General features: G+C 57.9%; 88 protein-coding genes and 2 pseudogenes. 39 read left to right on the forward strand and 51 right to left on the reverse strand.

The features are described from left to right. Positions 1–402: 402 nt before the first annotated feature. The 10 genes from CQ12_RS18130 to CQ12_RS18175 form a co-directional block, all read right to left on the reverse strand. A complete protein-coding gene (locus CQ12_RS18130; protein WP_057836669.1) occupies positions 403–942 on the reverse strand; it encodes a S26 family signal peptidase in 540 nt (179 codons plus the stop codon). Next, on the reverse strand, positions 932–1,132 hold the full coding sequence (locus CQ12_RS18135; RefSeq protein WP_245309982.1) for a helix-turn-helix domain-containing protein: 201 nt from the start codon (positions 1,130–1,132) through the stop codon (positions 932–934). The genes CQ12_RS18130 and CQ12_RS18135 overlap by 11 nt, the downstream gene beginning before the upstream one ends. Positions 1,133–1,303: 171 nt before the next feature. Next, positions 1,304–2,122 (reverse strand): DUF2285 domain-containing protein, encoded by an 819-nt coding sequence (locus CQ12_RS18140; protein WP_157088295.1) that lies wholly within the window; start codon positions 2,120–2,122, stop codon positions 1,304–1,306. 987 nt (positions 2,123–3,109) lie between these two features. Next, positions 3,110–3,430: a DUF736 domain-containing protein gene (locus CQ12_RS18145; protein WP_057836672.1), complete on the reverse strand. Its 321-nt coding sequence runs from the start codon at positions 3,428–3,430 to the stop codon at positions 3,110–3,112. 533 nt (positions 3,431–3,963) lie between these two features. Further along, positions 3,964–4,419 carry a hypothetical protein gene (locus tag CQ12_RS18150; protein ID WP_057836673.1) on the reverse strand — a complete coding sequence of 152 codons (456 nt, stop codon included), beginning with the start codon at positions 4,417–4,419 and terminating at the stop codon, positions 3,964–3,966. Between the two features lie 188 nt (positions 4,420–4,607). Beyond that, the gene (locus CQ12_RS18155; protein ID WP_057836674.1) at positions 4,608–5,543 is read right to left on the reverse strand and encodes a DUF2493 domain-containing protein; all 936 of its coding nucleotides are present in this window, start codon (positions 5,541–5,543) and stop codon (positions 4,608–4,610) included. Positions 5,544–5,880: 337 nt separating this feature from the next. Continuing rightward, entirely contained in the window at positions 5,881–6,927 is a 1,047-nt protein-coding gene (locus CQ12_RS18160; protein ID WP_057836675.1) for a DUF7146 domain-containing protein, read from the reverse strand. Between the two features lie 2 nt (positions 6,928–6,929). Beyond that, the gene (locus CQ12_RS45100; protein ID WP_057836676.1) at positions 6,930–7,115 is read right to left on the reverse strand and encodes a hypothetical protein; all 186 of its coding nucleotides are present in this window, start codon (positions 7,113–7,115) and stop codon (positions 6,930–6,932) included. Positions 7,116–7,274: 159 nt separating this feature from the next. Further along, positions 7,275–8,471: a hypothetical protein gene (locus CQ12_RS18170; protein WP_057836677.1), complete on the reverse strand. Its 1,197-nt coding sequence runs from the start codon at positions 8,469–8,471 to the stop codon at positions 7,275–7,277. A 442-nt stretch (positions 8,472–8,913) separates the two neighbouring features. Continuing rightward, positions 8,914–9,111: a hypothetical protein gene (locus CQ12_RS18175; protein ID WP_057836678.1), complete on the reverse strand. Its 198-nt coding sequence runs from the start codon at positions 9,109–9,111 to the stop codon at positions 8,914–8,916. A 756-nt stretch (positions 9,112–9,867) separates the two neighbouring features. On the opposite strand from CQ12_RS18175, the gene CQ12_RS46410 reads away from it, so the two are divergent. From CQ12_RS46410 to CQ12_RS18190, 5 genes are all read left to right on the forward strand, one after another. Further along, positions 9,868–10,275 (forward strand): hypothetical protein, encoded by a 408-nt coding sequence (locus CQ12_RS46410; RefSeq protein ID WP_245309983.1) that lies wholly within the window; start codon positions 9,868–9,870, stop codon positions 10,273–10,275. Between the two features lie 65 nt (positions 10,276–10,340). Beyond that, positions 10,341–10,664, forward strand: a complete 324-nt coding sequence (locus CQ12_RS46415; RefSeq protein WP_245309984.1) for a hypothetical protein — start codon at positions 10,341–10,343, stop codon at positions 10,662–10,664. 209 nt (positions 10,665–10,873) lie between these two features. Further along, entirely contained in the window at positions 10,874–11,323 is a 450-nt protein-coding gene (locus CQ12_RS18180; RefSeq protein WP_157088297.1) for a gamma-glutamylcyclotransferase family protein, read from the forward strand. Positions 11,324–11,741: 418 nt separating this feature from the next. Further along, positions 11,742–12,038, forward strand: coding sequence for a hypothetical protein (locus tag CQ12_RS18185; RefSeq protein WP_157088298.1), 297 nt, complete (start codon positions 11,742–11,744; stop codon positions 12,036–12,038). A gap of 48 nt (positions 12,039–12,086) precedes the next feature. Then, the gene (locus CQ12_RS18190; RefSeq protein WP_057836681.1) at positions 12,087–13,277 is read left to right on the forward strand and encodes an MFS transporter; all 1,191 of its coding nucleotides are present in this window, start codon (positions 12,087–12,089) and stop codon (positions 13,275–13,277) included. Positions 13,278–13,560: 283 nt separating this feature from the next. Here CQ12_RS18190 and CQ12_RS18195 read toward each other — a convergent pair whose 3' ends face one another. The 7 genes from CQ12_RS18195 to CQ12_RS18225 all read right to left on the reverse strand — a co-directional run bounded on the left by CQ12_RS18195 (position 13,561) and on the right by CQ12_RS18225 (position 19,703). After that, the gene (locus CQ12_RS18195; RefSeq protein ID WP_157088299.1) at positions 13,561–13,743 is read right to left on the reverse strand and encodes a hypothetical protein; all 183 of its coding nucleotides are present in this window, start codon (positions 13,741–13,743) and stop codon (positions 13,561–13,563) included. A gap of 4 nt (positions 13,744–13,747) precedes the next feature. Continuing rightward, positions 13,748–14,065: a PilZ domain-containing protein gene (locus tag CQ12_RS18200; protein ID WP_057836683.1), complete on the reverse strand. Its 318-nt coding sequence runs from the start codon at positions 14,063–14,065 to the stop codon at positions 13,748–13,750. A gap of 748 nt (positions 14,066–14,813) precedes the next feature. Then, the gene (locus tag CQ12_RS18205; RefSeq protein ID WP_057836684.1) at positions 14,814–15,695 is read right to left on the reverse strand and encodes an FkbM family methyltransferase; all 882 of its coding nucleotides are present in this window, start codon (positions 15,693–15,695) and stop codon (positions 14,814–14,816) included. A gap of 315 nt (positions 15,696–16,010) precedes the next feature. Next, positions 16,011–17,300 (reverse strand): serine hydrolase domain-containing protein, encoded by a 1,290-nt coding sequence (locus CQ12_RS18210; RefSeq protein ID WP_157088300.1) that lies wholly within the window; start codon positions 17,298–17,300, stop codon positions 16,011–16,013. Positions 17,301–17,561: 261 nt separating this feature from the next. Continuing rightward, positions 17,562–18,071: a cysteine hydrolase family protein gene (locus tag CQ12_RS18215; RefSeq protein WP_157088301.1), complete on the reverse strand. Its 510-nt coding sequence runs from the start codon at positions 18,069–18,071 to the stop codon at positions 17,562–17,564. 76 nt (positions 18,072–18,147) lie between these two features. Next, positions 18,148–18,786, reverse strand: a complete 639-nt coding sequence (locus CQ12_RS18220; protein ID WP_057836687.1) for an acyl-homoserine-lactone synthase — start codon at positions 18,784–18,786, stop codon at positions 18,148–18,150. A gap of 185 nt (positions 18,787–18,971) precedes the next feature. Continuing rightward, on the reverse strand, positions 18,972–19,703 hold the full coding sequence (locus CQ12_RS18225; protein ID WP_057836688.1) for an autoinducer binding domain-containing protein: 732 nt from the start codon (positions 19,701–19,703) through the stop codon (positions 18,972–18,974). A 420-nt stretch (positions 19,704–20,123) separates the two neighbouring features. Here CQ12_RS18225 and CQ12_RS18230 point away from each other — a divergent pair, with 420 nt between their 5' ends. Continuing rightward, on the forward strand, positions 20,124–21,038 hold the full coding sequence (locus CQ12_RS18230; RefSeq protein ID WP_057836689.1) for a LysR substrate-binding domain-containing protein: 915 nt from the start codon (positions 20,124–20,126) through the stop codon (positions 21,036–21,038). 149 nt (positions 21,039–21,187) lie between these two features. On the opposite strand, the gene CQ12_RS18235 is transcribed toward CQ12_RS18230, so the two are convergent. Together CQ12_RS18235 and CQ12_RS18240 are read right to left on the reverse strand one after the other, a co-directional pair. Beyond that, entirely contained in the window at positions 21,188–23,047 is a 1,860-nt protein-coding gene (locus CQ12_RS18235) for an MFS transporter (RefSeq protein WP_245309985.1), read from the reverse strand. Next, on the reverse strand, positions 23,044–23,934 hold the full coding sequence (locus CQ12_RS18240) for an alpha/beta fold hydrolase (RefSeq protein WP_245309986.1): 891 nt from the start codon (positions 23,932–23,934) through the stop codon (positions 23,044–23,046). The genes CQ12_RS18235 and CQ12_RS18240 overlap by 4 nt, the downstream gene beginning before the upstream one ends. 1,555 nt (positions 23,935–25,489) lie before the next feature. Between CQ12_RS18240 and CQ12_RS42425 the strand changes: the two genes are divergently transcribed. Continuing rightward, positions 25,490–25,741 (forward strand): hypothetical protein, encoded by a 252-nt coding sequence (locus tag CQ12_RS42425; RefSeq protein ID WP_083519348.1) that lies wholly within the window; start codon positions 25,490–25,492, stop codon positions 25,739–25,741. Positions 25,742–26,051: 310 nt separating this feature from the next. Here the strand turns inward: CQ12_RS42425 and CQ12_RS18245 are convergent, their stop codons facing one another. The 8 genes from CQ12_RS18245 to CQ12_RS45120 form a co-directional block, all read right to left on the reverse strand. Then, positions 26,052–26,459: a hypothetical protein gene (locus tag CQ12_RS18245; protein WP_057836691.1), complete on the reverse strand. Its 408-nt coding sequence runs from the start codon at positions 26,457–26,459 to the stop codon at positions 26,052–26,054. 683 nt (positions 26,460–27,142) lie between these two features. Next, positions 27,143–28,042 carry an AMP-binding protein gene (locus CQ12_RS45105; RefSeq protein WP_057836692.1) on the reverse strand — a complete coding sequence of 300 codons (900 nt, stop codon included), beginning with the start codon at positions 28,040–28,042 and terminating at the stop codon, positions 27,143–27,145. Between the two features lie 687 nt (positions 28,043–28,729). After that, a complete protein-coding gene (locus tag CQ12_RS18255; protein WP_057836693.1) occupies positions 28,730–29,143 on the reverse strand; it encodes an MFS transporter in 414 nt (137 codons plus the stop codon). Positions 29,144–29,148: 5 nt separating this feature from the next. After that, complete coding sequence (locus CQ12_RS45110) at positions 29,149–29,316, reverse strand: hypothetical protein (RefSeq protein ID WP_198164188.1); 168 nt, start codon at positions 29,314–29,316, stop codon at positions 29,149–29,151. 167 nt (positions 29,317–29,483) lie between these two features. Beyond that, positions 29,484–30,686 carry a CaiB/BaiF CoA transferase family protein gene (locus tag CQ12_RS18265; protein ID WP_057836695.1) on the reverse strand — a complete coding sequence of 401 codons (1,203 nt, stop codon included), beginning with the start codon at positions 30,684–30,686 and terminating at the stop codon, positions 29,484–29,486. Further along, positions 30,676–31,644, reverse strand: a complete 969-nt coding sequence (locus CQ12_RS18270) for a hydroxymethylglutaryl-CoA lyase (protein ID WP_057836696.1) — start codon at positions 31,642–31,644, stop codon at positions 30,676–30,678. The genes CQ12_RS18265 and CQ12_RS18270 overlap by 11 nt, the downstream gene beginning before the upstream one ends. A gap of 15 nt (positions 31,645–31,659) precedes the next feature. Further along, on the reverse strand, positions 31,660–32,016 hold the full coding sequence (locus tag CQ12_RS46420) for a hypothetical protein (RefSeq protein WP_057836697.1): 357 nt from the start codon (positions 32,014–32,016) through the stop codon (positions 31,660–31,662). A 341-nt stretch (positions 32,017–32,357) separates the two neighbouring features. Then, positions 32,358–32,504, reverse strand: a complete 147-nt coding sequence (locus CQ12_RS45120; RefSeq protein WP_198164190.1) for a hypothetical protein — start codon at positions 32,502–32,504, stop codon at positions 32,358–32,360. A 1,141-nt stretch (positions 32,505–33,645) separates the two neighbouring features. Here CQ12_RS45120 and CQ12_RS43895 point away from each other — a divergent pair. From CQ12_RS43895 to cysN, 5 genes are all read left to right on the forward strand, one after another. Then, the gene (locus CQ12_RS43895; RefSeq protein ID WP_157088302.1) at positions 33,646–33,816 is read left to right on the forward strand and encodes a hypothetical protein; all 171 of its coding nucleotides are present in this window, start codon (positions 33,646–33,648) and stop codon (positions 33,814–33,816) included. Positions 33,817–33,981: 165 nt separating this feature from the next. Continuing rightward, complete coding sequence (glmS, locus tag CQ12_RS18285) at positions 33,982–35,808, forward strand: glutamine--fructose-6-phosphate transaminase (isomerizing) (protein WP_057836699.1); 1,827 nt, start codon at positions 33,982–33,984, stop codon at positions 35,806–35,808. 75 nt (positions 35,809–35,883) lie between these two features. Further along, positions 35,884–36,309, forward strand: a complete 426-nt coding sequence (locus CQ12_RS43900; protein WP_157088303.1) for a hypothetical protein — start codon at positions 35,884–35,886, stop codon at positions 36,307–36,309. Next, positions 36,287–37,222: a sulfate adenylyltransferase subunit CysD gene (gene cysD / locus CQ12_RS18290; protein ID WP_057836746.1), complete on the forward strand. Its 936-nt coding sequence runs from the start codon at positions 36,287–36,289 to the stop codon at positions 37,220–37,222. Before CQ12_RS43900 ends, cysD begins: the two co-directional genes overlap by 23 nt. After that, positions 37,223–39,127: a sulfate adenylyltransferase subunit CysN gene (gene cysN, locus CQ12_RS18295; RefSeq protein ID WP_057836700.1), complete on the forward strand. Its 1,905-nt coding sequence runs from the start codon at positions 37,223–37,225 to the stop codon at positions 39,125–39,127. 2,216 nt (positions 39,128–41,343) lie between these two features. Here cysN and noeE read toward each other — a convergent pair. Both noeE and CQ12_RS18310 read right to left on the reverse strand, forming a co-directional pair. Continuing rightward, a complete protein-coding gene (gene noeE, locus CQ12_RS18305; protein WP_283807386.1) occupies positions 41,344–42,549 on the reverse strand; it encodes a nodulation protein NoeE in 1,206 nt (401 codons plus the stop codon). Positions 42,550–43,019: 470 nt separating this feature from the next. Continuing rightward, entirely contained in the window at positions 43,020–43,661 is a 642-nt protein-coding gene (locus tag CQ12_RS18310; protein WP_057836702.1) for an FkbM family methyltransferase, read from the reverse strand. 665 nt (positions 43,662–44,326) lie between these two features. Between CQ12_RS18310 and gmd the strand changes: the two genes are divergently transcribed. Beyond that, a complete protein-coding gene (gene gmd / locus CQ12_RS18315) occupies positions 44,327–45,412 on the forward strand; it encodes a GDP-mannose 4,6-dehydratase (RefSeq protein WP_057836703.1) in 1,086 nt (361 codons plus the stop codon). Beyond that, the gene (locus tag CQ12_RS18320) at positions 45,393–46,346 is read left to right on the forward strand and encodes a GDP-L-fucose synthase family protein (protein ID WP_057836704.1); all 954 of its coding nucleotides are present in this window, start codon (positions 45,393–45,395) and stop codon (positions 46,344–46,346) included. Before gmd ends, CQ12_RS18320 begins: the two co-directional genes overlap by 20 nt. 163 nt (positions 46,347–46,509) lie before the next feature. Here CQ12_RS18320 and queD read toward each other — a convergent pair whose 3' ends face one another. From queD to CQ12_RS46425, 3 genes and pseudogenes are all read right to left on the reverse strand, one after another. Continuing rightward, a complete protein-coding gene (gene queD / locus CQ12_RS18325) occupies positions 46,510–46,866 on the reverse strand; it encodes a 6-carboxytetrahydropterin synthase QueD (RefSeq protein ID WP_057836705.1) in 357 nt (118 codons plus the stop codon). A gap of 362 nt (positions 46,867–47,228) precedes the next feature. Continuing rightward, entirely contained in the window at positions 47,229–48,542 is a 1,314-nt protein-coding gene (locus CQ12_RS18330) for an LLM class flavin-dependent oxidoreductase (protein WP_063799769.1), read from the reverse strand. Between the two features lie 344 nt (positions 48,543–48,886). Beyond that, positions 48,887–49,286 (reverse strand): annotated as a pseudogene (locus CQ12_RS46425) (SOS response-associated peptidase). A gap of 184 nt (positions 49,287–49,470) precedes the next feature. Between CQ12_RS46425 and CQ12_RS18345 the strand changes: the two are divergent. From CQ12_RS18345 to cas7e, 4 genes are all read left to right on the forward strand, one after another. Further along, positions 49,471–49,857, forward strand: a complete 387-nt coding sequence (locus CQ12_RS18345) for a hypothetical protein (RefSeq protein ID WP_057836708.1) — start codon at positions 49,471–49,473, stop codon at positions 49,855–49,857. Positions 49,858–50,986: 1,129 nt separating this feature from the next. Further along, positions 50,987–51,736, forward strand: coding sequence for a P-loop NTPase family protein (locus tag CQ12_RS18350; protein ID WP_057836709.1), 750 nt, complete (start codon positions 50,987–50,989; stop codon positions 51,734–51,736). Between the two features lie 61 nt (positions 51,737–51,797). Then, positions 51,798–52,487 carry a hypothetical protein gene (locus tag CQ12_RS18355; RefSeq protein WP_057836710.1) on the forward strand — a complete coding sequence of 230 codons (690 nt, stop codon included), beginning with the start codon at positions 51,798–51,800 and terminating at the stop codon, positions 52,485–52,487. A gap of 1,178 nt (positions 52,488–53,665) precedes the next feature. After that, entirely contained in the window at positions 53,666–54,787 is a 1,122-nt protein-coding gene (cas7e, locus tag CQ12_RS18365; protein WP_057836712.1) for a type I-E CRISPR-associated protein Cas7/Cse4/CasC, read from the forward strand. Positions 54,788–55,459: 672 nt separating this feature from the next. Here the strand turns inward: cas7e and CQ12_RS47720 are convergent. Further along, positions 55,460–55,879 carry a DUF7694 domain-containing protein gene (locus CQ12_RS47720; protein WP_157088304.1) on the reverse strand — a complete coding sequence of 140 codons (420 nt, stop codon included), beginning with the start codon at positions 55,877–55,879 and terminating at the stop codon, positions 55,460–55,462. After that, positions 55,876–56,247: a hypothetical protein gene (locus CQ12_RS18370; protein ID WP_157088305.1), complete on the reverse strand. Its 372-nt coding sequence runs from the start codon at positions 56,245–56,247 to the stop codon at positions 55,876–55,878. Before CQ12_RS18370 ends, CQ12_RS47720 begins: the two co-directional genes overlap by 4 nt. Before the next feature lie 1,780 nt (positions 56,248–58,027). On the opposite strand from CQ12_RS18370, the gene CQ12_RS43910 reads away from it, so the two are divergent. Both CQ12_RS43910 and CQ12_RS47265 read left to right on the forward strand, forming a co-directional pair. After that, positions 58,028–58,342 (forward strand): hypothetical protein, encoded by a 315-nt coding sequence (locus CQ12_RS43910; protein WP_157088306.1) that lies wholly within the window; start codon positions 58,028–58,030, stop codon positions 58,340–58,342. Between the two features lie 3,723 nt (positions 58,343–62,065). Then, positions 62,066–62,188 carry a hypothetical protein gene (locus tag CQ12_RS47265; RefSeq protein ID WP_283807387.1) on the forward strand — a complete coding sequence of 41 codons (123 nt, stop codon included), beginning with the start codon at positions 62,066–62,068 and terminating at the stop codon, positions 62,186–62,188. A 338-nt stretch (positions 62,189–62,526) separates the two neighbouring features. Here the strand turns inward: CQ12_RS47265 and CQ12_RS18380 are convergent, their stop codons facing one another. Next, positions 62,527–63,006: a hypothetical protein gene (locus CQ12_RS18380; protein WP_157088307.1), complete on the reverse strand. Its 480-nt coding sequence runs from the start codon at positions 63,004–63,006 to the stop codon at positions 62,527–62,529. Between the two features lie 228 nt (positions 63,007–63,234). Here CQ12_RS18380 and CQ12_RS18385 point away from each other — a divergent pair, with 228 nt between their 5' ends. The 11 genes from CQ12_RS18385 (at position 63,235) to tcuC (ending at position 79,150) form a co-directional block, all read left to right on the forward strand. Further along, a complete protein-coding gene (locus CQ12_RS18385; protein ID WP_057836716.1) occupies positions 63,235–64,635 on the forward strand; it encodes a clostripain-related cysteine peptidase in 1,401 nt (466 codons plus the stop codon). Positions 64,636–66,073: 1,438 nt separating this feature from the next. Next, a complete protein-coding gene (locus CQ12_RS18390) occupies positions 66,074–67,549 on the forward strand; it encodes an acetyl-CoA carboxylase biotin carboxylase subunit (RefSeq protein ID WP_057836717.1) in 1,476 nt (491 codons plus the stop codon). Between the two features lies 1 nt (position 67,550). Continuing rightward, positions 67,551–68,054 (forward strand): acyl-CoA carboxylase biotin carboxyl carrier protein subunit, encoded by a 504-nt coding sequence (locus tag CQ12_RS18395; protein ID WP_057836718.1) that lies wholly within the window; start codon positions 67,551–67,553, stop codon positions 68,052–68,054. Position 68,055: 1 nt separating this feature from the next. Beyond that, positions 68,056–69,663, forward strand: a complete 1,608-nt coding sequence (locus CQ12_RS18400) for an acyl-CoA carboxylase subunit beta (RefSeq protein WP_057836719.1) — start codon at positions 68,056–68,058, stop codon at positions 69,661–69,663. Between the two features lie 709 nt (positions 69,664–70,372). Next, a complete protein-coding gene (locus CQ12_RS18405; RefSeq protein WP_157088308.1) occupies positions 70,373–70,891 on the forward strand; it encodes a hypothetical protein in 519 nt (172 codons plus the stop codon). Positions 70,892–70,914: 23 nt separating this feature from the next. Further along, entirely contained in the window at positions 70,915–71,928 is a 1,014-nt protein-coding gene (gene trpD / locus CQ12_RS18410; RefSeq protein WP_057836721.1) for an anthranilate phosphoribosyltransferase, read from the forward strand. 14 nt (positions 71,929–71,942) lie between these two features. Beyond that, on the forward strand, positions 71,943–72,761 hold the full coding sequence (gene trpC / locus CQ12_RS18415; RefSeq protein WP_057836722.1) for an indole-3-glycerol phosphate synthase TrpC: 819 nt from the start codon (positions 71,943–71,945) through the stop codon (positions 72,759–72,761). Positions 72,762–73,682: 921 nt separating this feature from the next. Then, positions 73,683–74,030: a flavin reductase family protein gene (locus tag CQ12_RS42450; RefSeq protein ID WP_245309988.1), complete on the forward strand. Its 348-nt coding sequence runs from the start codon at positions 73,683–73,685 to the stop codon at positions 74,028–74,030. 110 nt (positions 74,031–74,140) lie between these two features. Further along, on the forward strand, positions 74,141–74,452 hold the full coding sequence (locus CQ12_RS45125) for a hypothetical protein (protein ID WP_245309989.1): 312 nt from the start codon (positions 74,141–74,143) through the stop codon (positions 74,450–74,452). A gap of 1,490 nt (positions 74,453–75,942) precedes the next feature. Next, entirely contained in the window at positions 75,943–77,478 is a 1,536-nt protein-coding gene (locus tag CQ12_RS18435; protein WP_057836725.1) for a class I adenylate-forming enzyme family protein, read from the forward strand. Positions 77,479–77,794: 316 nt separating this feature from the next. Then, positions 77,795–79,150 carry an MFS transporter gene (gene tcuC, locus CQ12_RS18440; protein WP_057836726.1) on the forward strand — a complete coding sequence of 452 codons (1,356 nt, stop codon included), beginning with the start codon at positions 77,795–77,797 and terminating at the stop codon, positions 79,148–79,150. Between the two features lie 476 nt (positions 79,151–79,626). Here the strand turns inward: tcuC and CQ12_RS18445 are convergent, their stop codons facing one another. The 16 genes and pseudogenes from CQ12_RS18445 to CQ12_RS18520 form a co-directional block, all read right to left on the reverse strand. Next, positions 79,627–80,904 (reverse strand): FAD-dependent oxidoreductase, encoded by a 1,278-nt coding sequence (locus CQ12_RS18445; protein ID WP_057836727.1) that lies wholly within the window; start codon positions 80,902–80,904, stop codon positions 79,627–79,629. A 38-nt stretch (positions 80,905–80,942) separates the two neighbouring features. After that, positions 80,943–81,913: pseudogene (locus CQ12_RS18450) on the reverse strand (FAD-binding protein). Between the two features lie 18 nt (positions 81,914–81,931). Next, positions 81,932–82,774, reverse strand: a complete 843-nt coding sequence (locus CQ12_RS18455; RefSeq protein WP_057836728.1) for an electron transfer flavoprotein subunit beta/FixA family protein — start codon at positions 82,772–82,774, stop codon at positions 81,932–81,934. A 495-nt stretch (positions 82,775–83,269) separates the two neighbouring features. Beyond that, positions 83,270–85,027, reverse strand: coding sequence for a nif-specific transcriptional activator NifA (gene nifA / locus CQ12_RS18460; protein ID WP_198164191.1), 1,758 nt, complete (start codon positions 85,025–85,027; stop codon positions 83,270–83,272). A 279-nt stretch (positions 85,028–85,306) separates the two neighbouring features. Continuing rightward, positions 85,307–86,143: an SDR family NAD(P)-dependent oxidoreductase gene (locus CQ12_RS18465; RefSeq protein WP_430642242.1), complete on the reverse strand. Its 837-nt coding sequence runs from the start codon at positions 86,141–86,143 to the stop codon at positions 85,307–85,309. A gap of 873 nt (positions 86,144–87,016) precedes the next feature. Then, the gene (locus CQ12_RS18470; RefSeq protein ID WP_057836729.1) at positions 87,017–88,006 is read right to left on the reverse strand and encodes a nodulation protein NodZ; all 990 of its coding nucleotides are present in this window, start codon (positions 88,004–88,006) and stop codon (positions 87,017–87,019) included. Positions 88,007–88,429: 423 nt separating this feature from the next. Next, positions 88,430–90,484 (reverse strand): carbamoyltransferase family protein, encoded by a 2,055-nt coding sequence (locus CQ12_RS18475; protein WP_057836730.1) that lies wholly within the window; start codon positions 90,482–90,484, stop codon positions 88,430–88,432. A 100-nt stretch (positions 90,485–90,584) separates the two neighbouring features. Then, positions 90,585–90,914: a hypothetical protein gene (locus CQ12_RS18480; RefSeq protein WP_157088311.1), complete on the reverse strand. Its 330-nt coding sequence runs from the start codon at positions 90,912–90,914 to the stop codon at positions 90,585–90,587. A gap of 32 nt (positions 90,915–90,946) precedes the next feature. Continuing rightward, positions 90,947–91,735 carry an ABC transporter permease gene (locus CQ12_RS18485; RefSeq protein WP_057836732.1) on the reverse strand — a complete coding sequence of 263 codons (789 nt, stop codon included), beginning with the start codon at positions 91,733–91,735 and terminating at the stop codon, positions 90,947–90,949. Between the two features lie 3 nt (positions 91,736–91,738). Continuing rightward, positions 91,739–92,653 carry a nodulation factor ABC transporter ATP-binding protein NodI gene (gene nodI / locus CQ12_RS18490; RefSeq protein WP_057836733.1) on the reverse strand — a complete coding sequence of 305 codons (915 nt, stop codon included), beginning with the start codon at positions 92,651–92,653 and terminating at the stop codon, positions 91,739–91,741. A 9-nt stretch (positions 92,654–92,662) separates the two neighbouring features. Then, positions 92,663–94,372 carry a nodulation protein NodU gene (gene nodU / locus CQ12_RS18495; RefSeq protein WP_057836734.1) on the reverse strand — a complete coding sequence of 570 codons (1,710 nt, stop codon included), beginning with the start codon at positions 94,370–94,372 and terminating at the stop codon, positions 92,663–92,665. A 12-nt stretch (positions 94,373–94,384) separates the two neighbouring features. Then, positions 94,385–95,014, reverse strand: a complete 630-nt coding sequence (gene nodS, locus CQ12_RS18500; protein WP_057836735.1) for a nodulation methyltransferase NodS — start codon at positions 95,012–95,014, stop codon at positions 94,385–94,387. A gap of 27 nt (positions 95,015–95,041) precedes the next feature. Further along, a complete protein-coding gene (nodC, locus tag CQ12_RS18505; protein ID WP_057836736.1) occupies positions 95,042–96,397 on the reverse strand; it encodes a chitooligosaccharide synthase NodC in 1,356 nt (451 codons plus the stop codon). Between the two features lie 14 nt (positions 96,398–96,411). Then, the gene (gene nodB / locus CQ12_RS18510; protein WP_057836737.1) at positions 96,412–97,071 is read right to left on the reverse strand and encodes a chitooligosaccharide deacetylase NodB; all 660 of its coding nucleotides are present in this window, start codon (positions 97,069–97,071) and stop codon (positions 96,412–96,414) included. After that, entirely contained in the window at positions 97,068–97,700 is a 633-nt protein-coding gene (locus CQ12_RS18515; protein WP_057836738.1) for a NodA family N-acyltransferase, read from the reverse strand. The genes nodB and CQ12_RS18515 overlap by 4 nt, the downstream gene beginning before the upstream one ends. Next, positions 97,697–97,918 (reverse strand): response regulator, encoded by a 222-nt coding sequence (locus CQ12_RS18520; protein WP_057836739.1) that lies wholly within the window; start codon positions 97,916–97,918, stop codon positions 97,697–97,699. The genes CQ12_RS18515 and CQ12_RS18520 overlap by 4 nt, the downstream gene beginning before the upstream one ends. 679 nt (positions 97,919–98,597) lie before the next feature. Between CQ12_RS18520 and CQ12_RS18525 the strand changes: the two genes are divergently transcribed. The 8 genes from CQ12_RS18525 (at position 98,598) to CQ12_RS18550 (ending at position 108,715) form a co-directional block, all read left to right on the forward strand. Next, positions 98,598–99,542, forward strand: coding sequence for a LysR family transcriptional regulator (locus CQ12_RS18525; protein ID WP_057836740.1), 945 nt, complete (start codon positions 98,598–98,600; stop codon positions 99,540–99,542). An 837-nt stretch (positions 99,543–100,379) separates the two neighbouring features. After that, a complete protein-coding gene (locus tag CQ12_RS18530; RefSeq protein WP_057836749.1) occupies positions 100,380–101,321 on the forward strand; it encodes a LysR family transcriptional regulator in 942 nt (313 codons plus the stop codon). A gap of 806 nt (positions 101,322–102,127) precedes the next feature. Then, positions 102,128–102,337, forward strand: coding sequence for a hypothetical protein (locus tag CQ12_RS45690; RefSeq protein WP_083519360.1), 210 nt, complete (start codon positions 102,128–102,130; stop codon positions 102,335–102,337). 148 nt (positions 102,338–102,485) lie between these two features. Next, positions 102,486–102,617, forward strand: coding sequence for a MerR family DNA-binding transcriptional regulator (locus CQ12_RS43920; protein WP_157088312.1), 132 nt, complete (start codon positions 102,486–102,488; stop codon positions 102,615–102,617). A gap of 381 nt (positions 102,618–102,998) precedes the next feature. Further along, positions 102,999–103,700: a MerR family transcriptional regulator gene (locus CQ12_RS42460; protein WP_083519357.1), complete on the forward strand. Its 702-nt coding sequence runs from the start codon at positions 102,999–103,001 to the stop codon at positions 103,698–103,700. Between the two features lie 930 nt (positions 103,701–104,630). Beyond that, on the forward strand, positions 104,631–105,743 hold the full coding sequence (locus tag CQ12_RS18535) for a branched-chain amino acid ABC transporter substrate-binding protein (RefSeq protein WP_057836741.1): 1,113 nt from the start codon (positions 104,631–104,633) through the stop codon (positions 105,741–105,743). A gap of 517 nt (positions 105,744–106,260) precedes the next feature. Next, positions 106,261–107,379: a histidinol-phosphate transaminase gene (gene hisC, locus CQ12_RS18545; protein WP_057836743.1), complete on the forward strand. Its 1,119-nt coding sequence runs from the start codon at positions 106,261–106,263 to the stop codon at positions 107,377–107,379. Between the two features lie 316 nt (positions 107,380–107,695). Beyond that, a complete protein-coding gene (locus tag CQ12_RS18550) occupies positions 107,696–108,715 on the forward strand; it encodes an LLM class flavin-dependent oxidoreductase (RefSeq protein WP_057836744.1) in 1,020 nt (339 codons plus the stop codon). The last annotated feature ends 1,439 nt before the right edge of the window (positions 108,716–110,154 follow it).

Genomic DNA, 110,154 nt, shown 5'->3' on the forward strand with positions numbered 1-110,154 from the left:
GTGGCTCGGTGAGGAGCGAAGCGACGAGTAGAGCGCGGGCCGAAGGCATCGCCCGTTTGCCATCAGCACGCTATTATCGCACTCCTCCGCGAACCCTTGCCTCGTGAGCGAGGGTCCTTCAGCAGCAAACCCGAAAGTCTTAGTGTCATGACCGTTTTGCAGCGTTTCGAATGCAAACCGAGTGTCCGTCACGGGGCGCCCGCGAACCTCGAAACTGACGACTGATGTCACGAGCTGCTCGATGTGCAGCCGCCGGACGCTTACGTTCGTTTCAACGTTGATCTAAATGGAAGAGCTTGGTTGCCGCCCGAGCTCGCGATCTGCCCGAACGGCGGCCCGACGGTAAGGGTGAAGTGGTGCGCGCCCGTTTTCCGACGCGCACGATCGTCGTCGTGAGCCACTTCAAATATCCGACTTCCAAGTCCAGAGCGGGTGCGCCACGCCCAAGACATCGCAACGCAGGACCGGCCCGAAGTATCGCGAGTCGAACGAATGAGGATGCGGCTGCAGCAGGAAAAATTCCCCCTCGACGAGCCTCATGCAGCCTTCCCAGGACGGAAGCGGCAGCCCCTCCCGGTCCTTCTCCAGTACCTCAGCGACGACCTTGCCATTGATGGACATGGTGCCGATCGGCTCTTTCGCGCGGCAGACTTCGTCTCCACCGCTCGCTTCGACCCGCTTCAGAAGAGGTATGGGGAGAGGCGAGATTTTGTGCGCGATGATCAAGAGTTCGATCGCGGGTGGCGGCTTAAAGACGGCGAGTTCGCCGCGCACTGGTAAGCGTTGCTCCAGATAATAGAGGCCCGGCGGAGCGCTGCCGGACGCATTGTAAATTAAGAGCGGCACCGAGGGTGCAGAGGACATTAGAAGAGTGATGATGCCGGCGCACATGGCCGAAAGAATGCTGGCCTGCCGCCACAGTCTTGCGCGATCAATCTGCATCGGAGGTCGACCTCCGCTTGCTTGCCTGCGACCATTCAACGAGATCTTCGATGTGGTAGCGGACATAGCGTCCGTGCTTGCGGTAAGCGGGCCCTCTGCCGTTCACCCGCATCTTCTCTAGGGTGTTTTTGGTAAGCCGGAGCCAGGCGGCAGCTTCCACCGTGTTGAGGAACCGCTTTTCCGGTTCCATGTCGTCACTCTTTGTCATCGTCCAACGTCCCCTTATCGAATCTCGCACAACCAAGAGGTGCAAGGGGAAGCGTCGTCAGATCGGGACCATTTTTGGAGTGGCGAAGATGGCGGACCTTGTTTCGCCATCCCACGCGAGCAAAACTCGTCAAAGCGAAAATGGCGGAATCGTCTAACTCAGGAGATCGCGATAACCGCCCTTCATCAACTCGGTGCCTTTCGCGACGAGGCGCCGCGTGCGGTCTTTCAAGAACTGACTAGGCCCCAGCCATTCCTCAGCAACTTTCTTATCTCCAAAGAGAGTAATCGCGATCTGCCGATACGTCTTGCCGTTCAGGCTTCCATCGAGCGCGATCAGGGCCTGGCGGAGCCGTTCGTCCCCTGAAAGCGTTGATCTTTGAAGGGTTGTAACATCGGTATCAGTGAACCGATGAAGACGCTTCAGGACCTCGGCCTGCCCTGAGAGATCGTCGAGGTCATGGAGTTCAAAGATCGCAGCAAATGGCGCGGTCAGGACGGAAAGGCCTTTGATTTCGACATTGACGCGAACGCCCAGGTTTTTGATCGAAACGTGCTGAACGCCTTCGGTATCAATCACCGCCAGTCGCTCGCCATTGAAGTCGGCGAGCGCGCGCGTCATGGTACTACTGTCCTCATTCGGCATCCTTGCACTCAGCCGGACCACGCGTTTCAGGGCCTTGGCATGCCAGACTACGGTTGCGTCAAGGGCGCAGCGTCTCGGATCGGCGAAGGCAAAAAGCCCCCACTTCTCCGCACGCGGAAATCGCTGCCTGAGGCGCAACAGCCGCGTGCCGTCCTTCAATGTAATGCATGGCAGGTGCCGCGGAACGGAGCTTCGCCAGTCGGCGATATAGTCTTCATTTCGGCGTAAGAACTCCCACGCCCAGTCGGCCCCATCGTAGTCGGCGGCTCCACAGGTAAGCGCCTCGTCATCGATGCGACCACGCGAAGAACCGACGGAATGATTCAATAGCCGCCCCCGCAGATAGCTTTTTCAGCGAGGATCGTTCGGGCCAAATGGGGCAATAGAACGGCTCTCAGAGATTGCGTTGCGGCACTGTTCTTTTGTGCCGTGCATTGCCTCCTGGGAGAGACAAGCGGTTCGAAAGCTCTAAGCGAGTGAGCTACATGTCTCAATGCCAATATTGCAAATTTGATGTTATATTTTCAGTAGTGCATGCCGATTCCCGGCCTGCACTATTTTAAATGAGGATGATGGAGGGCACATGGCTAAGAAAGCGAAGAAGGCAAAAAAGGCGACTGCCAAAAAAGCTAAAAAGAAGAAAAAGTAGCTCCTTTCCGTGACAACGAGCTATCATCTATCCAGGCGCATCGGTGTTAGCCACTGGTGCAGTTGGTTTAACCGCTCTGAGTAGATGAGCAACGAAACACCTAAGCCGAATCGCATACGCCTTGCGCTATGCGGTTCGGCTTTTGGCTTATTGGCTGTTGGGCCAACGATGGCGGTCTTCAACGCAGTGATACCGTAAGCACTTAGTGAAAGCCATTCATCATCGTCGGCAAGAGCTTCGATAGCAGCAAGGCAGTCGATGTCAGCGCCGAAAGGCAGACGATCGCTTGAGCGACGCAGATGCGTTTGAGCGTTGCGCCTTCATCGTGAAACGCGTTGAACGAATACGCCATCATTCGGCTCCATGATACGATCCAGACTTACTGTGGGCAGAGTTATAGAGCGAGTCGCGCCGATCGTTATCGGCCTAATTTGCTGCTGTGAGCTTGACTCTTCAGCGACTCAGACGAGCCGTCCGTAAGGCGGGAATGGAGCTTCTGCGTCGAATCGTTTGCGCTAAACCTGAGTAAAGAAAACGTTAAACGGAATCCCGAGTGGCCGACCTGCAACGGCGCAAATGCGACTGGAAGGAAAAGCCTGCCGGGCTGACCGATCCCAAGGAAGGCCCCGCCCGGTGAAGACCGGGCGGGGCCTGGCAGGTTGCTCTCACTCTGCGCTCTTCCGCGGCCGCGACCAAAGGAGCGTATAGCCTTCGCCGCCTTCCTCGTCGAACAGGTTCGCGTAGATCGGGGCGTTGAACGAGGGGTCGTCCAACTTGAGCGAGAGATAGTCACGGCCCTCCTCGGAGCGCTTCGACCAGGCCGCTCCGATCTCCGCCCGGCCGACGTAGACGCGGTGGCTGGGAGCGTTTTCGCTTGCGCGGTTGGGCTCGGCGACGATGCGGACGCCTCTGGCCTGCAGGCTCAGGGTGATGATCTCGCCCTGGAAATCGTTGCCGACCTTTTTGAAAGAACCGATGGTAGCCATGTCACTTCTCCTTGTTTCGAGCCCGCGACCACCGCGGCCTCGATGGCGATGAACAGGCCGAAGGCGATCGGCGACGCACCCGCTTACGGGCCGAAGTGCAACGGAGGACGCCTTTGGGGCGACTTTCTTGCCTCGCGAGGAATGGGCGTTAGCCCAGGGGAAGAAAGTCGCACCAATGGCGTTGCGGCTCAGACGAGAGAGGCGCAGCCGGTCTTCGGCCAGATCAAGCCACAAGAGGCCAGGTGCGTCCGCGGGCTGGACAGCCCAGGAGAAGACGTAAGGAAACATTAGGCTTCAGCATGTAAAAGGTCGACTTTTTCCAGCGCAAGGAAATAAACCGCGTGCGGGAAACACGGGATCCTGCTGGGATACTGTCCCTATCGCAAACGAGCACCCGTCCACTGCACTCGGTGCCGAATGATCGCCATACTGGTCGTGTGGCGCTTCGAAGATGCCGCCTTTACCACACCGCAAACTGGAGAGCTCCGCCCCGCGCTTCAACGACTCTGTTCGAGAACGCTTATGGAGAAGCATCACTCCTGGCGCATCTCGCTCCGGACCGCACTGCCCCAGTCAAACGAGCGTAGCCCGGCATATAGGGCCAGGCGGCTCCATACGGTCGCACCGACACAAATCGCCCCGATCCAGGCGAAGACCTCACGCCAGAGCAGCGACGGAACGCCGATCTGAGAGACCGCAAGAATTAGGTCGTAACTCGCCAGTGCCGCCGGAGCGACGAAAGCCGCGCCTATCAGCTTGCGGAGGATCAGCGGCCGGGCGGCAAATGCGAGTTGACCGATCGTAATCGCCGCGGCTCCGGCGGCAATGCCCGTAAGAAGGGTGCCAATAATTCCGGCGCCGCTTTGAAGCGCCGCCCTAGCGATGCTAAAACCAACGAGGAATGGAAGGGCGTACACCGTGAGCTCAAAGATGAGCCAACAGAACACACCGATTCCGAGGATGTTGAGAATGAGTCCAATGGCAAGCATGGTGGTGCGCTCCGTTCAAAGATGTGACGGGTCGCGCCTTCCACCACCACGGCGCTGGCGAAAGTTAACTGACACCAGATCAAGATGCGAGACAAATCCCTCGGTCGTATCGTCCACCGATTAAGAGAATATGCAGCGAGCAAGACGAACGCCGCGATCCTGTTGCGTCGGAAACGAGATGACGGCGCTTACGCGCCGCCGTCGCCGAATTTCCGAACCGGAATTCCGAGCCGCCTCGCCTTGTCGGCGAGATTGTCCTGGATGCCGGTGCCTGGAAAGGCCAGGACACCGATCGGCATTAACGCCAGCATCGCATCGTTGCGCTTGAACGGTGCTGCTTTGGCGTGCTTGACCCAGTCGGGCTTGAAGGCGATTTGCGGCACCTTGCGGTTCGTTGCCCATTTGGCGGCAATCAGTTCGGCCCCCTTGGGCGAGCCACCGTGCAGCAAGACCATGTCTGGGTGCTTGGCGTGAACCTTGTCGAGACGGTCCCAGATCAGGCGATAGTCGTTGAAGTCGAGGCCACCCGTGAGTGCGATCTTAGGTCCGGCCGGCAACAGCGGCTCTGTCTCGGCGCGACGTTTTGCAGCGAGGAAGTCTCTGGAATCGATCATCGCTGCGGTGAGTGACTGATGGTTGACCAGCGATCCAGATCGGGGCCGCCAGGGTGAGCGGATATGGATTTCGAACTGCTCGATGGCCAGGTCTCGAAAGAGCTCCAAGCAGTTTCGACGCTCGACCAGCGAAATTCCTTCCGCAGTGAGCCGCTCGAGTTCGACCGATCGCACCTCAGAGCCGTCCTGCTCACATTGGCTCTTCCGCTGCGCCTGCTCGTTGTCATCGAGCTCGCGCTCGACACGGTACGTCGCGCGATGGAACAGATTGACGGCCGACCATAGCAGGTCTTCCAGATCCGGCTCCATGCGGGTGTCATTTAGCGTGACGACCAGAGCGTCGAAAATATCAGCTACTGCGGCTGCGATCGTCTTGCCCTCGGGAAGCGGCCTTGAATCTGGCTCGTCGCTGTATGGACGATAACCGTAGAGCTGCAATTCGGTCAGAACGTGGTCGGTTGGAGATGAGCCGTGCGGCGGTTCGAATTTGGCGTCGTCATGATCGGTCATGGTAGGAGGTCCCTTGCCGGATTGGCCGCGCCCATCGCGGCCTTCGTGGCGATCACCTGACGGCAGGCGGGCCGGACCAGAACCCGAAGCGAAGTGGAGGGCCGAAGCGAAGCGGAGGATGGGAGAGGTGTGGCTATTTTGCTTCGCGATGCAAAGGCGGCATTGCCAAGACGTCGCTTTTGAACATCGATCACCGCCGGCGGAAAATAGCCGCACCGCAGCCATTGCCGGTCCGCCCCGCTTGCCGTCCGATCGCCCTCTGGAAGGCCCGGCGCGGCGCTGATCGGCCAAGACCCCCGCTTGACCGATCTCCGACTTCGCTTTCGAGCGGGCTAGCCTACACCTTGGTCGCCGAAGGCAAGAAGCGGACGACGTCCTCCGGCATGAGCTGAATGCGCAGGGTTGCCCGGAGGTCGTCGATGCCGAAGGTGCGCAGATCTTCGTTGAAGTCGCCGAGCCGAGGCGATAATGCGATCGCCTCGATGCCTGCTGCTTCGGCACGTTGCATCAGAACTGTCCCCGCTGCGTCGCCAGCCGCATCGGCGTCACGTGCGATATAGAGCCTGCGCAGATCCGGAGGAAGCAACATGGCAGCGAGGTGGCGGGCCGAAAGTGCTGATGCCATGGGCAAAGTCGGCAGAGCGCAGCGCAGGGACAGCATGGTCTCTATGCCCTCACCCGCAGCGAGTACGTCATTTGCCACACCGAATCGGACTGCGTTTCCGAGCAGAAAACCCACCGCGCGACGCGGCGTCTCGATTGGCGCTTTGCCGCGACCGGAAGGATCAAGCCAGGTTCGATGGACGCCGGTGATGACGCCATTGAGAGTGGTGACGGCGGCGATCAGCGCGGGCCAGATCTCTGTCGGCAAAACATCATCCGGCTTATAGTAGCAGCGCGGATGGAAGCGAAGGCTCGCGGTACCGTGCGAGGCCGAAATGCCGCGCGTCCGAAGATACGTTTCGGCGATCGTGCCATGGATGGGCTTTGACATCGCCAGCAGGCGCCTCACCGTTTCCGGTGAGCCGACTGGAGCGGGCGTAATCGGGGATTTTGACTCCAGCTCACGCTCAGGCCGCGGCAGGTTGAGAAACTGTCGAGCCTCTGCGAGGACATCGCCAAATTCAAGGAGCCCACAGCTTTCCCTGATGACGTCGAGCAGATCCCCGTGCTCGCCGGTCGCCGCATCGGTCCACTTGCCAGCGGAGCCCTTCCCTGCACTAGCTCCGCGCAGCCGAACATACATCGACCGGCCAGGTGTGTTGCGTACGTCTCCGACGATCCAATAGCGGCCAACGCGGCGGCCGTTGGAAAGATAATGGCGACAGACAAGTTCGACCTGCTCGGCAAGTCGGCGGGCGAGATCAGATGCCTGGATTGACATGGTTAGGCCCCGATAAACCGGTCGCACGGTAATTGGCCCGGGAGGAGCGCGCGGCGCGCGGTGTTTTGCGCAAGCTCCTCGATCGAGACGCTCGCCTTGACGCGGCGGACATTCGATTGGCTGAGCACCAGCCTGAAGGGAATATCACGGGACTGACTGAGCGTGATCTTCTGAACAGATTTAGCCATTGAAGTTGCTCCACGACGGACGATCCAGAGCCTTTCTCTGGAACTCCTGGTCCGTCACGAAGCGGAGCGCCGCCCTCTTCCTCTCGAGGGCGACGCCGAAACAGAAACACAAAGATTGAAGTGGGCCCGCGCGGAAACCGCCGAGCGATCCAACCGGCGTCAGACGACCCGGTCGAGCAGCTTCTTCGCCTGCCCTTCGAGATTGAGCCGGAGATCCTGATGCGGCTTGTCGCGTGCAACGGCCGTGATGCCCTGCACGAAGTCGAACACACTTTCGGGCTTGCGGCCGTCCTCGGCGAGGACCGTCTCAATGATCTTCGCCGTCTCTGATTTACCAAACCCACGCTTGCGCAGGAATTCGGTTCGATCATCGTCCGTGCGCGCAACGATGCGTTCGCGCGCAGCCTTGATGCCGTTAACGAAAGGCATGGGCGAGGAATTGGCGAAGCGGGTGAGCGCAGGTGCGGCTTCGTGGGCGAAGCGTGAGGCGGCGTATTTCGAGTGGCGGATGGTGATTTCCTCAAAATCCTCCACGCCCCAGAGATTGCGATTCTGGCAGACGGCCCGGAGATAAAAGCTCGCGATGCCAAGCGTTTTGGCGCCGACCTCGGAATTCCAGCAATAGAAGCCGCGGAAGTAGAGGTCGGGCGAACCGTCCGGCAGCTTGCCCGCCTCGATCGGGGTGAGATCGTCCACCAGAAACAGGAAAACGTCACGATCCGAGGCATAGAGCGTGGTGGTGTTTTTCGTGACATCGACCCGCGGGTTATAGATGCCCGTCGACCAGTCGAGCACACCAGGGACCTTCCAGCGTGTATCGCCGGTGCCGTTGCCAGCTATCTGCTGGACCGCGGCGACCAGTTCATGGTCGTAGATGCGACCGTAGTCGGGGCCAGTGACTGCGCGCAATTCGACGCGTCCGTCCTCGACCTCGAGGGTCTTGATCAATTCGGCGCGATGCGCCGTTAGCCCATACTGGAGATTGATGGCAGCGAGAGGTGCTGGGAGCTGGCGCAAATAGGTGGACGGCGCACCAACCATGGTCGTGAGCTGACCGAAGCTCCAGTGAGTCGGCGCAAGGGGCACATCCTCGCCCGGTAGCAACAGGGTCAGCCGCTCCGCCTCATCGCGATTCGCTTCCACCCTGATCGCGGAGCTCTCGGCCGTCCGGGTGCGGCTTCGCACGGCCCGGCCGCGCACGGTGGCATGTAGCTCTGACAGCGACAGGTACCTCTCGTCCGCCGGCCGGGAGAACCATTCGGAGGACACGCGGCCAATCCGCTCCCCTCGTCTCACATCCACCTTGTAGCCGCCATGCTCACCGCAAGTGGCGTCCAATACATTCAGCTGGGTCATGGGTTATCTCCATGACGGGCGCCGCGAGCTTCTCTCGCGACTTTTAACCCGTCATGGAAATTCCGGCCGACCTCTTACTCTGCGGTGGCCGGCTGATCGCTCGGACGCCGCAAGGGACTTCGCCAATACCTGATCTGAATGCTCTCCTAGCGAGGCAAAGCGGAGCGACTTTGTGGGCATGAGCCTGCAGAAGAAGCTGCCGCAGGAACGTCAGCATAGCGGCGCCCCTCTGCGGGACGCGGGACCAACTGCCGTCCTGAAACCTGTTAAGGCACTTGCAGGAGGATCGGCGCAGCGCAGGCGCGGAGCGCGGCGGGATCCGGAGCCGAGCGGCTCCCGCGAGAGATAGATTTATTATGCATATGGCGCAACGCACCAAGCCACATGGTCGAGACATTGTGCGCCACCTGCCGCACGCGCATCAAACCTCTTCCATGGGCATCTAAGCTGGTGGAAGCGATATCTCTTCTCGAGTCATCGTCTGCGCATCGTAGATTCTAACCCGAAGCATTGGAAAGCGCTTCTTCAGCTCCTCTGCCCCTGACTTTGCTCCGTCTCTGGTCGCAAATTCGGCTTTCAATCGACCATCCACTTCGAGCGCGTAACCTGACGTGGCCAGTTTGCGGGCGGCAGCAACCATCTCGCTTCTCTTCTCGCATTTGGGCCGTTGGACGATGATGGCTTAGCGTGAGCCGCTCAAATCGCGCCAGCGGCAGAATGAGTTTGTGTGAATCGTCGCGAGGCGGCATCCAAGAGAAATTGGCCTTCGATACTTCGGGAATTCCTTACGCGGGGACAAGAACGGACGGATGCCGGCCCTGCCAGCGTGATCGCGAGCACTTCCAATCGGAATTGCACACGCCGGATGCCGACCACGGCCGCCCGCTACAGGAAAACGCTTGGAGGCGGCGATGAAGCGGTCAGGTTTCGTTTGAATGCGAGCGTTCTTACCATTCTGCTCCTCTTCAAGGGGCTTGAATCGTACGTAGCGTAATGTTGTAGGATTTCAAAGTAGGTCGCGAGGGTCTCTGGCAACCCGAACGGAGACACCTCCGGGTATCTGGCGATGGCACGGCCTTACATTCAACAGTGGCTGTGACAAATCTCATGGCCCTATTGAGCTGCCCATTGGTGGACAGTCCCCACGGCCGATGGTTCTTGTCAGAGGTGAGACAATGACCAGCAATGCCATTGATGTATGTGTAGCGGGGATTGGTGCCATTGGCTCGATAGTCGCTCGCGAGATCGCCCGAAGTGGATTCCGGCTGCTCGTTCTGAAGGCCGGACGCTTCCCCCCGGCCTCAGTGACGACTGTCCAAAGTAATATAGCGAGGGTCGACCTTCGTCGAAAATCCCGTTTGTTCCGGATATTTGAGCCAATCAGGAAAGTGGATGAGTGACACCCGATGAGTTTGCCGTACTTCCGCTCTGCCATTCCCCGCGGCAGGATCTTGGAAATAACTACGACGACAGCTGTATCGTCGGATGTTCTTATTGTCCGCAGGACAAGTTCGCCGAGCGGCAAAGAGCAGTATCTCATGTGAAGCATCTTTGCCTTGAAGATTTCAAGCGATGTGTGGGGCGCGTACCAGCAGCTGTCGATATTAGTTTTGCCGGCTACTCGGAGCTTTGGCTCGATCCGAAGTGCACCGAAATGGTCGAGCACGCTTACGCGTGTGGCCATGGCATCCGGATTTTCACGACACTTGTAGGAATGAGCGGGCGGGATCCACGACGCTTGCGAGCGCTGGAAGCGTCGATCCGAAGATCGTTAAATCATGCCAGCCAGTCGTCGGTCCACTGATATGTGCTGACGAACGACAGTATGGGAATGTTCTTCTCCCAAACGGTGACGTTACTCTCTGCTGCATGTATTTTGAGCGGCGCCACGTTTTGGGTAATCTTCTGCGCGATGAATACGAAGATCTCTTCGAAGGGCCCATTTTTTGCGACATCGTCGATCGTATGAACGGAATGGATGGTTTTCTGCTTTGCAGGATGTGTGAAGCTGCATCGCAGGTTGCGCGCGAGAGGCGACCGATCGCCTCGAGAACCGCGTCCGGCTGCTTCTCAGGCTGCAGATGGCCGCTGGGAATGGCACGTCCGCGATCGTCCCAGCTGGCGCATCTTGCCCACTGTGGTTCAAACTCATCAGACAGTGGCCAAAAGTTCGTGGTTGCGAAATCATTTTGACTGTACAAGCGCTCACGCCTTTAACGAGGCCAAGAGAAGCGTGTATACATTCGGCACTTCACGGACTTTCATCACTTGGAGCATAAGCATTCTAATGGCGCATGCGATGGACGCGTTTCGATCAAGGCTGTGATCGAGGGCGAGCTAACAGTGTCGATTGGTTTTTCTTTGAGAACGGGAACGGCTACAGTTTCTCCATGGCGGAGCGAGTGACGGTTTTTTTCTATGGTCTGTTCATGGATCCGGAAGGCCTGGAGGCAAAAGGTCTTCGGCCGGCCAATGTCAGGCAGGCCTATATTGAGCGGTTTGCACTGAGGCTGGGAGATCGGGCGACGTTGCTGGCCGATCCGGACGGGCGGGTCTACGGCACAACCGCGACTCTTACCCACGGCGAGTTAGATCGGCTGTTTTCAGGGCCGAGCGTCGCAGCCTATCGACCTGAACCCGTTCTCGTCCAATTTGCCAACGGCACGGCCGAGCTTGCGCTTTGCTTCAATCTTCCAACTATCTCGCAGGCAAAGACGACCAATCCCAGCTACGCAGCTGACCTGCGAGCGGTCGCCCGGAAGATGGGCTTGCCGGAGTCATACGTGGCCAGCATCGGAAAGCAAGGAGTAAGGGCTATGGCACCGTCTCGCGATGCGGGCAGTGCCAGCTAGCAAACGGCCATCGCCAAGCTGGACGCATTGCATGGAGGCACAAATCCGCATCGGTCGAATGAACCCGCAATCGCCACCGCGCCGGAGTAGCTTCTAGCTTACGATCTTGTAGCGCTTTGCGAGCTCGCGGTGGGGTGTCGGCTGCTCCTGGCCGTGGGTCAGTGCGTCCTGGCACTCCTGGCCATCATTACCAAACCGCGGAGCAGGCGAGCTGCCAGTGAGCAAGCTCGGCCTCATTCGGGAACGCCATGACGCAGTTGCGGGGTCGCGCAGCGTGCAGGTGCTTGCCTCTGGCGAGTTCGACCGGCTCGTCTATTCGAGGGTATCTCGCACTTGCCGCCTTGCAATGATCCGCCGTGCCGAAGCTGTCGTGCTAATGCGTGCAACTTCCATTTTTAGATGAGAATGAAATGAGCGTTTGAGCGCCAATGGGCGCCGCTTCATGTGCTTTGGGACGCTGGGTCTCCCTGAACCAACGATGGGGTGTATCGACAAGAATGCTTGGAATCAGCTGATTTTCGAAACGACAAAGCCGGTTGTCGAGAAGAATCGCCTTGAAGGCGTGTATGATGCGGGGATCGCTTACAGCAGATCGGCTATCCAACATTCCGACAAGCTCGAGATCATGCAGCAAATCGGCGAGGTGGTGACGACGTGGCTGCTATACGGCCCCGTCCCGCTACACCGGTACGATCATCGCCAGCCCCTATCCTGAGTAGCATGACGTGCTGAATACATCACGATAACTTGAACGAGCACCGTCATGACATCATCCCTTCCCGACGCGCGAACGAAACTCGTCATTGCAGCTCTGACCATTGCTGCCTTCGCAATCGGCCTGGACACGTTTGTCATCATCGGGGCGCTTGATGTGATCTCTCGTGATCTCACGATCTCAGCTGGCACCGCCGGCTGGATTATCTCGATCTACGCACTTTGCTACGCCGTCTTCGCGCCGCTGAACGCCTGGATGTTCAGGGCCTTGAGCCGCCGCAATGTCCAGATCCTGTCCGTTTCGATCTTCATCATCGGCAACCTGATCTGCGCGATCGCTCCGAACTTCCTAACTCTTGCCGCAGGTCGCGTCATTTCGGCCTATGGTGCGGCGATGTTCACTCCGGCGGCTACCGCATTGGCCGCCGAGCTCCTGCCGCCCGCTCGCAAAGGGTTCGCGTTGTCCCTCATCTTCGGCGGCATGACCGTTTCCCAGGTTGCTGGCGCTCCGGCGACCAGCTGGATCGCAGAGGCTATCGGCTGGCGCTTCGCCTTTGGTTTCGTCGTCATTGCTGGGATTCTGGCATTGATAATCTTTGCCCCGATGATGTGTGGTATACCTGCCAAGGCGCCGGAGCGCGGAAAAGGCCCGACCTCGAAAGACTTGTCCAAGGCTATCTACGGTATCCTTTCCGTGACACTATTGATCGTCGTTTCGGAGTTCATCGTTTACTCCTACGTGAGCGTCTTCATCACTGGTTCTCTGCTTGCTGGGGTGCCGCTGCTCTCGGCCGCGCTCTTTGCCTACGGTTTCGGAGCCGTGACGGGAAACGCAGCTTGCGGCGTTCTGACTGACCGTTTCGGCCCCTATAAAGTCCTCATCGCGGCCGTGGGCGCACAACTGATCCTGCTCGTAGCTTTGGTTGCGTTCGGACAGCATGGTGCCCTAACCGTAATCGTCGCCTTCCTTTGGGGCAACGTGAGCTACATGTACCTGGTCCCGATCCAGCATCGGCTCCTCGGCCTGGCCGGAGATAGCTCGAAGCTGGTGCTCGCAATGAATAGCTCGACCACCTTCGCAGGCATCGCCATTGGCTCTTTTCTCGGCGGCATCCTTGTCGAGACTAGCGGCGTCTTGTCCCTCGCTGCGGCGTCCATCCTGGTTGGCCTCATCGGCATCGGGCTGGCTGTTGCCTTCATGCGTGATGCAGCACCTGCAGAAGCTGCGACTTCAGCATGACAGAGACGATACCGGATAAAGATCGAGTTGTTACCGTCCCAGAATTGAGAAGGGCTGTGCACGTTTCCGATAAGGTTGTGAAGGAGATCGGAAGCCTCAAATGGCATTTCCGGTGCCGTCGTCAGCGGGCTAGGCATCTGGATCGGAGCCGCAAAGTGTTCGGGGGGCGCCTGCCTGCAAGGGGGCGCGCCTTGCGGCATTAACACCCCTCCTCCAATGTCTGCGAGATCCAAAGCTAAGAAGCTGACCTAGCGCCCAGAATGATCCTTATGCATGCGGCGTCTTATTCAGCCAGATGAGGGCCTCTCGCGCCTTCAGACGGAAAAACCTCTCCTCCTCGAGAGCTGGCGTCGGTGAGATAGAGCAGGAAGCCATGCCGGTCGCGAAACGGCGCCTGCGTGGCTTCGAACGCCAGCAGCAATTCCGTATCGAAGTCGGGTATGCTATGGGCGCAGATTAGCTCCATCAAGTCAATCCGAGGCAGCGCCAGGCGGTGTGTAGGGGCGTGCGCGAAGAGTGCGACTCGTTATGAACGCGACGCCGACTTCCGACCCCTCCAACCGGATCAATTGGCACCGGCGGAAGACCAGGCCCGTAGTCGAAAGCAGCAGGAAAAATTGACGTGCCTTGAGGAGGTCGGGCGATCCGTCAATCCGAAGGCGGGCTCCTGTCTCTGAAATATCAATAAGAACGCAATCACGCCGCCACGTTCCATCGGCGGCCACCAGAGTCGCCCGATAGTCGTGCCCGAACTGAACGCGTTTGGCCTTTCGCCTGTTCCTGCTCATGAAGCCCAATACGCGTCCAATCGCGCCCCGAGACACCTGTTCTGAAAATCAGCGAACCCGGAGGCCGAACCGCTCCCCCTATGCGTACCGCGAGACCATCCCCTCACGCATTGCAATCCCGAGATAGCAGCGGTTATCAGCGTTACCGCCTGCGGAACACCGTGCGCATTTCGTCGAAAAGACCATTGAAAACGCTTGGCGCGCCGGACTGCCTATCAGAAGCCCAGTGGACCTGCTCTAACGCGCTTCCGCGTGTGACGGAACCATGGTTGAAGGCAGAATTTCGCGTAAAGAATGCGTATTTTTTCGAATAGTGAAGAGAATCTGCGTTCGCGGGCTAAGCGGCGCCTGAAGGAACTCGAGCGCTGAGACAAAAATATGATGTCGCTTACTACTCGTATTGCTTTTGCAGAGATTGTATGAGCTCTGCTGGGTCTTCGGCGCCAACCTGCGGACCGCCTATCTTCGATCATGCGCTGGCGCAACGGACTGATGGTCTGCTCGGTCATCGAAGCTCCTGTGTTGAGAGAGGTTGTCGAAACCCCTCAATCTCAAGACAGGACTCCCCGCCGCGCCATCAGCTTGACCGTGCCGCCAGTCGCAACGGCCTACCGCGCGAGCGGTTTAGTCCTTCCCAAAGAGGACTCGGACGCGCATCGACCTGCACGTCGACGCGCTATCGTAAACCATTCTTGCCGGGTGGAGAGGCCCGTTGAAAGACGCATATGAGCAATGAGTGAGGCAAGTGTCAGAGGCAGAAAATGTTCTCCTCAAAGCCAAGCGCATCACGATCGATCGGTCGCAAATGCGCGGCATCGAGGCAGCGGTAGCCGAACCCCTCCAGGCGTTCAATGATCCGTCTACCGTCCAGCGGCTTGGAACGGTCCAGGTCGGTGAGGACCTCGCAAAGGATCGGCACTTTCTGGCCGCTCTTTGCCAGCACGCTTTGCATGCCGTCGAATACCTCAGTTTCGAAGCCCTCGACGTCGATTTTGATCAGGCCGACGCGATCGAGGTCGATTTTCTGCTCGCGTGCATAATTGTCGAAGGCAATAACCTCAACGGTGAGACCTTCCGTGAGCTCGCTGGCATGGTCGAGAAAACCGGCGGCAAGTGAAGTCGACCCGATATTGATATCGTAATTGTCGAAATTCTCAGCGCATGGCGGGACGACGGCCATCGTGAAGGTGCCCGACCGCGCGCCGCAGGCAACCTGATTGGCGATAATCCGGTAACTGGAATTGAGCTCGGCGAGCCGACGAACAAAGGTGAAATATTGCGGCACCGGCTCGAAGGCGTGCACCTCGCCGCTCTGGCCCACGAGCGACAAGGAATAGGCCGACCAGTAGCCGCAATTGGCGCCGATATCGACGAAAGTCCTGCCAGGAGCCAGGCAGCGATTGAAGATGCGTTCGAGAAACATTTCGTGAGTACGAAAAAAGTCCTTCTTCATCATCCGATGCATGGACATGTCGATCTCGTACTGCACGCCGTCGAAATGCGTTCTAGCAAGGCCCGTCGGCGGTGTTCTGAACTGCTCGATCGCACGGCGGTGTACGATATTGGCAAGCTTCAGCGGATCGCTCGACGCGTATTTCAGAAGAAAGCGGGCAGTCTTCCGAGCAATCATGGTGGTCTCCCGGACATGATTTGCAAACGCGACGACAATCGTGCGCCCGACAGATTGACCAATCTGTGGCGTCAATCGTTCGAGCGTTTTGTTCTTTCGCCATAATTGCCGCACCGGCGACGTATCTGGTAACTCGTTGCCGTGCCGTTCATTTGCGACCCCCTCATCTCAAGACAGGACGTCCCGTTGCGCTATCTTCTTGGCTGTGTTGCCAGCCGCAGCGTCCTACCGCGCTAGCGGTCTAGTCCAATGACCAAAATCGGACGGCAAGTCGCCTCGCGGGAGCAGCCGATCCCTAGGCTGGGTATCGAACCTTCAATCGGCCCAATAGAACGCCTCCCGGATGAGGTTCGAGATCGGCCCGGAGCCGATAATCGCTGTCTGAGTCAAGACCAGGCCGACGACGCGGTTTGCCGGATCGATCCAAAACTGCGTGCCATAGATGCCGCCCCAACCATAGCTGCCGGCCGGAAGACGGCTCTTGGCCGCAGCCGGATCGGTCACTATCCCAAAACCCAGTGTGAAGCCCCAGCCCGGCCCACGAATCGTCCGCATATTGCCGGTCGCGTTCTGCGTCATTTGCCGGACCGTCTCCGGGCGGAGCACCCGCACTCCGTCGAGTTCGCCTTCGTTCAGTAGCATCTGCAGGAACCGCGCGTAGTCCCCGATGGTGCCGCTCATGCCGGCGCCGCCGGAGTTATAGGCGGTCTGAGCGAAGGCGCGGTTCGGGTCGAGATTGGCAGTGCCCTTGGTGAGCGGGAACGGCACAGCCTCAGGCCCCATCACAGGAACGTAGCCCGTACCGAGTGCGCCAGTGGCCTGTGCGGGCCGGGTCACCTGCACGAAGCTTGAACGGATGTTTTCAGGTACGTTGAACACAAAGCTCTGAATGCCCAGGGGCTTTGCAATCCGCTCGGTTACAAAAACTTCCAGGCTGGCTCCCGTCACTTTTTCGATGACGGCGCCAAGCACGTCAGTGGCGAGCGAGTATTCCCAGCCCGTACCAGGCTGATAGCCAAGCGGAACGGAAGCAAGGCGCTGCATCGCTTCAGCAGTGGTTACCTGGGGCTGGTCTAGCCCGTCGGTCACGCGCGCTTCGCGGTATGCATCGACGAGCCTGGGATTGTTGATGAAGTTGTAGGAGAACCCGGCGGTATGGGTCAGCAGCTCGCGGATCGTCGGAGCCCTGCTCGCGGGAACCTCGGCGCCTTCAGGCCCGCGCACCCGCAGGCTGGCGAACTCGGGGAGGAAACGGCTGACTGGATCATCCAAGCCAATCTTGCCCTGCTCGATAAGGATCATCGCAGCCACTGAGGTGACGGCCTTCGTCATTGAGGCGAGGCGGAACCTGTCGTTTTCGCCGATGGGCGCGGTACTCCCGACTTCGCGAACGCCGACGCTGCGGCTATAGACCGGGCGGCCGTCTTGCAGGACCAGCACTACGATACCCGGAGTGCTGCGGCCTTCGACCAACCCCTTAAGGGTTTCATCAAGCTTCGCGTTGCGCGTTTCGGGCGAAAAAGCCAGCGTCACCGCGGTGGGGCTGAGCGCGAAAGTTATTACTGCAGCCCAAAGCAGTCGGATGACAATACGACGTGAGATCACGGTGTCCCTCCGTAAACCTGTTTTGACGCGCCATTCTGCAGCTACTTGGGATCGGTAGCAACATCTCGGATGCCGTAGTCTTGGCGGTGCAGTTCCCCGAAGATCATCTGATGCGGGCGATCGACATTGCTCTCGTTCTGTCCTGACTTCGCAGCGAGCTTGCACCTTATTTTTCGTCCATGGACCGCCCGTCGATCGATCTAAAACTAATGATCCGGATGCTTGTCATGGGTACGTCTTCGCCCGAGGTTGAGGCTCGCCTTACGCCAAAAGCTGCTGAACCTTTTGCTTCAAGAGCGCATCGTCCAGACACACCGCCCACTCCAGCAGCATCTGTCGGACCGTAGTCGGCAAGACGCCGTGAAGCGCAAGTCGATCCAAAACGAGTGATCGGTCCGCGTCAACACGCGGCGCGATGAGGTCCGATAGCAAACGTACGTCATATCCCCGCTCGGTCGCCTGCAGTGCAGCAATAAAGATCTCCTCTTCGAGCCAACTTCCTCCGTAGAAAATGATACCGGTTTTGGCTGAAGCCAGACTGTCTGTGAACCGGCGATCCCGCCAAATGGAAAGGGCGTCGACGTCCAGCTGCATCATCGAGTGGACGAGTTCTTGACAAGCATCAATCTCAACTGGCTGGCATTCGCCGATGACTGTCGAAGCGACGGCGAACATTTCCAAGCCTCTCTGCAGTAATGAAAAACTGCTGTGACGCGCGGCAAGACCAGCCGAAGTGTGCGTCTCGCCGCGCGACAGATTGATCAATACCACCAGACTATGTCGTGGGTTTGCGAACATTTGCGCGTCAAATAGCCTTTGCTAGACTTTGCTCGCGAAGCGCGTGTGGTCAGGCGGCCGCGTTGAGAAGATCGGGTGAGAGAAGCACAGGACCGCTGATGTCGGCTCGTTCGTACATCCTGTGAAGCGCTTGTTCGGACGTGTCGAGAAAGCCGGCGACGGCCATGGTCGATCCGACCTGCTGTGGAGCAGCGATCCGTCTCAATGGCCAGCCCGCTCGCCGGAGAATGCGCTCCATACGCGTATCGGTTACTGTTACGATGCTTTCTGCGCTCGCGCCGCGTGCCGCCTCGATCATCGCGGAGAAGAGGATAAGCGTGGCGCGGTTGAGACTATTGGGGGCCTGCTCGGCGATAAGTCTGGTGTCGACGCAAAAGCGCGAGCTTTCGAGAATTCTTTCGTCGTGCGGCGCAAGGGTCCCGCCGAGCAGGACGGGAAAGGTGTCGGCCAACATGGTCGGTCCGATCGTTGGAAGCAGGCGAACCGAACCAACCGGCTCACCGCCGTCTGACATCAGAATGAGATAAGTCGGGCCGAGCGTGTCATACACATCGAGCTCGAATTCACCTGAGACGGACACGGACCAGTCGAGCCTGTCCTTGAAGACACGGCGCCGCAACCGATACATCGCCGCGAGCAACTCCCGATGACGGCCAAATTGAGGCGCGTGAAGTCCGAGGGCATGCATGCCAACCTCCTGAAACTATCAGGAAGTCAAGACCAGAAAGGAACTTTCTAATCGCCTGTTATATTTTACAGGTGAGTCTGGTTCAGCTCGATCACGCTAGACCTTTTTGGACGGGATACAAAAATAATGACCGGCGTGACAAGCGCCAGGTCTCTGCATCTCGCGAAATGGGAGGGTCTGGATGATTAGGACAACAAACCGCGTCGCAAGGCCTCGGCGACGCACTGGGCAATAGATGCTGCACCAAGCTTGCGGCGAGCGTTCTCAAGATGAAAGACTACAGTGCGCGGCGCAATCTGGACCAGCACCGCGATATCCGCGACGGTTTTTCCCTGTGCGGTCCATGCAAGGCATTGGCGCTCGCGCTGAGTGAGTTCGCTTCCGGCAAGTTGATCGGCGGAGGGTACGTCAAGTCTGGCGGCGACATGACTATGAAAATACAACCCGACGATATGTACGAGATCCTTCCAGTCGGCCACGAGCCGCTCCGGGCGAACGTCGCCGTCGTCCGTCGCCAGCGTAAATGCTGCCATCCGTCCAAATCCGACCCTGATCGGCACAGTGACGCCTGATCTAATGCCGAAGGTCGCCGCTTCATCGAAGAACCGGCGCTGCTCGCGGTTTCCGACCGGGGCCGAGCCCTCGCCTCCCCAACTGAACATTGCGCGCTCGACACGCGCGCGGCGCACCACAGGATCGAGCTGCTGATATCCAAGCTGGAAGTAACGGCTGGTCCAGGATTTGGGATAGGACGAAATCAACATCGGCGTGTCGCCGGTCAGTCGCAGATAGGCAAATCGCTGGAAGCCGAGTTCCTGTGTGAGACGTGTTGCGACACGCTCGAATTCAGCCGCGCTGCTTGCGGTTTGGATACTATCAATGAATTCCTGCAAGATGCATTCGACCACCGGGCTCATTCCGGCTCTACCATCTTGAACATAATAGCCGTACTGACCTCACGGCGCGTTTGGCAAGGGAGCTGCCGTGCGACCTCCCGACGGAAACAGACATGTCCACGATGCCGCACGGCCGAGCTCGAGGCGGCGCACAGGAAGGAGCTGCCCCTCGATGAGGTGGCACCGATCGATGGGGGGGCGAAGACCCATAGCGATAGCCCTCGAAAACCCCTGCAAACAGGTGAGTCCACCAAGCAGGCTGAATTGGCAATCCAATCCTCTCTATGTAAAAACCTGCACTGCAGCCTGACAGGCACGAGAGAATCCCTTACAATCCACGTTGATCCGTAAGGCCTTTCAATCGCCCGAATTAAGGGCGTTTTCGTCGTCTTTGAAAGTATGATTTTTTAACATGAATGTTAGGTAATCTAACATTAAACCATGCGCAAGATTCCACCTTTTACCACGATTCGTGCCTTTGAGGCGGTGTCCCGTCATGAAAGCGTCACGCAAGCTGCCACTGAACTGAATGTCAGCCACAGCGCCATCAGCCAACAGTTGCGCCTACTGGAAGGATATTTCTCCCGCAAATTGGTGCGGAGGGTTGGCAACCGCATCGAATTGACGCCTGCTGCGCGTTCTTATGCTCAAGATGTACGTAAGAGCCTCGAATTGTTGGCCGTTGCTTCGGAGGACTTTGCCAGCTCCGGCTCCGCACACCGCATACGTGTCAACGCTACGCCATCGTTTGCCATGCGATGGCTCATCCCCCGTATCGCGGCCTTTCAGAGACAGAATCCGCGCATCGATATTCGACTTGAAACGTCTAACACTGATGACTTCGAGTCGAGCGTCGACCAAAGTGACCTTGTCATCCGACGCTATCCTATGAAGAAGGCCGGACTAGCTTGCCGTCATCTTCTCGACGATGAAGCTGTGGCGGTCTGCTCTCCAGTGCTGCTGTCGGAATTGAAGATACGCCATGTAAAGGATTTGCTGCGATGCCCACTGCTGCACATGAAAAGCCGTATATCGGCTTGGCCGGACTGGTTCCGCAAGGCTGGTATAGATGTCGGTCAGACCCCACGAGGCCAAGTCTTTGACCACTTCTTCCTTTGCATAGAGGCAGCAATCAACGGCTATGGGATTGCTCTTGTGCCAGAGGCGCTCGTTTCGTTGGACATTGCAGAGCGGCGTCTTGGAACTCTTTTTCCTCAATCACGCATTATTGGCTCGGGATTCTACGGCCTATTCAACCCCTCAACGCGCGAAGCAAGAAGTGTTGAGCAGTTTATCGCATGGCTGACGCAAGAACGAAGTCGACTAACTCCACGTGAAGATGTTGACTGGACTTGAACGACCTTTGCCCATCGGCCGGCTAAATCGCCGAGCGCAATTGGCAACTTCACGGCAAAGCCGGTACGTCAGGTTGGAGAACGCCCACATTGGACTGTAGCCGTACGGGGATTCGGCAGTACCGCTTTCGTCCACATCTTACAGAGCTGCTAAGGCCAGCCCTTGCTCGATAGAGGCACGCGGATAATAAACCAGAACCATGCTCCGAACTGAACTGCAAGGTTCACTGCAAAGGCAGTCTGGTAAGCAACTTCCGGGTAGTGACCATGCTCAGGCGTCCAGTGCTGAACCACGAAGCCGATGAGAGACTGGACCACAAACGCGCAACCGATGTGAAAGACGTTGAGCGCCGCATTCGCGCGTCCAGCAAGCTCTTTGGGGAAAAAATCGGCCAAAGTCGCGCAGCTAAGGACGGTTGCGGCCCCGCCGGCAGCGACAATCATCCACGGAGCGGATGATGGCAGAGGGGCTCGCAGGATTACTGCAAGTTGGGCAACGAAGAACAGAATTGCGACCAAACCCAAGAGCGCCTGTGGACCTATCCCGTATCGCCGGAGTTTTTGAGCAGCAACCCCTAGCACCAGGGCGCCCACACTCGATGCGATTGCCATGGCAAAGAGATTGCCAATCAAGCCCGACCGGTCCAGGCCCTCCACATCCGAGAACCACTGCGCAGCCCACAATCCCTGTAGCGCCCAGGCCGTACCAATGCAGGTCGCAGATAGCGGCGCCAAACGCCAGAAGCGCGGATCTGTGTAGATCGTTCGCAGTCCAATGTTGGTCTCCTTCGCTGCCCATGAGCGCGTGGCCTTTGGCACGATAAGGAAAATTGCAAGCGCACTTCCAACCGAGGCGATGGCTAGAAGTTCAAACAAACCCCGCCAGCCGACCGAAACGAGCAGGTATTCGGCCGGCAATGTTGCCGTCACTCCGCCAAGGGCAGCCAGCATGACCATCAGGCCATTGAGCAATGGGACCTGCTCGGCCGGAAACCAGAGAACGACAGCTTTCAATCCGGCCATCAATGCTGCGGAAGCCCCAAGACCGATTAACGCCCTGCCGAGAAGAAGCAGCAAAACGTTGTCCGAGACCGCAAATAGCGCCGCGCCGGCGGCTGCCGCCAAAAGCACGGCACTCTGGATTTGCCGTGGACCGTATCGGTCCAACAGTATCCCGATAGGAATCTGGGCCGCCGCGAAGGTCAGGAAATAGATGGACGTCAGGAAACCAAGCTCATCGGCACCCAGACCAAACTCATAGGTCAGCGGTCCTGCTATCGTCGCATTGATGTTGCGAAAGAGAAAAGAAAGGTAGTAAGCAGCGACGAACGGCAAGAACACGCGCAAAATCAAAAGCCAATCTGCGCGGCAGCGCCGTGACTGCTGTCGCGCCGTCGTACGCCAGGGCAGCAAAGAGCGCGATACTGCGCCAAGGCTTGTTTGCTTCGCTCTTGTATTGGGTTCGTGCTCGCACCGTGCCTGTCCGGCAGAACGCGGAGTTCGTGATTTGTTGCCTGCGACAGTCGTAGCACCGCCCTTCAGCTCCGGGTGTGTTGAGCGCGTCAGCGCTTCTTGCCTCACTGGTTCTGTTGCAACATGCTCCGGATCAGTCGAATTCACCCGCTCGATTGTTTCCTTGATAAGGGACGTTCCTAGATCGACTCGCCTCGCCACCTGGGCAGCAAATTCGTCGAAGCGCGCGAGCCCGAGGGTACAGGCGTTAGGTTGGTCGGCAGCTGCAAGCGGGGGCGTGACGGCGAGGAGAAATCGAGCCTGAAGCGCAACAGTCTCGCTTACAATTCGCACATCTTGATGAAGCTGTTCGAGGTGCCGGTGGATGGCGCTCAGCCGGCAATCAACCGAGGGCTCATTCATGTCACGATCGGGGTCGAGGAAATGAGCGAGCGCAGCCTCAATGATCGCCGATTTGGTGGCTCCCGGACGTTGCGCGGCAACTGCGAGCCGCGCGGCGACGGGCTCGGAAAGATAGACACCGATGCAGGGCTTCATGGAAGCGCCCCGTCGAAAATCAATCGAGTGACTATTGACTTCTCATGGCTCGAGACGGACTGTTTCCGATGATCGAGATGACCCCAGCTCCCTCGCTCGACGGCCCTGAAGAAATCTTCAACCTGCGCGTTGAACGCCGCAGGCTCTTCGAGATTGATGGCATGGCCCGTATTGGGGCACACCCAAACGCCGGCTGCGGGAACCGTGGACTTAAGCATCAAGCTGGTTTCAAGGCATGCCTTATCTTCGTCGCCCACCGCGAGCAGTACCGGTACCAGGATCTGTGAAAATTGATCCCGGAAGTCGTACAAGGACGGTCGCATGGCTTGGCACTGGAGCAGAGTATTGGACATTCCGCGTGCAGAATGCTGCTTTAGCCGCTCCACAAACTCCTGCCAGCCCTTCGGGTCCTTTTGCTTCAGTCTAATGCGAGTGGAGTGGCCCGCCATTTTGTCGGCCAAGGCATCGATACCTCGTGCCGCCAATGTGCGCGCCAGAGCCGTCGTGCTTCTTGACCAACTTTCTCGATCCGACGCTGGAGATCCTAATCCTGCTCCGGCTGCAACGATCGCGCTGACCCCTTCGCGGTACCACAAACCAAATAGCAGAGCTGCATAGGCCCCCATGCTCGATCCAACCACATGGGCTCGACTGATCGATAGACCGCGCATAACGGCATCAATGTCGTGGACGGCGCACTCCCAACCGTATGCGGCTAGATCATCATGAACGTCGCTCGGTGGATATCCCCGCGCGTTGTAAGCGATACATCTATAGCTGCGCGAAAAATGACGGATTTGTGCTTCCCAGCTGTGCAGGTCCGATTCAAATTCATGAACGAAAATGATTGGATAGCCCCGGCCGTGTTCCTCGAAGTAGAGCTTCATTCCACCTGTCTCGATAAAGGGCATCGTCACCGCCGATCTTTTTGGAGCGTCGGCAAGACATGCCGCGCATCGGGTGGCGTTGTGGCTGAGCAGCGATAAAAAGGGAGGTGTCGATTATTTGCGATCTGTTTTCGACACGCACTGCCTTTCGTATGTCGCCGCGGGATGATGCTTTCCAATTGGGAGTTGTTTGGCTGCGGCGGAGGAATCGACCGTCGAAAGGCGAGATAGTGACACCTCAAGCCCGGCGCTGCTCTGACATCGAAGGTCGCATTGGGATTGACGTTGCACCAGTGCCGCGGCGCCTTTCACCTTGGGTAAACCGATGCAAGCTATCGGGCCTGAATGGCCTAAAAGCTTGCGTTCCTGGCATACATCTGACGCTAGCCGCAGGAGCCAAGCTTTAGCCGTTGTAAAGTCGCAGCCATCCGCAGCTTAAAGCGACGAGCGAGCAGGTTCAGTCAGACCTATAGGGGGGCTGGAAGAACGTGCCCCATGGGCTACATGCTTTCAAGAGATGGGTCCTGAATTAGGGTACCCGTGCCGCCGCATCAAATGAAGGTGGCATTGCTGTCCTTTTGGTCCACATTGCCCAATACCGGCCGCCGATGCCAAGGCTGAAATTCTTAGTAATGATGTAAGATATAATTCCTTCCGCCAGGACACCCTCGCCACGAGGAACACAGGGGTATCGACGACGTCGCCGTAAATTGACGGACCGTAGGGATCACTAAACGAAGTCAGCCCGGAGCCCCCGCCGATGTGGCCACCGATATATCCTCCGGTCCAGCGCTACAGTGCCGGTGGGGCTTTTACTGCCGGCTCGAGATCCGCCGAGTTGACAGCCCCGCTTGTAACGACCGCAGCTGTTGCGACCCCCAAAAGAGAAGTCCAGATCGCATATCACCTCACGAACACACAACGCGCGCCATGTTGCAACGGGCCGAATGGCCGTGCCGAATGGCCGACGTTCTTGGTGCCGCTTCCACGCCATTTGTGGTGTGCAGGATCTACGCCAGCTGATGCGACGCGCCTTGGCTGCGGGTTTTTCGGGAGCGCTGTCGTCTTTGGAACAAGACCGGTGGTTGTTGAAACAAACCGCGCGTCTGATGTCGAACACAAGGCGCATGCTGCACGCCGGTACGCCCGGCCGATTAGAATAGGTGAACTCTTGTGAAGAGGTTCGTCTCTTCCTTCGGGCTCGCACAATCGTGCAATTAAACTATTGCGTTGAGCTAGCCGTGTACCACCACGCCCTTTCGCCGTAAGAACAACTGAAATCAATGTGCCTGATCGATCGCTGACCATCCTTTCGGCGACACGCGTAAAGGGCTTATTACCGAAGAAGTCGCGCAATGGCTTCCACATCGACCTTCGCTCATCCGCGAAAATCCTTATTTTTGGTACGTTACGTACGAAAGTGATGTACTACAGCCACATGTGACGTGTCGCGCAGAAACATACTCTTAAAACGATCTCAGGATTACCTATCTATGAAGAAACCGTAGTGCACGCGGAGGCCAACCTTGAACCCGTTCCGAATGCGAGTCTACGGATGATCAGCGAAGATTTGGCAGCCATGCGCACCCATCGCAACCGCATCCACTACTATCGCCGTTTGCTTGAAGCCCAGCTGACTGAGCCTGAGCGCGAATATTTCGAGACACGACTTTCTGAAGAGCGTTGTGGGTTCGAGGATCTAAAGGCCGCTATCTTTCCCCTAGTTTTCACAATGTCAGACCCCTTGCGAGGATGTGACCACGCTGCAGACGATGCTGCAGGCCATCGAGGCGCCGGTCATGGTTGACGATCGCATGGCGCCTGATCGTCCTAAAAAAGAATCGCAAGCGTCGACACGCTCTAATTGATGATCGGCACGCTAATATCGCTCGGCAGATGCAGCTGATAGCGGTGTCCTCGAAGCTCGCCGTACCGGGAATCTTCCGACGAACATAGCGAAGTTCTTGACCCTTGCACGTAGTCACGAGGTTTCCAACCTTCGGTCGTGATGATCTTCGATCATGCTTCGGTAGATGCCGAATGACACGCGAAAGATTATGAGTTGGGGCAAGGAAGATCGGGCGACCCGCCTAAGTGACCTCTATGATACGAATTGATCACCGGGAGCGCTTCGGCAGTTTCGAGAGTTTCTTAGGATCGAACTTTGACATCGGCCCGCTCGGCTCCGCCGCAGGCGGGTGTTGTTCGCTGAAAATAAGCGTTCCCTCAAAGAGCACTCCTGGAAACTGCTTCGCTGTCCCAACACAGGTGGCAATTCTCCCGGCGCACTTTCCCACGAGATTCAGCTCTAGTTCTTGATCGTTGCCGAAGACCGTTGGCTGCCCGTCAGTGTGCCGTCTTGTCGTGACGGTCGCGGTAAATCGATCTCCATCGATTTCGCAATGGCCGCTGTAGGCCATGACACTATCACGTCCCCAGATTTTGCCGTCTGCCACGTGGGCGATGCCGGTATCTTGGCCGAGCGGGGTCCTGAACCATGCCGCATAAGTGCCGTCTTTAAGCAATGGGGAACCCTCTCCTCGGTGTTCACAAGGCCAGATGATCGGCACGGTTAGCGCTAAGACTTCGTTAATCCCGCGTCCGTACGAGCCCGGTGCAGGCTCATCAGTACGGATCAACGAAGATAAGAACCGACGTCTATCAGAAGAACGACGCTTGCGATGACGAGCGCAGAGAAACACGTTCCCGGATCATGCGGCGCGAAAGCCCGGCTGCCAGTTAAGACAGCCGGGGAAAGAAAATATACATTTTGATGAAATGCCGTCGTCATACGGCGATATAAGCAGGAACACTATCCGGGCGAATACGGCCCCGAAAGGCAAGCGTTTGCATTTTGTTATTTGGCAACGCTTTGGCGCGCACGCTTTCTCGCAGTAGCGTTGGCTCCCGTACGCGCATCGTGTGCCGAAAATGGAATGCCGCGGATCTTCACCTGATCGTCGTTGCGGCCCAAACGCCGTCCGAAAAATAGCGCGCAAGATCCCCGGCCCGGTACATCCGCGCGCCGGGCTCGCCGCTGAACGGATCGGCCACAACCGCTCGGCCGTCAGCTCGGGTCGGTTCAGAGAGCCACGCGCGACCGCCGCGCCTCCAATGTAAGGCTCCCCAACGGAACGGGCTCACCATGAACGTCAAGCAGGTAAGTCCGCGTGTTTGAGAACGAACGGCCAATAGGAGGCAACTGGGGTCAGCGTGATGGGTCGGCCGCGAGACGGTCCTCCGTGACTACGCGGGTTTCTGCGGGCCCATCCTGATTTATCAAGCTCACCCTCGGGTGCACTTCTAAAAAGGACCTGAGCATTGGGGTGGTCCGCAATAGCTCACCCGCTGTATGGATCTCTCTCAAAGAGGGCAACAGCACTCCTTGCTCGCCCCATACCTCCGCAAAATGTTTCAACGCTCCGAATGGGAGGAAAAGCCGTTCTATCGCTTCAGTCCACAGAAATTCTAGCAGTCCGGTGAAATCCGCACGGGTCGTTTCCCGCACGAGCACGAGCACGCCACCGTCATTCCAGCAACTGAATAATTCCTGGAATGAGACGTCGAAGTTCAGCGTCATGAGCTGAAGTGTGCGTCGCTTTGGCGCTCCCAACTCTGGCCGGGACCAGACCACATTCAAAAACGTGCTGTGAGACATTTCGACGCTGTTCGGCGTGCCGGTTGATCCTGAGGTGTAGATCACATAGGCGAGATGGCGCGAGGTCAGGCCGAGAGTGCGCGGATCCGGATCCGACGACGGCAGGTTTGTCCAACTCGGCCTCGTCGTGTCGAGATCGACCACCGTCACATCGACCAGCGTATCGGAGCCAAGCGCGGATCGTCCCGCAGCATCGGCCAGCAACAGCCGCGGCGCCGCATCCACAAGAACCTGTCGCAGCCGCACGGACGGATAGGCCGGATCCAGCGGCAGATACGCGCCACCCGCCTTCATGATCGCCAGCAGCCCGACCAATACCGCCGGACTGCGCTCCAAGCAGATCGCGACAGGCTGATCCGGCCTCACCCCCAGCGCGATCAGATGATACGCCAGCCGGTTCGCCCGTGCATTGAGCTCGCCATAGCTCAGGCGCGCGTCCTCGTAGACCACTGCTACCGCGTCCGGCGCCTTGCGCGCCTGGACCTCAAACAGCTCATGGATGCACCGTTCCGAAGGATAGGCGCCGTCATCCGGTTCAGCTCCTCAGCAGATACGCGCGCTCATCGGACGATCGCGGCCCAATTCGTCGCAGGCGGCTGCGCATCGGCGACCACGGCATACAGCAACGCTTGCAAATGCTGTGTAACACGGTCGATCCTTGAGTGCGACGCGACTTGCATTCAAAGTGCAATCGAAAGCCCCCTCCAGGGCGCAAACCTCAAACATTAGCAAATCACCGAACAGGACTGCCTCAGAATTCAGGTTCGAAGCTAGGTCGTTAACTGCAGAACAGACATTCGCCTTGACTGCAATGCCAATCGGCCAGGGTCCGCACGATTGCAGCACCTCCATACGCCGCAACGTTGGGCACGGAGTGCCAAACCGCGATCGTCCTAACGGATCCATGACCATGTCCTAGCAATCTGCGTGCCGCCGACGACGTTGTGCGAGCTGCTTTAAGAGAGGCAAGCACGTGCTTCGCGCGACTGAATATTTGCGCCTCATTGGCGCGTTCCGAACATAAACGTCTTCAACCAGACACGGCCGAACGTGACAAGCTAGAGCGGTCAAATGACGACGATCGCGTTCTGTCCTGAACTCAAGCGTTTGCTCGAGGGTGATTTCCTTATCGCGACCTCATGACCGAGGCTCCCAGCATTGCAGCACTACCGGGTATTGCGATTTCGTCGCGCGAGACTTTACTGGCCATCCCTCCAGCCCCAGCGGGGCTGCCGGCACGAAGTACGAGGCGATGAGCGCGACGGTCGGAACCGCGGAGAACTGTATCGCTTGAAGGAAGGCAAATGACCGTCCGCGTGAATTCGCCGGGACGAGTTCGGTCGTGTAAGAACCGATCGTCACGATTTCCGCCTCCGCACCGATGCCCGCGAGAAACCGAAAGAAGATGATCTGGTCTGCGCTGTGCTGACACGCCAGCAATGCCGCCGCTGCCGTATACCAGAGCAGCGCGGCCGTGAAGACGAGCCGGCGCCCAAAACGATCGGCCAATTGCCCGAATACGAGCGTACCGACAAACAGGTCGGCAAACATGGCGGCTATGAAAGCCCCAATCCTGCGAAGCCGAAGCAATTCACGGTCGATGTGGTGAATATTCCACTTTCTACGAGACCCGGTCCAATATAGGCGGTGAAGAAGACATCGTAGATCTCGAACCAGGCCCCGAGGGCGACCATCAAGACGAGTTTCCAAATCGGCCAACTCATCGGAAGACGGTCCAGGCGGACATTGATCATCGCGGCCGCAACGCCACATCAGGCGAGTTCGTTACGTTGTCGGTCGACGGTACCACACCAATTTCCGTTGCCGCTCCATGCATGCCTTGCTTCCCCCTTCACTTCGATTTCATTTTTGTCTTCCAACGTTCGCCGCACTACAGGGTCGCGACGATGATCTGCTCCCGTGTCAGCCTCTCGATTTGGTCACGGTCGAACCCGGCCTCAGCCAGAATCTCGTCCGTATGCTCGCCAAGCCGTGGCGGTTGACGGGTCAGCCCCGGCCGCTCCCGTTCCGCCCCAAATTCGAGAGGGATAGCTGGAAGCCTTGTCATCTCGGTTGCGCCTTCCGGGGTTCGGATCGCAATGTCGATCAGCCCGCCATGGCTAGCCAGATGCGGATCGTTGAACAGATCCGTCGGTTTGCCGACGGGCGCCCATGAGACCGCGGCGCGTTCGCAGCGCTCGGCGATCACCGCCTTCGAAAGCGGCGCGAGCGCCTCCTGCACGGCGGGGATCAGCCAGCTTCGATGGCTCGTTCGCATGACGTTGGTCGCAAGGTCCGGATTGTCGCCGAGAGCGGCGAGTCCGAACTCCACCGTGAACCGGCTCCATTGCTTGTCGCTGGTCACCCCAATAAAAATCTGGTCGTCGCTCGTGTTGAACACATCGTAGATCGCCCAGGCATGGCGGCGCTCCGGCATGGGCTTTGGCGAATGTCCGCTAGCGACCGCGCCCGCCATATGGGTGACCATGAAGAATGCCGCACTCTCGAACAACCCACTGCTGATCCGCTGGCCTCGCCCGGTCGTGTCGCGCTCGCGAAGCGCCGCGAGCGCGGCCGTGACGCCGAAGATGGCGCCCGTGATATCGTTGACGGACGCGCCCGCACGCAACGGCCGTCCCGCCGGGCCCGTCATGTAGGCGAGCCCCGCCTGAAACTGCACGACCTCGTCCAGCGCAGGCCGATGTTCGTAGGGGCCGGCGAGAAAGCCCTTAAGCGCCAGATAGATCAGGCGTGGATTGATCGCTTCCAGGTCAGCATAGCCGCATCCCAACCGCTCCATCGTGCCGGGCGCGTAGTTCTCGATGAGAATATCGGCATTCTTCACCAATCGATGGGCAATCGCTCTCCCATCGGGATCCTTCAGCTTGATCGCAACGCTGCGCTTATTGCGGTTGAATCCGGCAAAGAAACCTGCACCAAAGCCCGGTAGGCGGCGGGTGTGATCGCCGTCGGGCGCGGGCTCGACCTTGACCACGTCGGCCCCGAGATCGGCCAGGATCAAACCGGCGCAAGGGCCCATGATGGTGTGGCTAAACTCTAGAACCTTCAGCCCTCTAAGCGGTTTAGTCGACACCTGACACTTTCCTTCGAACTGAGTTGAGGCTTCCGGCATGGAGTAGCTCGCTCGGCAGTTGGTGGCCGACGATCTCTTCCGCCATTCGTCCGACTTCGATCAGCGCATTCAGGTCGACGCCGGTGCGGATCCCCATCTCCTCGCAAAGTAGCACCAACTCCTCCGTGCAGATGTTGCCCGCGGCGCCCTTGTGCCCGGCGAACGGACAGCCGCCGAGGCCGCCAACCGTCGAGTCGAACCGCGTCACTCCCATGCGCAGGCCTGCCAGCGCGTTGGCAACCGCCAGTCCGCGGGTGTCATGCAGGTGCAGCGTAATCCGCTGATACGGCCACTTGCTGCGCACCTCGCCAAGGAGCCGCTCGACTCGCTGCGGCGCCGCCCAACCCATCGTGTCCGACAAGGAAATGCTTTCGATCGAGACACCGCATTCCTCCGCGATGTCGAAACCGTCCTGAAGCGTGGTTATAACTTGCGCTGGTGTGACGTCGCCCTGGAAGTTGCAGCCGAACGCGGCCATGACTCCGATCCGCCGAACGGGAACGCTTTTCGCCAGATGAAGGCGGGTTTGCTTGCGCATCGCTTCCAGGTTTTGCGCGTGGCTGCGATGCAGGTTCTTTCGGGTGAACGCATCGGACGCGGACAGCGCAATCGAGCCGGAGAGCGTCAGTTTGTCTGAATGCGCGAGCGCCCGATCTAACCCCTTGTCGTTGAACCAGAGCCCGACATAGTCGACACCGGGCGCAGGCCGAAAGCCTGCTGCAACATCATCTGCATCCGCCCATCCGGGCACCAGGCGCGGATTGACGAACGAACAAACCTGGATATGTCGAAGCCCGGTTTGCGCTAAGGCCTCGATTAGGCGAATCTTGTCCGCGGAGACAATCGGTCCCAGCTCGATCTGAAAGCCCTCGCGTGGCCCCTCCTCTTGGATCTCCACTTCGTTCGGCAGGTCTCCCATTCGTCCTCCACTTGCCTAGGCCCACGGCAAGCGCGAGCCGCACCCCTCCTGGCTGTGCTTCCTGGTAAGAATGGAGATGCGGTTGTCATTCGTCCAATATTCATTTTGACGCGTGTAGGTAGTTGATTTCCAAATAACAGGATGGACATCCGGCAGCTTCGCTATTTCATCGCAGTAGCTGAGGAATTGAATTTCAGCAGGGCTGCACGCCGTCTCAATCTGAGCCAGCCGCCGCTCAGTGTGTAGATCAAGGCCCTGGAGCATTAGGTCGGCGCGCCGCTCTTTCTGCGTCAGCGCCGCGGCGTCGAGTTGGCCCAGACCGGGCAGATCCTGCTTGAACAGGCGCGCGAGGCTCTTGCGCAACTGAATCACGCGTGGGAACCGCGCAGCGGGCAGCGCGCGGAGAAGCCGGTCTGCTGCACATCAGCTACACCGGGTCGGCTCCGATCCATATATTGTTTCGAAAATCCTTCGCCGCTCTTCGCAAGCGCATCCAGAGATACGCCTGGAGCTGCTTCACGCCCCCACCAGCGAACAGGCCGAGATGCTGATGGACGGCGGCTCGATCTCGGTTTTTTGACCGTCTCCGGTGTTTCCTCTCCCGAAGACGGTGCCCCTTCGTCGTCTCTGGCCCGACCCGCTGGAGCTGCTCGCACCGCAGGGGCATCCTCTGCTGCGCAAGCGCGGGGCCATTGCGGTGGCTACACAACCGTTCATCTTCTTCGCAAAAGCCAGCCGGCGCGAAACCCGAGACGATCGGCGAGTTCGATCTGCTCCAGCGCATCGCTGAACAATTTTTGCTCGCTACCGTCTTCCCAAGGCCGCGGCAACTGGTGTTCATAGAACAGTCCGAGCTTCATCCTTTTACTATGGGGTCCCTACGTCCGCACATGGCCTCGTTCTTGCACTCGCAATGTACGGGCGACCTATGGCCTCGCCAACCTCTACGACAATGGCGGTGGCGGGTTGTTGTTTACGTTCAACCACGATGGTGGCGGCACAAGCTTAACAACGGTATCCCTCTTCTCCGGCGTTTTCGGATTGCAGACATTTTGTTCAACGAAACTGACCTGACCAGCGTGGTCTTCACGCCGCTCACGACCGAAGACACATATATCCAATTTGAAAAACGCATACTAGCTCGCAAGGCTTTTGATCATGAGCGATCGCCGGCCAGCAAACCGAAACTCGCCGGGAGACGCCGGTCCAAGTACGAAATGCCCGCGAAAAGCTCTTCTCAGTGCGGGATCCGACGAGCCTGGCGACGCGCCGCCACGATCAAACGGGAACCCGTGCAAATCCCTACGGAGGCTGATATATCATCGAGCAGCTCGCCCGCATGGAGGAGTCATCCATCCTGTGGATGTGTTCTATCAAAACAATCGATTGTACCAATTATAGAAAATGGCGGATATCGAAGCGTCGGTCGGGATAAAATTGAGCCCATATCAGGATGATTACCAATCTTTGCGCTGGCTCCGTACACAATTCTCGCGTGCGCGCGGAGTATCGGCTGAGGCGCATGTCCACTGCGGCCACGTTCTTAAATAGCCTGCTTAAGCTGCATCGCGCCGGTCCGACGCGACAATTGTCGCGCAGATCGCGTGGACGCCGACGCCCGGGTGAACGTTCGTATAGCGTTCCCAACCTTTTCTGTATCGGCCGCTTACCTCCAAGCAATTGAACCAATCCTCTTCTTAGCTTGCGTAGAATGCCGATTGCGAGTGCCAAATACCTTTACAGCGCGGCCAAATGGATGGTGCGTCCATCGCAATCAAATCGTGCCGAAGATGCAGGGACAATTCTTACGTCGATAGCGACCTCCTTGGAAAGACTAGCTGGCTGACGATCATGAAGTTCTATCGCAGGACACCACGCGCTCGTTCGACCGACATCGAGTGTCGTCGATCCCTTGGGTCGGGCTACTTGCGAGATAGGTCCACGCAGCAGCCCTACTGCGACTATGATTGCTATCTTCATTACCGTGCGAGGAGTCTGTTTGTGCCATGGCTCGCTGTCACAGAGGTCGACCATGGGCTCGCGCCTGACTGTTCGGCTCATCTCGAAACCGTCGCTTCGTTTGCTGCCGCTTCCTGCTGGTATTCGATCGTGCTCGCCCAAGTCGCGCTGCGGCTGGGCGAACTGATGACGGCTGAAACCTTTAAGACCTAGCTCACGCGTGTGCATGCGGCGAGACCAATTGCCCCGTCAGCGACGCAAAGAGTCACCCGACCCGACGTTTCACCGCAATAGGCTATTGAGTATCTTCAGATCAGTGAAGAGAGTCCCTGCGGTCTTAAAGATGAGTATCCTTTAACCTAGAGTGAATTGATTGGTATGTGCGGGATTATCGGTATCTTAGGGCGTGGTCCAGTCGCGGAGCAGCTGGTCGATTCACTCAAACGACTGGAATATCGCGGCTATGACTCAGCAGGCGTCGCGACGCTTGAAGGCAACCATCTCGAGCGCCGGCGCGCCGAGGGCAAGCTGAAAAATCTCGAGAAGCGCCTGCGCGGCAATCCGCTGTCAGGTCATACCGGTATTGGTCATACGCGCTGGGCCACCCATGGCAAGCCGACCGAGAGCAATGCCCATCCGCATGCGACGGACAGTGTCGCGGTCGTCCATAACGGGATTATCGAGAATTTCCGCGAGCTGCGGGCCGAGTTGGAGCAGAGCGGCGCTAGCTTTGCCTCCGAGACCGATACCGAGGTGGTGGCGCATCTCGTCGACTCCTATCTGAAAAATGGCTGCTCGCCGCAGGAGGCGGTGAAAGCGTCGCTGCCGCGGCTGCGCGGCGCGTTCGCGCTGGCATTCCTGTTCAAAGGTCATGACGATCTCATGATCGGCGCGCGCAAGGGTTCGCCGCTTGCGATCGGGCATGGCGACGGCGAAATGTATCTGGGATCGGATGCTATCGCGCTCGCGCCCTTCACCGACACCATCACCTATCTTGAAGACGGCGACTGGACCGCGCTTACCCGCACGATCGGAGTCATCTATGATTCGGAGGGCGCCGTCGCCCATCGGGAAACGTTGAAGTCCGGCGCGTCGTCGCTCCTGGTCGACAAAGCGAATTACCGCCACTTCATGGCCAAGGAAATTCACGAACAGCCGGAAGTAGTCGGGCAGACACTGGCGCGGTATGTCGATGTGGCCGCCGAGCGCATCGCGCTGCCGTTTAAGCTGCCATTCGACTTCAATGAGATTCAGCGCATCTCGATCACGGCCTGCGGTACCGCAAGCTATGCCGGCTATGTCGGCAAATACTGGCTGGAGCAGCTAGCGCGCGTCCCAGTTGAGCTCGATGTCGCCTCCGAATTCCGCTACAGGGAGGCACCTTTGCGCAAGGGGGATCTGGCGATCTTCATCTCGCAGTCCGGCGAGACCGCCGACACGCTGGCCGCGCTGCGTTACGCCAAGGCGCAGGGCGTGCATACCGTCTCGGTGGTCAACGTGCCGACCTCGACGATCGCGCGCGAGAGCGAGACGGTTCTGCAGACGCTTGCCGGTCCCGAGATCGGCGTCGCCTCGACCAAGGCGTTCACCTGCCAGTTGATGGTGCTGGCCTCACTGGCGGTTGCCGCCGGCAAGTCGCGTGGCGAATTGTCGGACCAGGATGAAACCAGGCTCGCGCATAGCCTCGTCGAGATTCCACGCCTCATGGCAGCGGCACTTGCCACCGAGCTGCAGATCGAGAAACTCGCGCGGGAGATCGCCAAATCGCGCGACGTGCTCTATCTCGGCCGCGGCACCTCGTTTCCGCTGGCGCTAGAGGGCGCGCTGAAGCTGAAAGAAATCTCCTATATCCACGCCGAAGCCTATGCCGCCGGCGAGCTCAAGCACGGCCCGATTGCGCTGATCGACGAGAGCATGCCGGTGGTGGTGATCGCCCCTTACGACCGGGTATTCGAAAAGACCGTCTCGAACATGCAGGAGGTCGCTGCCCGCGGCGGCAACCTCATCCTGCTGACCGACGCCGAGGGCGCCGCGGAAGCGACCGTGGATTCGCTGGTGACGATCGTGCTGCCGGACATGGCTGCGATCTTTGCACCCATGGTCTATGCGATTCCTGTGCAGCTTTTAGCTTATCATACCGCCGTGGTGATGGGCACCGACGTTGATCAGCCGCGCAATCTCGCGAAATCGGTGACCGTCGAGTAGGCGAGCGGGGCGAAAGTCGGGGTGGTCATCCAAAATCTGCCAGAAGACCAGAGCTGAGTATTTCGGGAGCGATACATGAGCGCAGAGATTCGGCAGGTTTCGCTGCAAGAAGAGCTAAGATCAATGTGCCTTGATCGATTTATTGACCTCTATCGTCGGTGGCGACTGTCTGGCACTCTGCGACAGCAGCAGCAGCCGAGCAAAGGAAAATCACACGTTTTGAGAGGTAAACCCGCTCGTGCATTGAGTTCTTCCGACAATTCTCCTCCTGCATGCCAAGTTCAAAGATACTACCGCCCCACCCACGTGCGGCATATCCGTGAAACCTTCGATCGGCACATCGAAAGCTTCCTAACCCAGACAGGTCTGGTGAGGCAGGATGACAACCTGTGCACGAACTGGCCACTACCGGCGCTCTACAAGCTGGATTATCGAAATGGCGACTTGGTCGCGTGGGGAACGCCCCCGGATGTTCAAAATGAACGCACACGGCAACACTAAACCCGAGACTCACACGCTGCCACGGCACCTGCGGCGCCTGGAGGCCGAGTCCATCGAGATCATGCGCGACGTCGTTGCCGAGTTTAGCAAGCCTGTAATGCTCTATTCGATCGGCAAGGATTCGAGCGTCATGCTGCACCTTGCGCTGAAGGCCTTCTATCCGGCAAAAGTTCCGTTCCCGCTGATGCATGTCGATACGACGTGGAAGTTTCGCGAGATGATCAGCTTTCGCGACGAGATGGCCACGCGTCTCGGCATCAAACTGATCGTGCATGTGAACCAGGACGGGATCGAGCGCGGTATTAACCCGGTCGATTCCGGACCGACGCTGCACACACAGGTGATGAAGACCGATGCGCTAAAGCAGGCCCTCGACCTTTACGGCTTTGACGCGGCGTTCGGGGGCGCCCGGCGCGATGAGGAAAAGAGCCGGGCCAAGGAGCGCATCTTCTCCTTCCGTTCGCCGGGACATGTCTGGGACCCGCGCAATCAGAGGCCGGAGCTGTGGAATCTCTTCAATGCCCGGATACGGAAAGGCGAGACGATGCGCGTGTTCGCTATGTCGAATTGGACAGAACTCGATGTCTGGGAATACATTATGCTGGAAAGAATTCCGCTCGTTCCGCTTTATTTCGCGAAAAGGCGGCCGGTGGTGCATCGCAACGGCACGCTGATCATGGTCGACGACGACCGCCTCCACTTGGCTCCGAACGAGACCCCTGAGCTCAAGATGATACGTTTCCGCACGCTTGGTTGCTATCCGCTAAGCGGCGCCATCGAGTCTGACGCCACCACCATCGAAGACATCGTTGCGGAAATGCAGGTTGCGAAAATGTCCGAGCGCCAGGGGCGGCTGATCGATACCGATGAAGCGGCGTCGATGGAGAAAAAGAAGCGTGAAGGCTATTTTTGAATGGACACTGATGCATTGCGAGGTTTTACCTCTACCGACAGCAAGGATCAGCTGCGCTTCATCACCTGCGGCTCGGTTGACGATGGAAAGTCGACGCTGATCGGCCGGCTTCTGCACGACAGCAAGATGATCTATGAGGATCAGCTTCAGGCGCTCGCGCGCGATAGCGTCAAGCACGGCACAACCGGAGATGCTATTGACTTTGCTCTGCTGGTCGACGGGCTTGAGGCCGAACGCGAACAGGGCATCACCATCGACGTCGCCTATCGCTTCTTCACCACGCCGCGCCGATCGTTCATGGTAGCCGATACGCCCGGCCACGAACAATATACGCGCAACATGGCGACCGGCGCGTCGAACGCCCAGCTCGCAGTCATCCTGATCGATGCGCGCAAGGGCGTCCTGGTACAGACCAAGCGCCACTCCTTGATTTGCTCGCTCTTGGGCATCCGGCATGTGGTCGTAGCCGTAAACAAGATCGATCTGGTCGATTACCGCAAGGAGGTGTTTGATCGCATCGTGGGCGACTATGTCGCGTTCGCTTCGAACCTCGGGTTCACATCGATCGCGGCTATCCCGATCTCCGCTCGATACGGCGATAATATCATCAACCGGTCCGGCAGTACCGATTGGTATCGCGGCTCTTGCCTCTTGGACTATCTCGAAAGCATCGACATGCAGTCCGAGACGGCTGGCCTGCCCTTCCGCTTCCCGGTGCAATGGGTGAACCGGCCGAACTTGGATTTCCGCGGTTACGCTGGAACCGTCGTCTCTGGCAGCATTGCGGTCGGCGACGAAATCATCGTCGCGGCATCGCACCGCAATTCGCGCGTCAAGCAAATCGTGACGTATGATGGCGAACTTGCGCGCGCCGAAGCCGGCGATGCGGTGACCATTACCCTGTCTGACGAGATCGACGTCAGCCGCGGAGATATCCTCGCCCAGCCGACGGAACGGCCCGAAGTCGCTGATCAGTTTGCCGCCCGCGTAATCTGGATGGATCAGGAGGCCATGGTACCGGGCCGGTCCTATGCCTTCCGGATCGGCACGCAATCGATCGCCTCCGGCAGTATCACCGCGATCAAGTACAAGATCGATGTCAACACCGGGACGCACCTGGCAGCCCGAACTTTGAACCTCAACGAAATCGGCTTCTGCAATATTACAATCGCGCTGCCGGCAACCTTCGATCCCTATGAGGCGAACCGGCGCACCGGTTCCTTCATCGTGATCGACCGCTACAGCAACCGGACCGTCGGCGCTGGCATGATTGCCTTCCCCTTGCGGCGCGCCACCAACATAGCCTGGCAGCCGCTCTCGCTCGGCAAGAAGGAGCGCGCAGCTCTCAAGCACCAAAAACCCTGCATCATCTGGTTCACCGGGCTTTCCGGCGCGGGCAAGTCGACCATCGCCAACCTCGTCGACCAGAAGCTGTTTGCGATGTCGAATCACACCGTGCTCTTGGACGGCGATAATCTCAGGCACGGTCTCAATCGAGACCTTGGCTTTACCGAAGCCGATCGGGTGGAAAACATCCGCCGCGCGGGCGAGGTCGCGAAACTGATGGTCGACAGCGGCCTGATCGTGATCTGCTCGTTCATTTCTCCCCATAAAGCGGAGCGGGACATGGTGCGTGATTTCGTGGGCGACGGCGAATTTATCGAGGTTTTTGTGGATACGCCGATCGACGAATGCGTGCGGCGCGATCCGAAGGGGCTCTACTACAAAGCGAAGTCCGGCAAAATCAAGAATTTCACCGGCATCGATGCGCCGTACCAGCCGCCAAGCGCGCCGGAGGTCCATTTGAAGACACTGGACCAGCAGCCTGAGCAGTTGGCTGACACGGTGCTAAGTTGCCTGGTCACACGAGGGATCATCGTGCTGACTAACCGGACAGAGCATTAGCTGGTTAAAGGTTCCATGACAGTGCGGCGATCTTTTGCCTGGGCGACCAGGCGAACAGCCATGGTGGCAACCATGGGCAGCGCGACCAAGTAACGGAAACGATTTGTCATGAACACCGCAGGTCTTGCAGCGGATTTCGACGCACGATGACCTTCAGCTTTATGGGAGCAACCCTCAAGACGTCCCAGGAGAACGCTCACATGACGTAATGATACGTCACGCGGGGCGTCTGTCACCACAGCAAGAGACGGATCGGATGAGAGCATCGCTATCAGCTTGCGTTCGCATCGAAGCAATCGTGCTGGATGCTTGACTTACTTCGCGACGATCAGGCAATTGATCATCTGATCGGATGCGTTTATGCAAGAATTTCGTTAGGAATCAGATCTTCTCACAGGTCACCGGGATCGGTCTGAGCAGATGTTGCGCTTGGTTTGCTGTTGCCGTCTTCCTCGGCTATCTGCACTTGACCGACGCGGAACGCCCGTTACAACGGCTGGACGAACTCACCTTCGCACTGGAGCTGAGCCGGGCCAAGTTGGAATTCCCGAGAAGTGAGCTGACTGTTGCAAAGGCACCCTGCGGCGTGGCTTCGCGCTCGATTCAGAGCTTAGCCCGAATTTTCACCTCGAGCTGACAGGCCCCCCGCCCACCAAATAAGCCTCTAGAGGCAATGATGGGCAGCACGGCCCGGTTTGCTATCTACCGCCCACACATCCTTGCAGCGTCACCTAGACGGTTGATCTGTCCCCACGCTGAACGCGATGCTGTTGTTAGCTGGCCCGGTGACCAGGCAGCAATCCCGCTGTCTAAGTATTGCGCATTAGGGCGGGCCTTTCGTTCCCTCGTCCCCGACGAGCACGCCGACGCAGACGTTGGCGAGAGCCATTATCATCCAGTTCTGGGAAGGTCACGCCTAAGAAGCGTGAACCGCGCCACAAGCCAAACTATCGATCGTCATTTCGGCTCTGCGAATTAAACCCCCGGCGCCGTTTACATCCGACGTACGCCGAGGGCTTCTGCTTACGCGGAAGTTGATCCGCTCGCAAACTCAAACCAACTTCAGCCGGGCTCACTTTAGTTGAGCCGTGCTGGTCGATGAACTCAAGCACCGATCCGCCTTGTGACCTCATGTGAAACGCGCTTGAACACGGATCGCAGATGCCGCTGTAATGATGCGTCCAACTCTTTCGCATGCAAGCGCAAACGATACGCGACATGCTCGTCAGTGGGTCCAAATGCGCTTCTGCACCAAGCTGGTCGTTAGTGGCGCGGCCGCTCGAACAGCGAATCGACTGAAAGCATCGCGACGGTGCCCGTGCTGCACGCGTTCGACCACATGATCTCTTAACTCGAAACTCCGAAGCTTACGTGTCGCTCAGGTTTAATTTGCCAATGAGCCATTGAGGCCCCCGAGGACGTCGGCTCGGTGATGGTTTTTCCAACCTACAACCTGACGTTACGTGAGAATCAAGCTGCTATTATTGTTTCGAAAACCCTCGTTCCGCCCTACCGCCAGCAACATGCATCTGCTCGAGTCCATGAGCTCAGTTCAGGCATGATGGGACAAGCTGCCTGATGCCGGCCGTCGCAATGGCGGGTCCACTCCGCTGCCGTCTGGTCCATTTCGAGAACATTTACAGCATGAGGGCCGGAGAGATCGCAGCCAGACTGTGGTGCATACTGGCTTGCGCGCGCCATCGTGCGGGCTGATGGAATTTGCGGGCCATGAAGCGCGCAAGGTTAAACCCGCTGGCGCCGTATGAAAGGCATTTCGCGTCGTTCTGCGGTTGATGGTCGAAGCGCGGGACGAAATCGCATTTGGTTGGTCGATGCCTAGACGCTCGACATCCGCGATTAAGTTAGAAGCAGCGCTCGCGACCCCCTGCCCTGCTGAGTCGACCACCAAGCTTCCGAGGCTCTGCACCCCAAAAACTTGGAATCAAAACTTCCCCTCGCCAAAAGTTGACTCCCTGACCGGGGGCTTGCGGTTCGACTACGACAATGTTCCTGTGCGCTACCAGCGAGATGCAATCATTCTCTTGGGGGCTTCCTTTCGCTTTGCCATCAGTACCGCATCTCATTTCGTAGTTCTCCAATTTCACGCTTTTGCTTCGCCACGAGTCTAGACCTGCGACTCGATAGGCTTCGAAGTGACGAGGGTCTGCTCGAGCCGCACGAGCTCGCCCCGCAACGGCTTTATGGTAGCATCGCGATCACGAATGACGTCCAGCCGGGGCACCGCTCGATCGGCCTGTCGAACCCGTGAGCGCCTGCTCCAACCGAGCCGCCATCGAATTCGCTAGCCGCAAATTCTCCTCTCTCTCGGACTCGGCTAGACGTTGGGCCTCCTGAATTATTGTGGGGTCGGAAGCCAACGAGGAGCTCTCTCCAGCTTGTCGAACAATGCTGTTTAGCTTACCCGGGTGAGTGGAGAGACCGAACAATGCTCCTTCCTTGCCGCTCAGCAAATCCCAGCAGGTTCGAAATAACTTACGATATTCTTCGGTCACTTCCCGGCCCCTATCCACGATCCCGGCTTGCTGTGCGTACCGAAGGTCTTGCTCATAACCGAGCTCGATCAAAAGCTCAGCTCCAACTAGATCGGTCACTACTTGCATCTCTTCGATGCTCAGTTCGGTTTGCCAAGCTTGAATTGAGCGGTCATCGATTGTCTTTTTATCTAAGATCTTTCGATCCCCGAAAGTACTGGACCGGAGATAGTCCGCTTGCTCCATCGTCGCCGATGTGATGCCGGTGGGATCATAGCCGAGGCCATCGATCACGCGCCGGATTTCCTCGTCGGGGTGCGCCACCAAGAGTTCGTACTGCACCACTTGCGTCTGATGGCGAGCGCGGTGCGCGGCAAGCGTAGGCAGGCCCAGAACGAGATCGGCGAGAGAAGATACGAAGGCGGGCGCAGGTTGGCCCAGCACGAGGTTGGCAAGACAAGCAGCGACGGCGGACGGGCAGCTTGCCGATAAGAGCGGGACGCCCCACGTCGATTTCAGCGATGCGGCAATGGCGTAGGGATTACGCATTAGAAGGATTTGTGGGGCCTCCGGATAGAGGGACTCCAAGAAATCGAGTACCGTCCAGTAGCGCGGCGTCTTGTCTATGAAGGTGCGCTTGCCCGCAGCTGCCAGATACTGGCCGTAGGCCGCATCGGCAAAAGCGCGGGTGACAATATTGCGATCTATTCGGCCTAAGAACTCGGAGGTTGCGGCCTGAATCAGTGTCGTTCCCGCTGGGTGACGGTGGTCCACCGTGCCAAATGCCTCAAGTGCCAACATCAGCCAGGGCTCAGGCGGGGCCATAATATCTGGGTGCTGCTGGAGCAAGTGTGCCAACAGCGTCGTGCCTGAGCGAGGAAGGCCGAGGAGAAAGCAGACTGCAGGCGATTGGTTAAGATTCCGGCTCATGTTTCCACGTCCTCATGCTTGTACAGGTGAGCGGCCGCCCGATGACAGCCTGTCGAAAGAGATAGCAAGCTGTCGTGAGAGTCCGACACCCATCACGACAAGCAAATCGCCGCGGTCGGCGAGCAGCGCCCTTTACTGCCGCGCGGCGATCCAGCGAACTAAGAATCGTCTTCGCTCCGTCTCCGTCCAATTCTTCCAGCCGATCATGCGCTGCAAGGTCAGAACCGCGATCTGCTGATCGCTTTCGAACGCGAGCGATGAGGCGGCTTCAGCCCGCCTCACCTTGCGGGCCCGCAAGGCAGCCGGAGTTTTGCGAGCCACTCTCGGCTTCTTCACTGCCTTCGCTTGTCGGGCCAGTGTAGTATGCCTGTGACTACTGAAGCTCCATGCGCGTTCGTCCGCTTGATCAATCAGTTATGGATTCTCCAATACCGGTTTGGGCGACCTGCCGCAGGAGGAAAACAGTTATTCTAAACGCTCGTGTTCCTAAGCAAGACATCACCCTCCACTCCGTGGGGATAGTGGGTCACCACTTCAAACGAAGGTAAGAGCTCGAGAATGGCTTGCAGGGAGAGCTGCCCTTCGTAGAGCTCCTGGTCGCTGTATTCCGTGTAGACGAAGCGCGTATTGCTCAAGGTCTGTCTGCCGCCAGCGATGACATCTGACTCGGCTCCCTGCACATCCATCCAGATCAAATCGATCTGGTTCAGGTTCGCTTCGTTGCACCAGTCATCCAGCCTTCGAGTTTCAACTGAGAAGGGGCGATCGAACCGAACCCAATCATATTCGGTGAGATGATTTTTGGGTCGGCGTATCGAGCCAGAGAGGTCCCATTCCTTCGCCTTGCCATCTCCATTGCTTGGATGGAAATCTATCCTCCCATTTCGGTCACTGACTGCGAACTCAAACAGCTTCACCTTGTCGAGGCAACCATTCAAGTTCTTCTTGAACCGAGCAGCCGCTCGGGGGTCCGGTTCAAAGCAATAGAGCTGCGCCTTTGGACGCAGCCTCAGAAAACATTCGCTGTCGGTTCCGTCATTGCAGCCGATGTCCAAGATGACGGGATCTGGCTTTTGAATAAGCGAAATGATGTGCTCATGTACGTTTACCAAGAGGCAGACTCCCGCATGCGTTCCAGATACTCTCGCACAGGCCGCTGAATAGCGTTTAGGCGGCCTTCCTGTTGAAACCGCAGTATTTTCATCGTACTTCGTCCTCGTGAATGTACATCAAACGGCGCTCGGGGCTCGCGTCGAAATATCGGGCACCTGCAATCGGCTCATCCCGATCCTCGCAAGGCTAATAAGAAGTCGAGGGTTGGCTCGATTGTACCGGGGTAAGCGCCCGACATAGGATTGGGAAACCTATACGAAGGTTTACAGGTAGTGGGCGCGTACGCGTTCCGCGCACTGCTTGTCGCATTGATCCGGCGCGGTACTGCTTGCGCAGACCGAAGAACCTGGCCGCGTTGGGCCTCCGCCTCAGCCGATACTCGTCGCACACGCGAGAATTTATCTCCGAACGAGGGCAAAGCTTGGCAACCATCCCGATATGCTTGATTCAATTTCTCCCGACCCGCGTTTGTTATCCCCATTCTCAATAATTGGTAAAATCGATTGTTTTGATAGAACCCATCCACACGATGGATCAATTCAGAAGGGCTTTGAAACCTTTTCGTCGCGCCTTCCGCTGCAGCTTCGTGAATCGACTTTGGGGGTTAGACTTCGCGCGGGCCGAATGCTAAGGGCGGCGATCCCACCACGCGACTGGAGACAAGATGCAGGCTCAGGATGCGAAGAGGCGCGTGGCGCTGCTAACCGGCGTAACCGGGCAGGACGGCGCCTACCTTGCCGAATATCTGCTAGGTCTAGGCTACACAGTGCATGGCATCAAACGGCGCTCGTCCTCGTTCAATACAGCGCGGGTTGATCATCTCTATCAGGATCCCCATGTCGGCAATGTGCCGTTCCTCATGCACTATGGCGACATGACGGATTCAACCAATTTGATCCGCCTGATGCAGCAGATCCGTCCGACCGAGATTTATAATCTCGCCGCCCAAAGCCATGTCGGGGTCAGCTTCGAGAGCCCGGAATATACCGCCAATGCCGATGCGCTTGGCGTGCTGCGCCTGCTCGAGGCGATCCGGATTCTCGGCATGGAAAAGGAGACGAGGTTCTACCAGGCCTCGACCTCGGAGCTTTATGGCCTGGTCCAGGAGATCCCGCAAAAGGAGACCACCCCGTTCTATCCGCGCTCCCCTTACGGCGTTGCAAAACTGTACGGCTACTGGATTACGGTGAACTATCGCGAAGCTTACGGCATGTTCGCCTGCAACGGCATCCTGTTCAACCATGAGAGCCCGATCCGCGGCGAGACCTTCGTGACCCGCAAGATCACGCGCGGCGTTGCCCGTATCGAGGTTGGGCTGGAGGATACGCTTTATCTCGGCAATCTCGAGGCCAAGCGCGACTGGGGCCATGCGAAGGACTACGTCGAGGGCATGCACGCGATCCTGCAGGCCGATACGCCCGATGACTTCGTGCTGGCGACCGGGGAGACGCGCTCGGTGCGCGAACTCGTCGAACTCGCCTTTGGCGAGGTGGGCCGCCGTATCGAATGGCATGGGAGCGCGGTCGAGGAAATTGGCGTTGATGCGAAGAGCGGCAGAACGGTCGTGCGCATCGACCCCACCTATTTCCGCCCGACCGAGGTCGACATCCTGATCGGCAATGCCAGCAAGGCGCGGCAAAAGCTCGGCTGGAAGCCGAAGCGGAGCTTTTCCCAGCTGGTGAAGGAGATGGTGGCGAGCGATCTTGCGATCGCCAGGCGGGAGGAGGTCGATGGCAAGGACGCCGTTTGAGCTAAAAGGCAAAACCGTCTTCGTGGCCGGCCACCGCGGCATGGTTGGCTCGGCGCTGACGCGTCGTCTCGCCCAGGAGGACGTCACGCTGTTGACCGCTCGCGGCGAGCTCGACCTGCGCGACCAGGCGGCGGTATTCGCCTGGTTTGCGAAGGAGACCCCGCAGGTGGTGTTTCTGGCAGCCGCGAAGGTCGGTGGCATCGCGGCCAATAACACGCTGCGCGCCGAGTTCATCTACGACAACCTCGCCATTGCGGCGAACGTCATCCATGCGGCCTATCTGAACAAGGTCGAGAAGCTGATGTTTCTCGGCTCGTCCTGCATCTATCCGAAACTCGCGCCACAGCCGCTGCGCGAGGAGTATATGCTCACCGGGCCGCTGGAAGCCACCAACGAACCCTATGCGATCGCAAAGATCGCCGGGATCAAGATGGCCGATGCCTATCGGAGCCAATACGGATGCGACTTCATCAGCGTGATGCCAACCAATCTGTACGGCCCGGGCGACAATTATCACCTCGAATACAGCCACGTAGTCGCCGCCCTGATCCGCCGCTTCCACGAGGCAAAACTGTCCGGTGCGACGAATGTGTTGGTCTGGGGCACCGGCGCACCGCGTCGCGAATTCCTCTATGTCGATGACATGGCGGATGCCTGCGTGCATCTGATGAAAGTCTATTCCGACAGCGCGATGGTAAATATTGGTCTTGGGGAGGACATCTCGATTGCGGAGTTCGCGCGGATGGTCGCGAGCGTCGTCGGCTACACCGGAGCGATCAGCTATGACACCTCGTGCGCTGACGGGACACCGCGCAAGCTGCTCGATGTCAGCCGCCTCACTGCGCTTGGCTGGCGCGCCCGCACCTCGCTGGAAGAGGGACTCGCGCTGGCCTATCGCGCGTATCTCGACGAGAGCAAGCAGGCGGCGGAGTAGCTCACTGTCGTCCCGGCCAATCGAGCCCGATATGGGCGCCGCTGCCCGTAAACTGATCCTTTTTTTGTGGGGCCAGCATGAATACGATTTTCATTGCGACCTCGCCTGCCATGTTTAGGAGGCGTCCCCCGAGCGACTACGACGCGAAAGCCGGGACTTTCTATCATCGTCCATCATATTCAGCCCAACAATCAGAGGTTTCGTAGACGCGAACGGACGACATTTGATGAAGCTTGCGCTTCAATCTTTCCCAGATCCAAACGACAATGTTTTCGGCCGTAGGGTTCTCTAATCCCTCGACTTCGTTTAGGCATCGATGATCTAGTGCCTTTATGATTCCGAGAAAGGCCTCCTCTAAGTCAGAAAAGTCTACGACGAACCCGGTGACCGGATCCAAGCGCCCATCGAGTTGCACCTCAACCCTATAGGAATGCCCGTGCACGCGGCTGCACTTGTGTGTGGGCGGCAGATTCGGGAGCCTGTGCGCCGCCTCGAACTTGAACGCTTGCGATATTTTCATCGAATTTCCGATGCTTAGGTTGCAATGGTTAGCTGCCACTTCGGATGACTGAGTATTCGAAGGACGTATTCCTATTCTAATCTTGCATCTGCAAGTACCTCGCTTTCGCACGACGAGGCGCGCGCCCAGCGATATGCCCGCGGCTACGCGCAGCTACATTGCTGCTGAGTGCTGCTGCGCCTTCGCCCGACCGCGATAATGGCACGACCAGCAGCCTCGGCTATCGGTCACAAGGCTGAGTATTCCAAGCGCGCCTTCGCGCGCGAAAGCTTTGGCGATCGCGCGGCCAATTCCTCGGCCGTCGCCGGCAACGAACGCTGCACGCCCATGAACTCGGCCGTGTTCCATCGTAGCCTCCCCTGTCAGTCGATCTTGGCCGACTTGGCGAACGTCTCGCGTGAAGCCATCGGAATTGCGCCTCCACGGGTGAGATCCGCGTAGGCGCCACCCACCGAGGCGTAGTCCTTACTTGTGCAACGCTCGAGCGCAATCCCGATCGCCTCGATGGTCGGGATGTCTGGCTCGCTCAGCTCGGGCATCGAGACCTTGCGGGCAAGTGCCGCCTCTACGTAAGGTGCCAGCTCTTCTTCTTTACGTTTGACGCGTTCGTCTTCACGTTCCTTGAGTGCAGGCATGACCTCCTTGGCGAAGAGCTCGAGTGCCTCGCAGATATGTTCGTGTTTATTCATGCCGCACTGCTGGATGAAGATCATCTGGTCGATACCGACATCGGCATACCCCATGAGATGCTCGCAAACACTCTGAGGCCGTCCTATGCTGCCCGAACCTGGCGTCTTCTTCATGTCGTCCTTGATCGCTTGAAAGCGCCGCCACAAATTCGTACGCCCAGGACGGTGTTCGCCATACACTGCGTAATGCGCGATCGAATAGCCGAAGAACTTAAAACCATCGAGCGCTCGTCGCATGGCTTCTTCGGCGTTCTCATGAACCATCATACCGTTGAGCGTAGCGATGTTGGCGTTCACCGAATGGCCTATGGGCACGCACTCATCGGACTTAATAATCTGATAATACTCGTCGCGCCAGACTTTCGCTTGGGACGCTTCCACAAAGCCAAAAACCAGAGCCCCTACCCCGTGACGCGCAGCACGCAAAATGCTGTCGCGCCGGGAACACGCCATCCAGATCGGTGGATGAGGCTTCTGGCTCGGCTTTGGCACGACGTTGCGGGTCGGCATTTTGAAGAATTTCCCCTCGTACCCCGGATACGGCCGCATCGTCATCATGTTGGCGGTCTGCTCGACGCCTTCCCGCCACATGGCACTCTTCTGTTCAGGCTCGATCCCAAAGCCATACATCTCGATTAGCGACGCGGATTCTCCGGTCCCCCAGTCGACGCGGCCCCCAGAGATCACATCGAGCGTCGCGAGGCGCTCAGCGACGCGCGTCGGATGGTTGTAGTTCGGCGGGGAAAGACAAACGCCGTGACCAATGCGGATATTCTTTGTACGCTGGGAAACGGCACCCAGAAACACCTCGGGTGCCGAGGAGTGGGAGTATTCCTCCAGGAAATGATGCTCGACCTCCCACATGTGGTCAAACCCAAGACGATCGGCGAGTTCGATTTGCTCCAGCGCATCACTGAACAATTTTCGCTCGCTACCGTCTTCCCAAGGCCGCGGCAACTGGTGTTCATAAAACAGTCCGAGCTTCATCCGTGTTCCTCTGGGGCTCTACGTCCATACACCGCCTCATATATTCGGCGAGTTGCAGCATCAGGGAACATTGGCTGGGCACCATGTATTCCGTACTCTCGCCTCGTTTCACAATCATGAGCAATCGGCGTGCCACAAGGAGGCTTCTCTCAAGAGACGTAAAAACCATGTGCTTCGCGTCGCGCCGGCGGAACACTCGCGCCTTCGTGTCGAGCTCCGAACGTAGACGTCCTCAAATGGACACGGCTTAATACGACACACAAAGCGTCGAATGACCTCTCGCACCGACATCCAACGTCTACTTGCGAATGATATTTCCAAGCCGACCTCACGACAGAGGCTGATCAGGATCGGAGTGTTAGACTACTAGTCTTTGGCCCGATCGTATTGAGGTCTTTCTCGCCGACCTGGTTCACCGCCCGATTCACGACGCGCACAACGAATGCCTCGGGTGGCAGCGGATCGGCATCGTCCAGGGAGGTGTCAGGATCCAGCCAGTTCTCCGGATCGTCCACCACGACCGGCATGCGGTCATGGTACGGCGCGACCAATTCATTGGGCACGTCAGTAGGGATCGCAAACGACGGGACAGTCGCCTTTGACTTCGGACCAATCCCAAATTCCGGCGAACATGAGCGGCTTGCCGTCGTTGCGTGCGAACAAACATGGCTGTTTTGCGCCGTCTTCTTCCCGCCATTCATAAACGCCTTCGGCGGGAATGATGCAGTGCCGGTTCGCGAGCATCGACTTGAACGATGCGCGCTTGCATGCTCACGTTGTATGCCGTCGTGAGGTCCGTCCTTGCAATTGAAGCTACCAAAAGAGGTAGGTATCACACATTGGAGATCGTGTTACCCTCTGAAGGTTCATGGGAGCTGAGCCGCGAAACCAATCACAACTTTACAGTCCTTCAGAGAGGAAACCTCCAATGGCATCGAGTGTATCCGAAGACGAGAAACGCCGTACACAACAAGGGCCGCAAGTGGCCCAGGCATCGGCCGCTGTGCTCGGCGGCGCCGCCGAGCACACTAAAGAGTCGACGCCAGCCGCGCGCGGCTCATTTGTGTTTCCAGAATGGCAGAAGTCGATCGAAGCAACGACAAACCTCTTCGCGGCGGCTTTGAAAGACGGATTGAGATTGACTGCTTCCTTTTTGCACGATCAGGCCAATTTTCTGAAAGTCATTGCCGAGGTCAAAACTCCCTCCGAGTTGCTGAAAAGCTATCTGGACTTGGCAGAACGATCCTGGTCGAGATCGTTCAGTGAGGGCTCGAAGTTGTTGGATAATCTCAAGATACAACAACATCAGCGGTGAGCAGTCGGATCGATTGATATAAGTGAAGAGCTTGGGGCGGTCGCCTAATACTTCCCCAAGATCGTCCGATTGCCAGTTCTGAAGGCAATGCGCCTTCGGTAGAAGCGAAGCAATTTCGAGCGGCCAGCGGTCAGCTCATTGCCGCCGTTTGCTGAAAACGGACGCGGTGAAGGCAGCAAGGCTGGCTAGGTATAGGGACCAGACGGCTGAGGTGGCCGCTAAATCCCGAGGCGGCTATCGGTCAGTTCCGCCTGCCACTTCGTACGCCTTTCCACTTTCTGGTCATGCCCGCGACGAGCCATCACGTCTGAGCACTTTTCCGACGCAACTCTCAATCCGCTGATACATCCAGGCCGCATTACACACCAGTACACGCGCACCTCACGACGTACGCCTTGTCGGTTGCTCGACACGACAAATCGTGCTCGACCATCAGAGATGCAAGCTCGTGTGACCGCAACGACGAGATTTGCGTGACGCGCATTTACCTTCGTGACTCGCCCGCTTTTGACCTGCTATTGCGCTGAATGCCTCAGCGCACTGGCAGCCGCCCCCTGTTGAAAATCGCGAGCCTCACGAGCCCTGGAGCGTAAACTCGCGGCTGCATTTCTTTCTCCTCGCTTACACTCTCCGGCTCCATCAAACGTTACGTCTCGGCACAGGCTGTACCTGGATGATCAGTCATCAACCCGCATTGGCAAGTCATGCTGCTCGAATCTGATTTTCCAATGAGCCATAGACGCTTGCGTCGTATAGCTATGGTCTTCGTTTTGCTAGGCTACAACCTGACGCTAGGTAAGATTCAAGTCACTTAATTTCCCATCCACATTCGCAACGGCGATGTACAACTGATGGCGATCGCTATGGTCATCACCGAACGCGGTCAGCGCCGAACTGCTCTTCCGGATTATTGCAAACCTGTCGTGGAGCACCGCCAGTAGCAACTGGTCATGCATAGTCATTTCGCCATACGTCCTGATGGAGATGTTAAGAATGTCCCCACCAATCGCGTTGGTAACGTCTCAAGAATCCGATTGTCCCTTCTTCTGCCATGTTTGTCTCGAAAGCAGGGTTCGCGACTTACTGATCGCGCGTCGCGATCGGGGTTAGCGTGTGCGAAGGAAATTTCATGGTAAAGCCGGTTGTGATTGTAGTAGGCGCGGACAAGGGCGGGGTCGGCAAGACGACAGTATCTCGGACTCTTCTCGACTACTTCAGCGCCAACAACGTGCAGACTCGTGCATTCGACACAGAATCACCGCGCGGGACGCTCAAGCGCTTCCACCCTGAGATCACCGAGATCGTCGACATGACGACGACTGCGGACCAGATGAAGATATTCGACACGCTGAACTCAGGGGTATCCGTCACTGTGATCGACGTCCGCGCAGGCTTGCTGTCGCGCGCGCTGGCATCGCTCCGCGACATTGGATTCTTGGATGACGCGCGGTCCGGCCAAACCACTTTTGCCGTGTTCCATATTCTGGGGTCCTCGATTGCGTCGCTGGACGAGATTGCCGAGACCTCGAGTTTCATGAGCGGTGCGAAATACTTCCTGGTGAAGAACTTCATCAACGACACCCAGTTCTTCCAGTGGGACCAGTCGACCTACAACTCCTATTTCCACCGCATCAAGCACGCCACCGAGCTGACCATCCCGAAGCTGAACGAAATGGCCTACGAGCAGGTCGAGGTCGCTTCCGTCCCGTTCCTCAATTTCGTCGCCAACAAGGGCCAACACGATGACGCCACGAACTACTCGTTCGTGCTGCGCGGCTATGTCCGGCACTGGCTGGCCAACGTCTGGAACGAATACGACCGTATCCAGCTGACAGACTTGGTCGGCGCCAAGTCAGTGACGCGCAGCGGCGAAAAATAGCCGCTCGTTCGCTCATATGCAAAGCTGGATTATGCACATAACTCGCCTGGTATAACTGGCGATGTCGGCCACGCCCGTCTACATCATCTGCTCTCCCCGCCCGCAGGTCGGCAGAACCCTGATCGCGCGGCTGTTGAGCGAGTTTTTGCTCTTGAAACACGGTACGGTGCTCTCCTTCGATATCAACCTGAAGGAGCCGTCGCTGCTCGATTATCTGCCCAACATCACCGAGACCGCAGACGTGATCGACACCTACGGCAAGATGCGGCTGATGGACCCGCTGATCCTCAATGACGGGTTGGCCAAGGTGATCGATCTTGGCTTCCATGCCTTCGACGAGTTCTTCAAAATGTGCGAGGAGATCGGCTTCATGAAGGAGGCGCTGCGCCGCCGCGTCGCGCCGGTCATCCTTTACGTCGCCGACACCGACCGCGTCTCCGCGCGCAGCTATGAGATGCTGCGGCGGCAGATTCCGCCGCGGGCGCTAATCACCGTCCACAATGAATTCGTGCTGCCACGCGAATTGCCGGAAGCGATGGACCGCGGCCGCGTGCTCCGTTTCGCCGCGCTGCCGGTCTTTCTGAAGATGTATATCAACCGACCGAGTTTCTCCTTCACCGGCTATCTGCGCCAGGAGAAAGATTCGTCCAGCGAGCTGCATCAGTGGATCTGGCACAACTACACCATCTTCCGCGATCTCGAATTGAGTGTAATGCAGCAGCGGTCGTCTTGGACCGGAGCTCACATGTAAACGGTCCCGTGGCGTAAGAGTGCTCCTTGAGGTTTGGTCGGATCGCTTACATCCGTGGTTCCTGCCTATGGGTGCGGTGGTTAGCCACCGGCCATGATGGTTTCGGCGATGCGAGCCGTGCGACCTGTAATCGGCCGATGAGCCCACGAGTCTGCTCCCACATCTACTTGCTTTTTGTAACTGCGGTTGCAACAGGGCAGCCCATTTTGAACGTGGAAACTACCCCTTGCTGAGTCTCGGCGGCCCGTGAGCGTGAACGCACCTGGGTGATTGCGGTCGAGTACGTCGAACTCGTTCCGCCTTGCGTGATCAGCCGCGTTGCAGCTGTCGCGCATCACAACTTTTCCATCGATTTTCGATCTAGACGAGAATACGGAATTGTTCAGAGCCGTGAGCTTGTTTGGCTTGCGCCAGGGTCTGAGGAAAAGCGGTGCTCTCCCTGCAACTTTTGCATCATCCTTGCTCCTAAAGCTTGGATGTTTGGACATATTAATGAGATGAGTTCTCGAAGGGGCTTGAATCGCACGTAGCGTCAGATTGTACGCTTTCGAAACACGAGACGAACTGCCCGCGACAGTCAAGCAATGCGGCAATAGACTCGACAAACAATTTCTGCAGCTTAGCGGTGCTGCAAAGTTGTGCCATTTCTCCATAATCCTCCTGATCCTTGTGCTTCATGTCTCTGAACTGTCTAGAAGAACCGATTTTCACGGCGACGCCCCGTACAGGACAAGCGAATTTCTCGCTCTCGGCGCTCTACTCCGCGTTGGTCAGGACTCATGTCGAGAACATGCTCCGTCGATTAGCGGCGATCACAGCCATCATGGCACTGCGGGCGGATGGCCTGAGGTCCTGGGGCCTCGGACGGGCTATGGACGATACAGGCGCGAGCGAGTTGCGCTTGTCAATGTTTCTCGCCGCGCGAGGGGCTTCATTCTGGGATGTTTGCGCGCCGCCTCACTCGTGATGCCGAAGCGTTTCCTTATCTAAACTTCTGGCGACCCCTTCTAATGGAACTCTTGCTAATTGTGCTAACGAGACCGGCTCGGTGCGGACCGCCCGACGTGCAATTTCTGGTTGTTCGCATGGGTTTGCTCGAAAAATGAGTAGGAGGTCGCAAACAAGGTGAGCAATTACACCAACGAACAACACAACGCCCGGACCATAGAAGTTTTGTCATGCTCGCGCCCCGTTTCCTGCAAATTCACTGGCTCACATCTTATCCAGCAACGCTGCTCAACCGGGACGATAGCGGTTTGGCTAAACGGGTGCCATTCGGCGATGCAATTCGCACGCGTGTGTCCTCGCAGTGTCTGAAGCGGCATTGGAGAACCGTAGACGACGAATGGGCGTTGCGGCCTAGCGGACCAGAAATGGCTGTTCGTTCACGCGAGACGACGGAGCAACGCATTCTTCCCGCTATGCAACAGGCCGGTGCCGGAACTCTGGAGGTGATCACAGCAACGGTCACTGCGATAGCCGAACAGCTGTATGGCGACAAGGCTTCTGAGCGATCAAAACGCCTGGCCCTACTGCTTGGTGAACCCGAGATTAGATACCTTTCTGGTAAAGCAATTGAGATTGGCAAAGCCGCTAACGACTCGGCAAACGTGGTGAAAAAATTACTCAGGAAAGAAAAGAGTAATCTGGCTGCGCTTCGCCAGCGATGTGTTCTTGAAGCAGCGCTTGAGGCGGCGCTCTTCGGTCGCGTGGTCACATCCGACCCCGAAGCTATCGCAGATGCCGCGATTCACGTCGCGCACGCTTTCACCGTCCATGGTGCGGCATCCGAGACTGACAAGGTGGTCGACGATCTGACGCGTGAAGCCGGGGAAGCTGGAACAGCTGACCTTTTTGATACAGAGCTGACCGCGGGGCTATTCTATGGCTACGTGGTTGTCGACATCCCTCTACTTATCTCGAATGTCGGAGATGAAGCTGGGATCGGCGGCAGAGTGGTCGAACATCTAATTCACCTAATTGCCAAGGTCTCGTCCGGGGCCACAAAGGGCTCCACAGCTCCTTACAGTTACGCCGAGATGATGCTGGTTGAGGCCGGCCATCGGCAACCGCGCACACTGGCAAATGCGTTTCGCCAGCCTGTGAAGGCACTGTCGAGCGCGGCGGTAGCTGCGCTGTCCAATCACATGAAGAGGGTCGACCGAACTTATGGATTACATGAGACCAGGCAGCACCTCTCGATTGACGGGGCCGCGTTGTCGGGATCAACCCTCGTTTCGCTGAACGATCTTGCCGCATTCGCGCGCGGGATCGTCGCTGCCGCGCGAGCGAGGGCTTGAGTCTTATGCCGGCGTTTCTCATTCTTCGGTTGGCGGCGCTGATGTCGTCGGCTGCGAGGCGATTGACGCAAACGGGCCGACACGGACTTTCCAGATGCCTCGATGTTGACTGACCTTTCGGCAATGCGCTGGGCCATTCCCGCAACGAAGGGACCGGCTAACCTTTGCTGCGCGTATCGACCGGGTCGGCCATGACTTGCGCGATTTTATGAACAGATGAGGGCTGGACAACCCCAGACAAACCAGGGGGAGGCACCCGCGGTGAGAGAACCTACTATAGCCCGCATCCGCTTTCGCCATTACCGCGCCGATGCGGCGCTGACACTCGTGGCGCGCCGCGCCCGTACCGGACGTGGCCAGAGCCCGACTAAGTCGAGGCTTTTGCCAGATCTAGGTTGTGTGTTGCGAGAGCTTTCGTCGATCCGGGGGAGATAGGGTCCTGCATCAATGTATAGGTGCGGACCCGTCCCGCCACGCTTTGAGAACGCTTGCTTGACGATACCTGCTTCGCCTTCTGGCTGTCATCAACTCACGCTGTGCGCGTGTCCAGCGATGGACCCAGTCCGCCAAGGTTTGGCCGAACCTTCAGAAGATGCCCTGCGAAATAGAACAGATCGTTTTCACGGCTCTCGGCGTGATCCAACGGCCTGAATGCCCCGCTGATCCAGCCCGTCACGATAGCGCCCCGATCCGCGCGAACAACATCGCTGCTTCGGATGGTCCAAGTCCAACAACGCCTACGAAGCTTGCCGGTGGCATCGGAATCTCCTGGTTGGTCGGTTTCCAGAGATGGAGACAATACCGGCTGTTATTCACGTATTGCGAATGAGGCGGATGCAGTTGCATCACACATTCCTCTTCATCCCAAAATAGGTCTTTGACGAAGCACATCTCTTCCCAATTCGGACAACGCCGCGGCGTCGAGACGGAGACATGCTCCCACCCTGGCCGGACAAATCCGATGATCTTGAGTTTACAGCCGCAAGGCCCTTGCACAAAGAAGAGACCGCGAGGACCCGAACCCGGCGGGCTGGCGGACTGGCCATGTCGTACGCGGCCGGTCTCGAGTTTTTCTCCTATTTGCGCTCTCACGCGCCCTCCTCCGCCTCGCCGACACTTTTGAAATCCACGTAGATCACGTTGTCCTCGGACTTCCTTATCGCCTTCAGCGAGGGCTGTTGCGCAATGTCCGAGTACCGTCCTTCGGCTTCCATTATCTTCTGGAGCTCGAGCAGCCCACTAAGCAAACCGTAGATGTAGATCATCTCCTCTTTCTCCGCTACCAATGCCTGTAGGCCCACGTGGCCAAGCGTCTGTTTCCGATGAGCAAGCTCAGCACTCCCACCGGCGGAACAGTCTTTCCATCTCCTTCTTTGCATCATTGAATGCGTCAGCTCCGCACGCATCTGCTCGATCTGGTCACGAAACGATTCCTCAGGCAGGGTTTTGGGTTTCAGCATCAGATTTTTCCCCTTTTTCTGGTTACGCGCGGCTTCGTCCCGCAGTTCCACAGCGGTCTACCTCGCGACGGCAAGGACTCGACTACCCCCACAGCTGCGCTCGAAGAGCTCCTCTTGCCGCCACTCGCGGCGGCTCAACTTGAGTGAAGCACCGCCCAGAGCAACGCGGCATGTCCCTCATCGATGGCCGCGAGCCTCGGATCCAGACGTCGCGTGCCAGATCCCCGGATCCCGAACGAAGCGCACCGACTCGGCGACAGCGGCCGGCAGATAACGCGCGCCGTTGAGCTAACGCAGCTGCGCATCGCGCATTTGCAAGGACCCATGGGTACAAGTTTAGCGTAGTGGCGGCGTGCTAGATCCTTTCACATCGTCAAAGCTTGCTCTGGATTTGCCATCTCAATGGTAATCGCATTGAGGATCTTTGCTCCGTAGTCTGCGTCATGGCTGATGAAGTGCTTGCGAAGCTCGGCGAGTGATGGGTCCGAAGGCCGCGATCATGCCGGTCCGATGCTGCGTCTCGATGTAGTACTGTTCATCCTTTGCCTTTCGCTGCTCGCCGAGCCTGAAACAGTGCCAATGCGTCATCTGTGTGGCGGGACTTTGAATTTGCGTTGAGAACCCGAATAGAGCTCGCACTCGGCGCTGCATCACCCGGCTGCGCCGCAGCTGTTGAACCGGCGGAAGAGAGTTTCGGATTCGGAGGTGCCCTCCGAAGTGCGCGGGTCGGTCGCAGTTTGAATATCATCCTTGAGGACGTTCTGCTTAAAGCGCGGAATTATTCGCATCACCTGTGGAACTTTGCCGAGGGGCGGCGCTTTGCGTTTTAGGGTAAAGCAAGTCTTGAGCGCCGTCCGAGATCATTCGCAAGGCGGACAAAAGGCGTTTAGCTTCAATGGAATCGCTAAGGCGTGGACCGCCAGTAGCGCCAGCGAGATGCGCCCGCTGGGCCGCACCCGTACGCGGGTCGGTCGCAGTTTTGAATATCATCCGTGAGGACGTTCTGCTTAAAGCGCCCTTAGCCAGCGCTCTCGACGAGTCGGCCACGACGCTGGGTGTCAATGGAGTTGGCCGCGATGCGCCCGGCACCCAAAGCATAACATCGCAAGCAGTCACAGTCTCCACAAAGGCGATTCCGTCGCTGAAAGGGGCACGACGTAGCGCGCCGCCAAGGAGAAGCTGCCTTAGGCGCGCTGGTGCCAAGGATTCGGCTCGGCAGCAGAATGCCAACCAATCCGCACGTTTTCGCGAGCGGCCAATGACTCGTTCTGATCTTGGCTTCTACTTGACGCTCAGTGTAACCCGCCATTTGGCGCAGAGATGTACACGAACATGTCAGGGCCTCCGCGCCGTATGGCGCTACGAAGCGATAGCCTTCTGAGCGGGTCGATCATTTCACAGCTCGTATGGCCAACCTCCTTCAAGAACATGAAGATCGAACGAACGTGTTTCTTCCGTCGATCTGACGGCGAGCCGGTGGCAAGGACGCTGAATTATCAGAGCGACGTCGATCCGCCGCAGGTGCCGACCGCTTGGCGGCAAGAGGTGATCGGAGCGATTTGCCTTCTATCTTGTGGTACGAGCCGTGTCCGGTTAGCGACGTCGATGTGGGGAACCTAACTACGGGAGCTACACCTTTTCGCCGGCGCCGCGGCAAACACCAATGTTGCTCTCTCTTCCAACGATGCTTACAGCACTTTCTCGTGCGGCACGCCAATTGCTAAGATAAAAACCACAGCAGCCAAGAGGCGGCGCGCTGCCCGCTGACCAGGAGTTCACAATGAGATTTGTCAATACGGCATTGAAGCTGGTCGCAACTGCACAACCGGCTGACATCGATGTCGCAGTCGCCTCCAACTTCTCCGAACTTACCAAGGAGACCGCCGCAACCATCAAGAACACCCGGTCGCGCGACAGCCTGAGCTTCGGCGCGAATTGCAATACGACCACATCACGCAGGCGCGCCATTTCAGATCTTCTCAGCCGACGATGCGCGACCAAAGATGCTCGTCATAGATGGATTCGCCGACGGGAAAGCATCTACACAATCGGAACGTTCGTCCTTTGGGAACAAAACTGCGGCACGGTAATTTAAGCGCAAGCTTGTCGATCTACCATCCCGCCGCGACACTTTATGGCTTAGGGGCGATGGAGACGGAGAGATCGCTCAGCGTTCATGAGGTCATGCGGCCGCGGTCGTCGAGGGCGCGATTGTCACGCGGGCCGATCAATTCGTCAGGCTTGGCTATTGCGAATTCTGCCTTGTCGCAATGTCCCAATTGGTCGCCTATGAGCCCACCTCGCGCTGCGATAATTCGATCCAATAAGATGCCGCAAGTCGAAGAGCGGCGCCGACAACGATGGCGCAGGGCTTCATCAATCTTCAGGAAGGGCCGAAGGCTCACGTGATCATCGAGCGCTACGGTTACGTGCTCGAGGACAGAACTGGATCGCACGGTTGGGCTGACGATCAGGGTCGTCGGCCTGACAATCGCGATCCTAGCGGCACCGGAACGCGTTCGCCTGGCTTAGTGATCTTAACTTTGCTGTGCTGTGACACAGCCCGAATCGACTAGTCAGGTACGCATGACGCACTTGCGCAAACCAAGACCACGTCTGACCGAAGGTGGTAAATCCGCTCGCGCATCGCGTCCTGATGCTTCGCAACCACCGAAAACATGGAATTTCTGGCCCGTTGTGCCGATCCTCCTCAGCGCGCTGCTCTGGGCCTGTATCTACTGGGTCGTCCGGGCGTTCTTATGAGCGAGATGGCGCCGGCAGCAGTCCGAAACTTGCCAGATCTGCACGACGCTCGTGCGTTTGCGGCGCTCATGAAGATGCCTGTGGCGGCCTGTGTGCCCTTTACCTGAAAGTATTGTTCTCCCAATCCGCTGATCTGGACGTTGGTCTCGATCGCACCGAACCGCAGCATACTGCTGGTCGAAACTGGCGGCGTGACCACCGCCACATAGCTGTGCTGGCTCAAGACGCGGGCGTCCGAAAGCGCGAGCTTGATCTTAGCCGAACGCGTATCCCCGAACAGCCGGCCGTAAATCACTTCCAGCGTGTTGGTGCCCAGATATTGACGTTAGCGAACAAGTTCTGAAGCGGATCGTTCAACTGCCGCCAGGAGTGCGCGAGCGCCGACGGCGGTGGAATCTGCTTGCTCCTTGCATCACTCCATCTGCTCATCGACGGAGCGACCTAGTCTGAACCCACAGCACAGCAGCCGCCAAGCAACGGGACAACGAATCAACAAAAAGAGCAGACTCGCGCGACGCCGTCGCCCAAGCGCCGGTCCCCCGATTACTCTGGTGCGCCCGGACTGCCCCTACGCTCCCGCAGCTTCACATGGGAGAATTTCGCAAATGGCACGCCGTGCTTAGAACTGTGACTTGAACCTCTAGTGTGATTCGCGCCATCAATCTATCCGATGCCGACCAGCAAGAATTAGCCCGACGCACCTTCTGGTGGAACAGAGATGCGTCGGGCCACAACCCGGCCTGGTTGGGGCATGGGGGCTGCACATGCCCAAGATCATCCTGCAAATGATGTGCCGCGAGAGTATGCGTCCAGCCGGCCGGCCGCAGAGCGACATTGCAGCACGATATAGTGCGCCCATTACCTAGCAAGTGACTGTCGGCCATCAAACAGCCCTGTCGAGCATCGATCATCGAACCGCCGAGCCAGATCGTTCTATTTTCAACTTCTCGCATCTCATGCGACTCGATGCTCGAGACCGCCAGGCATTCGCGCGGTCGCAGGTCGCCAGAATCGAGAGCGCCGCGTCGATTTCCGTGTCCAGTCGGCGCGGAAGTGGGGCAGCCAAGCATAATATCGTCCGTAGCGGGCGGCTCTATTCAATAGCCTTCAGCAGGCAATACGGCAAAAGCGCTGATCCGCAGTTAGGCCTCGCATCCAGAACACCCGGCGGCCCCTGATACGCTGTGGGCGTACTGGCGCGGAGGCACAAACATTCAGTTTCGCGCAGCTCGTGCATTGTAGTAAAGCGCGAGCTGGACGGGATGATCAGAGTGCCGGTTAGATTCTGCCAGGGCGCATGACTTCTCCGGCGCCTTCAGCGGATTGTCGATCCACTTGCATCGGACTGGATCGCCACGGGCGCTCGTCGCAACGCATGCAAACGAAAGTAGGACACGCTTCTTCTTGCTGCAATGCGGACAAAGCCCTCCGTGTTCAAAGATCGGCGCAATTGCATGCCCCTGTTCCGCATTTGGATTCACAACCGCGCTCGCGATGTACGGAGATTTAAGCCACGCTTTGCATCTTTGGGTCCTCAGGGGTTCTATCGGCAGCAGGCGCCGCGCACCTGCTGCAATCTGGATCGGAAACTCTCTGCTGACTGTCCCGGGAATTGCCGATGAGGTTCGAACTCGACTACAACGTTTCCATACTCTGGGAAATCATCCCCACCTTCGTATTCCAGAACTATAGAATGAGCTGATTCTTTTGCGCGCGCGGTAATGTCCCAACTCCCTCAATGCGAGTAGAAGTCGCGCCGCTATGTCGATCACCCAACAAACGGCCAAATACGGGCTAGACCAATTGATGCGGCTTAGCGTCCATCTCTCGTGCTGAAAAGCATGAAAAAGCCCGACGCACGCTGCCGGGTAAGAGGTGCGTCGGGCCGGTGGGGGTATCGGCACGGCCAGCAGATCGTGTCGCCCCCAACCACCTCTAGCAAACGACGTGCCGCTCGGAAGCTACCGATGATCAATAAACAATACAGCCTCTCAGTGATGAGGTGGCGGGTGTTCCTATCTGAAGGGACAGCGCGCGTCCGGGCAACCTAATCCGGACACAGTTCCGCTATCCGTCTCCCTCCCCGCTTGAGGTGCCACAGTGTCCTAAACGGCAATCACCAAACCTTCCTCTCCTACCGCTTCGGCGTTTCAAGATAACGGATGAGGTCGGTCGCCCGATGTCCGGGACTACAACGTCGATGACGAATTCCTTTGGACTAGCAAGCCGCCGACATGCGAGCAGATCGGCTGATAAGAACCAGCGGAGAGCTTCGCCGCTCCGAGCCCGAGCTACCTGGTATCAAGAATGACTGGACTCTGCATCCCGATCGTCCCTTAATATCAGCCATTCTTCTGCGCGCCGAGCTAGCCGATCATACTCCTCGGCGACCCTAATTAGCCTGTCTCTGGATTTGAGACAGTCGAGCGATTCCGCTTTGGTCCGCGTTGCTTCCGCCCGCTGTCGCCAATGTTTCGGACCGTACGATGGTTTTTTCAGCTTCATGTAGATGGACATGCAACCGCTGGGCCAAGAACATCCTGGCTCCGTATTAATACGCAGACGGCTACTTCGAGCGACCTCGCAATTCGACTGCACGTCGCGCAATTCCTTATGATCGCTCATTGAGAGTTGGAGATCCCGACCGCGCTCGCCAACAGTCGACCACGCAGCTTTCGCGACGCCGGCAATCACGAACAATCTCCCCCTGCCCGCGAGAGCGCCCGATGACACCTAGAACCGAAATCGCTTCCCTACGATGTGCTAGTGAGAAAAGCCGGGCTATCATGGAGGACTGCGATTGTTAGCGCTTTAGTCGTTGAGGGGGGCGGAGGCGCCGCTACGAGGGGGTCACACGATGAAGAAGAAGGGGGGCGGTCGTGCCGGTTTTATCAGAATGAGAGACTAGGAATTCGTCCCAACCGGCCGCCCGTACCGCTCGACCACGCCTTTTCTTCAAGACGGGCCCCATTTTCCTCTGCCGTCGCACTCTCGCTGCGTTGCGAACTCTTGAGTCGTCGACCTACCGCTTCAATCACGATGGCGACAGACGCTCATGCATAAGACGGCCAAGATGCTCTACTCCTACATCGCCAGATTGCTATTGGCGATCGGCTTTCCTGCCCTGCTGAAGCAGCCAACGCTGCTGATCATGACTGAACGACGATTATTTTCATGAATGCGAAGAATAATCTCGAGGTGGACTCCATCGCCACTTCCGGGCGTCAGCACCACAGCACAACTCATTCTAGTACCCAAGGAACACTACACGACGGATGGTCCGGCGACTTGAGAGTTTCCGTGAGAAACGGACAGAAGCTACTAGGGTGCACAGCTAGTCGAAGCGGGAGCGAACGCTGCGCTCGCCTTCGAATATCGCCATACGTACATCAACATGGAGACCTGGGCGCTCGACAAAGATCGAAACGATCGCCTATCATCCATCGAACGAGGCCTATTCCTGCAGGCCTTTTTAACGAACGCGTGCAACGTCTTATGTTCGACACTCGCACCTGTTCAGCGCCGCGATTGTGGTTCCGCAGAGCACCGCGTATAGCTTTCAAAAATGGGGGCGCAGCCGACATTGCGCGGGAGCCCGCGCGAGCCGATCGGCGGAGGCACCGTACACAGGTTCTTAATGTCCGCGCACATCATGACCGGGTCACAGATAGCGTCGTTGCAAGAGCAGCCGACGGAGCTGGTCTTGTCGCTGACTTCGCCGAACATCGGATTGGTGAGCACCGACCAGGCGGGCCAGAAGCCGAGATGCTCGATCGGGCGCTGAACCGTCATCTTCGTAACGCGCGACGGCACAGGCCGTCGGGGACGTGGATTGTCCTTGATGCCTCGCGTCAAGGCAGGCGTGGTGATCACCATTTCAGACACCGCCGCAAACATCAAGGCCAAGAGCACCGAGACCAGCCAAACTCGGGCAGCCGACCCGGAGGCGGACGGTTGCCGTGACGTGCAGTCATCAATCGCTTGGATACTTTTCATGGCGGCCAGCCGTTATCATAACCGGTTTCCGTTTTCCATTGGGATCAGCTTTTAAAGCGTGCTGATCAAGCGACTGCGATGTTTGTCACCCCAGAGGGGCTGTTTGAAACGTAACAATGACGTTGGGCTTGCAACAGCCCTCTGATGAGCCGTACGCGCACTATCTATTTCCAAACGCGCCCACTTCTTCTCTGACGCCGCGCTGGCACGGTCGTTGCAAACTCCTGGATGAGAGCCATCAACGCAGCCACAATCAACAAAGCGCATATGCCTGAGACCAAGACCCTGAAAAACTGCTTCTTCGCTCTATTATCGACGATCGGCTTCCTATTGGCCTGCCCTGCCGAGGCTGCCAAACCCATGGGTCATACTGCCGATTGGACGATAATGGTCTTTATGAATGCAAAGAATAATCTCGAGGCGGACGCTATCGCCAGTTTCCGTGACATCGCAAACGTCGGCACCACATCGAGGGTCAATCTAGTTGTCGAGATGGGCAGACCCACGCAACACTACACGAGCGAGGCGGAAGGGTGGTCTGGAGTTCTGAGATTTCTCGTGAAAAAAGGACAGAGGCCAGTTCCTTCTGCTGCAGTTGAAGACTTGCGGAACGCCACGGATGTGTCGGACTTGGCCGTTGCACTCAATGATTTCGTCAATTGGTCTGTTGATAGATATCCGGCTAAAAAGTACATGTTAGTAATCTGGAATCATGGTCATGGCTGGCGCTTCCAGATGGCGGCTGATGCCTCGATCAGGCAGATCGCAACAACCCGCCGCCTTAGTCACGCGAGCATCGATGCTTTGGCAGCTGCTTCGGAAAGCATCCCGCAGGTCGGGGGATATCGTGCCGTATCCTTTGACGAGGACACGAATTCTTTGTTGTGCATGAGCGATGTACAGCAGAGCGTCGAGGCGGCCTCTCAAAAATTGAAACGAAAACTGGACGTGATCGGCTTCGATGCGGGCCTGACATCGATGATCGAAACTGCCTACGCTTTCCGCAACTCCTCGACGCTTATGGTCGGAAGTGAGGAATTGGAGCCGGCCAAGGGCTGGGACTATACTAGGCCGTTCAAACTGCTGACCGCAAACCCAACCATGACGCCTCTCGAGCTCTCGAACCAACTCGTGGCCGCGTATCAGAACCGGTACGGTGATCTTCAGATGACCACGCTTTCTGTGATCGACTTGTCCAAAGTCGAAGCCGCTGCCACGGCTCTGAGCGCGTTCGCAGACGCGATCAGCAACGTACTAACATCGGAGCGCATAAGCATCGAGATAGCCCGATCACACTTAGTTCCCTATGGCGCAGGAATGGGACCTCTCACTTCGATCGATCTGCCGTCTTTCCTGGAACACTATATTGAGGCCACATCGAACCCAGATACGCGCGATTACGCGCAAACTGCACTCGATGCCACAAAGCGGATGGTGCTAACTAACTACGCTTCTGGATTTAGTTCGCGGAATACTGGCTCAAAGGGGGTTGCCATATATTTTCCTGCAAGCAAATACGACTTGGACACTGATTTTTATAGACAAGGATACGTAAAGCGAGACACTGACGTTATCGACTTTGTCGCGCACGAGCGATGGGCCGACTTTCTCGACTCCTATTTTCGATAGAGGAAAAGGGAGCGCCACATTTCGTTTGGAACGTTATCCGTCTTCTGGCAGCCAACGCTAACGGCAATGCCCTCCCCGCAAATGAACGGCCCCTAACCGTCTGCCGACGGAAGCTGCTGTGATGTATTGCAGCGTGGCTCCTCTCCGATTGATCGCCTCCCCGCGTCTGCCCACGGATCAATGCGGCTGTCAGGCCCTCTCTAAAATGAGGTGAGTGCGATTTCAGTGCCGGCTTAGGCTCTCTTTTTGATTTCTGTCATATGCTTCTGTACGTGTACGAGTTCGGACATATTCACACTTCGGTTTCTCGAAGGGGCTTGAATCGTCCGTGGCGTCAGATTGTACGATCTCAAAAGTGGGTGGCGACGGCCTTCCGGTCGCCCCCAGAATCGTCCTGACAGGTAATAAGAATTGCGAATGTCTCAAACGCTTAAGCTGACGCCACACAGGAAGTGCGAGGCGGACCCGTCAACGGTCCGCTTTGCCAAATGGATTGCAGCGTCAGGGGTCCACCGCGCGTGAGGGAACCTCCGGGGTTGATGGGGATTTCAGCGTGTCTCTGGCCGGCCATCGCAGCGCCACTCTAAGCCGCCGCGATGGTTCCAGGTGGTCCGTGGCCTGGATCTCATCGGTCGGCTGCTAGGTAACACGAACACTGATCCCGACATCGGAAGCTCAAAATGTCAAATTTCTCCTGCAACCCAGCTGCAACCGAGCCGGCCTCTTTTGTTGCCCTGGTTTCGATTGCGAGCGCTGTCGACATTGCGGTTGCGGAACCGAGCGCCGTAAGCAGCGCTGCGATGGGTCGGCAGACCTGAAAAAGCGCTGCTCGGCCATCGATGCTTTAAATCAATCCAGCCTGCTCCCGGTAGGCAGGTCATATTGCGCATCGCGCAGGAAGGGCAGTAACGCAGAAATGTACCAACTAAGCGAGGATATAGTGAAGCAAAAGCAGTGCACGGGTGGGTTTTGGCACTACAGAGGACATCACTGTGCAACAGTTCTTATTGTTGCTCTAGTGACGACAACAGCTCTCAGCACCGAACGGGCGGCCGCACGAGATCGGCAGGCGACAGCGGAGGAGCAACAGGCTTGCACACCCGACGTATTTCGCCTTTGTAGCAGCCGCATACCGGATGCGGACGCCATCACTGCCTGCCTGAGAGCCAAGCTCACAAGCTTGAGTGACCAATGTCGCTACGTGATTTCCGCTCGCGATGGTGCCAAGAGAACTCCAGGCTCGAAATGAGGCGTCGCTGCCAACAAGCCGGTAGCCTCGATCGGCCGCAGTCCGGCCTAGTTCACAGCCTCATCTGGAGTGCGGTAGCGCCGCACGTGGCGAAGGGACATGTGAACGGGCGCGGGCGATTGAGGATAACACCAAGCGGTCACGAATGATGGGACTCACGTTCTCATGCAATCGTTTGGACGAAGGCGAATGCGCAAATTATCCTTTGACACTGTCCTGATCGCCAATAGAGGCGAGATCGCCGTACGCATCATCAAGACATTGCGCAAGTTGGGAATTCGCTCCGCAATTGTCTACCATGATGTCGATGCGCGGACGCCGGCCGTATTGATGGCCGACAAGGCGATCGCCATCAGCGGTCGTACGCCGATCTCGGCCTATCTCGACAGTGCGCAAATCATCGCTGCCGCCCGCAACGCGAACGCCGGCGCGCTCCACCCGGGTTATGGATTTCTATCGGAGAATGCGGAGTTCGCTAGGGCCGTGATGAAGGCCGGCATTGCGTTCATCGGGCCCACTCCGGAAAGCATTGAACTGATGGGCGACAAGATCCGGGCCCGCAACTTCGTCAAGCGGAACGGCTTTTCGGTCGCACCTTCGGCGATCGAAGAAGATGATCCAGCGACGTTCGTTTCCAGGGCGCGGTGTATTGGAGCCCCCTTACTGGTGAAACCTTCGGCGGGCGGTGGCGGCAAGGGCATGCGGATTGTGCGGAAGCTTGACACCTTAGGCGACGCGATTGCGCAGGCGCGCAGTGAGGGATTGCGGTACTTTGGGGATGGCCGGCTTTACGTCGAACGATACGTTGAGAACCCGCGGCATATCGAAGTGCAGGTCCTCGGCGACGCATTCGGAAACGTGGTCCACCTCTTGGAGCGGGAGTGCTCGGTACAGCGACGATTCCAGAAGATTATCGAGGAGACGCCCTCGCCAGCGCTGTCGCCGGGGTTGCGCAAGCAGATCTGCGAAACTGCCGCCGGGATCGCCCGTGCCGCCAACTATCGAAATGCGGGCACTGTCGAATTCATCTTCGGCGGGGGAGAGTTCTATTTCCTCGAGATGAATACGCGCCTGCAGGTCGAGCATCCCGTGACCGAGATGGTTAGCGGCATCGATCTTGTTGCCGAACAGGTTTATCTCGCTGCGGGATGCGAACTTGGATTTTCGCAATCCGATATCATGTCGAAAGGACACGCGATCGAGGTCAGGCTGTGTGCCGAAGCCCCGGAACGCGGGTACGCTCCGACGACCGGCAAGATACTTGTGCTCGAGTACCCGGACGGCGACGGCCTGCGGATCGACAGTGGCATCTTGCAAGGTCAGCAGATCACGGCAGCATTCGATCCCATGATAGCAAAGATCATTGTGCACTCGCCCACGCGCATTGAGGCTGCACTGAAGGCCCATCGCGCGGTGGCAGAGCTAGTGCTTCTCGGCTGCGAGACAAACGCGAGCTTTCTCGGGCGTATCCTTGCGGACGAGGCATTTCTGAGTGGACATGTCCATACCGGGTATCTCGATGAAAATCCGCACATTGCTGCGGGCAACTCTGCGTCCGACTTGTCGGCCTTCCTGGCAACTGCCGCTCTCCTGACGAGACCGATCCGCGAATCGGCAGATGCCGTGCCCGAACTGCACGCAAACCTGGGTTGCTGGAGGAACTGACGTGAACCACTCCTTCGAGGTTGACGGCGTAGATTTTCAGTTATGGCTTTCACCCTGCCAGCAGGGCTATCGTCTTCGCTTGCATGATAAGGTGATTGCCCCGATCGCGTTCTCACATCAAGCCGATAGTCGCGGCGTACTTACTATTGCAGGACAACGCGAACCGGTCAGATATGCCATCGACGGCGAGATGCTTCACGTGCGTATCCGTGGCAGGACGTGCATTTTGCGCTACTGCGACCCATTGCGAACGCTCGCTTCCACGAACCAGGAGGCAGGTCATCTCGTGGCCCGCGCGCCGATGCCGGGCGTCGTCGTTAAGACCAACGTTTCGCCTGGTCAACCCGTTTCAGCAGGCATGGAGTTGATGACGATTGAGAGCATGAAGTTGGAGACCGTCATACGCTCTCCACAGGACGGCGCAGTCGACCGAATTCACTTTAATGAAGGCGAGAGCTTCGAGCGAGATGCAGTGCTGGTTACGCTCTCCGAGGAAAGGCGCTGAAATGCAGCGGATCACTTCCTCGGTGGATGTCAAATCGCAAGAATTTCGGCTCAATGAACTCCACAACAGGCAACTTGCTGCCGAATTGAAGGAGCGCCAGCGTGCCGCCCGCTTCAGCCGTCCCGAACGGGATCTTGAGCGCCTGCGGCGGCAAAACAAGCTATTTGTTCGTGATCGGATCGAGGCGTTGCTCGATCCAGAAACTCCGTTCCTCGAGCTTTCGACATTGGCCGCTAACAAGGCTTACGACGGCGAGGTGCCTAGCGCGGCGCAGGTCGTCGGCATTGGCATGGTCGTTGGTCGCGAGGTGATTATTCATGCGGATGACGCCAGCGTGAAGGGCGGGGCCTGGTATCCGCTCTCTGTCAAGAAGATCGTGCGTGCCTTGGACGTAGCGATCGAAAATCGTCTACCCGTGGTTCATCTGTGCGACTGTGCCGGCGGATTCCTGCCTTTGCAGGCGGAATTCTTCGCGGATCGCTACCACGCGGGTCGAATCTTCCGCAATCAATCCATCCTCTCGAAGATGGGAGTGCCGCAGGTCTCCATCGTTATGGGCCATTGCACCGCGGGAGGGGCTTTCGTCCCGGCGCTCAGCGACTACAACATTATAGTTGAGGGCACGGGTGCAATCTTTCTTGGTGGCCCTCCAGTCGTGAAAGCTGCCACGGGCGAGACAGTATCTGTCGAAGAACTTGGCGGCGCACACATGCATACCAATGTGTCGGGGACAAGTGACTATATCGCAAGCTCTGAGATGCATGCGATTGCGATTGCTCGCGACATCGTCGCTCGCTTCCATCGTCCAGAAAAAGTCTCGATCGATCGAGCCACTCCAGAGCCGCCCGCCTACGATGCGTCTGAACTGTACGGCCTCATCCCAAAGGATGCTCGAGTGCAGTTCGACATGCGGGAGATCATCGCCCGTCTGGTCGATGGCAGCCGATTCCACGAATACAAGCCCCGCTATGGCGAATCTCTGGTGTGCGGTTTCGCGCAGCTTCATGGATATCAAATTGGGATTCTTGCAAACAACGGTGTGCTGGTCAATGACAGTGCACTGAAAGGCGCTCACTTTATCCAATTGTGCGACAAGAGCCGGACGCCCCTACTCTTCCTGCAGAATATCACTGGTTTCATGGTCGGCCGCGAATACGAACGGCGTGGCATCACCAAAGACGGCGCCAAGCTGATCATGGCTGTCTCTGGAGCGTCGGTGCCCAAGTTCACCGTCGTCTGCAACGGCTCCCACGGAGCGGGAACGTACGCCATGGCTGGACGGGCTTTCGATCCGCGCTTTATGTTCACCTGGCCGCAGTCCCAGATTTCTGCGATGGGTGCGGAGCAAGCGGTGGGCGTTCTCACCCATGTCAAGGCAAGACAACTGGCCCGCGAGGGCGGCCGCCTGCCGGAGCAGGAGTTGGTAGCCATTCGAGAGCCGATTCTCGAAGACTATCGGGAGCGATCGAGCGCCTATTACGCAACCTCGGAGATCTGGGACGACGGCATTCTTGATCCCATTGACACCAGAAACGCGCTGGCAATCGTCCTGAGTGCTTCGCTCAATGCTCCTATCGAGGCGCCACATTACGGCGTCTTCAGAATGTAACGATCCGATCAGACGGGACGCGCGATTGAACGGAGAGATTGAATGCCCTCCATTGCCTCAGAAAGAATCATCACAAGGTGCTTCAACATTTGTGCGGAGGCCCAGAGGGACAGCAACGCAATCGTAGCGGCGAGCAGAGCAGCGAATGTCCAATCATGTACCGAAAGCCGTCGTTAATGATGGTCCTGAGCATGTAGAGCGCGAACATAAGGTAGCCGAAGATGATCAGATCAAGACGTATTCGTTCATCCTCTCCAGAAGCCGACCTATAAGCATTCGCAGGGTGCCCAACGCCGTGATGAACAGATTGCCGGAGACCCGGATGCCGGCATGTACAGTCCGCGGTAGGTAGACGATCCCGGGCGTTGCGCCGAGGCTCTCCTACGTCGGGACGCGGGGCCCGGTCACGTCACCCGCACGTTCAAGTCCCGTTGCGGACTTAAGTCGGCCGGGCACTCTCTTGCGATGCGATGCTCCTTCATCGCGCCGCGTATGACCCCGCCCAGCTCCCGCCGCAAGTGTTCTCAAAAATTAGACAGACGGCTGAGGGTTCCACGATGCCGGCGGCCTGCATTGGCAGCGTGTGTCCGCGTGCCTAAAAGTGGGCCTCAGGATGCGAGAAAACCCTCAGTTTGCTGACGGCAGAATGAAATACGGTTCAGCCAGGCCAGGAAAGGGCTTGAACCTTACGCGGTGTCAGGTTGTAGGCTTGGAAACCGATAATGACCGAACCTACCGCACAAGCGTCGATGGGGCATCGGCCGCCGAGCGGAAAACCGGGTACCGCGCACCACGAATGCCACATTTACAACTGAACGGCGCTGGAATCGACCTCTCGCTAATGAACGCAGAAGGACGCGAGCTTAAGGAGGACTTCCTGGGCACCGCGCATGCCGGTGCGCGACGCAAGACCGAAGTGGAAACAAGAGGAACTCTAGTCTTGGCCGGCGACCTCGGCCCGCCCGCTATGGGGGGCGCCGTGGTCCTGGTCGCAAAGGACGGTATCGGACACGCGCAAAGCAACATCGACCCCGTGGGGAACGTGACCGGCGTCACCGTGCCGCCGGTCAACTTCGGATCCGACGAGACGACGAAGCTGAAAGGGAGCCTGCAGCACAGCTTGGGCGACGACCAGTTCCCCAGTTTCCATCATTATGCTGCAAGAGATATTGGCTCATCACACATCGAGTTCGCCTTCGCCCCCGCCATCGGCGCCAGCCAGCAATAATGAGCACTGTTCGGAAGCACGGGATGGATGACCTCAAATCGATCATTGGCAAGGTCGCCACTGGCGCCACGCTGACCCGCGAGGAAACGGCATTCGCCTTCGACAGCATGATGTCGGGCGAAGCTACACCCTCGCAGGTGGGCGGCCTGCTCATGGCGCTGCGGGTGCGCGGCGAGACGGTGGAAGAAATCACCGGCGCGGCTTCCGCGATGCGCAGCAGGATGCTGCGAGTCAGTGCGCCGCACGAGCCCGTCGACATTGTCGGCACCGGCGGCGACGCTTCGGGCTCGGTCAACGTGTCGACCTGCTCCGCTTTCATCGTCGCCGGCGCTGGCGTGCCGGTGGCCAAACATGGCAACCGCGCGCTGTCCTCGCGCTCGGGCGCCGCCGACGTCTTGGCGTCGCTCGGCGTGAAGATCGATCTCGCCCCAGAAGAAGTTGCTCGCTGTGTGCACGAAGCTGGCATCGGTTTTATGTTTGCGCCGGTTCATCATCCCGCCATGAAGCACGTCGGCCCGGCCCGGGTTGAGCTTGCGACCCGCACCATCTTCAACCTGCTCGGCCCACTGTGCAATCCGGCCAACGTCAAGCGACAGATGGTCGGGGTGTTTTCTCGGCAGTGGGTACTGCCTTTGGCGCAGGTGTTGAACAATCTCGGCGCCGAATCCGTCTGGGTCGTGCACGGCTCAGACGGACTAGATGAGATCACCCTTACCGGCCCGACCTTTGTTGCCGCACTGGAGGCGGGCGAAATCCGCACCTTCGAGGTGACGCCGGAAGACGCCGGCCTTCCCCGTTGTGGCAGCGAGGGGCTGAAGGGTGGCGACGCCAATGCAAATGCGCTCGCGCTGCAAAGCGTACTCGACGGCACGCCGAGCCCGTATCGCGATATCGCGCTTCTGAACGCGGCCGCCGCATTGATCGTGTCCCGCCGTGCCACGACCTTGAGGGAGGGCGTCGCCCTTGGGCAGAAATCGGTTGATAGCGGTGCCGCGGCGGCGCGATTGAAACGCCTCATCGCGGTCTCCAACGCTTGACAGCCGAGTGGCCGATGTCCGACATTCTGACCAAGATCGAAGCCTATAAGCGCGAAGAGATCGCAGCCGCGAAGCGCGCGCTGCCGATTTCAGACGTCGAGGTGCGCGCGCGCCATGCGCCGGCTCCGCGCGGCTTCATTAGCATGATACGCAACAAGCATGCCGCGGGCGAGTACGCCCTCATCGCCGAGATCAAGAAGGCGTCGCCCTCCAAGGGTGACATTCGCGCCGACTTCGATCCGTCTTCGCTTGCGAAAGCACTTGAAGCGGGCGGCGCCACCTGTCTCTCGGTCTTGACGGACAAGCCGTCCTTTCTGGGGCATCTCAATTTCATGGTTGCAGCGCGAGCGGCGACAAATCTGCCGGTGCTGCGCAAGGATTTCATGTTCGACACCTATCAGGTGGCCGAGGCGCGCGCCCATGGCGCGGACTGCATCCTGATCATCATGGCGGCGCTGGACGATGGCGCTGCCCGCGACATCGAAGCCGCAGCCCTGGCGCAAGGCATGGACGTTCTGATCGAGATCCACGACTGCGCGGAACTCGATCGCGCCCTCACCCTTCGTTCGCCGATGATCGGCATCAACAACCGTAACCTGCGCACCTTCCAGACCACACTTGCGACCAGCGAAGCGCTGGCACCCCTCGTTCCCAAAGATCGCTTGATCGTCGGCGAAAGCGGCATCTTCGCACCTGCCGATCTCATGCGGCTTTCGCGGGTCGGCATTTCAACCTTCCTGGTCGGCGAGAGTCTGATGCGGCAAGCCGATGTGACGGCTGAAACCCGTATGCTGCTCTCGCGCGGGGCTAACGTTGAAACAGAAGCGCACTGATGGAGCGCAAGCGTCTCCCAGCCGAGCTGGCTTCCCTCCGAAGATTGCGCGCTGCGACAGCATTAAGGCGTCCCGCGGTTCGACGATGACTAGATCAATACTCAGCGGATCGCGAACTCACATCAGCGCGGAGGGGCGCTCGTAAGCTGCGGGCGAGAAGCACGGTCCGCAGTGATCGACGAAATGCAGGACTTGCACGAAATGACCGTGCATCTAAGACGGTAAGGGCTAATCATGAAAAGGTTTCACAAATCGAGGCGGAGCTTGGTCAGATGGCTGTGGTGCGGGCCCCGGAGCAGCGCGCTTATCAGGCTGGAGGATCGCCACCGCAGAAAGTTAGCCGAGGTGAGCGAGGCCAGAGCGCCACGCGACAATAGATCACCGCTCAGACCGCGGAAGCCGGCGCGACGCGTCCGGCCGAGATCGTCGACATGCCAGCGGGCATCGCTTGCGCGCTGTCGCGACCAAGGAGACAAACAATGATGTCCTGGCGGATGGTGGCAGCACTCGGATCGATCGCAAGCATCGAACGCATGCTTGGGAAGTTTCGGGAGATGATCGATACAGACAATTCGATCCCGCCCGAGCTACGGAGTGCGTTGCACGCAACGCTGGATGGGCATCTTCTCTCCGCGAAGGAGCGCCTTCTCAAGACTGTCGGCGACCAATAAGGGCTACTCCGATCGCGAGCCACGCAATCTGGCAAGAGCAAGCGTTCGAAATAGCACCAGTCCGTAAGTAGGTTACGAGCTGCCAATTGCCTCCCAACATGAACGAAATTCAGTCCATCGACCCGATCGAGTTTCGCCAAGCGATGGGAATTCTGGCGAGCGGCGTCGCCATTGTTGCGGTCGGAACGGCCCAGGGACGGCGTGGGTTAACGGTAAGCTCTGTTACCTCGATCTGCATGATCCGCCCTGCTTGCTGGCCGGTATTAATGCGTGTTCTGAGACTCACGATGCGATACTCGCCAGCGGCCGCTTTGGCGTCAGTCTTCTTGGCAGCGATCAGCGGGAGCTCGCCAAGCGTTTCGCTGGCCGGGATGGTGCCAAGGGTGTCCACCGCTTCGATACAGCGCCGTGGAATCAGGGCGTCCTCGACGTACCTGTTTTGCAAAGCGCAATTAGCGTGCTCGAATGTGTCTTGCATCGCCACCAAGTCGTCGGCACCCACGGGATTTTTATAGGCCGGATTGTCGCGACGCGACCAGGTCAAGGCGATCCACTCATCAACTTCCGGGGCGAGCTTCGAACGTTACCGCACAGCTGAGTGCAGTTTCATCGCCCTGCGGTTATTAGGAACGAACTGCGCCTAGCCTCATCTTCCGAGCAACAGAAATTGAGTTGATAATGATCATAGAATACTCGCCAGGAAGCGGCATGCACCTGGCGGAGCCCCTCGATTTTTCCAGGTTCAAGCTCGTCTTGAAAGGCGCAGTTGCCGCTAACTCTCCAGCGTTGAGAGGGATCTCGCTGATTGGCCAGGACAATGCCCTGGTCCCTATCGATCTAGTGCCGACCTTGCCTGGCCGCCCCAAGGACGACAAAGCTTGGGACGCAGCCTACGCGGAGATGGTCGCAACGCCCGCAAGTGCGGCTGGATTGACGCCAAAGCAAATGCGATTCGCGCTCTCATCGAAAGAAAGTTCTGATCAGAAACAACTCACTATTAGACAGTTCGCATTCCGCTAGCTCGTGCCTTACATGCAAGTGACACGTAGGCCCTAATCTGTCTTGGTACCGACTCGTTTGGCAGCCCGGCTTATTACCTAGAAGCGGACAGCATCATTGCGGCGAGAAGATCAGCCCTGAGAGGGAACCCGACACGCATCTGCTGAGCCGCTCACACAGGCGGCCGCCTAACATCTCGGCGCCACCAACGCTAGCGTCCGGCTCGGCCAGATGCTTCGAGGAATGGCGTTTCTTTTTATCAACTTTCGTATGGTCGCGGCTGATGGAGGGCTGACGAGTTTGGACATATTCACGCGAGGAGCCCAAAGGGGCTTGAATCGTACGTAGCGTCAAATTGTACGGTGTCAAAGTAGGTTGTGCCGGTTTCCATGTGTCAGAGGCCCTAAAGAAGTTTTTGTCCGCCGAGATGACTGGGAGCTCGAATGCCAACAAATCGCGTAAACGCACAAACGTCGAACCGGCTGCAGAAGCACTCAACGCGCTTTGCCGGCAAGTGTCGCTCGCCAGGAACGGCGCGCCATTCCAAGAGATGGCCCGGGACCTCGGAACCGCAACATGAAAAAACCCGACGGCTCCAAGAAGGTCTTGCTAGTCAATCACACTGAAGGCCAGTGCCGGGCCATTGTTGGTCTCAAGAATGGAGACCCCGGAGTCCCCTATATGTGCGGCGAACCTGTCTTGCGAAGGCCGCGCATGAAAAAGTCGTCGTGGTGCCCTTATCACCATGGTCAGATGCACGCAGCTCCTGTCTACCCGTACGTGAGCAAGAGCCCATTCGCGGTTCGTTCTCCCCAAGCAAACGAAACGCGCGGAGCTCAAATCCCTTGTGTCCAGCCAATGCGCCTGAGCCGACCTTGGCCGAACCGGAGCTTACGTCGACCATGGACGTGAAGAAAATTGCGCCGCAGGAATCCGTCGGGCGCGGGCCCCTTCTCTCGCTGCTTCGGAGGTCGCGCAAGCTGCGATCATCATGGCCGCCGGTCACTACAATCATATTGGATGCGCCGCTCGCCGATAAGAACCCGGCAAAGCGATGAGCCCCGGGCGCGATCGAACGGGCGAGCCAGCACCTGGCTAGCGCAGCATGTCCTCGACCGCCCTTCCACCTGACAGCAATAGGAGCCCCGCCCATGCAATCTCCGAAATGTAACGCGGATGCCTGGCCCCAAACAGCATCGCGTCATCCTTGTACCGGTTGGCCGGTGCTCGCCCGCAATGTATACGGCGAATATGCCGAGTGCGAGCAATCGCACGCGACTATTACTGGCGCCCCGGCGACCGGCGTGTTCGGCGGCGAGCACCAAGGCGGCGCGCAGGCCGTTGCGAGCGGAACTCTTTGGTGTGATCGAGAATCGTGATGATCGCCACACCCGAAAGCCAATCGACGCAATAATACCGTAGTCCAGATCTTCCAAGGGAGTTGGGACGCTCTGCCTTGATCGCGTCGGGAGAGAGGTACTGTATAAGCCAGACGAAATGGACGATTGATGATGGATCTCTGCACGCTGATTGAGCGCAATGCGGCGTTCGCTCCCGAGAAGCCCGCGATTCATTTCGAGGGTGAAACTTTAAGCTATGCCCGTTTCAATCAAGCGATCGAGCAAGCCGCGCGCGCCCTGAAAAGTCAGCTCGGTGTCGAGAAAGGCGATCGCGTCGCGATCCTTAGCCTCAATCGACCTGATTATCTGGTGCTGCTCTATGCCTGCGCACGGCTCGGCGCCATGCTCGTGCCATTGAACTGGCGGCTTGCGGTCGCCGAGCAGCTTTTCATCCTGTCCGACTCCGCTGCCAAGGTGCTGGTCCTTGAACACGCCTTCGAGGCTCTCCTGCCGGCGTTGGCGGAGCAATTGCCCGATACCTTCGTTGTCGGCTTCGACTTTGCGCCCCTCGGTGGAAGCGAGTGGGATGGCCTATTAGACCGAGGCCGCGGCGATAGTCGCAATCTGGACACGGACCTATCCTGCCCGCTTCTGATCGTCTATACCTCGGGCACCACAGGACGGCCGAAAGGTGCTGTGCTGCGTCAGGACGCCTTGCTGTGGAACGGGGTTATGAGTCAGCACATGCATGGCCTCACCTCGGCCGATCATGTCTTGACAGTGCTGCCGCTGTTCCACGTCGGCGGCCTCAATATCCAGACCACGCCGGCGTTGCATCACGGCGCGACCGTTACCATTCACAGGCGTTTTACGCCAGAGGCGACGCTTGCTGCGTTCGAGCGGGACCGACCTACGCTAGCCGTGTTGGTGCCTGCCACGATACAAGCCCTGGCCGAGCATCCTGCGTGGCCGACGACCGACCTATCCTCGGTTAAGGCAATTTCCACTGGCTCCGCCATGGTGCCTCAACGCTTAATCGCACACTTTGTCGCGCGCGGGGTATCAGTGTTGCAGGTTTATGGTTCGACGGAGACCTGCCCTATTGCTATCTATACAAAGCTTGGGGGCAATGTCTCGCCTCAGGGTTCGACCGGCCTGCCCGGCCTATTCTGCGACGCGGCAATCATCGATGATGCCGGCAAGAAGTTGCCGCCAGGATTCCCAGGCGAGATCGCAGTGCGCGGGCCCAATATCTTCTCCGAATATTGGGGCAATCAAGAAGCAACGCGCGAGGCGCTGCATTACGGCTGGTATCACACTGGCGACATCGGTCGCTTCGACGCCGATGGATATTTTTGGGTTCATGATCGCAAGAAGAACCTGATCATTTCCGGCGGAGAAAACATTTATCCGGCGGAAGTTGAACGCGTGCTTATGGAGCACCCCGATGTCGCGGAATGCGCCGTCGTCGGTCGGCCCGATCCGCGTTGGGATGAGGTGCCGGTCGCCTATGTGATCAGGCGGTCGGAGGCTCGGATCGAAGCCGACGCGCTGAGGGCCTATGTGGAGTCGCATCTCGCCCGCTTCAAAACGCCGCGCGAAATCATATTTACGGAAGAATTGCCGCAAACAGCGTTGGGCAAGATTCAGCATTTCATGCTCAAGGAGCTCGATGCGCGATCAAGCCAGCAAGGAGGCAGCAACTGAGTGGGCGTCTGCCGCTCGTTGCAGATCAGGCCGCCGAGCCGTCTGAGCTGGCGGAAGCGCTAGCCAGGGAGCTCAGCGCCTAGCTGATCTACCTCGTGCCGCGCCGCGCTCTTCTGATGGCAAGCGAGATTCACGTGCAAAATAACATCCTGAAAATCTGTGCAACAGCGCGGCAGTGGCCGAAATTATGCCGAAATGATTGGCGCTATCGGGTTGGTCGGTAGTGTCTGTGATGGAGATTCCCGGCTGGAGCTACAGTTGGGCGGGCGTGAGGTTTCTCCGCAACCGCCCATTCAGACGGGGAGGAAAACTCACGGTGTCACAAACGTCCATCCCGCGCGCACCAGCGGTTAAATCGCGCATTGGCGCAATTTTGCGTGCAACTAGCGGCAATTTCCTCGAGCAGTTCGACTTTTTCCTATTCGGCTTTTACGCCAGCGCCATTGGGAAGGCGTTCTTTCCGTCCGACAGCGAAACCGCTTCGCTGCTCAACACCTTCGGCGTGTTCTGGCTGGGCGCCTTGATGCGTCCGGTCGGTGCGATCGTGCTCGGCGCCTATATCGACAAAATCGGCCGTCGGCGAGGCTTGATCGTGACGCTGTCGATCATGGCGATCGGTACTGTGATCATCGCCTTCTGCCCCAGTTACGCGACGATCGGCATTGCCGCGCCCGTCATCGTGCTGCTCGGACGGTTGCTGCAGGGCTTTTCCGCCGGCGTCGAAGTCGGCGGCGTTTCGGTGTACCTGTCGGAGATCGCCACCCCGGGAAAGCGCGGTTTTTACACCTCGTTCCAGTCGTCCAGCCAGCAGGTTGCGATCTTTGTCGCGGCGATCGTGGGCTACGTGCTGAACGAAGCGATGCCGGTCGAATCGGTAGACGCCTGGGGCTGGCGCATACCGTTCTTTCTCGGCTGCCTAATCATTCCGCTTATCTTCTTCCTGCGCCGGACGCTGGAGGAAACGCCGGAGTTTCTGGCCATGAAGAAGCATCCCACGGCCCGCGAGGTCTTTGCCTCGGTACTCGCCAACTGGCGCGTTGTCATTCTTGGCATGATGATCGCGATCCTGACAACAACGACCTTCTATTTCGTCACCGTTTACACGCCCACATTCGGCAAGAATGTGTTGAAGCTGTCCTCCCAGGATGCGCTCTTGGTGACAGTCTTGGTCGCCGTGACCAACTTCATCTGGAATCCTATTGGCGGCGCTGTCTCTGATCGGATCGGCCGGAAGCCGGTTCTACTAACCATTGCCGGGCTTGCGTTAGTGACCGCCTATCCGGCATTGTGCTGGTTGGTAAGCGTCCCCACTGTCGGCAAGATGCTGGCCGTGGCGATGATGTTCTCGTTCTACTTCGGCACCTATAGCGGTGCCATGCTGGGCGCTCTCGTCGAGATCGTGCCTAAGCATGTGCGCACCACCTGCTTCTCCCTGGCCTTCGCACTTGCGGCGGCCTTGTTTGGCACCTTTACGCCATTTGCCTCGACTTGGCTGATCGACCGGACCGATGACAAGGCTTCGCCAGGCTTCTGGCTGATGTTCGCAGCCGTGCTCGGCATTATCGCGGCGCTCACCGTCCATCCCGGGAGCGCCAAGCCGTCGAAAGTTGCCAAGCCGTCGCGGCCTGAGCGAGCTAACAGACCTCTAGGCGTGCAAGCCACGTCACATTAGCTAGCTGCCCGTCCACCGCCGGCGCCCATGTCGCGCTCTACGGATGATCAACTCGACCGCGTTCAGTCACCTATCGTCAGGGTTCACATCGTGCTTGGGTACTCTATGGAGATTCATTCACCCAATCACCATTGTCTCCATCCTGCCCTGGGCCAGTATCGGGCGCACTGTGGAGCTGATGCAGGTGGACACGGCCTGCCCATCGTCACGGCCTTGGCCAGGTCAGCGGGATGCATCGTGTCATGGGGCCCGCCTTCCTCCGCAGGCCGGTGGCGACGACCTCGATGACCGTCGGCTTGGCCGCCGCGGCGCGGAGAAGCACGCTTTCAACAGGGGAAAGAATTGCGGCGACGGGCTCTCAGGAGAGCCTCCAACCTCAATGAGATCACGATTGCAAAACAGCTTGTTCCCAACGCGCGCCGCACTCGGCATTCATATTCTTAGCATCCAAGTGTACTGCTTGAGTTGGTGCTGCTTCAGCGCAAGGCGCGCGGGAGGCGGAACGCGTCGCAAAACATTCCGGTCCATGACTGCGTTGAGGTCGACTTCTCCGCCTCCGAGGTGCTGTTGAAACGAACCAAGTTCTGCATCGCCTTCGAGACGAGCTGCGGATAGGTGAGAAGAAAGTTTTGCGGCTGAGTATGGAGCAGCGCCCGCATGTCAGTTTTCTTCGAATGCTTGAAGGACCCATCCAGCATCTTCTTGTATAATGAAAGGCTATCCGATCTCAAGAGATCGCCGCGTGACTTCACCTGGAAGATCGCTTCCGCGGCAATTCTCCCCGAGGTCATCGCAACATTCGCGCCTTCGTGATCGATAGTGTTGCTGAGCTGGGCGGCATCCCCAACCACCACCCAGCCCTTGCCGTGGAGCCGCGGCATCTTGTTGTAGCCGCCTTTGGGAATGAGGTGTGCGGAATATTCCCCAACTTTCGAGCCGTCGATTAGCCGTGCGACCGATGGGTGACGCTTGAAGCGGTCGAGTAGCTCGTAGGGTGTTTCGCCGGTGCGTTGGAACTCGGAGACGAGGCAGCCGATGCCGAGTGAGATGCTCTCCTTGTTCGGGTAGATGAAGCCTATGACTGTCATACCGCGCGAGATGTTACCCGCGGTCTCGATCACGACGCCCTTGTCGCCGTTGAGATTGAAACGGGCTTCGATGGCCTCGCGCGGCAAACAGTGCATTTCCCTCACCGCCAGCGCAACCTGATCGGGCTCTGGCCTCTCGCGCAAGCCCGCACGCGTGCCGAGCAAGCCATTGACGCCCTCGGCGAGCACCACCACATCAGCGTGGATTATGCCATCCTGGCGGTCGGTACGCACACCAATGACGCGGCCACGGCGGTTCTGTGCTAGCTCGGTCACGGTGGTTTGGCACAAGACGGTGGCGCCCGCCTCTCTTACCTTGGAGGAGAACCATTTGTCGAAGTGGGCGCGGACAATGGTGTAGCGGTTCGAACGTCCGTAGTTGGAATCGTCGAAACGATAGCGCAGCCCGATACGGGAGCAATCATCCAGTATCCAGAATCGTTGCTCGACTAGATGACGCTCGAGCGGCGCGGCCTTGCGGAAATCCGGTATCAGCTCGGCCAGCATGTCCGCATGCAGGATTGCACTCTGGATGTTCTTCGATCCTGAATATTCGCCGCGCTCGAGCTGCAGCACCTTCATGCCGCGCTTGGCCATGGTCAGCGCCGCCGCGTTGCCGGCCATTCCGGCGCCGACCACGATTGCATCGAATCTATCTTCGATCATGGCCTTCTCCTTTGTTCATTGGCGCACCTTTGAAATTCTTACCTTCTTGCGATCCGGTGGCGTGAATGCGGTGATGGCCGCGCACGTAATGCGGCTGTGACCGCCGGCCATAAACAGGATCGCGTCCGTGATAATTCGAAGATCCGCCGCCTTGTTGGCCAATGATCAGGCTTCGACGCCGACCCGATGCTGGGTCGCGCCGGAAAACGCCGGCGGCGATATGGATCGCCTTGCTGGTCTGCCCGATCTGCCGGTCAGACGTGAGGCGGCGCTTCGGTACCGACGGACGCGAGCGCCATATCCGGCACCGAGCGCTGCGCCGAGCTGGCGACCCAGCTGACGATTCTCCGGGGTGCCCTAACCCCAAACCGCCGGGAATGAAGACGTCGGCATAGGCGAGATTGGATTTAGCGGATCCGCGGCCTGGTACAAATGATAGCACCTTGGCGACGAGGCCGGCTTTGAGCCAACCCAGGGAGTCGATGATGGGAAGATCAGGATCGCGCGCGACGCATTCGGGCATTACCATCATGCCCGGTCGTACCGTCGCTGTTTGCGGTCGATAGTTCACTTTGTAGATCGTGCAGAGCAGCGAACCGCCGCCGGTAAGAAATGTGGTCGCCATCGAGCCGCTCAGATCGCAGACGAGCGTCTTCGCCCGCAATAGCAGGATCTTTTCCCTGTTGGAGTTAACGGCGTCGATCAGCGCCTTAGTGTAGAACTCCCTCCGATGCTCCGGCAGCGCCCTAAAGTCAGTGCCGTAACAATATGCGAGCGCGGAATTGCGCATCGCCTCGCCCTCGGGCCTGAGCGGGACGGCCGCGCCATCGACCGTCAGCTTGTCCGCAAGCTTGCGGTTTGCGCCTATCAGCTCCCGAGACACGGGGTCGTGCGCCTGCTCGATGAAGATCCAGACGTGGTTGTCGGCCTCGAAATGCTCCGCCAGCTTCTTCTGGGCGGCGGCGCGCCGTTCTCGTGTCGACGCGGGAGCTCTTATTGCAGTGCTCATCGCTAAAACTGCTTCAGATCAGAGATCGCCAGCTAAGGCTGCCAGGTCCGCTTCAAGCCTGGGCTGGTGCTTGAATATGGCCTCAATCAACTCTTCCGCCGGCTGCTCGGCAGGCTCTACCAATACAGCTTTTTCAGCGCGCGCAGATGGCGCGAAGACGCGCTTGACGACTGTCGGCGAGCCTTTGAGACCGCATTTCGAGATATCTTCGACATCGGCGTCCTGCGCGCTCCATTTCACGATCGAGGCCCGAGCGGCACGCAAGGCATCCGCCATCGCGCCTCGGCGGATCTGGTTGGTTGCCTCCAGCATGGTGATGAGACACGGCAGTCTCGTGCGCAGCACCTGGACGCCGCCTTCGGAGCGCCGCTCCGCTTCAATCGTGCGTGCGGTGAGATCGAGGGCTGTGATCTTGGCGACGTAGGTGAGCTGTGACACACGAAGCCGCTTCGCGATGCCCGGCCCAACCTGCGCAGTATCCCCATCGATGGTCTGCTTGCCGGTAAAGATGAGGTCGGGCTGGCCGTATTCCTTGCCGATCTTGCGGATGGCAGTCGCCAGTGCGTAAGTCGTCGCCAACGTGTCGGCGCCTGCGAAGCTGCGATCGGTGAGCAGTACGGCGCGATCGGCGCCAAAGGTCAATGCCTTGCGTAAGGAGTCCTCGGCTGAAGGCGGCCCCATTGTAAGGACGGTGATCTCGCCGCCAAATTTATCGCGCAGTTCGAGCGCGGCTTCCAAGGCAAACAGATCGTAGGGATTGATGATGGACGGCACCCCTTGGCGCATGATCGTGTTTGTCACGGGGTGCACACGGATCTGCGCTGAGTCGGGGACCTGCTTGATGCAGACGAGATTGTGCATGTGCTTATCCAGACGCTGTTTGGGCCCGCGAAACGAAGCAAATGTCGTACCACAGCAGCGAGCGTGAACACGGGCAGCATACAAGGCTTATGCAAGTATAGTGACACTGTCGGCTTCCCTTCCCCAGCGCCAGAGTTGCGACATTCGTCGCGAATGCGACAGCGCCGTCAACGCCACCTAATTGATCGATAAGAGCGCGGTGTCTGAACCGAGATGCGATTTTTTCACCCCAATGCGCATGTGGATCCCTTGGCTTTCCCCGATAGCGAAGCTGCACCGCTCACGAGAGACTGTGCCTGCCTAAGCCGATTTGTACTCGACGATGCTTCGCATAACAGGCGCAAATCGACCTCTCCGTCCGGATTGGGTGAACGTCTCTTTCGAGGTCGGCTCTCCATATCTCACGCGAGCAAACGCAAAGCTCGTACGGATAGCAGACCGTCGCTCAGATTACGGGCGGCTTTCTCTGGCGCGCTCAGTCCCCGGCAGTCCTTATCAGAAGCGCTTGATTTCGATACCGTATTTCCTCAGGGCGTAGCCAATCTGACGCGGCGTCACTCCAAGCAGGCGCGCCGCCTTTGCCTGCACCCAGCCGGACCTCTCCATGGCCGCGATAACACGCTCGCGATCGATCATGTTCGCACCGCTAACGAGAGGTGCGCCGGCAGGCGCTAGCGGAGCCTGCTCGCTGCCGAACGGCGAGACCGCAACTGCGACCGACGGACCAGCCTGGAGTGTGGCCGGCCTCGTGGGCACTGGTGTCGCTCCCTGGTGCAGCGCCATCTCATCCGATGCGCTCTTCCACAAGATCGCGGAAAGGCACTGGCCGTGGCAACAGGCAAAATCGTCTCTGACGATTGATGGTCCCGGGGCGAGCGTCGCTGTCCGCTGCACGCAATTTTCGAGCTCGCGGACATTGCCGGGAAAACCGCAATTCAGCAGTACATCAATAGCACTCGCATCGAAGGTCAACGTACGGCCATTTTCGTTGTTGAAATTTCTGAGAAACTGAGCGGCGAGGAGCGGAATATCACTTCGCCTTTCACGCAACGGCGGCAGCAGCAAGGGAACCACACTTATCCGATAATAGAGGTCGGTCCGGAACTCGTTCCTTGCCACCGCGTCTTCCAGGTTCTTATTCGTGGCGGTAATCACGCGAACATCGACCTTAATGGTCTGGTTACCGCCGACGCGCTCGAATTCCTGCTCCTGCAGCACGCGCAGCAGCTTTGCCTGGAACGAGGCCGAGATCTCCCCAATCTCGTCTAGAAACAGCGTCCCCTTATCAGCGAGCTCGAACCGACCCTTGCGCGCATTGAACGCGCCGGTAAAGGCACCCTTCTCATGACCGAACAATTCGGATTCCAGGACCGTCTCAGGGAGCGCAGCACAATTGAGCTTTATGAACGGCCGCTTGGCACGGGACGACCGCTCGTGAATGGCCTTGGCGACTAGTTCCTTTCCGGTACCGGATTCGCCGCGTAACAGAACCGTGCTATTCGATTTGGCTACCACCGCGATCTTCTCGAGCATTGCGCGCAGCGCAGGACTGTCGCCAATGATCCCCTCGACATTAATCTTCTTCCCCTCCCGCACCGGGTGCTTGAGCTCGGACAACTGCTTCTGCAGCCTGTCCTTCTCCGCCATAAGTCGCTCGCGGTCGCAGGCGAACAAGCGATGCAGCTTCACCGTCTGGCTTACCAGATTGGCGATCATGGTAAGCAGCCGGGCGTCGTAATCGAGCCGGACACTCGAACTGCTATCCAAGATGCGGTCGATGGTCAGCGTACCTACGACTTTCGCATCGATGCAAATAGGAACACCGATGAACGACACCGTGATGTCGTCGGAGGCCCCGAGCACGTCCAGGTCGGACGCACTGAAGGCCGAATGCACCGTGACGTTCTCGGCGACGAGCGGGCTCTCGGTCGCCACGATCTGGTCGACTGCCTTTTGCGGCGGACGCATCCGGTAGCGCTCGTCGCTGCCTTCGCTCAATCCGGCGCCAACGGTAATGTCCGATACGCCATCATCGTCGAACAGCGAGATGATGCCGTGCCGCACTTGAACAAACGATTGTAAAAGATCGACGACGTTGGCCAACGTGACTTCGAGGCGGCAAGGAGCGGCGAGAACCTTCGATATTTCGAAGATGCCGGTGAGCGCGCTCTCGTGCGACGGGACAATTGTAACCTCGAGGTCCGCTTCTGACCTTGAGTTAGGCCTATCGCGTACGGAAGCAATATGCAGCATGACGGCGTCTCTGTCGTTGTGGCCGTCCTCCCTGTCACCTTGTTCGGATTTGCAGATATTGTGTTGCACTGTCATCCTCGATCTCGCACCAAATTTCACAGGACGACGGCAAGAGGTAACGCATTTTCATGGCACTACTGTAAACCCAACAGTAAAATTATAGTGCTTTGATTTGCTCTATACTCTTGCTGAGATCGCTGGGCGACTTTTCGCGGCGAGCGCGAGCTCCATTGATTTAGCTCAATCAGCTACGATTTGACTATGTTCGGGTGCGGCCGATCATAGGTGTTGGCCACCATTGATTGGCACCTCGGTGCCGGTGACATAACTCGCCGCATCCGAACATAGGAAGAAGATGACCTTTGCGACCTCTTCGGGCGTACCGACCCGGCGAAGCGGGATGTTTGGTACAAGCCGCTCTTCCGTGTCAGGCGATAGAATGTCCGTCTTGATCTCGCCAGGCGCGATCGCATTGACGCGAATGCTATGCGGCGCATAGTCGTGCGCCATTTCGCGCGTGAGACACGCAAGCGCAGCTTTCGATGTCGCATAGGCGCTGCCAGCAAACGGGTGCACGCGCGACCCCGCGATTGAGGTCACGTTGACAATCGATCCCGACCCAGCTTTCAGATCGCGAAACAGGCCTTGCGCGAGCAGAATCGGCGCCACCAGATTGAGGTGGAACACGCTCATCCAGGTCTCGACAGACGTCGTCAACGACGTCAGTCGAGTGCCGTTCGGCGCCTTCGGTGAAGCACCGGCATTGTTGATCAATGCGTGCAACGGTTCGCCTGAGAGGCGCTCCTTGATCTCTACGATGGCACGCGGAAGCATCCGATGGTTGCTGAGGTCGACCTGGACATGGTCGTCTGCGCCTGACGTCCATGGGCACTGCCCGCTATCAAACGCTTGGCGCGCGCAAGAAATGATGCGCCAGCCCGCTTCCGAAAACAGCTTTCCGGTGGCGTGACCGATGCCGCGCGACGCCCCAGTCAACACCACGGTCTTCCGCTCTCCGTGCTGCATGCGGCCTCTATTGGCGTGAAATGGACAGCGCACGTCCGGCGACGACGGTGTACCGGCAACGGCACCGTCGCTTGTCAGATCGATACTCAAACGCGCCTCCAATTCTCTTACCTCGCCCGTGAGCGCCGTGCAGGATTTGGGCCAGTTGCGATTCAAACGAACGCTTTGGGGCTATGAACTCCAATGTCGTGTTCGCAACAACTTAGCCGCGTTCCCGACATGGACACGTAAACTTTCGGACAACAGAAACGCGCTGCGCGCACCACGTCGAACACGAATGCCCGCAAGCAAGCCGAGGCATGGCGCTGTGCATCCGGTTCACCCTGCAAGCGGGCATAGTGTATTGGCGGTTTCACTATTTCTGTGCTGGGCCGATACAGAACCGCTAGCGAGCTCACTAAGTCCGATCTTAAGTCCTTCGATGTACAAAGGACGACGTATTGTTGTTTAGCGCTCCGCGTACTGAACAGGAAACCATCCATGTCATTTCAACTCATCCTCTTCAACTGAGTCCGTTTGTCCCATGAAGCAAGCCGATGAACAAGAGGAGCGCCCTTTCCCGATGAAGAAAAGTACGTCGGAAAGTGCGACACACCGCGCTGCTTACAGTCGCCTGTCCGTGGTTTGGCATGGTAATCAGACGCGATCCGCGTCTACGTGAGGTTCGCCTGCGAAGTGGCTCCACTTTCAACACACTCTCTGCACCGATTTATCAACGGTCGCGAGCTTCTCCTGCTAAATGATGGCGCGACCGGATGCCAGACGTCCCACGCCCTCTCGATCACAAGCATGTTGGTCGATGCGAAGAGTGCGTAACTCCGACGTGGAAATCGTCGACGCGCTAGGCGTCGGTTTTGCGGTCGTCAAGCTCCAAGCCGAGACGAAACAACACCGCCCAGAACGCCCGCCATACAGCGCAATGCAAGGGAGCGATATCATCGACGAGAATGCTGGTTATGATTCTCATACAACCGGGAGATTTGCGGACGATCCTTCAATCAAGATCAAGCGACCGGGATCATTCAAATCGAACTCAATGACTTGGGGCACGAAAAGGCTCGCATAGCGCGTGAAGGCGCTAGTTGGCGGAAAACGAATCACGGTATCGCTTTGCCCAAGAAGATACATCTCGATGAGAGCGGAAAATCCGCCATCGACCCCGAGTGCTCCACTATGTAATGGCCCGGCCTGATGCGCCTGGAACCGTTTTTGGATAGTGAAAAGATCCGGAAACACACCCGATAACTTGTCAAGGACCTGCGCGCTGTCCGTACACACGAACACCCTTGCAGGCCTTGGATGCAGTAGCGCTTTGGCCTTATGAATAGCAGTGCATACCTGCCGTAAGGCGAGATCCGGATCGGCCCAGTAGGGCGTATGCCCCATAATATCTTCGCCGTTGCCGTGTCGAACATGAACTCCAATAATGGTGTGACCCTTAAAGTGTTCCTCGTAGATCGCATCAATTCGAGCTTGGATTTCAGACCTCGGTTTGATGCTCTTAAATATCTGTCGTTCGGCCCCCTCATCGCAACGCCACATCAAGCAAGCATCGCACACCACGGTGTTGGCTTCGTTATCCTGTTGGGTTTCGAATAGCTGAGACAGCTCGTCACGTTCTCGGAAAATTTGTTCATCTGGGCGGTAAACGCAGTCGATCGCGGCCCTATTCCACCAGCCTGGGAAAAACGGCCCCGGGAATGAAAACTGATTGATTTTGTCATCGCAGATGACGCGTACGCCAGCGATGTCTTGAATTGGTTCGAAGAAGACTGGGAAGGCGTTCGTGAAGGGTTCATCGAGATAACAGGAGCCTCGCCAATCGATGGCCAGTGTTCGCCCCGTCCGCTGCGCATAACGCCAAGCTGCCGCGAGCGACCACAGGCAATCACCGAAACCAGTACGTCGTCGAGAAACAACGAACCGATCGTTCATCGAGCCTTCAACAAGCATTTGCGTTGCCTCGCTTCAGGATAGCGCATGGCTAGGAACATTATGGACACTCCACTTATAGCCTTGCTGTCTTAAGCGATAGTGATGCTAGCCAGTCGAGCACCGGTAGATCGTTCGGAGCACCGCTGCCCTGAACGTGATGGCCTGTCTCAATGCTTCGCGGCCTTACTTCACCCCGCAGAAATATTGCTGTTGACGTACTTGACTTCAGTCGGATGGCGCTCCGTTCTGTTGCAACAGCCTTTCGAAGGCGTTTCGAGCCCGGACCATTTCGAGCAGGATTGCCTGTGCAGATGCCCTTGTCTTTGCCGAGCTGCTGCTGTGCTGCTGGGCTCGATGCTACAACCAGGAGCTCAGGCACCGGATATACCCGTCTCAGGGACCCAGCCGCCGTCGTAGTTGAAGATAGGGACACGGCCATATTCATGCCTCTAATGCTTCGTCCGGGATTTGATCGCCGTCTTCATGCGCCCGAGCCGCGTGTGAGGGATGTAGTCGAACCCGGCGCTGCTCCCATAGTCCCCGGAGTTCGTTGACGAGAGCTTCACGCCTAGCCTGATCGAACGTAATTGTATCGAGGAGATCCCCGAGCACGGCTTCGCCCTCGATACGCATCAGCAGATCGAACGAATCATCGGAAATTCGTACACCGCCACGGCTGGAGAAGCTCGTACGGATCTCGCACACTGTCTCCTGGCGATCTCGGGCTGTGTAGGCGCGGACGCGATGAAGGGATGCATAAGCCGGCAACGAAACCGCGAGCGCGGTCCAGTCGTCCAGCGTTGCCGCCCGCTTTTTGACGAGGAACGGCCCGACTACAAGTCCATCCAGCTCTGTCGTCAGAAATGTGGCAATCGCGTCTGCAACCGAATCCACAATTGGCTCGGCATTGTTGTTAAAGGAGGTATTGAGCAGAACCGGTATGCCCGTCCGCTTCTTGAACTCATTAATGAGCTCCCAGTAGGCCGGATTTGTCTTGCGTGATACTGTTTGCAGCCGCGCCGTACCGTCAACGTGCGTGATGGCGCCGAGCAAGCCATGCATGGAGTTGCGCACGCGAACTACGAAATTCATAAACGGTAATTCGCGCGTGCCATCCGGGAGGTCGAAAAATTCGCGCGCATCCTCCTCAAGCACTGATGGTGCGAACGGTCGATAGCCCTCGCGCTTCTTGACCATCGCGTTGATTCGGTCTTTGTTTGCGGCAGGCCGAGGATCGGCAAGAATGCTGCGGTTGCCAAGCGCGCGTGGCCCGAACTCCGAACGACCTTGCACCCAGCCGATCACGGCGCCATTAGCCATCCAGTCGGCTGCACTTCTTGCCACGTCATCACTGCGTTTAACGTCTAGGTGCCCGGCCCATGCCTTTAGCTCCTGCTCCACGGCGTGGTCGCTCCCGAGGTCAGGACCCCAATAAACGCCCTGCAGTCGCTCACGCGGCGCGGGCCGACCGAGCTCGTTAGACATCATTAATGCAGCGCCTAGCGCGCAGCCGGCGTCGTGAGCCGCGGGTTGCACGAAGATGTCTTCGAAGAGCCCTGAATACAGCAGCTTACCGTTCATGGTGCAGTTGTGGGCAACCCCTCCAGCTAGGCACAACCGCTTCATACCGGTGGCCTTGCGATAGTGCCTGAGAATGTGAAACACGATTTGTTCCAGCGCTTCCTGTAATGACGCGCTCACATCTCGATGCTGCTGCGTGAACGGCATTCCCTTTCGCCGGACCTGGATGTTGCGGAGCAACGTCGGACCAATGCGGTCCAGGTAAACGCGGTAGCCACCGTTGTCGGAGAGTTCGTAGAACTGCTTGAAGAGCTCGCGATAGGGAGCGGGATCCCCATAAGGGGCTAGCCCCATAACTTTGTATTCGTCGAATAATCCATAACCGAGATACCGTGTCGCCTCGAGATAAAACAGCCCGAGAGAATTATTCTCTGGGATCGTTTCAAGTTGCGTAACTTCGGTTCCAGAACCGCGCGCCAAGAGGCCCGAGAGGAAATCACCACCGCCATCGATCGCGAAGATCAGACTTTCCTCGAATCCCGACATCGCAAACGCGCTGACGGCATGCGCCAGATGGTGACTTACGAACGAGACACGCGAAGCATCGACCTCAGTACCGAACTCCTGCGCTAACAACTTCCGCAGCAACAATTTGGCGTCCAACGGAATGGACAGGTCCGGCTGGGAAACGACCAGGCGTTCGAGCATGGCATTGGAATAGGCCTCGGTAGCATAGAATGCGATGCGATCGACATCGCTGAGCTGAGTCCCCGCGGCTGAAAGGCAGAATTGGATCGAACTACCCGGGAACTTGTTGGAGTGCTTGATCCGATTGATGCGCTCTTCTTCAACCGCCGCAATCACGCGTCCGTCCTGCACGAGCACCGCAGCGCCATCGTGCAGAAATGTGTTCGCAAGTTCGAGTGGATTTTCATAGACCTTGTCCAGCCCGCCGCTTATTCCCAGACATAGCATCTTAACGCTCCATTCCTCGTGACAAGAGGCCCTATGGGCCTGATTTCAAAATCGTTCCAGCTAGGTCGGCTGCACTGTCGCTCGCCGCTGCGAGCGCCAGTCAGACATCACCAACCTCCAAGAACTCTTGCGTAGGGTTCGCGTCACTCAACGACATGAGCTCATCCGAACGTAGTGCTGGCGCTCCGTAGCGCCGATAGATTGCTTGGATTCCGTTCCGCGACAGGTTGACTTCCCTGCTGGCGATGTCGTCCTTCAGTTGCAGCACGGAGGCAGCACCTACGATGGTACTTGAAACGAATACCCTGCTGTTGAGGAACGATGACGCGCCCTCCACTAGAGATCTCATCTTTCCAATAAAGCGCACGATATGCGAGTGCCGCATACTGCGACGGCTCACGCCGCTGCGGTCCACTTCGCGGTACTGCATCTGTATCTCCTTCTTTTCTGCGAAACGTAGCGTCAACGCATCAGGCGTCGACGAAACAGCGCCGTTGAGAGGAAAAACGGTAATACCGCGTAGATGCAAAGCGCAGTGAGATGCAGGGCTATATTGTCGACCGGCCGTCCAAGCATCGCTGGGCGGATGAGGTCGACCGAATGAGAAAGCGGCAATACGCCCGCCACGACCTGAAATGCGCTAGGCAGCTGGGTTACCGGAACAACTGCGCCGCAGAGGAACACCATCGGTGTAATGACGAGCGTCTGGTAAAACACGAAATAATCATAACTGGGCGCAAGTGATATGACGACCATCCCAAGGCTCGCGAAGGCGAGGCCAGTGAGGGCGATTACTGGCAGCGCATAAAGGATGGACGGCCACGTCGCATAGCCCAGCGTGGCGGCGACCATCGCAATTGCCGTTCCGGCCAAAATGGATTTGGTGGCTGCCCACGCTAATTCACCGAGAACGATGTCGCCTAGCGTGAGCTGTGTGCACAGGATCGCTTCCCAGGTGCGCTTAGCATCCATGCGGGCGAAAGCCGCATACATCGCTTCGAAGGTCGCGGAGGTCATCGCGCTGGTCGCGACCATGCCTGCCGCCAGAAACGCGATGTATGAAGCGCCGTCAACGCGCCCCACAATTATGCCGAGGCCAAAACCGAGACCAAAAAGATTTGTCATTGGATCGGCGAGGTTCCCCAGAACCGATGCAAGCGCGACTTTCTTCCATGCAAGAAAATTGCGCCGCCATACCGCGATCCAGTTGTATACGTTCGCGGGCATGGCGGCCATATAGCCTTCACCCATTATTCATTTCTCCATCTCGCGCCCGGTTAGCCGCAAAAAGACATCCTCAAGATTCGGCGGACGCTGCAGAAGGCGTAGACCGGCATGCCCGCGCAGCCGCACGCGCACCTCCTCGGGATCTGGCGCATAGCAAAAGAGCGTCTCGCCACTCACTTCGACGCGCCGCGCGTAGGGTTTGATCAGCGCGGACAACTCTTGTGGATTGCCGCCATAGATCTCAATAACGTCGCAGCCGATCTGTTCGTCGATCAGCGTATGCGGTTTGCCTTCGGCGATCTTACGTCCTTTCTCAAGTACACATAGCCGATCGCATAACCGCTCGGCCTCTTCCATGAAGTGGGTGGTTAAAAGGATCGTTTTGCCGCGGGCCAAAAGCACACGCAAGCGTTCCCAGATCAGATGGCGTCCGTGCGGATCAAGACCGGTAGTCGGCTCGTCCATTATCAGCAAATGCGGGTCGTTGATGAGCGCACGCGCCAGCGTCAGCCGCCGCTTCATGCCGCCGGACAGTTCAGCGACGCGTGCATTTGCCTTGCTCTCGAGGCGAGCGAACTCAAGCAGTGATGGCACGACCGATTCGACCTCGCGTGCGCTCATGCTGAAGTAGCGCCCGAATACCAGCAGGTTCTCGCGTACGGTGAACTCGAGTTCAAGGTTGTCGAATTGGGGCACCACGCCGACACGCACGCGTGCCAAGCGAGCGCGTGCTGGCACTGTCTCGCCGAGCACCGTGATCTTTCCCGCATCGGGCCGTACCATGCCGAGGACCATACGGGCAATTGTACTCTTGCCCGCGCCGTTCGGTCCCAGCAGGCCGAAGCACTCCCCCGTCGCAACGGCGAGCGAAAGTCCGTTGACGACGATCTTGTCGTTATATGACTTCTTTACGCCGTTAAGGTCGATTGCTACGATGGACATATGTTCAACTTAGCCTGCAAGAAGCCGTTCGGCCGGGGCTAGCACCGTCGCGAGCTTTCTTGTCCAGAGCATACCGTCGCACCATACGTGTTCAACGCATCCCCACTGGCAGGCCGCTGCGGCATCCGGGAAGAACCCACGTCCATGGTGGTTCGCGCTCGTATTGCAAAGCAACGGAATGCCCGTGAGCTTTTCATATTCGACGAGAAGCTCGGCGACTTTGTGCTGAGAGGTTCTGGCAATGGTCTGCAGGCGCGCGGATCCGTCGAGATGTACAACAGCGGGGATTTTGTCCCACCATTCTGCCCGCGTCTGGTGATCGAAAAGCATGTACGGATCCGGCGTTCCGGGACTAAAAATCTCTGGCGCTCGATCCTCCAGGCATATCGGTGCCACTGGCCGGAAGAGCTCGCGAAGTTTGATGTCGTTGAGATAATCCTTCATTCCCGCCGATGTTGCGGCTGCGAGAATGCTTCTGCCACCCAATGATCGTGGTCCGAGCTCGGCACGGCCGGCGAGGAAAACCACGGGCTTGTTACTCGCGAGGATGGCAGCAAGTTCACGCATACTGCACGGCACAGCGTCCCATTCGGACGACACATCGCGGCATATCAGGGCCGGGCCACTGTAGACCGACCATTCCAGGGGCATAAAACCTTTGTCTGCCGCCATTGCGGAGCAAGCGGCACCGATTGCCGAGCCGCTGTCATTCGGGAACGGCGGCACCCAGACAGCATCGAACAGGCCGGAAGCGCGTAGTGCACTGTTCCATTTGATATTGAGACCGCAGCCACCGGCTATACACAAATTGCGCGGTTCCGAAAAACTCGAATGCCGCTGCAAAGCACTGGCCATTTCCTGGACGAGGAGACGCTCGAGGAAACAATGAAACGATGCAAGAATATCTTCCGGTATCTCGCCCTCCAACCGGAGCGCGCTGGCGTCGAAGAAGTCATGCATAGCTGCAAGTGACGATTCCGCGTTGTTGATGTCCGCACGGTAGCGTCGAGCCCGCTCCGTGTCAGACGCAAAGCGATCCTCGTAGAGTTCCCGAAACACCGCGACGATGCCATCATCAGCAGTCCCGAGTGCGATGTAGGCCATCAGCTTTCCGGCAACACCTAGGTCCCAATTGGTCCGGTTCGCCTGCTTATAGAGCCCGAAGTGATGGCCCGCAGCAGCATAGGCATGACCTATCATCGGAAACAGGGATTCGATGAAGCGGGCGCCCTGGCGTTCTACATAATACAGGCGTGGAAAGATGCAGCCGTCCCATACCAGGCAGAATGCAGGTTGTCCGGCTTTGGCAAAGGGGCTCGTGCAGTATGCAGAGGCCACATGGCCTGTGACGTGCGGATAGCTTCTATAAGGGAAGTCACTGCCGTCCAGTATGAGGCCAAAGCCGTCGCGCGAAGTGAGCAACCCCTCCGCATGGCGTTCAACATATGGCGCCCCTTTGAGGGTGAGAGGTGCTGTCCCACTGAGGACCTGGAATTGCGACTCGACCTCCCCGTCCCAGCCGTCGATGACGAACTGATCAACATCCCGCGGATTCAGACCGTGCTCCGCCAAAGCGATAACAACTGCGTCAAGATTGTCGATGGTTTGATACCGCGGGTTGTTGCCCCGCTTCTCCTGCTCGACACAAAAGACCAGCCGTCCGTCCTCGACAAGAGCGATCGCCCCGTCATGCGTCAGCTTGATACCGCAAATGCGCATAGTGCCTCCCTATCAAAGTCGGCAATTCGATTGAATTGAAGATCGAAACGGTTGCCGAAAGCAGGCGATCAAGCAGTCTTCGTTAGCCGACTCACCCTGGCACTCCACCCGCTCGACCTCGATCAACCTTTCGTTCAACATGGCGATAACCGTCTCGGCACCAGCAGCGTGACCCCAGCGCTGGCAGTTGGCATCGCGCGCGGATCCGAAAACAAGATGCCCATCTGGGGCAAGCATACCCACCAGGTTGTTGATGGCCGCGCGCATCTCGGCCGCGTCACCGAGGTAATAGAGAACTTCCGCCACGACAATTAGATCGAACCGCTCGGCGGTCGAGAACCGTTGAATGTCCGAGACTATCCACGTAATGTGTGACCACCTCTTCGTACGTTGGCACGCTCGACCAATCGCTCGTGGCACGACATCGACCACGGTGAGCCGTTGGCAGTGAGGCGCTAGCTTTTCCGTGAATGCACCGGCCGCGCACCCGACTTCGAGGCCATTTGCGATGACCCCTTGGGAAAGCGACAGCCGGAGCATTTGCGTGTGACGCTCCCGCTCGAACGGATTACCGTCGAGCCGCCACGGATCGTCGGCAGTCAATTCCCGCTCTAATAGTTGATATTTCTTGTCCAAGCTCACGACTTGTTCACCTCGGTAATGCCACAATTACTTGCCGCTGCAGACGCTGTCAGACGTCGCCAACCTCGAAGAGCCGCGCGAAAGATCCGTCCTGCGAATTGACCCAGAAAGTCCCGATGCTCCTGTAGCATTTGGTCCAGCGATCGGGGTTCGGATGACGACCTGCTTTTCACCCGCGTCCGGTATGTTGGCAGCCTTGCGTGACAGCCAATCGCTGTTGCTCAATGTACACAACGCGTAGGCCTTCATGGGGAGTAAGAGAAAGAGGTTGATGAGTGTGTGCAGAGAAAAGCCGAGAAATCGAAGTTGGCGAGCGCGAAGAGCTGCCACGCTGCAGCGGATGATGGTCATCAATGCGATCAGCAGGCATGTCCACCACGGCACCGTGGCTGTGAGTGCGAGCTGCGCGAGCCCCGTTACTAATGACAGGGCGAGCAATAGCGGCCCGAGATTCTGCCCGACAACGTCTAGCGTGAGATAGCGATCGAGACCGGAGAGAAGGCGCAACGCAAGTAGCGTGTCCCGGAAAGTGCTCCGTGCCCAGCGGAGTTGTTGGCGCAGATACGGCCCTAAGCTATCCGGGACCACTGTTGCGGCAATTGCGTCCGGAACGTACTCGGTTCTAAACCCTGCTTTCAGCATGAGGATCGTAAGATGCCGATCCTCACCGAAGTCGCTTGGCTTTCCGCGAAAAAGTTGCGTCTCGTACTGATCTAGCAGCAAAAGAAGCGCTGACCGGCGGTACATAGCACAGGGGCCACAGCAACACATAACGGCACCGAAGCGAGCCTGTGCCGCGCGCTCTTCGTTGCAAGCCAACCAGTATTCCATATCAATCAATCGGGTCAGCCAGGTGTCGTTCCGGTTGCTGGCGGTTAGTTGACCCATCGCCGCGCCAATCGCCGGATTTTGCATCTTCCGTGCAAGCTTTGTGACCACATCGGGGGCGAGAATCGTGTCCGAGTCGACGTTGAGCACCAGATCTCCGGATGAGCGCCTAATCGCGGCGATCTGCGCCTTGCGCTTTCCAGCATTCTTTCGCAGCAAGATGAAGGTGAAGCTTTGATCGTCCGCGTAGGTATCGTGGACGGGTGCCACTGCGTCGAGATTTCCAGAGCCGTCATCGACGACATAGACCCGCAGACTTCCTGCGTAGTCTTGGTTTGCGATGGATTCTAGGCACGCCGAGAGCGTGCGCGGGTCCTCGTTGAAGCAGGGGACGATGACATCCACGCTCGGCAGAGCGTCGGTGTCGACTACGTCGTCCGACAGCGATGAAACGTCTGTCGGCAGAGCATAAAGCGTTTGAACGCTCTTATAGACAGTCGAGAGCAGCGCATAGGAGAAGACAGCGACAGTGCTGGTTGTGGCAAGCAGGTTCATAGGGGCCTGTCTGTTCAGTGAGATTGAGGAAGAGAGCGGATTGCAAATCCACGGTCATGCAATGCTGGAATAAGGTGGGAAAGCGCCTTGAGGGTCTGGTCGCGCAGACCAGCGTCAGTATCCCGTCCCAACTCGTCGGGAGGACATCCGTCGTGCAGGAGCACAATTGCACCTGGCCGGAGAGAGACCAGCACCGTGTCGACAATCGCGTCTACTCCAGGACGAGACCAGTCTCGCGGGTCGACCGACCAATGCACGGCGGCCAGTCCAGCCCTCGCTGACGTAGTGAGCGCTTCTTCGGTCCACACACCATATGGTGCACGTATGTGCCGCACCGAGGCCTGAGGGCACGCGATCCCGATGACGCTGCTCGCCGTTAGTATTTCATGTTGCACTTCGGCAGGCTCGCATCTGGATAGGTCCGGATGATTCATCGTATGGTTTGCGACCTCGTGCCCTTCTGCGATCATTCGTCGGATCAGTTTCGGCTGGTCCGCGGCATACGCACCGATGACGAAGAAGGTCGCCGGGACCCGGTGTTCCGCCAGCACATCGAGGACATCCGGTGTGCAAAGCGGATTGGGACCGTCGTCAAATGTCAAATAGACGCTGCGATGTCCGGTGGCCTCAGCGCACTCGCTACGCACTGCGGACAAGCAGTTGAGGTATCTCACAGCTCTGGCCCGTTCCGCTCAATCATCGTACCGGTCGGCCACTCGCTGATCGACCGGCCAATTGGAAAAACCACAACGAGCGCGTCTTCGGTGCGCGTCGGCGGCAAGTTGAGATACACATCTGGGAGGGTTGATCTCATGCGAACGCCCGACAAAACGGTGGCCAGGCCCGGTCGCTCGAGCAGCCTTGTAAGATGTTCCTTCAGCGCAGGTCGAACCGCGCCGAAGCCGAATGGAACGCCAAGCTGCTGGAGCACTGGATACATCACGCGCATTGAGTGGGTGATTCCAAGTCCCTCAAGATCCGGCCGTACACCGTACAATCCTAGTTCCGCCACTAATACGTCGACCTCTCCGACCTTGATGAAGCGGCGCAGTGCGCCGATGTGAGCAGCTACGCCGCGCGTGTCGTAGCCGATGACACGGACCTCAGGCCTCGCGCCGGCCCAACTTCGGCCGCCCTCGAATGGATTTGCATTGAACGCACCGGTCGGTCCGTAGGTCTTTCGGAAGAACTCGGATAGTTCGATGTGGTCGGCGAGTTGCAACTCATTTTCCCAGCACACCCTCCACCGCACCTGAGAGCGCATGGAGAGACCTTTTGTAGAGCTGGACACGGCTATATTCATGAGTGCCTCCTATGCACCATCCGAGATCTGAGCGGGGACTTGATGCTCGCGAGGAGTTTGCTATCGCTGAATAGCTTGCTGAAGTAATAGGACACGCCGGCTCGCAGCGCCCGCACCCGATGGTCGGCGGCGGGATGTGCCGTGAGCAGAATGGTGGGAATGGCCTTTCCGGATGCGACCAGATGCTCGTACAGATCGAGCCCGGCAATCTCCGGCAAACTGCATCTCCGCGATCGAGCAGGACGTGCCGAGAAGGCGGTGGAATTTCTGGAACACATCTGCGCTCTGGAGCCGTTCTGCGATGGAGCCCACGGAAAAAAACATGTCGGTCAACATTTCACGCACCGATCGCTCATCATTCAAGATCAAGACTGCATCGATCGCGTGTGCCATTTGCACCAGATCTCCTAAGGACCTTCCCTGCATTCTCGACACGATTTGACTCTAATGGATACGCGATTCATTTGGCCGGATCGCAGAAGCACTTGGCTTCCACAATCGGCAGCTCCGGCCTCGTCGCAACGTTAAGACGCGCTCTATTCGTCACTCAACTGTACGATGAGTAGGCTGCAAACATAGAAAGGTTTGGGGAAACTATACGAAGGTTTGCCGGGACGAGGCTGCTACGTGAACTCTGGGATGCTTGCCTAATCGACCCAGCGCGATGTAGTTTGCGCAAGTCGCCGAGGACGGTGGCCGCAATGGACATCCGCCTCGGTTGCCGTTTGGCGTGCGCCCGAGAATTTTTCCTGGGGCCAGAGCAAAGATCGATAACCATCCTAACCCACCTGAACTCTATTTCTCCCGACCGGCGTCTTTGCTATCCGCCATTCCGCACAATTGGTAAAATCGATTGTTTTGATAGAACCCATCCACACTATGGATTGAATTCACAGCATGCGTTTCAACGGCCTTGATCTAAATCTTCTCGTCGCGCTCGATGCTCTGATGACCGAGCGTAACCTCACCGCGGCGGCACGCAAAATCAACTTGAGCCAGCCGGCCATGAGCGCAGCCGTCGCCCGGCTACGCGCCTATTTCCGCGATGAACTATTTACGATGAGGGGCCGCGAACTTGTCCCAACACCGCGCGCCGAGGAGCTCGCCGGCCCAATTCGCGAGGCACTGGCGCACATCCAACTCTCCATTATTTCCCAGGATACGTTCAAGCCAGCCGAATCGGATCGCCGCTTCAGGATTGTCCTTTCCGATTTCATGACAGTCGTGTTCTTTCGAAGGATCGCGGACCGCGTCGCGCGGGATGCTCCCGCCGTCCGCTTCGAATTGCTGCCATTCGCCTTCGATTCCGATGAGCTTCTCCAGCGCGGTGAGGTCGATTTTTTAATCTTACCGGAGTTGTTCATGTCGACGCTCCACCCTAAGGCGACACTGTTCGAGGAGACACTCGTGTGCGTCGGTTGCCGCATGAACAAGCAGCTATCACGGCAGCTTACATTCGAGAGCTTCATGTCGATGGGACACGTTGCGGCCAAGTTCGGGCAACCGCAGAGGCCCTCGATAGAGGACTGGTTTTTGCTCGAGCACGGTGTCAAGAGACGCATTGAGGTCGTTGTGCAGGGCTTTAGCATGATCCCACCTATGCTATTAGACACCAGCCGTATAGCAACGATGCCCGGAAGGCTTGCCAAGCATTTTGCAAAGACCACGCCCCTGCAGATCGTCGAACTTCCGCTGCCACTTCCCGCATTCACTGAGGCCGTTCAATGGCCTGCCGTTCACAATACTGATCCGGCTAGCATTTGGTTGCGGCAGATATTATTGCAGGAGGCATCCCACATGGCTTCTCAGCGTGAGGCCACGCAAAGTCGCAGGCGCTGCTAGTTTGCCCATGGCGTCTCACCACCTGCGCTTCGAATCACTCCCGAGGTGCCCTTAGGTCCTGCAAGAGCCTGGTCTCTCCAACCGATCTCCCTCCCCTGCAATTTGTTTGACGGACTGCTCTGCGAGAGGCACGTACGCCATCTTCATACAAGAGAACCGGTCCAACTCGAGGCCGGCCGCAGCCGGGCCGAACTGGTGTCCAGATGAAGTTGATACTCGCCATCGACTTCTATCGTTTGATCAAGCGATCCATTCTTTCCTCTCCTCGCCGCAAATAACGATCTTGAACGCGTCGCTTGACAACAGCCGCCGCAAACGTTCTGGGGAACTAACCAAATGGTGCAACGGAATGGGCTTCGGCGATTGCAGCGGGCTGCATGCGGCAACCAGCGTCCGCAAGGCGACCTGAAAAACACTGCGAGACGATACACGTTGCAGGACGGAATAATGTTCAGTTACGCAAGCAAAGTCGCTTGAATCGCACGCTACGTCAGGTAGTAGTCTTGCAATCGTGACCACAGCAACGCCACGCGGGCGTCGGTAGCGCATTGGCGAACTTGCAGCGCTATCGGCGTAGTCGTACTCGTTACCGCGGTCACAGTGATCAATGTAATGCTACGGGCGATTGTCGGAGCGCGCCAAAGGCCTGCCTCAGCACCGCGAGCGACCTCCACGACCGGTTGCCCGCCCGTTTGCGTCGACCAACATGCTTGCGAGCGAACACGAGAGCCCTCTTCGCGATCGCGCGCAACGCCATGAAGGGGTCGGCTCTTGGCGGCGAGAGAGACCGACATGGAAGTCACGGTTTTCGCTCAGATCTATCAACGGGACAAAGACGTGCGTTTCAAGGGCCTTGATCTAAATCTCCTCGTTGCGCTCGACGCTCTGATGACCGAGCGTAACCTCACAGCGGCGGCACACCGCATCAACCTGAGTCAGCCGGCTATGAGCGCAGCCGTCGCTCGGTTACGCGCCTATTTCGGCGATGAACTATTTACAATGAGAGGCCGCGAACTTCTCCCAACACCGCGTGCCGAAAGGCTCGCCGCCCCGATTCGCGAGGCTCTGGTGCGCATCCAGTGCTCCATTATTTCACGGGATATGTTCAAACCAGCCCAATCCAATCGCCGCTTCAGGATCATCCTTTCCGATTTCATGACAGTCGTGTTCTTTCGAAAGATTGTCGACCGTATCGCGCGGGAGGCTCCCGGCGTCAGCTTCGAATTGCTGCCACTCGCCGATGAGCCCGAAGAGCCTCTCCGGCGCGGTGAGGTCGACTTTCTTATCTTACCGGAACTGTTCATGTCGAGCGCGCATCCTAAAGCGGCACTGTTCGAGGAGAGGCTTGTATGCGTAGGTTGCCGTTCGAACAAGCAGCTACCGCGGCAACTCACATTCGAGAGCTACATGTCGATGGGACACGTTGCGGTCAAGTTCGGGCATACGGGCAAGTCCTCGATTGAGGAGTCGTTTTTGCTCGAGCACAGTCTCAGGAGACGTATCGAAGTCGTTGTCCAGGACTATAGCATGATTCCGCCTATGCTACTGGACACCGGCCGTATAGGGACGATGCCCTTAAGGTTCGTTAAGCATTTCGAAGAAACGATGCCTCTGCGGATCGTCGAACTTCCGCTGCCAATTCCCGCATTCATTGAGTCCGTGCAATGGCCCGCCTTTCACAACAGTGATCCGGCAAGCATCTGGATGCGCGAGATACTATCCCAGGAGGCCTCCCGCATGGCTTCTCCGCGTGAGACGACAACGCGCCCCCAAATTTAGGCAGAGCCTCTCATCACCTACTCCTCGCATGATCAAGACCTAGTCCGTTCGAACTTGCCTTCATTCATAGTAATCGCGAATCCGGAAAGCGACTTTTAGAGCCTTTCTCGATCACCTCGATGCGCGACAAGCGCGGCGCGCTCACGGTTCTTTTCGCCGGGAAAAGGCGGACAACGTGTTAATCAACGTGCAGTATTGGTGTTTCGTCGTTCCGCTGCGTCTGTTCGGGAGCGCATTAAGAAACTAGCGAATTTAAGCCGGGACGACGGTGGGCAAGCATCGCATCGCTCTGCTGGCAGCGCTGTCGAGATGATCGCCTGCTAGAGGTCCCCCCCGCGATGCGCATCATCGTCCCATAATTCATATATCGAGAACCGCAAGTGGCGCATCGACCTGCAACGCGAGCATGTCGGACAGCCTCGCCGAGGTTCGATCGCCTAGTCCTTTGTCATCATTCTTAGATCACCGTCGGATGTTGATCGACACTCGCCTCGGCTTTGCGCATTTTGTTGCAGCCATCTCTTTCGGATCAGCGGCGCCCGAGTGTGAGACTCTGCCTGCTTCCCCGGCCAATCGGGCTGCATATAGAGACAGCGGTGCTCGGCGATTCACGAAAGAAAGTGGTCGGATATCGCCTGAGCGGTTCAAGACAAAGCACAGCGCGACTGTGTTGCACAACTGCATCACTTGAACGCGCACCGCATTTGGTGGATGTAGCCGGCGGCTTGTCTCGTTTTGACCCTACCGCAGCCAAACATCTAGACCACGTGCGCCCGTCTAGCGCGATGACAATACGGAGCCGAATGTTGCAGCAATACAGTGGTGTCTACGATCCGGAAGATCTTTCGGTCCTGGGAAAGATTTTCGATGAAGCATTCGCGGCGTTACCGGCATCTATGCAAACACCTGAGAATCGAACGGAAATCGCCAAGCTTGTTCTCGCACGTGCACCGACAAGCGAGACCGAGTTGGCGTGTCTGACGAACTTGATAGCTGCCATTGCCTCTGCCGCTTGATCAAACGGCGATCTCGGGAGAGTCATCTTGCTTGCGCCAGAACGGAGGACGGTCAGTAGACCATCGAAAAAGCTTGAATCTTACGCGACGTCAGGTTGTAGCCTTGGAAATCGAGAGACATGACCAAAGCTTCACCACGAGGGCGTCGATGGCGCATTTGCGATTGCAGAGGTTACCCGGCGTAACGGTACGCACTCTGCATCACTACGAGCACAGGCTATTAACTGCGTCGGAGCGCACCGATGGCGTCCAGCGCATGTACGACCAAGAAGGCGTTTAACGAATATACCAATTCGGTCGTGCATGAACTTGGCTTCTCCCTTCAGCACCGGAGCCAAACGTTGCGGCGATGCAGTGGTTTCTACGAGCGGAGGACGTCTCGGTGTTGAGAAACATTCTTGATGAAGTGTTTGCGGCGTTACCCGCGTCTATGCGAACTAACGGAAACTGGCACCGAAATTGCCAAGATCACGCGCAGCAGCGAGGGAGGCCGAGTTGGCGTTCCTGTGAACTTGATGGACGCCATTGCATCACCGCTAATCAAGCGACGATCTGAGGAGAGTCACCTTGCTTGCGCCCGAATGGAAGACGGTTCAGCTAGATCATTCAAATAGCTTGAATCTCACGCGATGTCAGGTTGTAGGCTTGGAAATTGAGAAACATGACCAAAGCTACACCACGAAGGCGTCGATGGCGCATTGGCGAACTTGCAGAGGCTACCGGCGTAACGGTACGCACTCTGCATCACTATGAGCACACAGGGCTATTAAGTGCGTCAGAGCGCACCGACGGCGGCCACCGGATGTACGACCGCGACAGTGTGCAACGAGTATACCAAATTCGCTCGCTGCGGGAGCTTGGCTTCTCCCTCGAGGAGATCCGCAGAGCGATAGAAGGCAAAAGTTCGCTTACTGACCTGTTGCGCAACCATTTGGAGCGGATTGAAATTCAAGTCGCACGTACGACATTGTTGCGAGATCGTTTACGCAACATGACGACGGATGGCGAAGCACATGTCAGCGTAGATGACCTACCTGCCACTTTAGATGCAATGTCGCGGGTTGAGAAGCGCGCTCAAGCGCCCCGATGCAAATGCGCCACAGACCCGAATCGAGAGGAGCGGTGGCGAAGGATCCACGAGGAGTTGCGCGATTGTATGACTCGGGGCGAGCATCCTCGCAGCGAACGGGTAACTGCTGTGGCGGTTCAGGCGCGTTCACTAATCACTGAAGTCGCAGGAGCGGCTTCAACAGCCTCAACGATACTGAGAGTTCTTGCGCGATTCAACACGCCTCGAAACTTGGCTGGCTGGGATGCCAGCCTCGTGCAGTATCTCGATCTCGCACTTGCGGCCCTAGAATGAGGAGCTGTGCTGACGCGTTCGCGATAATCCGTGCGCGATTCCGTTTTCCTTCAGCCAGTGCTCGCTCCAGAGCCTGTCGGGTCTCTATCAGCAGCCGATTTATATCTCGATGAACCGGTCGCAGGCCTCGGCCACGAGCAGCCCTTAAGGCAAATGCAGGACAATGTCGGCCCGACCGCAGCAATCTGACGTGCTCCGGCACTGCCGTTCGGCCTGGACGCATCTACGGCGTCTGGGGTCTGATGCTCGGAGCTGCCGTCCCAAGCGATCCTCAAGCCAATGGCGCACGCAAGGGCGGAGAGCGAAACGTCCCTTGTGGCCAAGCACGCCCGTACCAAGGAAGGGCGGGAGGACGGAGGCGCTCGGCGGGTGAGACGTGCTGATCACCGGTGAACCCGAGCACCGTGCTCGGGCAAATGACGGCGGACTTCGGCGGCTCAGAACGAGCTCCGTCGGTGTTTCGAGTTAGAAAATCGTTATGCATGCCTCCTTCGTGATTCCGAGGGACTCTCAAAGTGTGGCCAGCGAGTGCGTCGCTTCTGGTTCGCGCCAGATGCTCTGAGGCATAGCGATTCATTTTCTCAAGTTTTGGTATCGTCTGCTTCTGGGACCGCGCGTTCGCGCCATATTCATCCAAACGCCCTTAAGGGGGCTTGAATCGCACCTAGCGTCAAATTGTACGATCTCAAAGTGGGTGGCCAGTCCCTGGTAAAACGACTGGAGACCACCCCTTGCTATCTGTGAAGGATCGCCTGAACCCGCACTACGTCCTGGATGGGCGAGAGCTCTCGGCATCTGGGGGCCGAAATGGATGATGATCATGGCGTTACAGAAGCCTGACCAGCGCGAGCCCGTTGCGGCCAGGTGCCTCAGACGGTCAAGGACACAGCGCGACTGACCGCAATCTCGGTCCAACATCGGGAGCTTCAAATGTCAATTTATCGTGCCAGTTCCGCCGCGAGTGCAGCCTTCCTTGCTTGTGCTTTGGTTTCGACTGCGCCCGCTGCGGACATCAGTATTGCCGTGGCCGGACCGATGACCGGAAGCACTGCTGCGATTGGTGCACAACTGCGCGAGGGTGCTGCCGCGGCCGTTGATGCTTTGAATGCCTCCGGCCTACTTCCCGGTACAAAGGTCATATTAAGCGTCGCCGACGACGCGTGCGATCCCAAGCAGGCCGTCGCAGTAGCGAATCGGCTGACCGCGGATCGGGTCAGGTTGGTCGTTGGTCACCTCTGTTCTTCTTCCTCGATCCCGGCTTCTGACGTTTACGATGAAGCGCAGATTATTCAAATTTCCCCCGGCACAACTAATCCGCAGCTGACAGAGCGTGGTCTCAAAACGGTGTTTCGAATCTGCGGCCGCGATGACCAACAAGGTGTCGTGGCGGCCGAATACATCCTGCAACACTACCCGAACAACAAAATTGCTGTCCTCGACGACAAGAGCACCGCTGGCAAGGGCATTGCCGATGTCGTCTGGTCGCGTCTTCAGCAAGCAGGCCAAAAGGTCATTCGGCAAAGCTATGCGGCCGGCGAAAAGGACTACACGGCCCTGGTCTCAAGGATGAAGAGGGACGGAATCCAGATCGCCTATATCGGCGGCTATTACACCGAGATCGGTTTGATCGTGCGCCAGGCGGCAGACGCAAGCGCAGATCTCACGATCATGGCGAACGATCCGTTGATGACTTACGAATTCTGGGCCATCACGGGCAGAGCCGGAAACGGCACCCTGTTCACCTTCATGCCCGACGCCACCAAGAATCCCCAAGCCGCGGACGTCGTGGCCAGAATGAAGGCATCCAAACTGTCTGCAGAAGGCTATACGCTCTACGCCTATGCGGCCGTCCAAGCTTGGGCTGACGCAGTGAAGCGGGCCGGCTCCCTCAACGCCACGCGGGTGGCAGCGGCGCTTCGTTCGCAGCCGATCGAAACAGTAGTCGGGACGGTCCGATTTGATACCAAAGGAGACAACGCGTCTCCCGGCTTCGCGGTTTACCGCTGGCACGACAGTATCGTCGAAGCCGTCGGGCAGAACTGATCGTCACGACGCACACGGCCCCGCATGTTCAGCCAATGATGGAAATCATGAAAAACCCTCTTTACATCGCAAATGGTGTGCTACTCGCGTCGTTCCTCGTGCTCGTGGCAGCAGTGCTCGGCGTCCTATTCTGCCGCTGGATGGATGCCTCTGAGGAAGGTAGAGCCAGCCAAAGCCGCTGCGTTATTCACGCCTGGTACCTGGACCAATGCGAGGAATGATATTGCCGCCAGCTCAAAAATGACGGCCCCCATTCCGGCACCGAGCCACCTGAATTGCCGCATGCGAACGGCTCGACGATTATTCTCTCGGCTTCTCAGGGGCTAGCGCGGAGCTTCAGGTTCATCTCACCTTTAGTAAATTAGGCACTTTGACCTGCTGCCCGCAGGACGATTTGGATCGCCGCCGTCCTTGTTATCCCAACAAGGCATCCAACTCAGTCCTCTGCCATCGCCGGCGCAGCGGGCTGGCAAGCTGGCAATTGTCACTGCCCTCGGCGGCTCAAACGGAGAACACTATGTCGGATACAAAATTGCAAGCTGTGCTCTCTTCTCTTTCGCAGGCAGCGAGACAGTTAGATGTTCTGCCGTCCGGCCGGCCTGCGCCGGATGCTAGTTACGTGAAACTAAACACGAATGAGAACCCATTTCCACTACCAACAATCGTATGGCAAAGTGCGATTGCGGCCCTGGAGCGGCAATATTTATATCCAGAAAGTGATAATATCAGCTTGAGGGAAGCAGCCGCCGATGCTTACGGCCTCTCCAAAGATCATGTGATCGCCGGTAACGGATCATCTGAACTTCTCGGGCTCATCTACAGAGCTTTTCTTGCCCCGGGCGACAGCGTGGCAATGATGTCGCCGGGCTTTTCGTTCAACCGCAAACTCGCCTTGTTGCAGGGCGCTCAATTGCTCGAAATCGAATCAAGCGAACCTCATTCCTTGCCGGTGGAGCAATTTCTTCTTGCTCCCGCAAAAGATGCCAAGTTCATTCTGTTAGCTAATCCGAACAATCCCACCGGAACCTTCGTTCCGGTAGCCGATATCGAGTGCCTCCTAGCACAATCGGACCGCCTAATCGTCTTGGACGAGGCCTATGTCGACTTTGCACCTGATAATGGCTTGCGCCTCGTCAATCGCTATTCGAACCTTCTTCTCTTAAGAACATTCTCGAAAAGCTATGCTGCCGCTGGCATTCGCGTCGGCTTCGGCTTCGGCCATCCCGAGCTCATTGGGAGGTTACGTAATATCCAGAACGTCTTCAGCATGAATGTAGTTGGGCATGCGATCGGCATCAGCGTCCTTGCGCATCGCGCCGCTTACGAGGAGAACCATGGACATATCAGGCATGAAAGACAGCGAGTTACGATCGCTCTGTCGAAACTCGGATTTTATGTAACACCTTCCCACGCTAACTTCCTGCTAGCCCGTGTGCCAGAGGGCCGAGACGGCAGGTGCTGGCAAGCAGCTTTGGAAAAGCAAAAGATACTTGTCGCCTTCTTTCCTGACAAAGGTCTTGAAAATTGCATCCGGGTTAGCATCGGTACAAGACCGCAAATGGATGCATTTCTCGCGGCAACCCGTGACATCTCTGAGAGTTTTAGAGTTGGAAGATCGCCCGCTTCGCGGCTTTAATCGCTGCTTTCGCGTTACATCGGCGATCGTACCACGACAAAGAGAGCGGTTTATGCCAATGACAGATGTCTGTTGTGGTTGAGCGACGAACAGTGACAACGGACCGATGCCTTACCGACCGACGGATATTAGAGGCGTAGAGGCGTCGAAGCGAAAGGACAATCTCCGCGTGCTCAGCGGCATAAACAGTACTAACGACCACAACAGCGGAGAGGAAAGTGCGACCACATTAAGAACCGTCCGTCTTTGACCGCTCGGATGGCCCGAAGCGAGCGGACCTCCTGCCTTCACACCTTACACTCTTGGAGATAATCGAATGAGAAACGACTTTCCTTCAAAACTGACCTGCGGCATCTTCGATCATCTGGACGAGGACGGCCGTGATATCGCCGGGCAATACGCAGATCGCCTCATACTAGCGGAGGCGTACGATCGCCTCGGTTTCTATGGATATCATGTGGCAGAGCACCACTGTACGCCACACGGGAGAGGCCCGTCACCGAATCTGTTCTTATCGAGCGTCGCACAGCGCACGAGGCGGCTTCGTTTTGGCCCATTGGTCATGCTGCTTAACCTTTATCATCCGCTGCGCGCGTTCGAGGAGATCTGCATGCTCGACCAGTTGAGTGGTGGCAGGCTCGAGCTGGGTATCGGACGCGGCTCTCTCCCGGTCGAATGGGGCTACTTCGGGATCAGCGCAGACGCTGCGCCAGGCCGTTATGAGGAAGCCAGCGAGATCCTTATTGAGGCGATGAAAGGCGGCTCTCTATCCTATCAAGGCGACCATTTTGAGCTTAGCGACGTTCCTTTGACGCTAGGACCTCATCAGCGTCCGTGGCCGCCGACATGGATTGCCACCAATCGACCCGAGTCTGCAGGTTGGGCCGCCTCGAATGGTGCAAATCTCGCGTGCGTAGGCCCCTCCTCTACTGTCCGCAAAGTTACTGATGCCTTCCGCGCTCATCGAGAGCGCGACCGTGACGCTGACGATCATGCGCGGTTCGTTGGATTGCTCCGCATGATCGTGATTGCGCGTTCTGAGACAGATGCCCATTCGCTCGCGGCCTCTGCTTATGAACGATGGCTCAAGAACTTCAAATTCCTTTACGATCTCAACGCCATCCCGACACCACCGAGCCTGCCACTGACCTTCGATGCGGCAATCGCGAGTGAATTGTGCGTAGTGGGAACGCCAGCTTCTGTGCGAAAAGCGCTTCTTAACCAGCTGGAAGAGGCAGGTGCCAACTATCTCCTTTGTCAACTAGCGTTTGGGAATCTGCCGCTTGATGCTTCCCTATACGCCGCAGCCACAATTCAATCCGAAGTCATTGGCTGACTATGATTAGCTCCGACCTTGGAGGATGCAAATTGGTTTCCAGCACTCCTTCACATCCGCGTATGGTCCGGCCGAGGACTGACAGTCAACTCCGAGAAGTTCCGTCGAGAGCGCCGCGATGATGATCGAGACTGAACGAATATTCAAACCATTCGTTAGCCTACAGGAACGCCTTGGGGTAAGACGCCGGAATGCCAATGCCACCGCTGAGGATCAGGAGGATGCGTGTCTGAGCAGCGAATGATGGCCGCGGGCGAATTGACTCCGCGACTTGATCATATGGCGTTTCGGCATACGAACCATAAGCGCGCGCCTCGCACTTGTCGATCGAGAACACGAGCGACTTCGCCCTTTGCCAATGCCTATGCGTCGCTGCAACGCCCGGCGTTAGCGCTCCTGGCGATCGGACCAGCGCTATTCTTCTGCCACGCCAACTCTAAGACTGCCGATCGGACTCTTCGAGATGAGGTGTAGACGCTTGCGCTTCTGACGGTCGCGTCCCGCCTGCAGCGAAACGAAGGCTCGCGGAATACTCCTCGGCAAAGTCATGCGTTGGTCAAGCGGGGTGAAGACGTCATCATCACGCGTCAATCGACACGATAGTATCCGTCTTGTTCGAGCGCAGCTTTCGAAGACCGCGCCACACTCAGGACAGTGTACTTTTCGAGCAGTCCGGTGCTGCCGATCGCTCCGGGATCGTGGCGGGCATGCCTTAGGTCCCGCATAGTTTTGGGGCTTCTTCCCCGGCCAAAGCACGCTTGGTAATGTGTAGGAAGACCGGCGCCTTGCAATCTGCCTCGGACTTTCCTCGCCCAAGCGTGTCCTTCGATGCGGGCCGACAGTCCCCGTCCGATGTCGTCAGGCATACAAATAGTGGGAGTTCAGACGGTACGGGCCTTATCTGTACTGCGTGAAATGACTTTGAAGGATCGGCGCGCTTGTGCGGCTTGGCACCACATTGGGAAGCACGACAGCCTGATCGATCGTGACGGACACAGATGCGCATTGATACGCCAATGATGAAGACGCCGTGCTCGTTTGAACGGACGCGCGCGACTACACAAAAACCGGGTTACCGCCAACGAATTTGCAAAGGGTAGCGACGTGCTCCTGCGACGTCTCACTATTGGAGGCGATACACGGGTATTTGCGCACGAGCCGCATAGCGATCTTTCCGATCGGTTCGTTGCAACGCGAGTGCCGACGCTTGCTTCGTTATCGCTCGCAAACCGGACGCTTCGAAACGTCTCGTCGAAACGTGCGATCTCCCTGTGACAACAGCTAGCCAACGACCGGTGCGAGCTATCTCTATTTTTTGGCAAGTTCAGTCCGCTCAGCGCTAGAGCGCCTTCGGTCCGCTTACGCTCTGTGAAGAGGCGGCGTCATGAAACTGATGGTCGGCGTTGCCTCTGCCAATTGATCACCCCCAGTCCAGATGC

Origin of the sequence: Bradyrhizobium jicamae, from assembly GCF_001440395.1 — a bacterium.
Classification (GTDB): Bacteria; Pseudomonadota; Alphaproteobacteria; order Rhizobiales; family Xanthobacteraceae; genus Bradyrhizobium; species Bradyrhizobium jicamae.

Coding starts and splice junctions, on each gene's coding strand:
- CQ12_RS18135 (WP_245309982.1), bottom strand. CDS start 1,132: ATGGAACCGGAAAAGCGGTTCCTCAACACGGTGGAAGCTGCCGCCTGG.
- trpD (WP_057836721.1), top strand. CDS start 70,915: ATGGATGACCTCAAATCGATCATTGGCAAGGTCGCCACTGGCGCCACG.
- CQ12_RS18320 (WP_057836704.1), top strand. CDS start 45,393: ATGGCAAGGACGCCGTTTGAGCTAAAAGGCAAAACCGTCTTCGTGGCC.
- hisC (WP_057836743.1), top strand. CDS start 106,261: ATGTCGGATACAAAATTGCAAGCTGTGCTCTCTTCTCTTTCGCAGGCA.
- CQ12_RS18485 (WP_057836732.1), bottom strand. CDS start 91,735: ATGGGTGAAGGCTATATGGCCGCCATGCCCGCGAACGTATACAACTGG.
- CQ12_RS18515 (WP_057836738.1), bottom strand. CDS start 97,700: ATGAATATAGCCGTGTCCAGCTCTACAAAAGGTCTCTCCATGCGCTCT.
- CQ12_RS18190 (WP_057836681.1), top strand. CDS start 12,087: ATGACATCATCCCTTCCCGACGCGCGAACGAAACTCGTCATTGCAGCT.
- CQ12_RS18160 (WP_057836675.1), bottom strand. CDS start 6,927: ATGTCAATCCAGGCATCTGATCTCGCCCGCCGACTTGCCGAGCAGGTC.
- CQ12_RS42460 (WP_083519357.1), top strand. CDS start 102,999: ATGACCAAAGCTACACCACGAAGGCGTCGATGGCGCATTGGCGAACTT.
- CQ12_RS45100 (WP_057836676.1), bottom strand. CDS start 7,115: ATGGCTAAATCTGTTCAGAAGATCACGCTCAGTCAGTCCCGTGATATT.
- CQ12_RS45110 (WP_198164188.1), bottom strand. CDS start 29,316: ATGAGTTGGCCGATTTGGAAACTCGTCTTGATGGTCGCCCTCGGGGCC.
- CQ12_RS43910 (WP_157088306.1), top strand. CDS start 58,028: ATGAGATTTGTCAATACGGCATTGAAGCTGGTCGCAACTGCACAACCG.
- CQ12_RS45125 (WP_245309989.1), top strand. CDS start 74,141: ATGCACCTGGCGGAGCCCCTCGATTTTTCCAGGTTCAAGCTCGTCTTG.
- CQ12_RS18205 (WP_057836684.1), bottom strand. CDS start 15,695: ATGATTGCTCGGAAGACTGCCCGCTTTCTTCTGAAATACGCGTCGAGC.
- CQ12_RS18225 (WP_057836688.1), bottom strand. CDS start 19,703: ATGAGCCCGGTGGTCGAATGCATCTTGCAGGAATTCATTGATAGTATC.
- gmd (WP_057836703.1), top strand. CDS start 44,327: ATGCAGGCTCAGGATGCGAAGAGGCGCGTGGCGCTGCTAACCGGCGTA.
- nifA (WP_198164191.1), bottom strand. CDS start 85,027: ATGCTGCATATTGCTTCCGTACGCGATAGGCCTAACTCAAGGTCAGAA.
- CQ12_RS18355 (WP_057836710.1), top strand. CDS start 51,798: ATGTCGGCCACGCCCGTCTACATCATCTGCTCTCCCCGCCCGCAGGTC.
- CQ12_RS18270 (WP_057836696.1), bottom strand. CDS start 31,644: ATGGGAGACCTGCCGAACGAAGTGGAGATCCAAGAGGAGGGGCCACGC.
- CQ12_RS18480 (WP_157088311.1), bottom strand. CDS start 90,914: ATGCAGTACCGCGAAGTGGACCGCAGCGGCGTGAGCCGTCGCAGTATG.
- CQ12_RS42425 (WP_083519348.1), top strand. CDS start 25,490: ATGATCAGCGAAGATTTGGCAGCCATGCGCACCCATCGCAACCGCATC.
- CQ12_RS18385 (WP_057836716.1), top strand. CDS start 63,235: ATGAGAGCCATCAACGCAGCCACAATCAACAAAGCGCATATGCCTGAG.
- trpC (WP_057836722.1), top strand. CDS start 71,943: ATGTCCGACATTCTGACCAAGATCGAAGCCTATAAGCGCGAAGAGATC.
- queD (WP_057836705.1), bottom strand. CDS start 46,866: ATGAAAATATCGCAAGCGTTCAAGTTCGAGGCGGCGCACAGGCTCCCG.
- CQ12_RS18435 (WP_057836725.1), top strand. CDS start 75,943: ATGGATCTCTGCACGCTGATTGAGCGCAATGCGGCGTTCGCTCCCGAG.
- CQ12_RS18550 (WP_057836744.1), top strand. CDS start 107,696: ATGAGAAACGACTTTCCTTCAAAACTGACCTGCGGCATCTTCGATCAT.
- cas7e (WP_057836712.1), top strand. CDS start 53,666: ATGCTCGCGCCCCGTTTCCTGCAAATTCACTGGCTCACATCTTATCCA.
- glmS (WP_057836699.1), top strand. CDS start 33,982: ATGTGCGGGATTATCGGTATCTTAGGGCGTGGTCCAGTCGCGGAGCAG.
- CQ12_RS18350 (WP_057836709.1), top strand. CDS start 50,987: ATGGTAAAGCCGGTTGTGATTGTAGTAGGCGCGGACAAGGGCGGGGTC.
- nodC (WP_057836736.1), bottom strand. CDS start 96,397: ATGAACCTGCTTGCCACAACCAGCACTGTCGCTGTCTTCTCCTATGCG.
- CQ12_RS47265 (WP_283807387.1), top strand. CDS start 62,066: ATGCATAAGACGGCCAAGATGCTCTACTCCTACATCGCCAGATTGCTA.
- CQ12_RS43900 (WP_157088303.1), top strand. CDS start 35,884: ATGAGCGCAGAGATTCGGCAGGTTTCGCTGCAAGAAGAGCTAAGATCA.
- CQ12_RS18200 (WP_057836683.1), bottom strand. CDS start 14,065: ATGAGCAGGAACAGGCGAAAGGCCAAACGCGTTCAGTTCGGGCACGAC.
- CQ12_RS43920 (WP_157088312.1), top strand. CDS start 102,486: ATGGCGCATTTGCGATTGCAGAGGTTACCCGGCGTAACGGTACGCACT.
- CQ12_RS18255 (WP_057836693.1), bottom strand. CDS start 29,143: ATGTTTGCCGACCTGTTTGTCGGTACGCTCGTATTCGGGCAATTGGCC.
- CQ12_RS45120 (WP_198164190.1), bottom strand. CDS start 32,504: ATGAAGCTCGGACTGTTCTATGAACACCAGTTGCCGCGGCCTTGGGAA.
- CQ12_RS18170 (WP_057836677.1), bottom strand. CDS start 8,471: ATGACCCAGCTGAATGTATTGGACGCCACTTGCGGTGAGCATGGCGGC.
- CQ12_RS18400 (WP_057836719.1), top strand. CDS start 68,056: ATGCAGCGGATCACTTCCTCGGTGGATGTCAAATCGCAAGAATTTCGG.
- cysD (WP_057836746.1), top strand. CDS start 36,287: ATGAACGCACACGGCAACACTAAACCCGAGACTCACACGCTGCCACGG.
- CQ12_RS18455 (WP_057836728.1), bottom strand. CDS start 82,774: ATGCACAATCTCGTCTGCATCAAGCAGGTCCCCGACTCAGCGCAGATC.
- CQ12_RS18390 (WP_057836717.1), top strand. CDS start 66,074: ATGCGCAAATTATCCTTTGACACTGTCCTGATCGCCAATAGAGGCGAG.
- nodU (WP_057836734.1), bottom strand. CDS start 94,372: ATGCGCATTTGCGGTATCAAGCTGACGCATGACGGGGCGATCGCTCTT.
- CQ12_RS18345 (WP_057836708.1), top strand. CDS start 49,471: ATGGCATCGAGTGTATCCGAAGACGAGAAACGCCGTACACAACAAGGG.
- CQ12_RS18230 (WP_057836689.1), top strand. CDS start 20,124: ATGCGCAAGATTCCACCTTTTACCACGATTCGTGCCTTTGAGGCGGTG.
- CQ12_RS18240 (WP_245309986.1), bottom strand. CDS start 23,934: ATGAAGCTCTACTTCGAGGAACACGGCCGGGGCTATCCAATCATTTTC.
- CQ12_RS18155 (WP_057836674.1), bottom strand. CDS start 5,543: ATGACCGATCATGACGACGCCAAATTCGAACCGCCGCACGGCTCATCT.
- CQ12_RS18130 (WP_057836669.1), bottom strand. CDS start 942: ATGCAGATTGATCGCGCAAGACTGTGGCGGCAGGCCAGCATTCTTTCG.
- noeE (WP_283807386.1), bottom strand. CDS start 42,549: ATGAGCCGGAATCTTAACCAATCGCCTGCAGTCTGCTTTCTCCTCGGC.
- CQ12_RS18475 (WP_057836730.1), bottom strand. CDS start 90,484: ATGCTATGTCTGGGAATAAGCGGCGGGCTGGACAAGGTCTATGAAAAT.
- CQ12_RS18330 (WP_063799769.1), bottom strand. CDS start 48,542: ATGAAGCTCGGACTGTTTTATGAACACCAGTTGCCGCGGCCTTGGGAA.
- CQ12_RS18220 (WP_057836687.1), bottom strand. CDS start 18,786: ATGCATGCCCTCGGACTTCACGCGCCTCAATTTGGCCGTCATCGGGAG.
- CQ12_RS46415 (WP_245309984.1), top strand. CDS start 10,341: ATGTATTTTGAGCGGCGCCACGTTTTGGGTAATCTTCTGCGCGATGAA.
- CQ12_RS18150 (WP_057836673.1), bottom strand. CDS start 4,419: ATGCTTGCCATTGGACTCATTCTCAACATCCTCGGAATCGGTGTGTTC.
- CQ12_RS18380 (WP_157088307.1), bottom strand. CDS start 63,006: ATGAAAAGTATCCAAGCGATTGATGACTGCACGTCACGGCAACCGTCC.
- CQ12_RS18535 (WP_057836741.1), top strand. CDS start 104,631: ATGTCAATTTATCGTGCCAGTTCCGCCGCGAGTGCAGCCTTCCTTGCT.
- CQ12_RS18370 (WP_157088305.1), bottom strand. CDS start 56,247: ATGCTGAAACCCAAAACCCTGCCTGAGGAATCGTTTCGTGACCAGATC.
- CQ12_RS18235 (WP_245309985.1), bottom strand. CDS start 23,047: ATGAAGCCCTGCATCGGTGTCTATCTTTCCGAGCCCGTCGCCGCGCGG.
- cysN (WP_057836700.1), top strand. CDS start 37,223: ATGGACACTGATGCATTGCGAGGTTTTACCTCTACCGACAGCAAGGAT.
- CQ12_RS18195 (WP_157088299.1), bottom strand. CDS start 13,743: ATGGAGCTAATCTGCGCCCATAGCATACCCGACTTCGATACGGAATTG.
- CQ12_RS18175 (WP_057836678.1), bottom strand. CDS start 9,111: ATGGTTGCTGCCGCCCGCAAACTGGCCACGTCAGGTTACGCGCTCGAA.
- CQ12_RS18470 (WP_057836729.1), bottom strand. CDS start 88,006: ATGCTTGTTGAAGGCTCGATGAACGATCGGTTCGTTGTTTCTCGACGA.
- CQ12_RS18445 (WP_057836727.1), bottom strand. CDS start 80,904: ATGATCGAAGATAGATTCGATGCAATCGTGGTCGGCGCCGGAATGGCC.
- nodI (WP_057836733.1), bottom strand. CDS start 92,653: ATGTCCATCGTAGCAATCGACCTTAACGGCGTAAAGAAGTCATATAAC.
- CQ12_RS18145 (WP_057836672.1), bottom strand. CDS start 3,430: ATGGCTACCATCGGTTCTTTCAAAAAGGTCGGCAACGATTTCCAGGGC.
- CQ12_RS18525 (WP_057836740.1), top strand. CDS start 98,598: ATGCGTTTCAACGGCCTTGATCTAAATCTTCTCGTCGCGCTCGATGCT.